Origin of the sequence: Allobosea sp. BE125 (assembly GCF_031456075.1) — a bacterium.
Taxonomy (GTDB): domain Bacteria; phylum Pseudomonadota; class Alphaproteobacteria; order Rhizobiales; family Beijerinckiaceae; genus Allobosea.
In genome coordinates this window covers 230,173-341,969 of the sequence record NZ_JAVDTY010000006.1, presented here as the reverse complement: position 1 = coordinate 341,969, position 111,797 = coordinate 230,173, and the positions used below count along the sequence as shown (strand labels likewise).

At 64.1% G+C, this 111,797-nt stretch carries 108 protein-coding genes and 2 pseudogenes (2 of these 110 only partly in view); 46 read left to right on the top strand and 64 right to left on the bottom strand.

The window, feature by feature from the left end; genetic code table 11:
- Positions 1-680 carry the start of an autotransporter domain-containing protein gene (locus J2Y55_RS16310; RefSeq protein WP_310155277.1) on the bottom strand. Its footprint begins 4,564 nt before the window's first position, so 680 of the gene's 5,244 nt are visible here — the first part of the coding sequence; its start codon is at positions 678-680; its stop codon lies off the left edge, out of view.
- A gap of 184 nt (positions 681-864) precedes the next feature.
- Here J2Y55_RS16310 and J2Y55_RS16305 point away from each other — a divergent pair, with 184 nt between their 5' ends.
- A complete protein-coding gene (locus J2Y55_RS16305; protein WP_310155274.1) occupies positions 865-2,568 on the top strand; it encodes a tetratricopeptide repeat protein in 1,704 nt (567 codons plus the stop codon).
- Between the two features lie 216 nt (positions 2,569-2,784).
- Here the strand turns inward: J2Y55_RS16305 and J2Y55_RS16300 are convergent, their stop codons facing one another.
- Together J2Y55_RS16300 and J2Y55_RS16295 are read right to left on the bottom strand one after the other, a co-directional pair.
- Positions 2,785-3,768 carry a sensor histidine kinase gene (locus J2Y55_RS16300; RefSeq protein WP_310155269.1) on the bottom strand — a complete coding sequence of 328 codons (984 nt, stop codon included), beginning with the start codon at positions 3,766-3,768 and terminating at the stop codon, positions 2,785-2,787.
- 292 nt (positions 3,769-4,060) lie between these two features.
- Positions 4,061-6,037: an AI-2E family transporter gene (locus J2Y55_RS16295; RefSeq protein ID WP_310155267.1), complete on the bottom strand. Its 1,977-nt coding sequence runs from the start codon at positions 6,035-6,037 to the stop codon at positions 4,061-4,063.
- Between the two features lie 280 nt (positions 6,038-6,317).
- Between J2Y55_RS16295 and J2Y55_RS16290 the strand changes: the two genes are divergently transcribed.
- Entirely contained in the window at positions 6,318-6,734 is a 417-nt protein-coding gene (locus J2Y55_RS16290; protein WP_310155265.1) for a DUF1236 domain-containing protein, read from the top strand.
- Between the two features lie 301 nt (positions 6,735-7,035).
- Here J2Y55_RS16290 and J2Y55_RS16285 read toward each other — a convergent pair whose 3' ends face one another.
- A complete protein-coding gene (locus J2Y55_RS16285) occupies positions 7,036-7,965 on the bottom strand; it encodes an FCD domain-containing protein (RefSeq protein WP_310155263.1) in 930 nt (309 codons plus the stop codon).
- A 96-nt stretch (positions 7,966-8,061) separates the two neighbouring features.
- On the opposite strand from J2Y55_RS16285, the gene J2Y55_RS16280 reads away from it, so the two are divergent.
- The 3 genes from J2Y55_RS16280 to J2Y55_RS16270 all read left to right on the top strand — a co-directional run bounded on the left by J2Y55_RS16280 (position 8,062) and on the right by J2Y55_RS16270 (position 12,066).
- The gene (locus tag J2Y55_RS16280; RefSeq protein ID WP_310155261.1) at positions 8,062-9,525 is read left to right on the top strand and encodes an amidase; all 1,464 of its coding nucleotides are present in this window, start codon (positions 8,062-8,064) and stop codon (positions 9,523-9,525) included.
- A complete protein-coding gene (locus J2Y55_RS16275; protein ID WP_310155258.1) occupies positions 9,525-10,364 on the top strand; it encodes an alpha/beta hydrolase in 840 nt (279 codons plus the stop codon). The genes J2Y55_RS16280 and J2Y55_RS16275 overlap by 1 nt, the downstream gene beginning before the upstream one ends.
- A gap of 139 nt (positions 10,365-10,503) precedes the next feature.
- Positions 10,504-12,066 carry an ABC transporter substrate-binding protein gene (locus J2Y55_RS16270; RefSeq protein ID WP_310155256.1) on the top strand — a complete coding sequence of 521 codons (1,563 nt, stop codon included), beginning with the start codon at positions 10,504-10,506 and terminating at the stop codon, positions 12,064-12,066.
- Between the two features lie 142 nt (positions 12,067-12,208).
- Here the strand turns inward: J2Y55_RS16270 and J2Y55_RS16265 are convergent, their stop codons facing one another.
- Genes J2Y55_RS16265 through J2Y55_RS16240 form a run of 6 tightly spaced genes read right to left on the bottom strand, consistent with a single transcriptional unit; the run spans position 12,209 to position 19,005 of the window.
- Positions 12,209-14,158, bottom strand: a complete 1,950-nt coding sequence (locus J2Y55_RS16265; protein WP_310155254.1) for an aconitase family protein — start codon at positions 14,156-14,158, stop codon at positions 12,209-12,211.
- Positions 14,159-14,164: 6 nt separating this feature from the next.
- On the bottom strand, positions 14,165-15,016 hold the full coding sequence (locus tag J2Y55_RS16260; protein WP_310155251.1) for an ABC transporter permease: 852 nt from the start codon (positions 15,014-15,016) through the stop codon (positions 14,165-14,167).
- Between the two features lie 2 nt (positions 15,017-15,018).
- The gene (locus J2Y55_RS16255) at positions 15,019-15,837 is read right to left on the bottom strand and encodes an ABC transporter ATP-binding protein (RefSeq protein ID WP_310155246.1); all 819 of its coding nucleotides are present in this window, start codon (positions 15,835-15,837) and stop codon (positions 15,019-15,021) included.
- Between the two features lie 25 nt (positions 15,838-15,862).
- The gene (locus tag J2Y55_RS16250) at positions 15,863-16,909 is read right to left on the bottom strand and encodes an ABC transporter substrate-binding protein (protein WP_310155243.1); all 1,047 of its coding nucleotides are present in this window, start codon (positions 16,907-16,909) and stop codon (positions 15,863-15,865) included.
- Positions 16,910-16,930: 21 nt separating this feature from the next.
- Positions 16,931-18,082 carry a CaiB/BaiF CoA transferase family protein gene (locus J2Y55_RS16245; RefSeq protein WP_310155240.1) on the bottom strand — a complete coding sequence of 384 codons (1,152 nt, stop codon included), beginning with the start codon at positions 18,080-18,082 and terminating at the stop codon, positions 16,931-16,933.
- Positions 18,079-19,005 (bottom strand): hydroxymethylglutaryl-CoA lyase, encoded by a 927-nt coding sequence (locus J2Y55_RS16240; protein ID WP_310155237.1) that lies wholly within the window; start codon positions 19,003-19,005, stop codon positions 18,079-18,081. Before J2Y55_RS16240 ends, J2Y55_RS16245 begins: the two co-directional genes overlap by 4 nt.
- A gap of 48 nt (positions 19,006-19,053) precedes the next feature.
- Between J2Y55_RS16240 and J2Y55_RS16235 the strand changes: the two genes are divergently transcribed.
- The 5 genes from J2Y55_RS16235 (at position 19,054) to J2Y55_RS16215 (ending at position 22,847) form a co-directional block, all read left to right on the top strand.
- Positions 19,054-20,025, top strand: a complete 972-nt coding sequence (locus J2Y55_RS16235) for a GntR family transcriptional regulator (RefSeq protein WP_310155233.1) — start codon at positions 19,054-19,056, stop codon at positions 20,023-20,025.
- Between the two features lie 257 nt (positions 20,026-20,282).
- On the top strand, positions 20,283-21,608 hold the full coding sequence (gene blh / locus J2Y55_RS16230) for a bifunctional sulfur transferase/dioxygenase Blh (protein WP_310155229.1): 1,326 nt from the start codon (positions 20,283-20,285) through the stop codon (positions 21,606-21,608).
- Positions 21,609-21,619: 11 nt separating this feature from the next.
- Positions 21,620-21,958 (top strand): sulfite-sensing transcriptional repressor BigR, encoded by a 339-nt coding sequence (bigR, locus tag J2Y55_RS16225; RefSeq protein ID WP_310155226.1) that lies wholly within the window; start codon positions 21,620-21,622, stop codon positions 21,956-21,958.
- On the top strand, positions 21,955-22,365 hold the full coding sequence (locus J2Y55_RS16220) for a YeeE/YedE family protein (RefSeq protein ID WP_310155223.1): 411 nt from the start codon (positions 21,955-21,957) through the stop codon (positions 22,363-22,365). Before bigR ends, J2Y55_RS16220 begins: the two co-directional genes overlap by 4 nt.
- Complete coding sequence (locus J2Y55_RS16215; protein WP_310155221.1) at positions 22,362-22,847, top strand: DUF6691 family protein; 486 nt, start codon at positions 22,362-22,364, stop codon at positions 22,845-22,847. The genes J2Y55_RS16220 and J2Y55_RS16215 overlap by 4 nt, the downstream gene beginning before the upstream one ends.
- A 132-nt stretch (positions 22,848-22,979) precedes the next feature.
- Here J2Y55_RS16215 and J2Y55_RS16210 read toward each other — a convergent pair whose 3' ends face one another.
- Positions 22,980-23,342, bottom strand: a complete 363-nt coding sequence (locus J2Y55_RS16210) for a winged helix-turn-helix transcriptional regulator (protein WP_310155334.1) — start codon at positions 23,340-23,342, stop codon at positions 22,980-22,982.
- Positions 23,343-23,616: 274 nt separating this feature from the next.
- On the opposite strand from J2Y55_RS16210, the gene J2Y55_RS16205 reads away from it, so the two are divergent.
- Positions 23,617-24,351 (top strand): SDR family NAD(P)-dependent oxidoreductase, encoded by a 735-nt coding sequence (locus J2Y55_RS16205; RefSeq protein ID WP_310155219.1) that lies wholly within the window; start codon positions 23,617-23,619, stop codon positions 24,349-24,351.
- An 11-nt stretch (positions 24,352-24,362) separates the two neighbouring features.
- Here J2Y55_RS16205 and J2Y55_RS30120 read toward each other — a convergent pair.
- Positions 24,363-24,572, bottom strand: a pseudogene (locus J2Y55_RS30120) (hypothetical protein); the annotation flags it as partial.
- 190 nt (positions 24,573-24,762) lie between these two features.
- Between J2Y55_RS30120 and J2Y55_RS16195 the strand changes: the two are divergent.
- Complete coding sequence (locus J2Y55_RS16195; RefSeq protein ID WP_310155216.1) at positions 24,763-25,173, top strand: helix-turn-helix domain-containing protein; 411 nt, start codon at positions 24,763-24,765, stop codon at positions 25,171-25,173.
- On the top strand, positions 25,173-26,480 hold the full coding sequence (locus tag J2Y55_RS16190; protein ID WP_310155213.1) for a type II toxin-antitoxin system HipA family toxin: 1,308 nt from the start codon (positions 25,173-25,175) through the stop codon (positions 26,478-26,480). Before J2Y55_RS16195 ends, J2Y55_RS16190 begins: the two co-directional genes overlap by 1 nt.
- A gap of 166 nt (positions 26,481-26,646) precedes the next feature.
- Here J2Y55_RS16190 and J2Y55_RS16185 read toward each other — a convergent pair whose 3' ends face one another.
- The 6 genes from J2Y55_RS16185 to J2Y55_RS16160 all read right to left on the bottom strand — a co-directional run bounded on the left by J2Y55_RS16185 (position 26,647) and on the right by J2Y55_RS16160 (position 33,228).
- A complete protein-coding gene (locus J2Y55_RS16185) occupies positions 26,647-27,300 on the bottom strand; it encodes a glutathione S-transferase family protein (RefSeq protein WP_310155210.1) in 654 nt (217 codons plus the stop codon).
- Between the two features lie 99 nt (positions 27,301-27,399).
- Entirely contained in the window at positions 27,400-28,194 is a 795-nt protein-coding gene (locus J2Y55_RS16180) for a YoaK family protein (RefSeq protein ID WP_404978937.1), read from the bottom strand.
- Between the two features lie 283 nt (positions 28,195-28,477).
- Positions 28,478-28,744 (bottom strand): hypothetical protein, encoded by a 267-nt coding sequence (locus tag J2Y55_RS16175; RefSeq protein WP_310155207.1) that lies wholly within the window; start codon positions 28,742-28,744, stop codon positions 28,478-28,480.
- A 220-nt stretch (positions 28,745-28,964) separates the two neighbouring features.
- Positions 28,965-30,041 (bottom strand): cache domain-containing protein, encoded by a 1,077-nt coding sequence (locus tag J2Y55_RS16170; RefSeq protein WP_310155205.1) that lies wholly within the window; start codon positions 30,039-30,041, stop codon positions 28,965-28,967.
- A gap of 11 nt (positions 30,042-30,052) precedes the next feature.
- Positions 30,053-32,023, bottom strand: a complete 1,971-nt coding sequence (locus tag J2Y55_RS16165) for a glycosyltransferase (protein WP_310155202.1) — start codon at positions 32,021-32,023, stop codon at positions 30,053-30,055.
- On the bottom strand, positions 32,023-33,228 hold the full coding sequence (locus tag J2Y55_RS16160) for an HlyD family secretion protein (protein ID WP_310155199.1): 1,206 nt from the start codon (positions 33,226-33,228) through the stop codon (positions 32,023-32,025). Before J2Y55_RS16160 ends, J2Y55_RS16165 begins: the two co-directional genes overlap by 1 nt.
- 275 nt (positions 33,229-33,503) lie before the next feature.
- Here J2Y55_RS16160 and J2Y55_RS16155 point away from each other — a divergent pair, with 275 nt between their 5' ends.
- On the top strand, positions 33,504-34,160 hold the full coding sequence (locus tag J2Y55_RS16155; RefSeq protein WP_310155197.1) for a methyltransferase domain-containing protein: 657 nt from the start codon (positions 33,504-33,506) through the stop codon (positions 34,158-34,160).
- Between the two features lie 177 nt (positions 34,161-34,337).
- On the opposite strand, the gene J2Y55_RS16150 is transcribed toward J2Y55_RS16155, so the two are convergent.
- Positions 34,338-34,991 carry a hydrolase gene (locus J2Y55_RS16150; protein WP_310155194.1) on the bottom strand — a complete coding sequence of 218 codons (654 nt, stop codon included), beginning with the start codon at positions 34,989-34,991 and terminating at the stop codon, positions 34,338-34,340.
- Positions 34,992-35,143: 152 nt separating this feature from the next.
- Here J2Y55_RS16150 and J2Y55_RS16145 point away from each other — a divergent pair, with 152 nt between their 5' ends.
- Complete coding sequence (locus J2Y55_RS16145; RefSeq protein WP_310155191.1) at positions 35,144-36,037, top strand: LysR family transcriptional regulator; 894 nt, start codon at positions 35,144-35,146, stop codon at positions 36,035-36,037.
- A gap of 82 nt (positions 36,038-36,119) precedes the next feature.
- Here the strand turns inward: J2Y55_RS16145 and J2Y55_RS16140 are convergent, their stop codons facing one another.
- Both J2Y55_RS16140 and J2Y55_RS16135 read right to left on the bottom strand, forming a co-directional pair.
- On the bottom strand, positions 36,120-36,902 hold the full coding sequence (locus J2Y55_RS16140) for an SDR family oxidoreductase (protein ID WP_310155188.1): 783 nt from the start codon (positions 36,900-36,902) through the stop codon (positions 36,120-36,122).
- Positions 36,899-37,225 carry a nuclear transport factor 2-like protein gene (locus J2Y55_RS16135; protein ID WP_310155185.1) on the bottom strand — a complete coding sequence of 109 codons (327 nt, stop codon included), beginning with the start codon at positions 37,223-37,225 and terminating at the stop codon, positions 36,899-36,901. Before J2Y55_RS16135 ends, J2Y55_RS16140 begins: the two co-directional genes overlap by 4 nt.
- A gap of 79 nt (positions 37,226-37,304) precedes the next feature.
- Between J2Y55_RS16135 and J2Y55_RS16130 the strand changes: the two genes are divergently transcribed.
- Positions 37,305-37,715: a winged helix-turn-helix transcriptional regulator gene (locus tag J2Y55_RS16130; RefSeq protein WP_310155183.1), complete on the top strand. Its 411-nt coding sequence runs from the start codon at positions 37,305-37,307 to the stop codon at positions 37,713-37,715.
- Between the two features lie 141 nt (positions 37,716-37,856).
- Here the strand turns inward: J2Y55_RS16130 and J2Y55_RS16125 are convergent, their stop codons facing one another.
- The 3 genes from J2Y55_RS16125 to J2Y55_RS16115 form a co-directional block, all read right to left on the bottom strand.
- Entirely contained in the window at positions 37,857-38,387 is a 531-nt protein-coding gene (locus tag J2Y55_RS16125) for a dihydrofolate reductase family protein (RefSeq protein WP_310155179.1), read from the bottom strand.
- A 389-nt stretch (positions 38,388-38,776) separates the two neighbouring features.
- On the bottom strand, positions 38,777-39,526 hold the full coding sequence (locus J2Y55_RS16120; protein ID WP_310155176.1) for an SDR family oxidoreductase: 750 nt from the start codon (positions 39,524-39,526) through the stop codon (positions 38,777-38,779).
- Positions 39,527-39,646: 120 nt separating this feature from the next.
- Complete coding sequence (locus J2Y55_RS16115; RefSeq protein WP_310155332.1) at positions 39,647-40,561, bottom strand: AraC family transcriptional regulator; 915 nt, start codon at positions 40,559-40,561, stop codon at positions 39,647-39,649.
- 190 nt (positions 40,562-40,751) lie between these two features.
- Here J2Y55_RS16115 and J2Y55_RS16110 point away from each other — a divergent pair, with 190 nt between their 5' ends.
- From J2Y55_RS16110 to J2Y55_RS16100, 3 genes are read left to right on the top strand one after another with little or no spacing between them, the layout of a single operon-like run.
- A complete protein-coding gene (locus J2Y55_RS16110) occupies positions 40,752-40,985 on the top strand; it encodes a type II toxin-antitoxin system Phd/YefM family antitoxin (protein ID WP_310155173.1) in 234 nt (77 codons plus the stop codon).
- Positions 40,982-41,362 (top strand): type II toxin-antitoxin system VapC family toxin, encoded by a 381-nt coding sequence (locus J2Y55_RS16105; RefSeq protein WP_310155170.1) that lies wholly within the window; start codon positions 40,982-40,984, stop codon positions 41,360-41,362. Before J2Y55_RS16110 ends, J2Y55_RS16105 begins: the two co-directional genes overlap by 4 nt.
- Entirely contained in the window at positions 41,359-41,826 is a 468-nt protein-coding gene (locus J2Y55_RS16100) for an alpha/beta fold hydrolase (RefSeq protein ID WP_404978936.1), read from the top strand. Before J2Y55_RS16105 ends, J2Y55_RS16100 begins: the two co-directional genes overlap by 4 nt.
- A 47-nt stretch (positions 41,827-41,873) precedes the next feature.
- On the opposite strand, the gene J2Y55_RS16095 is transcribed toward J2Y55_RS16100, so the two are convergent.
- The gene (locus J2Y55_RS16095) at positions 41,874-42,440 is read right to left on the bottom strand and encodes a hypothetical protein (protein WP_310155167.1); all 567 of its coding nucleotides are present in this window, start codon (positions 42,438-42,440) and stop codon (positions 41,874-41,876) included.
- Between the two features lie 36 nt (positions 42,441-42,476).
- Entirely contained in the window at positions 42,477-42,776 is a 300-nt protein-coding gene (locus tag J2Y55_RS16090; RefSeq protein WP_310155164.1) for a hypothetical protein, read from the bottom strand.
- 155 nt (positions 42,777-42,931) lie between these two features.
- Here J2Y55_RS16090 and J2Y55_RS16085 point away from each other — a divergent pair, with 155 nt between their 5' ends.
- Positions 42,932-43,435, top strand: a complete 504-nt coding sequence (locus J2Y55_RS16085) for a YciE/YciF ferroxidase family protein (protein WP_310155160.1) — start codon at positions 42,932-42,934, stop codon at positions 43,433-43,435.
- 46 nt (positions 43,436-43,481) lie between these two features.
- Here the strand turns inward: J2Y55_RS16085 and J2Y55_RS16080 are convergent, their stop codons facing one another.
- Complete coding sequence (locus tag J2Y55_RS16080) at positions 43,482-43,670, bottom strand: hypothetical protein (RefSeq protein ID WP_310155158.1); 189 nt, start codon at positions 43,668-43,670, stop codon at positions 43,482-43,484.
- Positions 43,671-43,727: 57 nt separating this feature from the next.
- Between J2Y55_RS16080 and J2Y55_RS16075 the strand changes: the two genes are divergently transcribed.
- From J2Y55_RS16075 to J2Y55_RS16065, 3 genes are all read left to right on the top strand, one after another.
- Positions 43,728-45,818: a catalase gene (locus tag J2Y55_RS16075; RefSeq protein ID WP_310155154.1), complete on the top strand. Its 2,091-nt coding sequence runs from the start codon at positions 43,728-43,730 to the stop codon at positions 45,816-45,818.
- Between the two features lie 77 nt (positions 45,819-45,895).
- Positions 45,896-46,288, top strand: coding sequence for a CopG family transcriptional regulator (locus tag J2Y55_RS16070; RefSeq protein WP_310155151.1), 393 nt, complete (start codon positions 45,896-45,898; stop codon positions 46,286-46,288).
- Positions 46,289-46,305: 17 nt separating this feature from the next.
- The gene (locus tag J2Y55_RS16065) at positions 46,306-47,412 is read left to right on the top strand and encodes an extracellular catalytic domain type 1 short-chain-length polyhydroxyalkanoate depolymerase (protein ID WP_310155148.1); all 1,107 of its coding nucleotides are present in this window, start codon (positions 46,306-46,308) and stop codon (positions 47,410-47,412) included.
- Positions 47,413-47,638: 226 nt separating this feature from the next.
- Here the strand turns inward: J2Y55_RS16065 and J2Y55_RS16060 are convergent, their stop codons facing one another.
- The 3 genes from J2Y55_RS16060 to J2Y55_RS16050 all read right to left on the bottom strand — a co-directional run bounded on the left by J2Y55_RS16060 (position 47,639) and on the right by J2Y55_RS16050 (position 50,616).
- Positions 47,639-48,301, bottom strand: coding sequence for an extensin-like domain-containing protein (locus J2Y55_RS16060; RefSeq protein ID WP_310155146.1), 663 nt, complete (start codon positions 48,299-48,301; stop codon positions 47,639-47,641).
- Positions 48,302-48,446: 145 nt separating this feature from the next.
- Positions 48,447-49,430 (bottom strand): L,D-transpeptidase, encoded by a 984-nt coding sequence (locus tag J2Y55_RS16055; protein ID WP_310155143.1) that lies wholly within the window; start codon positions 49,428-49,430, stop codon positions 48,447-48,449.
- A 100-nt stretch (positions 49,431-49,530) separates the two neighbouring features.
- Positions 49,531-50,616 (bottom strand): hypothetical protein, encoded by a 1,086-nt coding sequence (locus J2Y55_RS16050; RefSeq protein WP_310155140.1) that lies wholly within the window; start codon positions 50,614-50,616, stop codon positions 49,531-49,533.
- A gap of 408 nt (positions 50,617-51,024) precedes the next feature.
- Here J2Y55_RS16050 and J2Y55_RS16045 point away from each other — a divergent pair, with 408 nt between their 5' ends.
- The 4 genes from J2Y55_RS16045 (at position 51,025) to J2Y55_RS16030 (ending at position 55,969) form a co-directional block, all read left to right on the top strand.
- Positions 51,025-51,330 carry a hypothetical protein gene (locus J2Y55_RS16045; RefSeq protein WP_310155136.1) on the top strand — a complete coding sequence of 102 codons (306 nt, stop codon included), beginning with the start codon at positions 51,025-51,027 and terminating at the stop codon, positions 51,328-51,330.
- A complete protein-coding gene (ku, locus tag J2Y55_RS16040) occupies positions 51,330-52,226 on the top strand; it encodes a non-homologous end joining protein Ku (protein WP_310155134.1) in 897 nt (298 codons plus the stop codon). Before J2Y55_RS16045 ends, ku begins: the two co-directional genes overlap by 1 nt.
- 18 nt (positions 52,227-52,244) lie before the next feature.
- Positions 52,245-54,833, top strand: a complete 2,589-nt coding sequence (gene ligD / locus J2Y55_RS16035; protein ID WP_310155131.1) for a DNA ligase D — start codon at positions 52,245-52,247, stop codon at positions 54,831-54,833.
- Positions 54,834-54,946: 113 nt separating this feature from the next.
- On the top strand, positions 54,947-55,969 hold the full coding sequence (locus J2Y55_RS16030) for a DNA topoisomerase IB (protein ID WP_310155128.1): 1,023 nt from the start codon (positions 54,947-54,949) through the stop codon (positions 55,967-55,969).
- Between the two features lie 162 nt (positions 55,970-56,131).
- Here J2Y55_RS16030 and J2Y55_RS16025 read toward each other — a convergent pair whose 3' ends face one another.
- From J2Y55_RS16025 to J2Y55_RS16015, 3 genes are all read right to left on the bottom strand, one after another.
- Positions 56,132-56,515, bottom strand: coding sequence for a DUF1330 domain-containing protein (locus tag J2Y55_RS16025; protein WP_310155126.1), 384 nt, complete (start codon positions 56,513-56,515; stop codon positions 56,132-56,134).
- A 93-nt stretch (positions 56,516-56,608) separates the two neighbouring features.
- The gene (locus J2Y55_RS16020; protein WP_310155124.1) at positions 56,609-57,004 is read right to left on the bottom strand and encodes a putative quinol monooxygenase; all 396 of its coding nucleotides are present in this window, start codon (positions 57,002-57,004) and stop codon (positions 56,609-56,611) included.
- A gap of 101 nt (positions 57,005-57,105) precedes the next feature.
- Complete coding sequence (locus J2Y55_RS16015; RefSeq protein WP_310155122.1) at positions 57,106-57,867, bottom strand: glucose 1-dehydrogenase; 762 nt, start codon at positions 57,865-57,867, stop codon at positions 57,106-57,108.
- Between the two features lie 308 nt (positions 57,868-58,175).
- Between J2Y55_RS16015 and J2Y55_RS16010 the strand changes: the two genes are divergently transcribed.
- Positions 58,176-58,967, top strand: coding sequence for a carboxymuconolactone decarboxylase family protein (locus tag J2Y55_RS16010; RefSeq protein ID WP_310155118.1), 792 nt, complete (start codon positions 58,176-58,178; stop codon positions 58,965-58,967).
- 25 nt (positions 58,968-58,992) lie between these two features.
- Here J2Y55_RS16010 and J2Y55_RS16005 read toward each other — a convergent pair whose 3' ends face one another.
- Complete coding sequence (locus J2Y55_RS16005; protein ID WP_310155116.1) at positions 58,993-59,886, bottom strand: LysR family transcriptional regulator; 894 nt, start codon at positions 59,884-59,886, stop codon at positions 58,993-58,995.
- Positions 59,887-60,185: 299 nt separating this feature from the next.
- Here J2Y55_RS16005 and J2Y55_RS16000 point away from each other — a divergent pair, with 299 nt between their 5' ends.
- Complete coding sequence (locus tag J2Y55_RS16000; RefSeq protein ID WP_310155113.1) at positions 60,186-60,581, top strand: (R)-mandelonitrile lyase; 396 nt, start codon at positions 60,186-60,188, stop codon at positions 60,579-60,581.
- A gap of 143 nt (positions 60,582-60,724) precedes the next feature.
- Entirely contained in the window at positions 60,725-62,308 is a 1,584-nt protein-coding gene (locus J2Y55_RS15995) for a S10 family peptidase (RefSeq protein ID WP_310155109.1), read from the top strand.
- Positions 62,309-62,381: 73 nt separating this feature from the next.
- On the opposite strand, the gene J2Y55_RS15990 is transcribed toward J2Y55_RS15995, so the two are convergent.
- The 8 genes from J2Y55_RS15990 to J2Y55_RS15955 form a co-directional block, all read right to left on the bottom strand.
- On the bottom strand, positions 62,382-62,588 hold the full coding sequence (locus J2Y55_RS15990; RefSeq protein ID WP_310155106.1) for a hypothetical protein: 207 nt from the start codon (positions 62,586-62,588) through the stop codon (positions 62,382-62,384).
- A gap of 303 nt (positions 62,589-62,891) precedes the next feature.
- Positions 62,892-63,470 carry a TetR/AcrR family transcriptional regulator gene (locus J2Y55_RS15985; RefSeq protein ID WP_310155101.1) on the bottom strand — a complete coding sequence of 193 codons (579 nt, stop codon included), beginning with the start codon at positions 63,468-63,470 and terminating at the stop codon, positions 62,892-62,894.
- A gap of 53 nt (positions 63,471-63,523) precedes the next feature.
- Positions 63,524-64,345 (bottom strand): alpha/beta fold hydrolase, encoded by an 822-nt coding sequence (locus J2Y55_RS15980; protein ID WP_310155098.1) that lies wholly within the window; start codon positions 64,343-64,345, stop codon positions 63,524-63,526.
- Positions 64,342-65,133 (bottom strand): ABC transporter permease, encoded by a 792-nt coding sequence (locus J2Y55_RS15975; protein WP_310155095.1) that lies wholly within the window; start codon positions 65,131-65,133, stop codon positions 64,342-64,344. Before J2Y55_RS15975 ends, J2Y55_RS15980 begins: the two co-directional genes overlap by 4 nt.
- The gene (locus tag J2Y55_RS15970; protein ID WP_310155092.1) at positions 65,126-65,941 is read right to left on the bottom strand and encodes an ABC transporter permease; all 816 of its coding nucleotides are present in this window, start codon (positions 65,939-65,941) and stop codon (positions 65,126-65,128) included. The genes J2Y55_RS15975 and J2Y55_RS15970 overlap by 8 nt, the downstream gene beginning before the upstream one ends.
- Before the next feature lie 14 nt (positions 65,942-65,955).
- A complete protein-coding gene (locus J2Y55_RS15965; protein WP_310155090.1) occupies positions 65,956-66,948 on the bottom strand; it encodes an ABC transporter substrate-binding protein in 993 nt (330 codons plus the stop codon).
- A complete protein-coding gene (locus J2Y55_RS15960) occupies positions 66,945-67,724 on the bottom strand; it encodes an ABC transporter ATP-binding protein (RefSeq protein WP_310155087.1) in 780 nt (259 codons plus the stop codon). The genes J2Y55_RS15965 and J2Y55_RS15960 overlap by 4 nt, the downstream gene beginning before the upstream one ends.
- Before the next feature lie 182 nt (positions 67,725-67,906).
- A complete protein-coding gene (locus J2Y55_RS15955; RefSeq protein ID WP_310155084.1) occupies positions 67,907-70,279 on the bottom strand; it encodes a xanthine dehydrogenase family protein molybdopterin-binding subunit in 2,373 nt (790 codons plus the stop codon).
- Positions 70,280-70,547: 268 nt separating this feature from the next.
- Here J2Y55_RS15955 and J2Y55_RS15950 point away from each other — a divergent pair, with 268 nt between their 5' ends.
- Entirely contained in the window at positions 70,548-71,615 is a 1,068-nt protein-coding gene (locus J2Y55_RS15950; protein WP_310155078.1) for a cupin domain-containing protein, read from the top strand.
- Between the two features lie 196 nt (positions 71,616-71,811).
- Here J2Y55_RS15950 and J2Y55_RS15945 read toward each other — a convergent pair whose 3' ends face one another.
- From J2Y55_RS15945 to J2Y55_RS15915, 7 genes are all read right to left on the bottom strand, one after another.
- Positions 71,812-73,062 (bottom strand): glutamine amidotransferase-related protein, encoded by a 1,251-nt coding sequence (locus J2Y55_RS15945; protein ID WP_310155075.1) that lies wholly within the window; start codon positions 73,060-73,062, stop codon positions 71,812-71,814.
- Between the two features lie 71 nt (positions 73,063-73,133).
- Positions 73,134-74,303 (bottom strand): M24 family metallopeptidase, encoded by a 1,170-nt coding sequence (locus J2Y55_RS15940; RefSeq protein ID WP_310155072.1) that lies wholly within the window; start codon positions 74,301-74,303, stop codon positions 73,134-73,136.
- Positions 74,304-74,306: 3 nt separating this feature from the next.
- Positions 74,307-75,434, bottom strand: a complete 1,128-nt coding sequence (locus J2Y55_RS15935) for a mandelate racemase/muconate lactonizing enzyme family protein (RefSeq protein ID WP_310155069.1) — start codon at positions 75,432-75,434, stop codon at positions 74,307-74,309.
- 11 nt (positions 75,435-75,445) lie between these two features.
- Entirely contained in the window at positions 75,446-76,603 is a 1,158-nt protein-coding gene (locus J2Y55_RS15930) for a M20 family metallopeptidase (protein ID WP_310155066.1), read from the bottom strand.
- Positions 76,604-76,688: 85 nt separating this feature from the next.
- The gene (locus tag J2Y55_RS15925) at positions 76,689-77,432 is read right to left on the bottom strand and encodes an amino acid ABC transporter ATP-binding protein (protein ID WP_310155063.1); all 744 of its coding nucleotides are present in this window, start codon (positions 77,430-77,432) and stop codon (positions 76,689-76,691) included.
- A 79-nt stretch (positions 77,433-77,511) separates the two neighbouring features.
- Positions 77,512-78,231: an amino acid ABC transporter permease gene (locus J2Y55_RS15920; RefSeq protein WP_310155060.1), complete on the bottom strand. Its 720-nt coding sequence runs from the start codon at positions 78,229-78,231 to the stop codon at positions 77,512-77,514.
- A gap of 417 nt (positions 78,232-78,648) precedes the next feature.
- On the bottom strand, positions 78,649-79,458 hold the full coding sequence (locus J2Y55_RS15915; protein ID WP_310155058.1) for an ABC transporter substrate-binding protein: 810 nt from the start codon (positions 79,456-79,458) through the stop codon (positions 78,649-78,651).
- Between the two features lie 285 nt (positions 79,459-79,743).
- On the opposite strand from J2Y55_RS15915, the gene J2Y55_RS15910 reads away from it, so the two are divergent.
- Entirely contained in the window at positions 79,744-80,670 is a 927-nt protein-coding gene (locus J2Y55_RS15910) for a GntR family transcriptional regulator (protein WP_310155055.1), read from the top strand.
- A gap of 87 nt (positions 80,671-80,757) precedes the next feature.
- On the opposite strand, the gene J2Y55_RS15905 is transcribed toward J2Y55_RS15910, so the two are convergent.
- The 6 genes from J2Y55_RS15905 to J2Y55_RS15880 are packed head-to-tail and all read right to left on the bottom strand — an operon-like array spanning position 80,758 to position 89,197.
- Positions 80,758-81,051 (bottom strand): hypothetical protein, encoded by a 294-nt coding sequence (locus J2Y55_RS15905; RefSeq protein WP_310155052.1) that lies wholly within the window; start codon positions 81,049-81,051, stop codon positions 80,758-80,760.
- 5 nt (positions 81,052-81,056) lie between these two features.
- Positions 81,057-81,605: a hypothetical protein gene (locus J2Y55_RS15900; protein ID WP_310155049.1), complete on the bottom strand. Its 549-nt coding sequence runs from the start codon at positions 81,603-81,605 to the stop codon at positions 81,057-81,059.
- Positions 81,563-82,078, bottom strand: a complete 516-nt coding sequence (locus J2Y55_RS15895; protein ID WP_310155046.1) for an RHS repeat-associated core domain-containing protein — start codon at positions 82,076-82,078, stop codon at positions 81,563-81,565. Before J2Y55_RS15895 ends, J2Y55_RS15900 begins: the two co-directional genes overlap by 43 nt.
- Positions 82,011-82,535, bottom strand: coding sequence for a hypothetical protein (locus J2Y55_RS15890; protein ID WP_310155043.1), 525 nt, complete (start codon positions 82,533-82,535; stop codon positions 82,011-82,013). Before J2Y55_RS15890 ends, J2Y55_RS15895 begins: the two co-directional genes overlap by 68 nt.
- A gap of 57 nt (positions 82,536-82,592) precedes the next feature.
- Positions 82,593-83,171: a hypothetical protein gene (locus J2Y55_RS15885; RefSeq protein ID WP_310155040.1), complete on the bottom strand. Its 579-nt coding sequence runs from the start codon at positions 83,169-83,171 to the stop codon at positions 82,593-82,595.
- A 14-nt stretch (positions 83,172-83,185) separates the two neighbouring features.
- Positions 83,186-89,197, bottom strand: coding sequence for an RHS repeat-associated core domain-containing protein (locus J2Y55_RS15880; RefSeq protein ID WP_310155035.1), 6,012 nt, complete (start codon positions 89,195-89,197; stop codon positions 83,186-83,188).
- A 587-nt stretch (positions 89,198-89,784) separates the two neighbouring features.
- On the opposite strand from J2Y55_RS15880, the gene J2Y55_RS15875 reads away from it, so the two are divergent.
- On the top strand, positions 89,785-90,870 hold the full coding sequence (locus J2Y55_RS15875) for a hypothetical protein (RefSeq protein ID WP_310155032.1): 1,086 nt from the start codon (positions 89,785-89,787) through the stop codon (positions 90,868-90,870).
- Positions 90,871-91,231: 361 nt separating this feature from the next.
- Here the strand turns inward: J2Y55_RS15875 and J2Y55_RS15870 are convergent.
- Positions 91,232-92,109, bottom strand: a pseudogene (locus J2Y55_RS15870) (AraC family transcriptional regulator).
- A 219-nt stretch (positions 92,110-92,328) separates the two neighbouring features.
- Between J2Y55_RS15870 and J2Y55_RS15865 the strand changes: the two are divergent.
- A complete protein-coding gene (locus tag J2Y55_RS15865; protein WP_310155029.1) occupies positions 92,329-93,072 on the top strand; it encodes a DUF1028 domain-containing protein in 744 nt (247 codons plus the stop codon).
- Positions 93,073-93,250: 178 nt separating this feature from the next.
- Here the strand turns inward: J2Y55_RS15865 and J2Y55_RS15860 are convergent, their stop codons facing one another.
- Together J2Y55_RS15860 and J2Y55_RS15855 are read right to left on the bottom strand one after the other, a co-directional pair.
- Positions 93,251-93,559: a hypothetical protein gene (locus J2Y55_RS15860; RefSeq protein WP_310155026.1), complete on the bottom strand. Its 309-nt coding sequence runs from the start codon at positions 93,557-93,559 to the stop codon at positions 93,251-93,253.
- 33 nt (positions 93,560-93,592) lie between these two features.
- Positions 93,593-93,781, bottom strand: coding sequence for a DUF3008 family protein (locus J2Y55_RS15855; RefSeq protein WP_310155023.1), 189 nt, complete (start codon positions 93,779-93,781; stop codon positions 93,593-93,595).
- Between the two features lie 243 nt (positions 93,782-94,024).
- Here J2Y55_RS15855 and J2Y55_RS15850 point away from each other — a divergent pair, with 243 nt between their 5' ends.
- On the top strand, positions 94,025-95,305 hold the full coding sequence (locus tag J2Y55_RS15850) for a DUF763 domain-containing protein (protein ID WP_310155020.1): 1,281 nt from the start codon (positions 94,025-94,027) through the stop codon (positions 95,303-95,305).
- An 81-nt stretch (positions 95,306-95,386) separates the two neighbouring features.
- Here the strand turns inward: J2Y55_RS15850 and J2Y55_RS15845 are convergent, their stop codons facing one another.
- From J2Y55_RS15845 to J2Y55_RS15835, 3 genes are all read right to left on the bottom strand, one after another.
- Positions 95,387-95,608: a hypothetical protein gene (locus J2Y55_RS15845; protein ID WP_310155017.1), complete on the bottom strand. Its 222-nt coding sequence runs from the start codon at positions 95,606-95,608 to the stop codon at positions 95,387-95,389.
- A 273-nt stretch (positions 95,609-95,881) separates the two neighbouring features.
- Positions 95,882-97,954, bottom strand: coding sequence for an ATP-dependent helicase (locus tag J2Y55_RS15840; RefSeq protein ID WP_310155014.1), 2,073 nt, complete (start codon positions 97,952-97,954; stop codon positions 95,882-95,884).
- A 76-nt stretch (positions 97,955-98,030) separates the two neighbouring features.
- Complete coding sequence (locus tag J2Y55_RS15835; protein ID WP_310155011.1) at positions 98,031-98,252, bottom strand: hypothetical protein; 222 nt, start codon at positions 98,250-98,252, stop codon at positions 98,031-98,033.
- Between the two features lie 696 nt (positions 98,253-98,948).
- Here J2Y55_RS15835 and J2Y55_RS15830 point away from each other — a divergent pair.
- The 8 genes from J2Y55_RS15830 to J2Y55_RS15795 all read left to right on the top strand — a co-directional run bounded on the left by J2Y55_RS15830 (position 98,949) and on the right by J2Y55_RS15795 (position 107,446).
- Complete coding sequence (locus J2Y55_RS15830; protein ID WP_310155007.1) at positions 98,949-101,426, top strand: EAL domain-containing protein; 2,478 nt, start codon at positions 98,949-98,951, stop codon at positions 101,424-101,426.
- Between the two features lie 379 nt (positions 101,427-101,805).
- Complete coding sequence (locus tag J2Y55_RS15825) at positions 101,806-104,616, top strand: autotransporter outer membrane beta-barrel domain-containing protein (RefSeq protein WP_310155004.1); 2,811 nt, start codon at positions 101,806-101,808, stop codon at positions 104,614-104,616.
- A 234-nt stretch (positions 104,617-104,850) separates the two neighbouring features.
- The gene (locus tag J2Y55_RS15820) at positions 104,851-105,210 is read left to right on the top strand and encodes an AlbA family DNA-binding domain-containing protein (RefSeq protein ID WP_310154999.1); all 360 of its coding nucleotides are present in this window, start codon (positions 104,851-104,853) and stop codon (positions 105,208-105,210) included.
- Between the two features lie 53 nt (positions 105,211-105,263).
- Complete coding sequence (locus J2Y55_RS15815; RefSeq protein WP_310154997.1) at positions 105,264-105,446, top strand: hypothetical protein; 183 nt, start codon at positions 105,264-105,266, stop codon at positions 105,444-105,446.
- A 32-nt stretch (positions 105,447-105,478) separates the two neighbouring features.
- Positions 105,479-105,736, top strand: a complete 258-nt coding sequence (locus tag J2Y55_RS15810) for a hypothetical protein (RefSeq protein ID WP_310154994.1) — start codon at positions 105,479-105,481, stop codon at positions 105,734-105,736.
- A 348-nt stretch (positions 105,737-106,084) separates the two neighbouring features.
- Positions 106,085-106,813 (top strand): SOS response-associated peptidase, encoded by a 729-nt coding sequence (locus J2Y55_RS15805; protein WP_310154992.1) that lies wholly within the window; start codon positions 106,085-106,087, stop codon positions 106,811-106,813.
- Positions 106,794-106,994: a hypothetical protein gene (locus J2Y55_RS15800; protein ID WP_310154989.1), complete on the top strand. Its 201-nt coding sequence runs from the start codon at positions 106,794-106,796 to the stop codon at positions 106,992-106,994. The genes J2Y55_RS15805 and J2Y55_RS15800 overlap by 20 nt, the downstream gene beginning before the upstream one ends.
- 161 nt (positions 106,995-107,155) lie before the next feature.
- A complete protein-coding gene (locus J2Y55_RS15795; RefSeq protein WP_310154986.1) occupies positions 107,156-107,446 on the top strand; it encodes a hypothetical protein in 291 nt (96 codons plus the stop codon).
- A 346-nt stretch (positions 107,447-107,792) separates the two neighbouring features.
- Here the strand turns inward: J2Y55_RS15795 and J2Y55_RS15790 are convergent, their stop codons facing one another.
- Together J2Y55_RS15790 and J2Y55_RS15785 are read right to left on the bottom strand one after the other, a co-directional pair.
- A complete protein-coding gene (locus J2Y55_RS15790) occupies positions 107,793-108,068 on the bottom strand; it encodes a hypothetical protein (protein WP_310154981.1) in 276 nt (91 codons plus the stop codon).
- Between the two features lie 93 nt (positions 108,069-108,161).
- Positions 108,162-108,467 carry a hypothetical protein gene (locus J2Y55_RS15785; protein ID WP_310154979.1) on the bottom strand — a complete coding sequence of 102 codons (306 nt, stop codon included), beginning with the start codon at positions 108,465-108,467 and terminating at the stop codon, positions 108,162-108,164.
- Between the two features lie 161 nt (positions 108,468-108,628).
- Here J2Y55_RS15785 and J2Y55_RS15780 point away from each other — a divergent pair, with 161 nt between their 5' ends.
- Positions 108,629-108,784 (top strand): hypothetical protein, encoded by a 156-nt coding sequence (locus J2Y55_RS15780; protein WP_310154976.1) that lies wholly within the window; start codon positions 108,629-108,631, stop codon positions 108,782-108,784.
- A 219-nt stretch (positions 108,785-109,003) separates the two neighbouring features.
- Here the strand turns inward: J2Y55_RS15780 and J2Y55_RS15775 are convergent, their stop codons facing one another.
- Positions 109,004-109,678, bottom strand: a complete 675-nt coding sequence (locus J2Y55_RS15775; protein ID WP_310154973.1) for an alpha/beta fold hydrolase — start codon at positions 109,676-109,678, stop codon at positions 109,004-109,006.
- A 116-nt stretch (positions 109,679-109,794) separates the two neighbouring features.
- Here J2Y55_RS15775 and J2Y55_RS15770 point away from each other — a divergent pair, with 116 nt between their 5' ends.
- On the top strand, positions 109,795-110,589 hold the full coding sequence (locus J2Y55_RS15770; protein ID WP_310154971.1) for an AraC family transcriptional regulator: 795 nt from the start codon (positions 109,795-109,797) through the stop codon (positions 110,587-110,589).
- Between the two features lie 370 nt (positions 110,590-110,959).
- Positions 110,960-111,797, top strand: partial view of a dienelactone hydrolase family protein gene (locus tag J2Y55_RS15765; protein ID WP_310154968.1) — the 5' portion only. 152 nt of this gene lie beyond the right edge of the window; the window shows 838 of its 990 coding nt (coding positions 1-838); the start codon lies at positions 110,960-110,962; the stop codon falls past the right edge of the window.

The following is a 111,797-nucleotide window of genomic DNA, read 5'->3' as shown; positions in this document are numbered from 1 at the left end:
AGCAGGCCGGCATTGTTGGTGATGGTGGCGGCGCCCGCCGTGCTGCTGTCCCCGAATTGCAGGGCGCTGTTGTTGGTGATGGTAGCGCTGCCCGCCGTGCTGTTATCGCTGAATCGCAGGACGCTGTTGTTGGTGATCGTGGCGCTGCCAGCCGTGCTGGCGTTGCTGAAGACCAGGTCCCAGGCATTGCTGATGGAGGCGCTGCCCGCCGTGCTGGCGTTGGAGAAAGACAGAAGCCCGTAGTTGACGATCCGGGCGCTGCCGCCATTGATGATGAGGCCGGTTCCGGTGAAATCCTGACTCGTCGCGGACGCGATCTCGAACGTGTAGTTCGAGGCTCCGGCATTGAGCGTCCAGCCGCCGAAGCTGCCGGAGGAACCCAGCGTCAACAGTGTCGTGTTCGAGGCGCCGAAGGTGGCCGTGCCGGTCGGCACGCTGCCCGTGTTCCAGTTGCTCCCGTCGAAGACATCGCCCGAGCCCGGACTGGCCAGCCAGGTCGCGTCCTGCGCCCGCGCCGGCCCCGGGGCCGGGAGCATCGATGCCAGCACCAGGGCCGTCGAGGCCAGCAAGGCGGTCCGCAACGGGCTGCCCATGACGCTGCGCGAGAACAAGACGCTGCGCGAGAACATGCCGCTGCGCAGGGAGATGACGCTGCGCGCCGAAGCTGTGCTTGTATCCATAGTTCCCCGGCCCGCAAGGAAACGCGCGGCTGCCGGATACCGATTCACCCTTCGCCCACGTCATCTGTCGGCCATCCCTGCCATCGCTTGTCGGAAACGTCCTGAATCGGAGGGCGCGATGCTCTGAACGTTTCCGTTATTTTCTGAATCGGCCGCGCCAGGCCGCGTTTTTTGATAGCCCACCGTGCTTTATGATAATCGGGGCCGATTTTGCAGGTTTGGGGAAAGCTGCGGCGTGTTGCGGTTTTTGGGATTTGAACTGGATCCGCAGCGGGCCGAGCTGCGTGGGCCCGATGGCGCCGTCATCAGGATTCGGCTGAGAAGCCTCGAAATGCTGAAGGTCTTCGCCACCAATCCGGGGCGGGTTCTCAGCAAGCAGGAGCTGATGGAGGCCGTCTGGCCGGACATCCATATCGGCGAGGACAGCCTGTTCCAGTCCATCCGCGAGCTTCGCACCGCATTGGGCGACGAGCAGCGGCAGATCATCAGGCTGATGTCCGGCCGGGGCTATCTGTTCGCAGCCCCAGTGTCGGGCGGGGCGGATATGGGCGCCCCGCAAGACGCGCCCTCGGCAATCGGACCAGAAACGAAAACCGAACCGGCACCGGGCCGGCGCGATGTCGGCATGCGCAGCCGCGCCGCGCTCATCGCCATGGCGGGGCTTGGCGTATCGATCCTGGCGGCGGCGATGTGGCCTGCCCGGCTCTTTCCGGCTTCGCCCGCGACCATCGCCGTGATGCCCATGGCGGCAGCGGCCGACGATCCGCTGGCGGCCCCGATGGCTGCAGGTGTCACGCGCGACCTGACCGACGGGCTGGCGAAAATCGAGACGATCCGCGTGACGATTCCGTCCGGCGCGGCAAAGAGCGCCGATTATGTCGTCAGCAGCGAACTGGAGAAGACCGAAACCGCGTGGAACCTGCGCGCGCGCATGACCGAACCGGCAACCGGCGCGGTCAAATGGACCACATCGCTGTCAATCGATCGAACAGACGCCAATCTGCAGCTCCAGCAGACCCGCCTGACCGCCGGCATGGGCCACCCGCTGGCGCGGCGAATCAACGCGCTGCTGAAAGCAGGTGAGCGCGCGGCCGGCGGCTCGCCGACCGGCACGGCCAGGGTCGCGATCGAACAGGCGACGGCTTCGATCAACCACACGACGCTGGAACGCTTTCGCGCCGCGCTGGCGATCCTGGAGAAGGCTCTCGCCGACAACCCTGATAATGTCGACCTGCAAGTCGCACTCGCAGCGTTTCAACTGCGCGGGGTTCAGATGGCCTGGTTCCCTGCCGCCGAGCGCGAGAGGGTCGAGAACAGTGTCGGCGCGATCATGGCCCGCGCGCTGAGCGCGCGGCCCGACTCCATTCCGGTTCTGGAAACGCAGTGCCGGTTTCTCTCGGCGACCAACCAGTTCCTCGAAAGCCTGGTGGCATGCGGCAGGGCGCTCGCCCATGATCCATGGGACGGGGGCGCGCTCTACCTCGTCGGACTATCCCAGGTCTTCCTGGGCCGCTTCGACGACGCGCTCGCCACGTTCAAGCAGGCGGACCGGTTCGATACGCCCCAGGCCGCGCGCTGGACATGGACGCTGGGCGCGGGCTGGACATACCTTCTGATGGGGCGCGCGGAAGAGGCCGTGCCCTGGCTGCAGCGATCGATCGCCATCACACCGGCCAGCGGACGCACGCATTTGGGTCTGGCGGCAGCCTATCAGCAATTGGGCCGGGCCGACGACGCCAGGGCGGCGATGGCGACGGCCTTGGAGTTGAGACCCGGTTCGACCGCGCGCAATGCGCCGCCGCCCGCCAAGAACAATAGCGCGATCTATCTGAAGGCATATGATCGGGTTCTGAGCCTGATGATTGCCGCTGGGTTGCCCGAGACCTGACGACGGGCAACGGCACGCGGATCCGGGACCTCTTGCACAGCGTCTGTTTCAAAGAAGGCCGGCAACCGGACCTTCCCAAGGGCCGATGCCGCCCGCCGTGCTCATCCTGGCGTCGGGCGGCGTCTCGCCGTTGGTCGCCGACATGCCAGGGAAGATCGTGTTCGTCAGGAAGCCATATGCGGAGGATGACCTCCTAAAGGTGCTGGCCACAGTCGACTAGTTGGCCAGCTTCGCGACCCTGAGTGTCAGCGTGACGATGAGCCCCTCCGGTTCCCATGCGTAGTCGATCACTCCGTTGAGCTGCCCATTGACGCTGCGGGCGACCAGCCTGCTGCCGTAACCGTTGACCTTCGACGGCTCGACGCTGGGGCCGCCCCGCTCCATCCAGACGATCTTGATGTCGTCGCCCTCCAGCGAGCCGGATACGTCCAGCGTCCCCTCGTTGGACGACAATGCGCCGTACTTCACTGAGTTGGTGGCCAATTCGTGGATGACTAGCGCCAGCGTGGTCGCCGCGCCCTCACCGACGCCCATGCGGGGAACCGCGACACGGATTCGACCGCTGAATGCGCCCGTATCCTCATATGGCGACAGCAGGATCGAGAGCAGATCGCCGAGCAGGGCTGCGGTGCCCTGATGGCCGGGAAGCGGACGCACCAGGTCGTGGGCCCTGCCCAGCGACGTCAGGCGGGTCGTCAGGTCCTTGGCCATCTCGGCGGCCGTGCTCGACGACCGGGAGGCGATCTGGGTCAGTCCCGATGCGATCGCCAACAGATTCTTGACCCGATGGCTCATCTCGCCGGCGAGGAGCTCATGGCCCTCCTCGGCCTGCTTGCGGCCGGTCACGTCCAGGAAGATCCCGTACAGATGTCCCTCATGCATGCCGGAATCGTTGCCTAGGCCGCGTGCGGAAATCCAGCGTATTTCGTCGCCTATCATGATGCGGAAGTCGGTTTCGTAGGCGCCCTCGACGCCGCGCGTCGCAGTGAAAGCAGCACGGACACGGTCGCGATCCGCTGGGTGGATGCGTGCCGACAAGTCCTCGAACTTCAGGTCATCTGTCTGCTCCACGGACCACATCTCGAAGCCCTGTTCGTCCATGACGAACGTGTCTTCCGCGACGTTCCATGACCACAGGGCGACGCCCGCAGCCTGGATGGCGCGGCGCAGGCTATCTGATGTCCAGTGGCGAAACGGCACAGCGAGCCTCGATCGGAAAGGTTGCGGGGGCACTGAACTCTATACGGTATCGAGGCTCACTGTGCCTTGGCGTGTCGCAAGGCATTGACCACGGCTCTTTAAGGCGAGTGAGGCAGGCAAAAACGACACCCAAGTCAACTGCACAATGTGCCGGTATACGACAAATCTCGTTTCTCAATCTGCCTCATCTCAAAGACTGCCATTGAGCGTGACAAATGGATCTCGAAAGCGAATCGTCACAACCAACAGCAAATTCAGATAGTCCGGCCAAGAATGAACCTCAGATAACCGGTCAGGTTTGGCTTGCAGATTCGAGGACCTGAAGCGTCCTCACAGGCGCGGCAGAAGAATCCGCCGCGTCCTCCAGACAAAATCTGACTGCCTCGCGGAAGGTCACGGCGACGCGATCGGGCTTCGCCGCATCCATGAGCTGGTCGCCAGTCTCGTTTGGCGCAAGCGTTAGCACCACGATCATGATCGTCGCAGCCGGCATCTTCCGCCGAAGGCGCTTTACCGCATATCGCATGTTCGCAATACTATTGCCGTTGAGATAGCAAAGGCAGACAAGCGCCACACCATCGGTGCTGAGCGTGAAAATATTGCGCGTCGACAGGCTAGTGGAAGGTTCGATACGCGTTGAGACCCCATGCTTCTCGACGACTTGTGCCAGCATCACTGCGATGGCTTCGTCGAGCTGGTTTTGCCCTGCTATGAACAGGACCGGTTGCGGCGTCCTGTAGGTTTCGGCCAGGTCTTCGGGAGCCAGAATCGGTAGGTCCGCCGTGCCCTGCATCTCGTTTGTCTCGATGATGGTTGCTTCGGTCTCGGCGTCCGTCGGGGTTTTTCCGTTTTGTGGCTTCATGTCGTCGTGATCGGCAAGATCGTCGACGACCTCGCGAACGGCTTCGAGGAGACCGACCATTCGGGCATCGTCAAGGACGCCGCGGAGGGCATCCGCGGAGGCCAGTCGCAATCCCTCCACCGCAACGGTCTCATAGTAAGCCGACAGCGATCGCTCCTTCAAAACCTGTTCGGCCTTGTCTGCTGCCTCTGCGGGATCGCCAGCCAGGATACGCTGATAGAAGATTTCCGGCGCCGACAGGGCTGGACGGTCGCCAAGAAGGACGTCGAGGAACTCTAGCCGCTCGACGTGACGGCCAAGTACAACCAGGCAGACCGTTAGAGGTGTCGCGAGAACGAGGCCAATCGGTCCCCATAGCCATGTCCAGAACGTCGCGGCGACGACGATTGCAACGGGGGACATCCCAGTCGACTGCCCATAAATCAGTGGCTCGATCACATGCCCCGCGACCGGCTCGGCGATCAGAAACAAGGCTGCGGTCCAGAGCAGCATCGTCCAGCCCGGATCGACGGCCGCCGCGATCGTCAGAGGAAAGGCTGCGGAGAAGATCGCGCCGATATAGGGAATAAATCTCAAGACCGCCGTCAGGATCCCCCATAGCGCCGGGCTCGGCACGCCGATTGCCCAGAGGCCAAGGCCAATGACAAGCCCGAAACCAGCGTTCACGGCAAGTTGGGTCAAAAAAAGCCGGCTCAGGCGCGACGCCGCATCATTGAATGCAGCGGTGGTCTTTTGCAGATCATAGGCGCCGGTCAGCCGAATGAATCGATTCCGGAGATCCTCACGCTGAAGCAAGATGAAGATGACAAAAATCACCACGATGCCCGTCGTCGCCAAAGGGTGAATCAACGGGACCAGAAACGCCTGAAGCGTCTGAAGCGCACCAGGACTCGGCTGATGGACCTCGACTGGAATGGGGCGCTGTTCAGGAGGAGCCTTTGGCGCTCCAAAAGCCTCGGGGACCGGCTGTTCGGGCGCCCTATCAAGCTCCTTCCCGAGTTCCTGGAGGACGTCGGCCGCCCGTGACAGGACGCCGCCTCCGGGGCCCGAGCCGCGCAACGACGATATTTTTTCGCGGATCGTGTTCTGGTATCGCGGCAGATCGGAGGCCAATTGCGTCGCCTGCGTCGCCATCATCATTGCCAGCGCGCTGACCCCTGCGAACGCGACGACGACAATGGTTATGACGGCGAGCGAGCGTGGAATTTTCAGGCGCCGCAGGACTTTGACCAGCGGAGCCAACACGAAGCTGAACAGGATCGCCAGGGCGACTGGGACGAAGACGTCGCGACCGACGTAAAGCGCGGTGACAATCAACGCGATCACGCCGAAGGTCCCCAATCCAGTGCCATGAGGCGCGAGCGCCTTAATGTCCTGGGTCGAACCAAGCTTGGCCGGAAGCGTCATCGGCAGGACCCCCAATTGTACAGCTAGGCATAGTCGCCTGCGCCTCTCCTGCTGAACGGCAGGTGATCATCGATGTTCCGGTTTCATCGACTGATCTTGTGGGTTCCCCGATTTTGCCTTGTTGCCCAAACTGCAATCCTGAACAAATATTCATATAAGCTATTGATTTAATTGTTGTTTTAATTCACCTCTATGGAACATTGCGATTGGGTGGATGTTTATTTTGCAATGCCTCGACCGTGGGGATCGTCTCAACGCCGAGCCATTGGAGGGTAAATCCATGTTCACGAAACTGGCCATTATCGGCGCGCTTGCGTTCATTCCCGCCACAGCCTTCGCCCAGAATCCCCAGGGTGCTCAGGGTGGCGTTGCTGCCGGCGCAGCCACCGGCGCTGTCGGTGGTGCCATCGTTGGCGGTCCGGTCGGCGCGGTTGTCGGTGGCGTTGGTGGAGCTGTCGTCGGCGCCATCATCGGCGACAACACACCGCGCTTCCAGCAATATGTCGTCACCCAGAAGCGCACGTCCTATACCTACGCGCAGCCCCTGTCGGTCGGCGTCGAACTGCCGAGCGACGGCGTGACGTACTACGAGGTGCCGGCCGAATACGGCGCGACCCAGTATCGCTACACGGTCGTCAACAATCGCACCGTCCTGGTCGATCCGCGCACGCGGCGCGTCGTCCAGGTCATCGATTGAGCCTCCAGACGATCGGTCGCAATATTTGGTTCGACTGATCTCGCGTCGATCGCCCGGCGGCAATTTTCATATCGCCGGGCGATCAAGCAAGCCTCGACCTAGCTGGCCTCGAGCCAAGGTGGCGGCCCCGGTTGGCGACCGTGTCGAGACAATCGCGGAGCTGCGCGTTCAAATCGTCGAGATTGGGCAAGGATCGGGAAAGGAAGAAGTCCTCGCGGATTTAACGGCCCATGAGAGCCCCAGGGCAATGAAGAAACATGACACACAGCGTTATGACTTTATAAAATGCATATCACGACCACTAAGCCGGACTGGCGATGCGCGGGGAGAGACTGACCTCGCGGGCGCGGTCGAGATGGCGACGCAGCAAGACAGCTGCGATCTCGCGTTCGCCAGCCTCAAGCCGGGCGATGATCTCGAGATGCTCGCGGCAGGAGACCGCGACGCGCTGCGGCCCGTAGCGCCAGCAATAATTCGCATAGCGCCGCAACCGGCTCTGCTGCTGCAAGGCCAGCAGGAGAAAGCGGTTGCCGCAGGCGGCGATGAGCCCTTCATGGAATTCGCAGTTCATCTCGAACAGCGCGACGCTTGCGGTTTCGCTCCAGGGCCGCGCCAGCATCGCCTCATGGCGCCGGCGCATATCGGCGAGCCAGGCCGGATCGGGCGCGAAGCTGGCTTCGAGCAGTGCCGCCGGCTCGATGATGCGGCGGAAGGCATAGCTTTCGATAATCGCAGCATCGTCGTTCAGCGGCGAGAAATGCCAGCCATGCCCCGGCCGGCGCTCGACTAGCCCGACTCCGGCGAGCTTGTTCAGGACGCGCAGCAGCAGCGGCCGACCGATATCATAGCGCCGCATCATGTCGGCTTCGGAGGCTTGCGACGGCAGCGCGCCGGCGACGCGATCCCTGGCGATCGCGACGCAATAGGCGTCGAGATCGACGGAGGCGGCTGCGTATTCGCTCTCGGCGATTTCGCCCATCGGCCGCGACAGGGCATGGCCGCCATTGGGCAAGGCGGCGATGACGCCGCGCTCCGCGAGATGGCGCAGCGCGGCACGCACCGGCGTGCGCGAGACCTGGAGGCGGCGTGCGAAGGCGGCCTCCGGCAGGCGCTGGCCCGGAAGCAGTGCGTCTTGCCGGATCATCTCGAGGATGCGCGGCAGCAGGTCACGCTGCAGCTTGCTCGGATGCTCGGGGGGCGGCGCGACTGGGACGATTTTTTTATGTCTCATGGTTTGACAAAATACATATTCTCGACCTCCATAGGAAGCAGTTATCTCTCTAGGAAGACTTGGCCTCCCCAGGAGGACCTGCAGCCGGAGCCTGTGATGCCATCGCCCCCGCCCCTAGCGGTATCGCCTGCCGAGCGGACGGATGGGGACGCCCTGTGGCGGCTCGAGGCTCACGAGCTCGGGCGATTGATCGCGCTTGGCCTGGTGTCGAGCCGCGAGGCGGTCGTCTCCTGTCTTGCCCGGATGGATGCGGTCAACGGCACGCTCAACGCCGTCATCCGGCGCTTCGATGCTGAAGCGCTTGCTGAGGCCGACGCCGCCGATGCGATGAGGGTACGCGGCGAGACGCTCGCGCCGCTCCACGGCGTCCCCGTCACGGTCAAATGCAATATCGACCAGAAGGGCCATCCGACCGATGGCGGCGTCGAGGCCTATCGCGATCTCGTCGCCGAGAGCGACAACCCGGTCGTCGCCAATCTCCGCGCCGCGGGTGCCGTGATCATCGGGCGCACCAATACGCCCTGCTATTCGATGCGCTGGCACACCGAGAACGCGCTGCATGGCGCTACGCTCAACCCATGGCATGCCGGCATCACGCCTGGCGGATCGAGCGGCGGCGCGGCCGCAGCAGTCGCCGCGGGCATCGGGCCGATCGCACATGGCAACGACATCGCCGGATCGGTGCGCTATCCCGCCTATTGCTGCGGGCTCGTCGGCCTGCGGCCGAGCTATGGCCGGGTGCCGTCGAGCAACGCGACCGCCAAGGGGCTGGCCGCGATCTCCTCGCAGCTCATGGCGGTTCAGGGTCCGCTGACGCGCAGCGTGCGCGATTGCGAGATCGCCTTCGAGGCGATGGCGCAGCCGAGCCCGCGCGATCCGCGCTGCGTCGTGCCGGCGCCATTTGCGCCCATGCGCGGACCCTTACGCGTCGCCTTGGTGGCCCGGCCGAAAGGCGCCGTGGTCGATGCAGGCGTGACTGAAGCCGTGCTCAGCGCCGGCCGCGCGCTCGCGGCCGCCGGCGTCATCGTCGAGGAGATCGAGCCGCCGGACCTGGCCGGCATCGGTGAGCTCTGGGGCAAGCTCGCCACGGCCGACGTGATGGCGAACCTCCAGCCGCTGATCGAACAGAACGGCGATGACGGCATCCGGCGCGCGCTTGCGCTCTGGGACGAAGCCTTTCCCGGCTACAGCGCGTCCGACACGCTGGCTGCGCTCGGTGAGCGCGCGCTCGCTTTGCGCAACTGGCAGCTCTTCTTCGAAGACTATCCGGTCGTGGTGATGCCGTGCTCCTATGCGCCGCCCTTCCCTGTCGGCTTCGACCTCAGGGACGTTGCGGAAACCACCCGCGTGCTGGCGGCGCAGAGCCCGCTGATGGCGATTTCGGTGCTCGGCCTACCCGGCCTTGCGGTGCCGACCGCTCCACAGGGCGGGATACCCGCAGGCGTCCAGATCGTCGCCGGGCGCTTCCGCGAGGATCTCTGCTTCCGCGTCGGCGCCATCATCGAGGCGCATCTGCCCCGGGCGACGCCGCGCGATCCAAACCCGACAGGAACATTCTGATGGCCTTCGTCCGGCGCCACGGCGTCAAGCTCTCGGCCTATGATTTCGGCCGCACCACGATCCATGCCTGCCAGGCCGATCCGCGCTTCAGCTGGTGCGCCTATGTGCCGGAGGATTACGACGAGGCCGGCACGGAGCGCTACCGCCTCCTGGTCTCGGTCCATGGCACGATGCGCGACATGGTCGCCTATCGCGACGATTTCATTCCCTTCGCCGAACGCAGCCGCTGCATCGTGCTGGCGCCGCTGTTTCCTGCCGGCATCACCAGCCCGGGCGAGCTCTCCTCCTACAAGCTGATGACGCCCTCAGCGGTGCGCTATGACGCGGTCCTGCTCGCCATGGTCGAAGAGGTACAGGCGCGCTACCGGATCGACGGCGATCGTTTCGCGCTGTTCGGCTTTTCCGGCGGCGGGCATTTCGCGCACCGCTTCCTCTATCTGCACCCCAAGCGCCTCTCGGCAGTGTCGATCGGCGCACCGGGCATCGTGACGCTGCTCGATTTCGAGCATGATTTCTGGGTCGGCGTGCGCGATTTCGAGGCCGTGATGGGTCGCCCGATCAATCTCGAGGCGATGCGCCGGGTCGCGGTCCAGATGGTCATCGGCGGCGACGATACCGAGACCTGGGAGATCACCCTGGCCAAAGGCTCAGCCCTATGGCGCCCCGACGGCGAGATCGCCGGCGTGAACCGGCCCGAGCGCATGCGTGCCCTCAAAGCGAGCTTCGAGAACCACGGCATCGCGGTGCGCCACGACGTCGTGCAGGGCGTTGCCCATCGCCATACCGGGTTGCTGCCGGCGGTAACCGATTTCCTGGCCGAGGCGATGCGGCAGCCATGATGCGTATTCCTGGAGCCGTTTCCGATCCAACGGATCAGTCAACAGCTCCAGAGCTTTGTTTTGCCGCGTTTTCTTCACGCGAACCGGTGACCACTTCGCTCGAAAACGCTTTCGCTTAAACTCTTGAAGGAGACCGGTCATGCGACGCAGCACCTGCCAAGTTCTTGTCGTCGGATTGGCCTTTTTCGTCGGATTGGCCACCGGATCGGCCTTCGCCCAGTCGGCCCCGACGACCAGCCGGCTCGTCGTCGCGCTCAACGCCGATATCCGCAGCCTGGAGCCGGGCGTCAACCGCGACACCAACACCGACACGGTGATCCACCAGCTCTTCGAGGGGCTCGTCGCCTACAAGACCGATCTCGATGTCGGGCCGGCGCTGGCCGAAAGCTGGACGCTCTCGGACGAGGGCCGGACCTACTCCTTCAAGCTGCGCCCGGCGACGTTCCACAACGGCAAGCCGGTGACCTCTGCCGAGCTGAAATGGTCCTGGGATCGGCTCAACCAGTCCTCCGCCTGGACCTGCAAGCCTGTCTTCAATGGCCAGTCCGGCGCCAAGGTCGTGGCGGTCGAAACCCCGGATCCGCAGACCGTCGTGTTCAAGCTCGACCGGGCGAGCGCGATCTTCCTGAAGCAGCTCGCCAACATCCAATGCCATGTGCTGGCGATGCATCCCGACAGCGTCGACACCGAGGGTAAATGGTCCAAACCGATCGGCTCCGGCCCGCTCAAGCTGCGGGAATGGCGGCGCGCCGAATATGTCCTGCTCGACAAATTCGCGGAATATCGCGGCAGCGCCGCACCCGCCAACGGCTTTTCCGGCGCCCGCGACATGCTGGTCGAGCAGGTGCTGTTCCAGGTGATCCCCGATTCGAGCGCGCGTGAAGCGGCGCTGCTGACCGGCGCCGTCGATATCCTGCACGACATCGAACCCGACCAGATCGAGACGATGAAGCAGCGCGGCATGCGCATCCTCAGCACGCCGGGGCTCGGCTGGTCGGCGCTTTTGCTGCAGACCGACGATCCGCTGTTGTCGAACGTCAAGATTCGGCAGGCGATCGCGCACGCCATCGACCTGAAGCAGATCGCCGAAGCCCAGACGCTCGGCATGGCCCCGGCCAACGCCTCGGCGGTGAGCAGCTCGACCGCCTTCTACAATGCAGGCTTCGCGGCCTGGCCGGCCTATGACCCGGCGCGCGCCCGGGCGCTGCTGAAGGAGGCCGGCTACAAGGGCGAGCCACTGCGCCTCCAGACCAACAAGCAGTATCAGGCCATGTACCAGAATTCGGTGATGATCGAGCAGATGCTGGCGGGCGCCGGCTTTGCCGTGAAGCTCGAGGTCATCGACTGGGCGACGCAGCTGTCGAACTATCTCAACGGCCGTTTCCAGATGCAGTCCTTCGGCTATTCCGGCCGCTTCGATCCGGCCCTGATGTATGCCGCCTTCGTCGGCGACAAGGCCCGGTTCAAGACCGCGCAATATGGCGATCCCGAGGCGGTCGCCCTGCTCGGGCAGCTCGATACGACCGACGACCCAGCCGTGCGCGGCAAGCTCTTCGCCGCGCTCCACGCCAAGGTCCAGGCCGATGTGCCGATCGTCGGGCTCTACTTCTCACCGATCATCGAGGCGGTGCATCCGCGCGTCGAGGGCTACGTCTCCTGGCCGGCCAACCGCCCGATCACCTGGGGCGTCCGCAAGCGCTGAAGGCGGGCGATCGGGCGGGCTTCTTCAACACAATCGGCAGGGAGCGGAGATTGGCATAGCTCCGGAAGCCGGACCTTCGCCACCATCCCCGCCGGACTGGATGAGCGCGTCGCGCAAGCAGCCGCCCGATTCAGCGAGACAATCAGGAACGATTCATGCGGGCCCTGAGCTCGCCGAAAGAGATGATCTCTCCGGCGATCGCACTCGCCGCCACGGTTGGCGGGCTTGCCAGCCAGACCTTGCCGGGCCCCGACCGACCCGGAAAATTGCGGTTGATCGCGCTGATCGTGACCTCGTCCCCGCTCGAGGACACACCAGGGCCACATTGGGCGCAGGCGCCGCAGGCCGGGTTCAGCAATTCGGCGCCGACCTGGCGAAAGGCTTCGAGATAACCACGCTCCTCGCAATATCGGCGCACGGCAAGCGTGCCGAACTGGAGATAGAACGTCACGCCGTCGCGCACCTTGAGCCCGTGCGCCGCCGCCCAGGACAGGACCTGGTGATACTGGTCGAAGTCATCGCGCTTGCCGGCAGTGCAGGAGCCGCCATAAGCGATGCCGACTGGCACCGGCTGGCCTAGATCGCCATAGGCGATGCCGTTGCCGGGATCGCCCGGCGCGGCGAGCATCGGCGTCAGCGACGAGCAGTCGAGCGTCAGCGTCGCGGCATAGGGAGCGCCGGGATCGCTCCTCATCCAATCCTCCAGCACGGTATCGATGCCGCGGCGCTCCTTGATGAAGCGAACCGTCTCGGCATCGGGCGCGACGATGCCCGTGAAGCCGCCGAGTTCAGCCGTCATATTGGTCAGGGTCGCACGCTCGTCGACCGACATGGCGGTCGTGGCGGGCCCGGCGAACTCGAAGACCTTGCCGAGCCCGAGGCCGGCGCGGATGCGCGGTTCGGCCAGCAGCTTCAGGACGACATCCTTCGCCGTCACGCCTATGGGCAGCGCGCCGTCGAGCCAGATCAGCAAGGTTTCTGGAACGGTGAGCCGCACTGCGCCGGTCATGAAGGCGTTCGCCATGTCGGTGGTCCCGACGCCGAAGGCAAGGCAGCCAACTGCGCCTGAATGCGGCGTGTGCGAATCCGTACCGACGCAGATCTCGCCGGGCATGGCGTAGCTCTCCGCCATCATGGCGTGCGAAATGCCCTCCGAACCCTCCTCCCCCGGCAGATAGCCATGATCCTTCAGGTCGTAGTCGCTGACGAAGGCGCGGTGGCCCTGCGAGAGCCGGCGGATCGCCGGCAGCAGGTTACGCCTGACATGCGTCGGAGAGCGGTGGGCGTAGGAGTTGTGATCCTCAAAGCAGAGGATCGACTCCGGCTCGTGGAGCCGCAGCGGCCGGCCATAGTGGCGGTGGAGCATATGGGCCGCCATCGCCGTGTAGATTTCGTGGATGAAGCGGAAGCGCGCTTGCACGAAGCCGCCCGTGCCGGGCGCAGCGTCCCAATCCTGGCCGTCACGGCTGAGGATGTTGCGCTCGATGATCTTCTGGGCGAGCGTTCGCGGCTCGGCGGCAGGGGCCGCCGGCCGCGGTGAAAGGCCCATCAGATTGTTCTGGCCGTATGTCAGCAGGCCGCCAGCCGACAGGATGTCCGCCGCCAACATGTCGCGGCCCTCCAGCAGTTCGGCGAGCGGGATGGCCTCTCCCTGCTTGATCCTCTCGACCAGTCCAAGATCGGTCGCAGTGAACAGGCCGATATTGTCGCAGTTCTGGCGGTAGATCCGCTCGAAGCTCTCGGCAATGACCAGCCGGATTCCGGCGGTGTATTCGGCGAGCGGCGAATGCTCGCGCGACGAGCCCTTGCCGTAGCGGCGGCCCGCGACAAGGATGCCGAACCCGCCGTCGCGCAGCCCGTCGAGGGGAATGGGATGCTCCTCGCCCGCACGGAAACCGGTATGCGCATGCCGGCCGATCTCATCGTCATAGTGGACGAGAGACGGCAGCGGCGTGATTTCGTCGGTCGAGATGTCGTCGCGCAGCCGCCCTGCCCCGGCAAGATCGATGTCCTCGCCGCGGATCTGGCGCCTGACGACATCGGGGTCGACCGAGAGGAACAGGATGCGCCCGTCAAATCGGATCGCGTGCATGGCAGGTCAGCTCTGGCTCTCGAATTGCGGTTGCCAGCGCAGCAGATAGCTCTGCAACTGGCGGACGATGGTCGCGAGCACAATGCCGACGACCATCATGACGAAGATCGCGACCATCATCTCGGCGGCATTGGCGCGGGCCTCGGCCTCGATGATCAGCTTGCCGAGACCGCGCTCGGCGCCGATGAACTCGCCGACGATGACGCCGATCAGCGCGAAGGAGACCGCCGGCGTCAGCGAGGCGAAGACCCAGGCCAGCGCTGAGGGCACGACCACGGTCCGCAGCACGGTCAGCTCCGAGGCTCCGAGCAGCCTTGCCGCGGCGATCTGGTCGCGGTCGACGGCGCGGGTGCCCTCGAAGGTGTTGAAGAAGACCACGAAGAAGACGACGATCCAGGCGGTGACGATCTTCGACATGTCGCCGAGGCCGAACATCAGGATGATCAGCGGAACCAGCGCGATGCGCGGGACCGAGTTCATCGCCACGACATAAGGCTGGAAAATCCGCGAGAGATAGTCCGAGCGCCCGAGGATCAGGCCGCAGAGCACGCCCGACACGGTCCCGAGCGCAAAACCCCACGACATGTTCTTGAGCGTGACGAGCAGCGCCAGCCAGAGATTATTGTCGTTGCGCGCAAAGCAGGCGCCGAAGCCGGCCTGATCCCCAAGGCAGCTCAGCTTCAGGAAGCTCGCCCAGATCATCGACGGCTTGGAGATGAAATAGGGGTCGAGGATGCCGGGCACGAATGGCTTGAGCGCGGCGACGCTGCGCAGGCCGTAGCCCCACTCCCAGGTGCCGAGCGCGACTATGAGGATGGCGAGCTGCCAGAACAGGACTTTGGCTGAGCTGTGTTTCATGGTCAGTCCGCCTTGGTTCGCCTGAATTCTTCGCCGAGCGAATGCCAGATATGCGAGTAGAGCCGCCCGAATTCCGGCGTTTCCCGCAGCGAGACCGCGTCGCGCGGCCTGATGAAAGGAACCTCGAAATCCTCCTTGAGCCGGCCGGGCCGGGCAGAGAGCAGGATGATGCGGCTCGCCAGCGTCAGCGCCTCGCCGAGATCGTGCGTCACGAACAGGACCGTCTGCCGCTCGCGCTCCCAGATCTCCAGCAGCGTCCTGTGCATTTCGAGCTTGGTATGGGTGTCGAGCGCCCCGAACGGCTCATCCATCAGCAGGATCTCGGGCTCCATGATCAGGGTGCGCATCAAGGCGACGCGCTGGCGCATGCCTCCCGAGAGCATGCGCGGGAACTTGCCGCCGAACCCCTCCAGCCCGGCCGTTGCGATGGCGCGGGAGACCTTGTCCTTGCGCTCGGCGGCACCGACGCCGGCGATTTCAAGCCCGTAGCCGATATTGGCATCGACCGTGCGCCACGGGAACACCGTGTCGCGCTGGAAGACGTAGCCGACCTTACGGTTGACCTCGCCTGGCCTGACCTCGTCCTGGTCGATGGCGATATGACCGCCGCTGCGCGGGATCAGACCGGCCACCATGTTCAGGATGGTGCTCTTGCCGCAGCCGGATGGCCCGAGCAGAGCGACGAACTCGCCTTGCCTGACCTCGAAAGAGACCTTGTCGACCGCCGTGACGCCGCTTTCGCCGGAGCCGTAGCGCTTGTCGAGATCCTGGACGGTGATGCGGACGCGTTCGCTGGCCGCATTCACCGCTGCGAGTTTCATTCGCTGCGGCGCACCCATCACGGCGTCACTTGAATTTCGCCTGAGCGGCGTCGAGGAAGCTCATATCGACGATGTCCTCGTATTTCGCCGGCGGGATGTCCGTGCCGGGCCGGTACCAGACCTTGCCGCCGCGCTCGAAGGAGGCCTTGTCGATGCGCCCGTCATAATCCCAGGTCTGCTTGTCGAAGCCGAGCTCCGCCTTGACCGCGTCGGGGTTCTGGCCGCCGAAGTATTTCTCGCCGACGAGTGCATAGACCTCCTCGATCGGCGTCGCCTTCACCCACTTCATCGCCTGGTACATCGCGTTGACGAAGGCCTGGACGGTCGGCTTGTCCTGCTCGCAGGTCTCGGTGAGCGCATAGATCACCAGGACGGGCACCGTGCCGCCATAGGCCGAGACGAAGACGCCTGGTTTCGAGGTGTCGAAGATCGCCTTGCCGAAGCCCTTGGTCTCGGCCTCCAGGACCCAGCCGGGTACCCCCATGATGGCGTCGAACTGCTTGGTCTCCAGCCCGGGCAGCATGGTGTTCAGCCCACCGCCAGCGACCCAGGTGACCTTGTCGCCGAGCCCCTTCGCCTCGAAGGTGTAGGTGCCGTACATCCAGGTTCCGGAGCCGATCGCGGTCGCGGCGATGATCGGCTTGCCGCCATTGGGGCGCTTATAGGCAGCGAGCTTCTCGACGCTGTCGATGCCCGCATCATACAGGTCCTTGCGGACGACGATATTGGCGATGGACGAGATCATCTGCGTCGCCAGGATGATCTTGCATGGCTTGCCGCGGGTCGAGAGCTGCAATGGGTGGCTCGCATCGCCATGGGCGAAGAGCGCCTGGCCGGCGGCGAGCGTCTGGCGGCCATGTGTCCCGGCATTGCCGACGATGAGCTTGAAATCCAGCTTCTCGGCCTTGAAGAGGCCGCGCGCCTCCGCGATCGCGCCAAGCGCATAGACGGCCGTCGACGGGCCATAGGCGAGCGAGGCGATGCCTGCCTGCGCCCGGACTGTGGCAGGGATCAAGCCGGCTCCGACGATGGAACAACCACCGGCAAGCAGGTGGCGGCGTGAGAAATCCATGATGTCCTCCCGAGACAGTGACTATCGTGACGTGCCGGTTTTCCGGTCTTGCAGTTCCGCCAGAACCTCTTGCGTGTGTTGGCCGACGGCTGGCGGATCGCGGCGCTTCTTCAGCCGCTGGCCATTGAAGGTGAATGGAAGCGCCGGTGTCTTCACCTTGCGCCCGTCATTCAGGGTGAGCTCGAGCAAACCTTCGGATGCGTTGAGATGCGGATCGTCGAAGAGATCGCCCGGCCTGTTCACAGGCGCGAATGGCAGGCCGAGACGTTCGAGGATGGGGCATAGCTGCGCCATGTCGTGCTGCGCGACGATCGCCGCGATTTCCGGAATGATCCAGCTGCGGTTGTCGACCCGGCCCTGGCTGGTCGCCAGGCGAAGATCGTCCAGCCAGGCTTCGCGCCCGAAGGCACGGCAGAACCCGTCCCAATGCTCCTCCCCGACGATCGAGACGAAGATCTTCTCGCCGCCCCTCGTGTCGAAGAGGTCATAGACAGGCCAGGGCGACTCCTTGACCGACCATGGGATCGAGCGTTCGCCGGTAACGCTCTCGAACATCATCGCCTGCGCCATCAGGAAGACGTTGTTCTCGAACAGGGCGCTCTGGATGTAGGCTCCCTTGCCGGTGCGGGCGCGTTGCGCCAGCGCCGCCTGGATGGCGATGACGCCGAACATGCCGCCCATGATGTCGTTGACGGAGGCGCCGGCGCGCATCGGCTTGCCCGGCAGGCCGGTCATGAAGGCGAGGCCCCCCATCATCTGGACGACCTCGTCGAGCGCCAGCCGGTTCTGATAAGGGCCCGGCAGATAGCCCTTGAGCGAGCAGTAGATCAGCCCTGGAGCCTCTGAGGCCAGCGACGTATAGTCCAGCCCGTAGCGGCCAAGCAGGCCGGGGCGGAAATTCTCGATCAGGACATCCGCGTCGATGATGAGTTTGCGCGCTGTCGCCTGCCCCTCCTCCGTGGTGGTGTCGATGACGACGCTGCGCTTGTTGCGGCTATAGGTGTTGAAGAAGCCCGAGGCGACGCTCTTGAAGTAGCGCGTCCGGTCGCCCTTGGGCGGCTCGACCTTGACGACGTCGGCGCCCAGATCGGCCAGGATCATCCCGCAGGACGGGCCCATGACCATCTGCGAGAACTCGATGACGCGAACGCCTTCCAATGGCAGCGCGGTCATGCGGCGACTCCGTAGACTTTCGGCAGGCCCGCTTCACGGAGATGGCTCCTGATCCGCTCCTCCGGCAAGGCAGCGGCGAGGATTTCCGTCGCCGCGAGGAGCCTGCCGAGATCGATGCCCGTGCGCAGGCCCATCTGCTCCAGCATGAAGACGAGGTCCTCGGTCGCGATATTGCCGGACGCGCCGGGCGCGAAGGGACAACCGCCCAATCCACCGCAGGCGGCGTCGAAGGCGGTGACGCCGGCTTCCAGCCCGGCGAGCACGTTTGCCAGGCCAAGCCCCATCGTGTCGTGGAAGTGCAGGCGGATCGGCATGTTCGGACCGACGGCCCCACGGACGGCCTTGACCAGCGAGCGCACGAGAGCGGGATCGGCATATCCAACCGTGTCGGCGAGGCCGATCTCATCGACGCCGCGCGCCGCCAGCAGCTCCGCGACATGGCAGACGTCGCGCTGCGCCACCCGCCCCTCGATCGAGCAGCCGAAGGCAGTCGGGATACCGCCCATCACATGCGGCTGCGTGCCCTCGCGCGCCCTCGCCTGCAAGACGATGCTGCCGACGATGTCGGCCTGCTCATCGCGGGAGCGGCGCGTGTTAGCCATGCTGTGGCTGTGGCTGGCGGAGACGATGCAATAGAGCATCTGCGCGCCGGCCGCGATGGCGCGCTCGGCGCCCTTGGCGTTGGGCACGAGCGCGCCGACCCGCCATTGCGCGCTCGCCTCCAGGGCCGCCGGGACGATCTCGGCGGCATCAGCGAATTGCGGAAACGCCTGCGGCGGCACGAAGCTCGTCGCGTCGATCTCCGGAAATCCGCATTGCGCCAGCGCTGCTATCCACGCGCGCTTGGTTGCCGTGGGCATGACCTGCCGGGCGAGCTGGAGACCGTCGCGAGGCCCGACCTCGCAGATGTGAACGTCGCGCATGACCACCCTAGATCGATTATTTTGTTATTTGTCGCATAGAAATACAAAATGGCCGATTGGATTGTCAACGGGGGGCTGATAGCTGTTTCCCCTGGAAAGAGCGGGAGCGCGTTGAGGCGGCGCGAGGCGGATATGAGCGAGATTGAGCCGATTTCGGCCAAGACGATGGAGTTGGCCGGCCAGATCGTCGAGATTGCGCGCAGCGAGAACATCCGGCGCGGCGACAGGCTCTACGAACACCGGCTGGCCAATCGGCTCGGCGTCTCGCGTGGTCCGGTTCGCGCGGCCCTGCGTTCGCTCGCGCAGTCTGGACTGGCCGAAGCGGTTCCCAATAAAGGCTTCGTACTGGCACAGGATCTCGACTCCGAGATCGCGCTGAGGGCGCTCAGGGCCGGCGATACCAGCGAGGCGGCCTACCTCGCCATCGCCAATGACCGGCTGACGGGTGCGTTGCCCGATACCGCCAGCGAGGCCGAGCTGATGCGCCGCTATGATCTGAAGCGCGCCGAGCTGCTGCGCCTGCTCGACCGGATCGCTGCGGAGGGCTGGGTGGAGCGCCTGCGCGGATATGGCTGGAAGTTCACCCAGACGCTCAACAGCCCCTTGGCCTACGCCCAGACCGGGCGGCTGCGCATGATGATCGAGCCCGGCGGCATCCTTGAGCCGACCTTCCAGTGGAACGCGGAATTGATGGGGCCGGTGCGCGAGCATCAAAAGCGAGTGCAGGCCGGTGGCATGCGCGTCTTCACCCTCTCGGAAATGTTCCGGTTCGGCTGCGAGGTCCATGAAGCCATCGCCGAATGCTCGGGCAATGCCTTCCTGGTCGAGACGCTTCGACGCATCAATCGCGTTCGCCGCCTCTTCGCCTACAAGTTCATCCCTGACCTCCGGATGGTCGAACAGCACACGCACGAGCATCTGCAGCTGCTCGACTTGTTGGAAAAAGGCGACCGAACCGAAGCCGCCGCGCTCATGCGCACCCACCTCCATTGGAGCGGCGGCGGCGATCAGATCGCCTGAACTGCGCCTATCGCGCTTTCTTGCCAAACCGTGGCAATCCAAGCCCTGGCAATCTGAAGCCCTGGCAATCTGAAGTCCTGGCAATGAAACGGCAGCCATCGGCCGATCATCTGGGGCGCGCGCGAGCGCTGAAGACCGGCGGATCGGGCGGAGTTTTTCAACGCAGCCGGCCACAGGCGGTTCCGCAACTTGCGCTGCTTCAATATATATTATATGAAAGTATATATTTATTGCCAGCCCGACCTTGGAGACCGGTCATGCGCCTCGTCAAAATCTCGGAAGCGCTTTCGGTCGCCGGCCAGCCGGCAACGGCCGACTTCCCGGCCCTTGCCGCGCAAGACTTCAAGGCCGTCATCAACGACCGGCCCGATGGCGAGGAGGCAGGGCAGCCGGGCTCGGCTGCCGAGAAGAAGGCGGCTGGCGAGGCCGGGATGGCCTACAGCTTCATCCCCGTGACCGGCCCGACCATCACCGAGGCCGATGTGACAGCCTTCCGTGCTGCGCTCGCCCAGGCATCGGGGCCAGTCTTCGCCCACTGCAAGAGCGGGACCCGCGCTTTGACGCTTCATGTGCTGGGCGAAGTCCTGGAGGGTCGCCTATCGGCCGATGCGGTGGTCGGCTTCGGCCAGGCGCTCGGCTTCGACCTCACCGGTGCCAAGGCCTGGCTCGACCGTCACGCGGCCCAGGTGCCACAGGTCACCGGCTTCTACGAGCCCATAACCGGCAGCATCCAGTACGTCGTCGTTGATCCTGCGACGAAGGCCTGCGCCATCATCGATCCGGTTCTCGACTATGACGAGAAATCGGGCGCGACCGCCACGACCCAGGCCGATGCCATCCTCGCCTTCATCCATGAGCACGGCCTGCGCGTGGAATGGATCCTCGACACCCACCCCCATGCCGATCACTTCTCCGCCGCGCAGTATCTCAAGGGCAAGACCGGCGCGCAGACCGCGATCGGCGCGCAGGTCGTCGCCGTGCAGAAACTCTGGAAGCGTCTCTACAACCTCCCGGACCTCGCCACCGATGGCTCGCAATGGGACCGGCTCTTCGCCGATGGCGAGCGGTTCAGGCTCGGCTCGCTGGAGGCCTCCGTGCTGTTTTCGCCGGGGCACACGCTGGCCTCGATCAGCTATGTCATCGGCGATGCCGCCTTCGTCCACGACACGCTGTTCATGCCCGATTCCGGCACCGCGCGGGCCGATTTCCCCGGCGGCAGCGCCAGCGCGCTCTGGGCCTCGATCCAGGCCATTCTCGCGCTGCCCGACGGCACGAGGCTGTTCACGGGACATGACTACCAGCCCCAAGGCCGCGCGCCGCGCTGGGAGAGCACGGTCGGCCAGCAAAAGCTGACGAACCCGCATGTCGCCGGGCAGGACGAGGCCTCGTTCGTCGCCCTGCGCCAGGCCCGCGATAAAACGCTGCCCATGCCCAAGCTCATCCTGCATGCGCTGCAGGTGAACATCCGCGGCGGCCGCCTGCCCGAGCCGGAGGCAAATGGCCGGCGCTATCTCAAGATCCCGCTCAATGCCTTGACCGGAGCGGCCTTGACCGGAGCGGCCTGGGACGGAACGGCGCCATGATGCAGGCTCCCATGATACAGGCACCCGTGACGCAGGCGCCGATCAATCGCGCGGAGCTGGCGGGCCGGGCGGCGGAGGTTGCCGCCCTGCTCAAGACGCTCGCCCATCCCAACCGGCTGATGATCGTCTGCATGCTGGTTGAGGGCGAATATTCCGTCGGCCGGCTCGAAGAGATGCTGGACATCCACCAGCCGACGCTCTCGCAGCAGCTTACGGTGCTGCGCGAAGCCGGCATCGTCGAGACGCGGCGCGAGGCCCGGCAGATCTTCTACCGCTTGACCGAGCAGAAGGCGGCGAGCCTCGTTGCCGCGCTTCATGCCATCTTCTGCGCCCAGGAGCCCGTGCCATGACTGCCTACTGGCCTTCTCTCATCGGCGGCATGCTGATCGGAGTTTCCGCCGGCATGCTGCTTCTGCTCAACGGCCGCGTCGCCGGCATCAGCGGCATTCTCGGCCGGCTCGCGCGAGGCACGCAAATGCCCACCAACGCCGCCTTCGTCATCGGGCTCATGATCGGCCCGCCGCTCTATCGGCTCGGCTCCGGCGCGTGGCCCTCCGTGACGATCACGGCCTCCTTGCCGGTCATCATTATCGCCGGGCTCTTGGTCGGCTTCGGCAGCCGGATGGGCTCGGGCTGCACCAGCGGGCATGGCGTGGTCGGGCTTGCAAGGCTGTCGCCGCGCTCGCTCGCCGCGGTCGCCAGCTTCCTTGCGACCGGCGTCGCAACCGTCACCCTGATGAGGCTGATTTCGCCATGATGCGTCCGGCTCGGAGTTCGTCCGCGCAAATCCTCGCCCCGCAAGTCTCGGTCGCACAAGTCCCGGTCGCGCTGCTTGCCGGCGCCATCTTCGGGCTCGGCCTGTCGCTGTCGGGCATGCTCGATCCCGCTCGCGTGCGCGGCTTCCTCGATGTCGCCGGCGATTGGGATCCCAGTCTCGCCTTCGTCCTGGGCGGAGCCGTCGCTGTCGCCTTCGCGGCGATGGCCCTGCGCCGCAATCTGCGGCGGCCCGCCTTCGATTCCGCATTCCACCTGCCCGCGACAACGCCGATCGACCAACGCCTGATCCTGGGCTCGGCGATCTTCGGGGTCGGCTGGGGCATGGCGGGCCTGTGCCCCGGCCCGGCGCTGGCCGCGCTCTCGCTCGGGCTCGCCCCGGTCGTGCTTTTCGTCGCGGCCATGCTCGCGGGAATGATGCTCCATGACCGCCTCATAGGGCGGCAGCCTGGCGGGAGCCGGTGATGACGGCGCAGATGCTGATTGCGATCGGTTCGGGCAGCCTGGTCGGGTTCACGCTGGGCCTTGTCGGCGGCAGCGGGTCGATCCTGGCGACGCCGCTTCTGCTCTATGCCGTTCAAGAGCTGCCCCTGCCCTTCAAGACCTGCCCCTGTCGTTCAAGGCCTCGCGCCGGGCGAAGACGCGGGTGACCTCGGCGAGGTTGTCCGTGCCCCACGCGCAGAGCGGTACGAGGGCTTCGGCCAGGCTGTGGCCCAGCGCGGTCAGGCTGTAATCCACCCGCGGCGGGACCTCCCTGTAGTCGGTCCGCTTCACCAGGCCGTCGGCCTCCAGCTCCTTGAGCTGCTGGATCAGCATCTTGTCGCTAACGTCACGCACCGCCCGCCGCAGCTCGCCATAGCGGGTCGGGCCGCCCTGGGCGAGGAAGTACAGGATCAGCGGCTTCCACTTGCCGGCGACGACCCGCAAGGTCGCGTCGAGCCCGCAGGTGAAGCCGGGCAATGTCGGGGTGCAATTCTGGACCGGCAGTGGAGCCTGCACCAGTGGCGAGGTCGGGTTTGAACGATCTGATGACATTTTCCAGGCTCTTACCAAAAGGTGCATACTTGTCGATAGGTGGGTAGGTCTCCAGCTCAGTGCAACCTCAGAGCCTTGCGCGAAAAAGCGGTTACCGGTTTTTCGTGGGAGCAATGCTCTGAGCCCTTGGAAGCGATCACGTTTTCGGCATTCGGACGGTTCCGTCCGAATGCGACGTGATCCAGTGCAGGAGCACATCATGAGCAGATTGCAGGGTAAGACAGCAGTGGTGACGGGCGGCGGAAGCGGCATCGGCCTCGGGGCCGCCAAGCGGTTCATCGACGAAGGCGCCTTCGTCTATCTCTTCGGGCGGCGGCGGGAAGCGCTCGACGCTGCAGCGGCCCAGCTCGGCCCCAACGCGCGTGCGGTGAGCGGTTCGGTGACCGATCTGGCCGACCTCGACCGGCTCTACGAGACGGTGAAAGCCGAACGCGGCGGGCTCGACATCCTGTTCGCCAATGCGGGGACCGGGTCGTTCGCCCCGCTCGGCGAGATCACGCCCGAGCATTACGACCAGATCTTCGACGTCAATGTGAAAGGGCTGATCTTCACGGTGCAGAAGGCCCTGCCGCTGATGGCGGCGGGATCGTCGATCATCCTCACCGGCTCGAGCACGGGCGTGATGGGGACACCGCAGTTCAGCATCTACAGCGCCACCAAGGCGGCGATCCGCAACCTGGCGCGAAGCTGGGCGCTGGACCTGCGCGGCACCGGCATCCGCGTCAATGTGCTGTCTCCCGGGCCGACCAGGACGGAGCTGGCGATCGAGGTCGTGGGCGAGGAGGCGTTGGACGCGCTCGGAGCGACGACGCCGATCGGCCGCATGGGCGACCCGGCGGAGACAGGGGCGGTGGCCGCGTTCCTGGCCTCCTCGGACAGCAGCTTCATGACTGGCGGCGAAGTCTTCGTCGATGGCGGGCTGGCCCAGGTCTGAGGCGGACTGGCTCAGGCCTGGCGCCTGAGCGTGAGGGCTTCGCCGACAGGGACAGAAGCCCTCACCGCTCTCGCTTGATTGCGCCGCATGGCGCGACGCAGCCGGCGAAAGCGGATGAGATCGTGCACGATCGCCGTGGCCGCGATCAATCTCTCGACGTCGCCGCGCGGCCCGATCGCGGCGATGCGGCCCCATTCGACCGAGATCTGGTCGCTCACCGGGGCGGAATGACTTCTCACTTGGCGCGATGGGCGCTGGCGGCGATCGGTTTATTGCGCCTTGTATATGATGCACATAATCCATTTATGTCTCATATACGAAACACAGCGATGTCCTCATGGATTTTTGCGACGCGATGTGCTATGTCTCGTATCTGATACGTTTTCTACAATAACGTCACGGATATAAAACATGAAACGCGAAAGCGGAATTCCGACGACGAAGGGCTCGCCGATCTATCCTGCCGTGGCGCGTGCGATCACAAAGCTCGGCCACGATATTTCCTTGGCGAGGCGGATCCGGCGTATTCCGGCCGAAGAATTCGCCACGCAAATGGGGATCTCGCGGGCGACGTTGTACCGTCTTGAGAACGGCGACCCGGGTGTTTCGCTGAATACGCTCGCGATGGCTCTGTTCGCGCTCGGTCGGCTCGATCTTCTCAGCAATCTCGTCGACCAACCCAAGGACGAGGTTGGTCTCATGCTCATGCGTCAAGATGTTCCGAAGCGGATCTCCAGGCGGCGCGGAGTTCTATCCCAGAGTGCGCTGGATACCGATGAATCCGAGCCGGTGCCGACCGACAAAGGTTATGTGGGGTGGTGATGCCGACGCGCAAGATTTATGTCCGCATCGGTGCTGCCGCTGCTCCCGTTGGCGAATTGATCGTCGACGTGACAGGGACCAAAGAAACCTCGGCGTTCTCCTATGATCCAGCCTGGCTGGCCTCGAAGAATGCCTTCCCGCTGGCACCGCACATGCCGCTCACCGCCCCCCCCTACTACACGAACAAGGTTGTCGACGGCTCACCTTTGCCGTCACCGGTGGCGGATGGCTCACCTGACTCCTGGGGGAAAGCCATCATCAAAGCCGCCTTGGGCGGGAGGGTCTCGTCTGATCTCGATTATCTTCTGGAGTCGGACGATTTCCTTCGATCCGGCGCGCTGCGTTACTTTGACGGTCCCGAAGCCGACGCGACGGCGCTCGCCGCTCCCCGGGAAGGACCGGGTGGCATGTCGATTCCAAGACTGCTCGATCTGCATCAGGTGATCGCGGAAGCCCGAGCGTTCGATGCCGATCCCGCCCGCTATCGCGAGCGTCGTGCAGAATTTCTGGGGGGCGGGCTGCTAAAGAACGCGATTGGCTCGCTGGGCGGCGCTCGTCCGAAGGTGAATGCCCTTGCTGAAGATGGATCGCTGTGGATCGTCAAGCTCGCCAAGATCGATGACCAGTACGCGATCGCGCGCGCAGAGGTGATGGCACTGAGGCTTGCCGCGCGCGTCGGCATCGCAGCTTCGACTGCCGATGTCCTGGCCAGCGGTCAGCGCTTTCCAGTCGCGATGGTCAAGCGCTTCGACCGCTCCGGCAAGACCCGCATTCCATTTATCTCGGCCCAGACCTTTATGGGCCTGCCGGGAACCGATCCGGGCAACTATGTCGATGTCGCCCACCAGATGCTCGTACATTCCTTCGATCCGAAGGGGGACACGCGCGAACTCTATCGCCGGCTGATGTTCAACGTTCTCATCCAGAACACCGACGACCACCTGCGCAATCTCGGCTTCCTCTACCGAGGGAACGGCAAATGGGGGCTCTCTCCAGCCTTCGACATCAATCCCGTTCCCGAGGAAGGCTCGACCTTGAAGACCGCGATCTCCGAGGTTCATGGCAATGCTCTCGATATCGAGAGCGTGGTCGCCGTGGCTCCCTATTTTGGGCTGACGGAGGGCGAAGCGTGTAAGCTGGTCGCCGCGATGGCAACTACGATCCGAGGCGAATGGCGTCAAATCGGCGCAAGCCTCGGGATGACCTCTGTCGACTTCCGGGCGATCAGCCCTGCCATGGGAAACAGCCAGATCGAGCGCGCCATCGAATTCAACGTGGTTGCCATTCCTGGAGCGGCCCTTCCGTAGACAGACGTAACCGAGCCGTTCACGTCATCGCCAATGCACGCCTCCTAATGCCACCGGGGGCGGTGCATCGAAGGCGGACTCTTTCAAGGCTTTCGGAAAGGCCGTCACGAGATTCGCGGGTTCGTCGCGTATGTTAGCGCATCTGCCCATAAGTCCCGGCGGCGCTCTACCCACTGGTCGATGCAGCGGTGAAAACCGCCAGCTGCGCCTCGAAGGCACGCTTGTATGCCGGCCGCGCTTCAGCGCGGGCGACATAGGCGGAGAGGTTTGGATACGCCTCCAGCAGGCCCGATCCCTGCAGCCGGCGCAGCACCGTCACCATCAACAGGTCGCCGGCGCTGAACGCGCCATCAAGCCAGTCGGCATTGCCAAGGCGGCTGGACAGCGCGCCCAGCCGCTTCCCGATGCTGTCCTCGAGCGCATGCAGGCGCTGCGCGTACCAGGGCTCGTCGCGCTCGAAGATCGTGGCAAGCGCGCGCTCGAAGATCGGCGGCTCCAGCGTGTTGAGCGCGGCAAACATCCAGGCGATCGCGCGCGCCCGGGCCTTCGCATCGTCGGGCAGCAGGCCCGCATGCTGCTCGGCGATATGGAACACGATCGCGCCTGACTCGAACAAGGCGAGATCGCCCTCCTCATAGGTCGGGATCTGCCCGAAAGGATGCAGCGCCAGATGCGCAGGCTGTTTCATCTCCCCGAACGACAGCAGCCGGACATCATAGGGCTGGCCAACCTCTTCAAGCGCCCAGCGCACGCGCATGTCCCGCGCCAGCCCCCTGCCGCGATCGGGAGATCGTTCAAAGGCGGTGATGGTGATGGTCATGGCCAGGCTCCGGATCGTCGCACGCTGCCCCGAAGAGCCGTCTTTGACAACAAGGCGTCAGGCGAGCGCCTCAGAGACCGGTTGAGTTTCCCTCAGCCCTCATCCTGAGGATGTCTCATCCTGAGGAGGTCTTGGTCGCGTCAGGATGAGCGGAAATCCAGCGAGCAGCACGAGCGCAAGCGCGAGCGGAACGGTGGTGATGTAGCCGATCTGCTTGAACCCGACCGCGCCGACTATCCCTCCGAACAGGAACAGGCCGATCAGCGTCGTCAGGATGCGCAATTTCGTTCGGCTGGCGACGACCCTGGGGCGTTTCCCGGGCGTTACATTGACGTAGACCAGCTTGCCGAGCTCGATTCCAAGATCCGTCACCATGCCCGTGACATGCGTCGTACGCATCCGGGCATTGGAGATTTTTGTCACCATCGCATTCTGCAGCCCCATGATGAAACAGAGCAACGGGATCGCGATGGCGACGAAGGCGGCCGTTCCATTGAAGAAATGACCGGAAAGCCCAAAGCAGAGCAGCAGGCCGGCCTCGACGAACAGGGGATAGGCGAACCGGGCCGATTTCTGGTTTCTCCGGCCCCAGTTGATCAGGATCGCCGACAAAGCCGCGCCGGCTAGAAATGCGACCAAGGCAAGGAGCGCGACGCCGACGAGCGCGAAGCTGCCAAGCACCACATTGTCGGCGATCGACGAGACGATGCCCGACATATGCGAGGTGTATTGTCCCACTGCCAGGAAGCCACCGGCATTGGTCGCCCCGGCGATGAAGCACAGCACTTCCGCCAGACGCAGATCTCCGATCGCGCTGCGTTCGACCGCGACGGTCGATCTCAGGTGGTCCGCCAGTCGATGGCTGATCGGAGGCCGCGTTTCCCGAGCGCTCAACATTGAAATGCCTGCTTGTCCCTGTGGCGCGCCGCGCCCCCGACTCGTCCCGTCGCGCCAGGCGACGCGGCGACTGGACGACACCTCGGGCAGACCTAGCAGGTCCAGGCCTAAAATAAACGCCCGGTGCCAGAGCAGGCCGCCTCTTGGCGGGTGCGCTCTGGCGGGCCAGCTCTTATGGCGAGCGCGGCGAGGCGAGCGGCCGCTGCGCGCAAACCAGCGCAGGATAGTCTTCAGGATCGGTAGCGGCGGAAGCGGATTGAGACGCGCGGTGCGGCCGCAATCAAGGATCGAGTGGCGGAACGCCATTGGCGAACGCAGCCGGCTGAACCGCCGTCGCATCGAATTGCGCGACAGCCAGCTCGACCAGTTGCCCGGGGATCTTTGCGTTCCAAAGCCCCGCCACGATGTAGCCGAGGCGCTCGCGCTCGGCCGGCACTCCGAGCGGGGCGATCTCGCCTCTCGTTTCGATCTGCCGCCAGGCCTCTTCGAACGCGGTCACGATCTGCGCGAGCTCTTCCGGCGTCGCGACGATGGACCGAAACGGCATGGCTTCATCCGGGCTTGCAGGGGCTGGTTTGGCGCTGTTCAAGGACTGTAGCACGAATTCCGCGCGGCATCGGCTCAGCTTACGTATAGGTATCTAATCGCATGCGGCTCTTTCGCGCCGCCTGGCTCGCTCGGCCCCAACGCCGCCCCCCCCATTATCCGTCGGGGTAGCGCGTTCTGCCGGGGGCGGCATTGCGGCTTTGGCGGACAGGCGCAGGCGATCATCTCCGCAATATCCTGGACTGGAGCCTGACCAGCGCGTGGCTCAGGCGCGCGGCTTCCGCATAGCGGGTCTCGACATAGGGTATGGTTTGCTCGCCATCCGCGACGATGGCTTCCGACGAGCTGGCGAGCCGGCGCAACGGCGTCGTGATCCAGTGCGAACCAAGGAAGAGCAGCGCCAGCGCCACGGTCGCGCCCGCGCCGAGCATCAGCCAGAAGGTGCGGACGAGCTCGCGCGTCGTGGCGAGTGCTTCATCCAGGTTCTGCCGGACGAGAAGCGACCAGCCGAAACCGGGCAGGTCTCCAGATGACACGGTCGGAACCACAACCGTCACATAGTCCTTTCCATCGGGCCAGCGTTCGTCCAGCACGGCCAGGGTCACGCGGTTGGCGGCCTGGGCGGCCCCGATATCCAGTGGCTTGTCGATCAGGTTGGCCGGGCCGTAAAGCACCGTCCGGTCGCGCGAGAGCAGGAGAAGGTCGATCCCCGGCGCCTGCAGATTGTTCAGACTGTCGACGACCCAGCGCCAGTCGAGATGGGCACCGACGACACCGATCACGGCGTTCGACTTCTGGATCGGCGCCGCCATGTCGATGAAATGATAGGGCTCCGCAGAGGCTGGCATCAGCTTCGCCAGCATCTGGGCCTGGTGGACATCGACCGCGGTGGGCCCTCTAAGGCCGCGACGGAACCAGGGCCGCTCGGCAACGCTTTGCCCTTCGAGCATGCCACGCGAGGCGGTGAGCACGGTGCCCTCCACATCCGCGACCCCGATCCAGGAATAGCGCGTGTCGAGCTGGCTGATGAGGTTGAGACTGTCACGGCTTTTCGCGAGGTCGTCGACATCGATGATCTTCGAGAGCGCGCTGACCTCCTGCCAGAGCTGGTTGAGGCGCCGGCCGAGCTGATCGGCGCTCAGTTCGCCACGCGCCTTCAGCCTCTCGACGAGGAGCGTCTCGGCGCGCCGCTGCAGGGCGCCGGTGTAGAAGGTGCCCGCGATAATGGCGGGCATGAGCATCAAGACGGCGCCACCGCCAAAGACCATGGAGCGCAGGCTCAATTGTCCGCTTGCCATCGTTTTCCCCTTCATCGCGTCAAGGCGCGGGCGAGCTCGCGGATCATCTGGCCGATATCGCCCTTGCCGGTGCCGGGCGGCATTGCGGCGGTGTGCAGCCGCGCGATGATCCGCTCGCGCTGTTCTTCGCTGGGTGTGAGCCCGATGCGGTAGCCATCCAGCGTCGGCGCGATGACGTGCGCCTGGATTTCCCCGATGATCGGCAGGCGCAGGCTGCCCTGCGCCCCCACCGAGAGGCCGGAGGGGCCGCTGATCCTGGCGCCGCCGACGCCGAGATTGACCAGCCAGCCACGATGCTCATCGCCGGAGACGGTGAGGGTCACCGGCTCGATGATCTGGCGCATCGGGCGGTTGAAGCGCGGCTGCTCGATGCAGGCAGCGATCGCCACCAACAGGACAAGCAGGTTGTAGACTGTCCAGAACATCACCACGGCCATGCCGTCACCGGCGCGGGCGGCGTTGTTGACCAGAAAGTCGGAGCTCAGATTCAGGACGAGGCCGCCGATGGTGAGGCCGAAGAACACGATGAAGGGCCACATCATCGGCCATTGCACGATCACCTTGGTCCGGTCGCCGCCCTTGGCGGTCACGGAGAAGCGGTGCGGCCCGGGCGTCAGCAGCCCGAGCGCGCAGGCGCGCGTGATCGGCCAGGCGGCCATGAGCTGGGCGACGTCGTTGACGATCGGGATGAACAGCCCTTTCGAGAGCCAGTTCAGCACGGCCATGACGGCAATATAGTAGGGTACGTAGTAGATGATGATATCGGCGACCGAAGCGTTGACGATCGTGACGCCGAACCACCAGTAGAGCAGCGGGCCGATGATGCTGGCGAGGCGGAAGGGGAAGGTCGTGGTCCAGTAGAGCAGCGAGTCGAACACGCTGAGCCGGTGGATGAAGCTCAGCTTGTGGCCGCCGAACGGGTTATAGACGTTGCGCACGATCTGCATCATGCCCAGGCACCAGCGGCCGCGCTGGACGATATACTCCTGCAGGCCCTCCGGGGCGAGGCCTTCGGTCAAAGGCTCGTTGAGATAGACGGTGTTCCAGCCGTTTTCGGCCAACCGCAGGGTCAGCAGAAAATCCTCGGTCACGCTTTCCGTGGGAAAGCCGCCGATCGCCTCGAGGGCCTCGACCCTGACCATCGAGGAGGTGCCGCAGCAGACGGCGATCCCCCAGGCGTCGCGGGCCGGCTCGACATTGTCGAAGAAATGCCTCTGCTCGTCGGGATAGGCCGAGCTGATGCCGAGGTTGTGCTGGATCGGGTCGGGGTTGAAGAAGTGCTGCGGCGTCTGGACAAGGCCGGTCGCGCGATCGTGGAAAAGCGCCACGGCCCGTTCGACGAAATCGGTATGCGGCACGAAATCGGCGTCGAGCACCGCGACGAAAGCGGGTGGATCGGCATCCTTGGCCCTCTGCGCCAGCGCATGATTGATGTTGCCGGCCTTGGCATGGGCATTGTCGGGGCGAATGAAATAGCCGATGCGATGCCGCTCGCAGAGCTCCCGCAGCCAGGGGCGCCGGCCGTCATCCAGGATGAAGATCCCCAGATTGGGAAACATCACGGCCTTGGCGCCGATAATCGTGCGCTCGAGCACCTCGCGCTGTTCATTGTAGGTCGCGATGAGGATGTCGACGCGCGGCGCTGAAGCGGGCCGCCACCAGCCCTTGTTGCGGTCGGCCTCGGTGCTGCGCTCCTTCACCCGCGATAGGATGAAGAAGGCGATGGTCGAGGACAGCACGGTGAGCGCCTCCAGCAACGCGAAGCCCCAGCTCAGCACGGCGTCGGTGGTCCAGGCCAGCGGCGCAACCGTGTCGGTGAAGCGCCAGATCACATAGCGCCAGGCCAGCAGCGTCGCCGCGCCGAGCAGGAGCGCGCGCCAATACCAGAGCCTGGGATCGAGCAAGGGCAGCAGTAGCAGGCGCAGGCCGATGACCACGGCCGCGCCGGCGAAAGCCGCCAGCAAAGGCGGCAGGGCGAGCATCAGACCCCGTAGCGGGTCAGGAAGCGACGCAGCGTCGCCAACGGCCCGCTCGAGAAGATGACACGCCCCGTCCGGCCGATCGCGCAGGAGAGGTCGGGCTGATTGGCAAGCTCGGGCACGTTCACCGTCACATCGAAGCGTTCCAGATGCTCGGCACTCGGCCCGACCGCGAGATTGGCGTAGAGGGTCGAGGCGCCCGAGCCGCCCAGACGCGTGATCGTGCCATCGAAGATGCGATCGTCGCCGAACAGGCGGAACTGCACGGATGTCCCGATCGAGAGGCTGTCATAGAGCGCCTCCGTCACGCTCGCGGTCACGACAAGACTCCGGCAGTCGACGAGCTTCACCAGATCCTGGCCGCGGCGCGCATATTCGCCGTCATCGACCAGGAAGTCCCAGGCCATGCCGGCGACGCGGGCGTTGAGCGTCGCCGAGGTCAGGCGGCTGACGCGGACCCGCTCGGCCCTGATCTGGCGCTCGAACTGGGCGCTGCGCGCTTCGATCTGCTCCTGTTCGGCGGCAAGCTCGGCGAGACGCAGGTCGAGCTCGCGGACGCGCTGCGACGAGAACGGCGCGTCATTGTAGGAATCGCCGATGAAGACGCCGCCGCGGGCCGAAGCCAGCTCGGTGGCGAGATAGTTGCTGCGCTGCCGGGCGCTTTCGAGATCCTGCTGGGCGACGTCCTGGGCGGCGCGCGCGCGTTCCAGATTGGCCGCGGTCTGCACGCCGCGATCGCTCAGATCATTGGCGCGCTTCAAGGCCCCGTCGGCCTCTCGCAGGCGTGCGAGCGCGGCGTCCTGGGCCGCCCTGCCCTCGGCTATGCGCGCCTCGATCTGGCTGACGCGCCCCTTCTGATAATCGGCGAGCTGCGCAGCAAACCCCGCGCGCGCCTGGCTCAGCGCGGTCTTTTGCGTGGCGACGCGCCTGAGCTCGATCTGCTGGTTGTCACGATCGCGTTCGAGATCGAGCAGGCGGGCGGTGTCGAAGCGCTCATCGGCGATGTCGGCGACCAGTTCGCCGGCGTTCACCCGCGCGCCGATGCTCCTGACGGCAAGGCTGACCTGTCCCTCGATCGGCGCGCGGATCACATTGATCCGCGCATTGATCGTCGCATCGGCCGAGGTTCCTGCGAAATATTCGCCAACCAGCACAAACAGGCCGCCAAGCAGCAGAACGACGCCGATAAGGATACGCAGAAGTTTCAAATTTTACTTTCCGGTATGCCGAGGCGTTTCATTCACACCGTCAAATATGACGAATGCCTTAACATCCCAGCATGCATTGTCTCAACGCCAGCTTTCCGTACCGTAACAGGTGACGCCCGCACGGATGCTGTCTGGCGTACTTCCAAGTGACGGAAATTACTGGCCTACCCTCGGCTTTTCGGACCGTCAAAACCTGGATTGCTAAAGGCCCCCCGGGCCTGCTGCAAGGGCGGGAAGCACCCACGGCCTGACCGTCCCCGCCACTTATGCGATGCTTGAAGAGCGGCCGTTCGGGCGCCAAGGTAGCTTGCCACGGAGGGAGCATGACCGGTCGCGCCGAAGATGCCGTGATCGCGGTTTACCAGCGCCATGGCTGCGCCTGGGCCAGGCTGCGCGGTGACCGCCTGGCCGAGGGTTCATGGCTCGATCGTTTCTGCGACCAGCTTCCCACTGGGGCTGGAGTGCTCGACATTGGCTGCGGCTCCGGCCTGCCGATTGCCCGCGAGCTGATCCGACGCGGCTTTGAGGTGACCGGGCTCGACGGCACACCGGCGATGCTCGCGCTGTTTCAGCGCAACCTGCCGGGCGCCCCGGCGCATCTGGCGGATATGCGCGAGCTTGCCTTGGGCCGGCGTTTCGCAGGCTTGCTTGCCTGGGACAGCTTTTTTTACCTCTCACCCAAGGACCAGCGCGCCATGTTCCCGCGTTTCCAGGCTCATGCCGCAGCGGGCGCCGCGCTGATGTTCACCAGCGGGCCTGCCGAAGGTCAGGCGATTGGTGAATTGGAGGGCGATCCGCTCTACCATGGCAGCCTCGGCCCGGACGAATATCGCGTGTTGCTGGACGCCGCCGGCTTTGCCGTTGTCGATCACGCCGTGGAAGACCCGAGCTGCGGTCGTCGAACCGTCTGGCTGGCGCGCCAGCGCGGGTGATGGAATCGGCGGCTCCGTCCTGCGACGGGCTGAAAGCCGCGGGAGTGCGGACCACCAGACCCGGCCGCGTGCATTACGGCATGGACGGTCTTCCTATTGAGAGGGGATGAAGAGGCTCGCTAGGCAATCCGCCTTTTCGCAACGCGCCGTTCGAGAATCTCCGCATCCCCGCCTAGATCAGCCCGCGGTGCTCGGCACCGGCGTGTTGAGCAACTGCTGCTCCCACAGATACGCGATGCCGCTGCCAGCGGCGTGCTGCTTGAGCACTTCCGTCAGCTCGCCGGCGTGCTCGGTGCGCGCCCAGTCGCGCTGCCATTCGGCCGCCAGCGCCAGCCAGGTCATCATGTTCGCGCCGGCCGCAATCATGCGCTGGATGGCGACCTCATGCGCTTCGACCGACGTGCCGCCCGAGGCGTCCGTGATGACCGTGACATCCCAGCCTTCGCCCAGCGCCTGGATCACCGGCATCGCGACGCAGATCTCGGTCCATAGGCCGGCGATGATGAGCTGCTTGCGGTCGGTCGCCTTGACCGCGTCCACGACCTTCCTGTCTTCCCAGGTGTTGATCAACGTCCGGTCGATGACCTCGTGGCCGGGAAACACGTCGGTGATCTGGGGGAAGATGAGGCCGCCCCGCTCGGCAATGACGCTCGTCAGGATGGTGGGGACGCCGAATGCCTTGGCGGCCTTCGCCAGCGCCGTCGAATTGTTGACCACCGCATGCGGGTCGTGGCTGTTGAGGTTGGCAAGCTGGTAGGGCTGGTGGTCGATGAGGACGAGTACCGAGTCTTCGGGGCGAAGAAGCGAAGCAAGTCCGTTACGAAAGGTCATTATTACATCCTTGCTGCCGCCCATGAGCGGCATTGGCTTTGCTGTAGACATGCGCCAGCGGCGACATTGCCTGGAACCAGCATTGCCGTTCCTATTTGAGATGCGCTAGCGCCGTTTTATGCCGAGCTGTGTCGCGGAAAGGGGAACGCCAAATGGACATCGAGGAATTGCAGACCTTCGTGGAAGTGGCTGATGCCGGAGGAGTGTCGCCCGCTGCGCTCCGGCTCGGCGTCTCCAAGTCAATCGTCAGTCGGCGGCTCTTCCGGCTTGAAGCGGAACTTGGTGTCCAGCTTCTCGCTCGGACCACCCGGGGCGCCGCTCTCACGGAAGCAGGGGCCACGTTCCGAGATTATGCAGCCAGAGTCTGCGCCGAGATCGACGTGGCCAGGGAAACGATCCTGCCCGCCGGTGAGCTTCGCGGCCGCTTGCGCGTTGCCGTGCCGCTTTCTTTCGGCCAGACGCACTTTGCTCCCATTCTCGCGGAAATGGCGCGCCGCCACCCCGAGCTCCACATCCACACCTGCTACAGTGATCGCTTCGTCGATCTCATCACAGAGGGTTATGATTGTGCGATCCGGGTTGGCTATCTTCAGGATTCAAACCTGATCGCAAGACGCGTCGGACCAATCCATGGGAAGTTCGTCGCAAGCCCGGACTACATCAAGGCGCATGGGTCGCCCGAGACGCCGGAGGAGCTCCTCACCCATGAGGCTCTCATGCAGGGCACCGAAGCTTGGCAACTCATGGAAGGCGACAAGATCATCACGGTTCGTCCGCAGGGGCGCTTCAAGGCCGACAACGGCATTGCTCTGGTCGCCGCCGCGGCAGCAGGGTTAGGCATCGCCTACCTGCCGGATTGCCTGACCCATGAACATATCGCTTCGGGTGCGCTCATGCCGGTCATGACGCGTCATCCACCACCTCCGGCCGGTGCCTATGTCATCCGCCCGCCAGGTCAGCATCCCGCACGGAAGATACGGGTCCTCACCGAACTGCTGATCGAGTATTGCGAACCGGCTCCGCACCTCGCGGGCGTCGATCGCTAAAGCACGAACGGCGCATTTCGCCCGCCGGCTCCGCCGATGACACGCCATGACGGATCACCGATCGAGCCCCTCCGCCCTGGGTTCAGGCTGTCGGCACGGTTCCGCCGTCGATGACATACTCCGTGCCGGTGATGGCGCCGGCGCGCGGCGAGACAAGGAATGCGATGAGGTCGCCAACCTCGGATGGACGTGCCGGCCGGCCGAGGGGAATACCACCCAGCCCTTGCATGACGATGGCCTTGCCGCCTTCGTAATCCGTGCCGGCCTCAGTCGCCAGCCGCTCGACAAAAGTAGCCGCAGCCTCCGTCTCGACCCAGCCGGGCGAGACACGAACCACGCGAACGCCTTTCGGCGTGACCTCCTTGGAGAGGCTTTTGCTATAGGTGGAGAGCGCTGCCTTGGCTGCTGCGTAAGCGGTGGTCGATTGCGGCAGCGGCAATTGATGCTGGATCGACGTCACATGGATGATGACGCCCGATCCCTGAGCGATCATCGACGGCAGCAGCGCGCGGTCGATCCGGACCGCCGACATCAGGTTGAGGTTCAGCTCCCGTTCCCAGATCGCGTCGTCGATGACCGCGAAGCCACCGGGCGGCGCAGCTGATCCGCCGACGACATTGACGATGATATCGACACCGCCGAGCTGGTCGAGGACGCTGGCCGCGACATGCGCGCACCCCTCGGCCGTGTTGAGATCGGCGGCGATATAGGAGATGCCCGAGGCGGATGTTTCGGGGACGGCACGCGCGGTCGTCACGATCCGAACCCCGGCTTTCCCGAGCACATCGACGACAGCCGCACCGACGCCTTTGGTGCCGCCCGTCACCAGGGCACGGCGTCCCTTCAAACCGAGATCGAAGCTCATAGCCCGATCTCCAGGCTGGCGATCTTGTCGGCCTCGAGGACGAAGCTGTAGCGCAGATCGACCGGACTGCCGGGGAAATTTCCAGTCACCCGGCTGGTGACGATAGCCCGGCCCTCCTCCTGCTCGATGGCGAAGGGCTCGCTGACATAAGTGTATTTGGTGGAGGCTTGCGTCTTCCAGCGGCGGATCGCCTCGCGGCCAGCATAGGTCTTTCCCTCATCCTTCACGACGCCGGCCTCGGTGAAACAATCGGCGACGCCGGTGCGCTGCGTGCGGTCGGCGGCGAAATAGGCGGCGATGGGTTTTGGCAAGGAGATGGACATGGGTTTTCCTCTTCGTGGCAATCGGCGCCATCGCGGCGACGGTGTTGCATCCCGGAAGAGTTCGCCCTAACCTGACGAAATGACAAGAACCGACGAAAAAGTAAGGTACTCACCTGAAAGTAAGCCCAGCCCTGTGGTCTATACGCGCGAAACGGCGGCCGAGGGCGTCGAGCAGGCGCTGAAGCTGCTCGAAGGGCGCTGGAAGCTGACCATTCTCTTCCATCTGTTCGGGGGACGGGTTCAGCGCTTCTCGGAGCTCGAACGGGCGATCCCGGCGGTATCGCAGAAGATGCTGATCCAGCAGCTTCGACAGATGGAGCAGGACGGCATCGTTCGTCGCATCGTCCATCATCGGGTGCCGCCGAAGGTCGAGTATGCGCTGACCGACTGGGGGCAAGCCCTGTGCCCTGCACTCGACGCGCTGTTGACCTGGGCTGGTCAACGCCCCGCAACCGCTGAAGCGCCTGGGGACGATACCGGCGAGCCGTGATGCCGGGAGCGTCGATCGGCTTTCCACGAAGCGTCGCGGATTGCGGCCGCACCATCCATGCAGAGGCAAGTCATACGGCATGAGAGCGCCGTCGCCGATCCCCAAAGCGGCCACTTCAGTTCCGTCGGCTAATCGCCCCGACTATGCTGGCACGTATGTCAACCTGACCACGCTCTCGCCGATACGATCGCTTGCCACGAGGCGCAGGGGCGGCCGTGGGCCGGCGAAGAACGGCTTGCCGCCGCCGAGCACAAAGGGATGCATGTACAATTGATACTCGTCGACGAGGCCTAGATCCGTCAGGCTTCTCGCCAACGCTGGTCCGGAGACTTCAATCACCCCATCGCGTTGAGCTTTCAGCCGGCGTATCGCCGCCTCGACCTCATCCTCGACAAGAGTGGCGTTCGGGCCGACCGACTTCATCGAGCGCGACACGACCCATTTGGGTTGGCTACGCCACGCCACCGCATAGTCACGCCGCGCCTCGTCCCACTCGGGGCGATCTTCGTCCCAATACCGCATCGTCTCGTACATGCGGCGACCGTACACACTGCCGGCCAGGCCACGCACATCATCGATGAAATGACGAAAAAGCGTAGGATCGGGCGCAAACGCCATGTGGTCGACGTAACCGTCCAGCGACTGGTTCAATGCAAAGACGAGCTTCGCCATACGGAATCTGCTCCTCGCCGCTTCCCCCGGATCCGGGCCGAAGGTACGCGGACCTGAAGCGGGCCACAATCTGGCTACCCGCTCGCCGCCATAGCCAATATGAGAAGTACTTTCCGGCCCACCGCGCACAAAACAGGCTATCGCCTCGTCATCTTTCACCGTTGAACTATGAATTACATGGAAGGACCATGGAGGGCTATGGAGTAGACGCAATTCTCCGTTTCTTCGTTCTCCGCCCGCCATCTTTGCCAAACTAGGCGGTTTGGCGAATGACTTGCCGGCGATTGCCGCCGATTTCCCGCCATGGCGCGATCATCCCCTGCGGCGTCGGCCAAGCGGCCGACGCCCATCGTTCCATGCTCCGCCATAGCTTCGAACGCAGGCGAACCTCAGCCGCGGCGGGCTTCATGGAGGGCGACCGCATCGGCCCCGGCCGGAAAATGAAGCTGGCCGGTGGTATCGTGGATGGCAGCCCAGACAGCCTCGGCGACATCGGTCTCCTTCGTCGTCAGCGCAGGTTTGGCGAAGGCTTCGAAGATGGGTGCCGCGAAACCGGCATAGGCCGGCGGAATCAGGTCCTCGACGCGGATGTCGGTGTTCTCGGCGAAACGCGTGGTTGGCGCATATCCCGGCTCCACCAGCTTCACGCGAACGTCGAAATGCCCGAGTTCATGGGCGAGCGAGCCGGTGAACCCTTCTATGGCCTGCTTGCTGGCGGTATAGGCCGCCGCCAGCGGCATCGCCGCGAGTGTGACGCTTGATGTCACGTTGACGATGACGCCGGATCGACGCTCGCGCATCAGCGGGATGAGCGCCTGGCACATCGCCATGACGCCGAAGGTGTTGGTGTCGAACACCTTGCGGATATGGGAGAGCGGCGTGGCTTCGAACGCGCCGACGACGCCGATGCCCGCATTGTTGACGAGCGCATCAATCGGGCCCGCGGCCGCGACCATTGCCGCGATGCTCTCCTGGCTTGTTACATCGAGCGGCAGGATGCGCAGGTTCTGCGAATGCGGCAGGGCGCCCGCCTCGGGCCGCCGCATGGTGGCGATGACACGCCAGCCCTTGGACAGGAAATGACGCGCGGTCTCAAGGCCATAGCCCGATGACGTGCCGGTGATCAGGATCGTTTGCATGGGAACCTCCATCTGTTTCTGAAGGGGTCCTTGTAAGCTCAGGCGAACGGACGAGACATAATTCAAAGTCCAGTATTATTTTCCAATCGTCCAGCTTCACTCGGCCCGGCCCGAGCGGCCCTAAGCGGGATCGGCGACGGCGCCGATCCGGGCGAACTTTCCGGGCGGGCAGCCCAGCCGCTTGCGGAATGCCGTGCTGAAGGCGCTCGCGGATTCATAGCCGATCTCGTCGGCGATCCTGTCGAGCGTCTTGGCGCCGCGCATCAGCGCGTCTTTGGCGAGCGCCATCCGCCAGCGGGCGAGATATTCGATCGGCCCGCAGCCCAGCACCGCGCCGAAGCGCGCGGCGAAGGCCGAGCGGGACTGCCCGGCAACCTTCGCCAGGGCGGCAACCGTCCAACCGGCCCGAACATCGGCGTGCATGGCACCGAGGACGCGGGCGAGAGCGGGATCGCGCATCCCCTTGAGGAGGCCGGCCTGGGCGTCATCAGGCGCCATGCCGCGCCAGCGAAGGGCTTCGACAAGCAGGACTTCGAGCATACGCTGGAGGATCATCTCCCTACCCGGCTCGCTGCCGGCGCATTCTTCCGCGATCAGTTCGATCACCCGGCCCAGCCGTGCCGAGCGCGGCTCCGAGGCCGGGATGTGGATCATGCGCGGGAGAAGCGCCAGCAGCAGCGGCGCGTTCACCGGTTCGATACGAAAGGTGCCCCCCAGCGATTCGAAATCCGCCTCGCCCTCCTGCTCGCCGTGGCGGACGGGCGCGTGCATGGGATCGCGTGGTTCGCAGGCGACCTCCGGATGGCTGCTCAAGGTGAAGGCCGGCGTGGAGGGAAGGAGAAGGAACGCACCTTCCTGCAACCGCAAGGGCTCTTGCCCCGCGAGGCAAATCCAGCATTCGCCCTTCAGAATGATGGTGAAGCCGGGTGCGTCATGCGCCGCATAGCGGACACCCCAGTGGCCCCGCCCGGTAATCGGCTTGGAGATCGCCGTGTTCGGCCGGAGCAGGGCTATGACATCGCTGAGAGGGTCCACACGGGACGATCCATAATAAAAATCGGATAGTATTGATATGCAGTCTTGAATCACTCGTCCAGCGCATCGGGGGAAACGCGATCTCGCCGTGGCTGCCGATATCGGCAAGGCTGCCGCCGCCCCAGCTGAACGGCATGGCTCGTGCTTAGCTCGGGCCCCTTTAGCTATGTTCCTAGCTAAGGAGATGCCGATGGCCGAGTTCTCGGTTCACGATGCCAAAACCAACCTGTCCAAACTGATCGGGGACGCGCTTGAGGGCGCAGATGTGGTCATTGCCCGTGGCAGCGTGCCGGTTTTGCGCCTGGTGCCAGTCGCGCCACGCGGCAAGCGGCGCTTTGGCGCGCTCAAAGGAAAGATCGCCGTCGATGCGCGCTTTGACGAGCCGCTGCCCGAGACTGAACTCGGGGGTTGGAATCTCACGTGAGGCTGCTGCTCGATACCCGTGCTCTGATCTGGTGGCTTGCGGGTGATGAGGCGCTGAGCCGCCCTCCCCGCGAGGCTATCGGGGACGAGGTCAACAGCATCGCCGTCAGCGCCGCCTCGGCCATGGAGATCGCCACCAAATTCCGGATCGGCAAGCTCCCCGACGCGGCGCTGCTCGCGCAGGACTTCAAGGCGATCATCGCCGATCAGGGCTTTGCTGAACTGGCGATCACCGTCCACCATGCCCGACTGGCTGGTGAGATGAACATTGCGCGTAAGGACCCGTTCGACCGTTTGCTCATTGCCCAGGCTCAATCCGAGGACATGGTGCCGATTTCCAACGCGCCATCCACGACCCGCGGACAGTCCATGGCATGATCGAGGACTATCGGGCGGGCCTCGGCATCGACCGCCTGCATGACGAAGAGGATCGCCGCCAAGGCAAGGTCTTGCAATGTCCGATGTTGAGCCTCTGGTCGCTGCGCGACGATCTGGAGGCGCTATACGGTGATGTCCTGGCGGTCTGGAGGCCCTGGGCGCCGGACCTGCGCGGCCATGGCATCGATAGCGGGCATCACATGGCCGAGGAGGCGCCCGAGGTGCTGGCTGCGGAGTTGCTCCGTTTCATCAACGCCGACACGCCAGCATCAACGTGCAAGGGGTCGTCGCGCGCATCGAGTCGTAGCGTATCGAGAGGCGTGGCTTTGCCCGCCGAACGGAAATGGCCTCCAGCGATGAAGCTGGAGGCCATCTGCATACTTGGCATCACAAGAGAGGAAAGCCGCCGTGGAGCAATGTCCGATCGAGTTGGATCGTTCGATTGCTCCAGCTCTTTGTTTTGATGCGTTTTCTTAACGCGAACCGGAGTCCGCCTCGCTTGAAAACGCTTCTAGTCGACCGGGAGTTTGGGCCGGTTCAGGTCGTCCGCCACGCGGCTGTTCGGCACGGTCTTCTCGTCGAAGCGTGTCCAGCCTTCCTCGCGGTATTGGGCTATGCGGGCCTCCCGATTGATCGGTGCGGCGCCGTCCATGATCGCCTCCACGGTCGCGCGGTGCTCATCCGACGCCTTCACGGATACGACGGAGCCACCGCGTCGGACTGTCTCGGCATAGTAGTGAGAATCCTCCTCGCTGGCTCCGGCGCTGATGAAGGAGCCAACCAGGCCGCCAGCGGCCGCACCTGCAACGGCACCGACCGCTGTTGCGGCAAGCCATCCAGCAGCGACCACGGGGCCGATGCCCGGAATGGCCAGCATGCCGATGCCGGCGAGCAGCCCGGCTGCTCCGCCGACGCCCGCGCCGATGCCGGCGCCCTCGGCGGAATTGCTGGTCTTGGCCTGCTCGTCGCGGCCGATGATGCTGATATCGTTGCCAGAGATGCCGGCGCCTTCGAGGTTCTCTACGACGGTGACGGCGGTCTCGTAGCTATCGTAGGAACGTGTGATCGTGCTGGTCATGTGTTTTTCCTGAATTCGTGACATGTGCGGTACAGATCACTGCCCAACGATGTTGCCGCGATAGTCGACGGAGACGGTGACCTTGGCGCCGGCCTTCATGGCCGAGCCTTTCCAGACGCCGTTATCGTCCTTCTTCAGTCCGGTGACGTTCGAATATCCATTGGCTTCAAGCCGGCTCGTCGCCTGCCCTTCGGTGAAGCTATTGGCACCGGGTAGGGGCGCGTTTTTGTCCGCATCTGCCTTAGGGGAAGGAAGCGGAGACGTCGTCGCGGTTTGAGCCAAAGCACCAAAAGACAAAACCGAAGCGAACACAGTAGTTATAATCAGGTTTTTCATCTTGAATTCTCCGGGAATCTGCAGATTTACTGCCGTTCACCGGTACAAACGTGCGGAGCTACGATGTGGTTCCGGAAATAAATAAGCCTGTGGAGCGGAACTCGCGACAGTCTCGGTTGGTTTGGCCTGCAAGCCCCCCTCAACGGAGACAAGTCATGGTCACGACCCCAAAACCACTCGACGAGCTGTTCCACGACATGCTCAAGGACGTCTATTACGCCGAGAAGCAGATTCTTAAGGCGCTGCCCAAAATGGCAAAAGCGGCAAAGGCGCCGGAGCTCAGGAAGGCTTTCGAGACCCACAGGACCGAAACCGAAGGCCAGGTTGAACGCCTGAGCGAGGTCTTCGAGATCATAGGCAAGGCACCGCGCGCCAAGACTTGCGACGCCATTCTGGGCATCCTCGAAGAAGGCAAGGCCGTGATGGAGGACTATGCCGACAGCCCGGCGCTCGATGCGGGTCTCGTCGCTTCAGCCCAGGCGGTCGAGCACTACGAGATGGCGCGCTACGGCACGCTCAAGGCCTGGGCGATGCAGCTTGGCCACAAGGATGCAGTCCGGCTCCTCGACGAGACCCTCGCGGAGGAAACCAAGACGGACAAGGCTCTCACGCAGCTCGGCGGCCCCGCCAATTCGGCAGCCGTCGCAAAAGCGGCCTAAGCCAGATTGGCATCGATCAGACCCCCGGCACACGCTGCCGGGGTTCTCAGCGGTTTTCGAAGACAGTTCGATGATCGACTTCACCATCACAGCCCAGCACGATCCTCGCGGCTGCGGCCGCCCAGGCTTTCCGGTTTGAGGCGGCCTGTCGATCGCCGCAGGCTGATGCTGTCAAAACAGTTGACGCCAGCGGCGGAACGGCAGGCGCGGCGAAACGTTCCAGTTCCACACGCATGTTGAGCGAGATCGCGCCGCGGTCATCGCATATGTGCACATTGCGGCGAGCAGGCTCATGACCACATCAAAAGGACGCGGAGCGCCGAAAGCCGGTTTCGGCAATGGCGGCGAAATCCATCAAACGGCGGTGGCTCCCGATGCGCGGATCACGACCAATCACGGGGTGCCCGTCAGCGACAACCAGAACTCGCTGAAGGCAGGCAGGCGCGGCCCGACATTGCTGGAAGATTTCGTGCTGCGCGAAAAGATCCAGCACTTCGATCATGAGCGCATCCCGGAACGGATCGTCCACGCCCGCGGCTCGGCAGCGCATGGCTATTTCGAGCTGACGGAATCCCTGTCGGACTTCACAAGCGCCAAGATCCTGACCGAAGTCGGCGCGAAAACCGAGCTCTTCACCCGCTTCTCGACGGTCGCGGGCGGCGCGGGTTCCGTCGATACGCCGCGCGACGTTCGCGGCTTTGCCGTGAAATTCTATACCAAGGAAGGCAATTGGGATCTGGTCGGCAACAACATCCCGGTGTTCTTCATCCAGGACGCCATCAAGTTTCCCGATCTCATTCACGCCGTGAAGATGGAAGCCGATCGCGGCTATCCGCAAGCGGCCAGCGCGCATGACACCTTCTGGGACTTCATCGGGCTCATGCCGGAAGCGACCCATATGATCATGTGGGCGATGTCGGACCGCACCATTCCGCGCTCCCTGCGCATGATGGAGGGGTTCGGCGTCAACACTTTCCGGCTGCTGAACGACAAGGACGAAGCAACGCTCGTCAAGTTCCACTGGCGTCCCAAGCTCGGCACCCAATCGACCTGCTGGGACGAGGCGGTGAAGATCGCCGGCGCCGATCCGGACTATCACCGCCGTGACCTGCATGAAGCGATCGCCGCCGGCAATTTTCCGGAATGGGAATTCGGTGTCCAGCTTCTGAGCCAGAAGCAGGCGGACGCGCTCCCCTTCGACATCCTCGACGCAACGAAGCTGATTCCCGAGGAGCTGGTGCCGATCCGGTTCATCGGCCGCATGGTCCTGAACCGGAACCCCGACAACTTCTTCGCCGAGACCGAGCAGGTCGCCTTCCTGCCGACCAACATGCCGCCAGGCATCGACGTGTCGGAAGACCCGCTCCTGCAGGGGCGCCTGTTCTCCTATCAGGACACGCAGCTCTCACGGCTGGGTACGGTGAATTTCCACCAGATCCCGATCAACAAGGCCAAGGGTTGTCCATTTCAGAACCAGCAGCGCGATGGCCAAATGCAGACGCAGGTCTTCACAGGGCGGGCCAATTACGAGCCCAACAGCCTGGGCGAGGCTGGCGAGGATAGCGGCCCGCACGAGGACCCCAAGGGCGGCTTCCGGACATTCGCCCTGCCGATGGAAGAGACCAAGATCCGCTTGCGCTCCGAGAGCTTCGCGGATCACTACTCGCAGGCGCGGCTGTTCTTTCAATCTCAGACGGACATCGAAAGAGCTCATATCGCCAGCGCCTTCGTCTTTGAGCTGTCGAAGGTGGTGATCGAGCACGTTCGCCTGCAGATTCTCGCCAATCTGCGGAACGTCGACGAGGCACTCGCCAAGCGCGTCGCGGACGGCATGAACCTGGACCTGCCCAAGGCCTCGGCTCCGGCGGTTCAGCCGAAGGCCATGAAAGCCTCCCCTGCGCTGCGCATCGTCGGCAAATATCCCGGCACGCTCAAGGGGCGCGCAGTTGGCATCCTGGTTTCCGATGGCGCCGATGGGGCCTTGATCGACGCGGTCAGGACAGCTGTCGAAGGCGAAGGCGGAACCATCAAGATCGTCGCCCCCAAGATCGGTGGCGTGACCTTGAAAGGGGGCGCCAGACTGAAGGCCGATGGTCAATTGGCCGGCACGCCGTCGGTGCTATTCGACGCCGTCGCCATCGTCCTGTCCGAAACGGGATGCGAAGCCTTGCTGACCGAGGCTGCCGCAATCGATTTCGTCAGGGATGCCTTCGGCCATCTCAAGGCGATCGGCTTCAGCCCTGAGGCGAAGCCTCTGCTCGACAAGTCCGGCGTCGTGGTGGATGCCGGCGTCGTGACGCTCGGGGCCAAGGCCGACGCCTTCATGAAACCCGCCCGTACCCGGCAATGGGGCCGTGAACCAGACGTTCGCTCCTTGGCGTAGGACGTGGTGGATCGATGCCTTGATATCCGCGCGCCGACATCCATATACCATCCATATGGATGGTATATGGATGGATCATGAAGACCCCCGACAGCGAAAAGCTGACCCTGAATCTGGGTTTCGTCGACCTTGGCCGTATCGACCTCCTGGTCAGGGATGGCTTTTACTCGAACCGCTCGGATTTCATTCGCACGGCGATCCGCAACCAGCTTTCGACGCATTCCGAGGTTGCGGAGAAAGCAACGACGCGGCTGGCTCTCGAACTTGGACTGCGAACGTTCACCCGGCAGGATCTGGAGGCGGCAATCGCCGCCGGCGAACGACTTGAGATCCGGGTTCTAGGCCTGGCGATCATCGCAAACGACGTCTCTCCCAAGCTTGCAAGAGACGCCATCGCCTCCCTGACGGTTCTCGGCGCGCTGCACGCTGCTCCCGAGATCAAGGCCGCTTTGGCCGACCGCCTGACATGACACAAAGGACATTCTCCATGAACCCGCGCTTTCACGCCGCTATCGGCGAAGCCATGAGCCGCCTCCGAACGGCCGATGTGGCCGGCGCAACCGCTGCACTGCAGCGCGCGCTCTCCGGCGAGGCCCCGGAAGGGCGACGACGCGCGGAGGACAGCAGGGCAAGCTCGGTCGGGTTCAAGGCTCCTCTCCCGCGCCGGCTTGGTGATGTCCTGCGAACGCTTAGCAACGAGCGAGGTCAGTTCAAGCATCCCGCAGCGGAGACCAAGCGCGGTCCTGATGCCTCAGATGACGACGAGCGCTTTTGCCAACGCAGCTTTCAAGCTGCGGCCGGATCGGTGACCTACAAGCTTTACATACCAGCGGGCCATGCCGAGCGGGAGCTGGCGCTGGTCATGATGCTGCATGGCTGCACGCAGGACCCCGACGATTTTGCAAGAGGGACGCGGATGAACGCGCTAGCCGACGAATTCGGCCTGATCGTCGCCTATCCCCACCAGCCGCGATCGGCCAATGCGCAAGGCTGCTGGCATTGGTTCGATACGCGCCATCAGAGGCGTGGTTCAGGCGAGCCTGCGGTTCTGGCGGGTCTGGCCCTGGAATTGGCCGCCGACTTCAAGATCGATCGAAAACGAATTTTCGTTGCAGGCCTGTCGGCGGGCGGAGCCATGGCGGACGTGCTGTCGGCGACCTATCCCGACGTCTTTTCCGCGGCGGGCATCCATTCCGGCCTGCCGCATGGGATAGCCAGCGATGTCATGTCGGCCTTCGCCGCGATGAAGGGCACCTCCAAAGGGGTCCATCCGACGCGAGAAACGGATGGCAGAAAGATCATCTTCCACGGCGACGCCGATGTCACCGTCAACCCGTCAAATGGCAAGATGGTGTTCGACCGAGCGCAGTCTCGCCACGGCAAGCTGCCGGAGGTCTTGACCGATGGCATGGTCAACGGCAGGCGCGTCACCCGGATGGTGCGCGGCCCGGCAACCGGTCCCGCGACCGCCGAGTATTGGATCGTTCATGGCAGTGGCCACGCTTGGTCGGGCGGCGACAACCGGGGGAGCTTTGCAGACGCAACAGGCCCCGATGCCTCGCGTGAGATGATCCGATTTTTCCTCCAAAGTTGAGGGAGAGATCGGGGGCATGCAAAGGGCGGGCGGAGCGCGTCTCAAAGGCTGATCCGAACCGATGTCGCATATCGGACCTGTCCCGCCGAGGGGATGAAGGTCGCGTGCCGGCCCGAGCATCACCGCCGGCATCAGCCCTACCGTGAGCGCGGCCCTGCGTTATCCAATCCTCGCAGACCAAGGCGGCTTCCGCGAAGCGGCGAGCATGCTGGTCAGGCGCGCTCGCTTACTCGACCGTCCATTGGCAGATCCGAAAGTCGCGTGAGCGCTTCCGCATGTCGAGGTGGAGGTGATCTTTATGGGCGCTGTCTGATCCCGGCCCGAGCACGGTCGTAAATCTTGCGCAGGCGCTCTTGCTGATCGCGCCGCGCATCGACAGCGTCGCCGCGTCGCGGCCAGCCAGCGGGATGATGCGCCCGTCCTGCATTTTCAACGCGCTGACATCCAGCGCGTTGCCGCTGGCATGCTCGCTGATCGGAGCGCCCGCGACACCGTTGCGTGGACGACAGGCATGTCCGCCGACACCGGCCAGAGTGGCGAGCTTGGCGTTCTCGCCTGCGGCTATCTCCGAGAGGTCGTCGCGAATCCATGCCAGGACTTCGAGCGCAAACGAGCAGCGGACCGTGATCGCGCTGTCCAGCTCGACCTTGGATCCGTCCGGCCTGTCGATACGCTCGAATGTGACCGGATCGTCGATACCGCAGTCGCCGGAGCTGCTGGCCGGTACCGGGGGGAGTGCAATGCCACCGCGCTCCTTGAACGTCCCGACGCAGGCCGATGGGCCCGGTGGTTTCTCCGGAGGCTGCGCCTGCGAGGGCGTGGAGGCGGCCTTCGCCGTCGGATCAGGGGCGAACTCGGCCGGGCGCCGCGGCGGCAGGGGCATGATCATCAAGGTTTGTGTCGGGCGCGCTGATCGTTTCACCCCAACGGCACGATCCGGAGCGGCCGGCGCAGACGAGGCCGGTACAAGACTCATGAGCAAGGCGACCGAGATTGCGACGACCTGCCAATATCGGCTCTGGACACACACGCACTCAGTCCACGAAGCGCACCGGCACGCCCGGCCTCACCAGGTCGGCGAGTTCCTCCGCATCCCAGTTCGTCAGCCTCACACAGCCATGCGACGTCGTCTTGCTGACCTGCGAGGGTTCGGGGGTGCCGTGGATTCCGTAAGTCGGCTTGGACAGCGCAATCCAGATCGTGCCGACTGGGCCATTGGGGCCGGGTGGCAGCACGAGGGTCTCGGTGTTCTTGCCCTGCTGGAAGTTCTTTTCGGGATCGTAGGTGTAGTTGGGATTCCTTGCCACCCTCTCGACCGTGTATTCGCCCGTAGGAGATGGGGTGTTCTCGCTGCCGATGGTGGCCGGATAGCTCGCCAGAACCTTGTCGTCCGCGCCGAAGACGACAACCATTCCAGTGCTCTTGACCGCGTCGATCCGCCGGGCGCTGCCCTTCTCGAGCGAGCGTTGGGCCGAGACCACGAAGAGACTCTCGCCTGTCGCCGAGAAATCCGCGCCGGGATTGAGTGCCCTCAGAAGCTTCTCGCTCATGTGGAAGCGCTCTCCCAGCATCTCCTCAGGGCTGGTGTAGGAGAGGCGCTTCATCTTGGCCTGCTTGGCATAGTCGCGCGGTATGGCGTCGGCGAAGTCGTACGCTGTATCCTTTTCCGAGAGCCTGTATTCGGACACGACATCCTTGGCGCTGTCCCCACCAAGGCCGAGCCAGGTGGGCTCATCGATCTCATCGCCTCCGCCAATGTTCGCCTGACGCCGGAACTGCGCGACGGCCTTGCGAAAGTTCTCACCGTCGCCACCGTCGATGACACCTGGCGATATGCTGCGACGACTGAGCAGCACCTGAGCCTTGACGATGAACGGATCCGGCCCGGCCTCCGACTGGCGCTGCCGGTCGGAGAACGTCACCTGGTTAATCTGATCAGCAGTGAGTGCGAGAACGGAGTTTGTTCCCAGACCCAGAACCACCGCCAGCATCGCCGTGCCGAGTTTAACGCGTCTCATAGAAGCCCCCTTGAGCCAACCGCCTCGATCCACCTGAAACGCGCCTGGACTGGGGACGTGCCGAGCAAGGCTCGCGAAAGCCTCGCCCGGCGGGACCCGTTCAACGCCGGCCGAACAAGGCGCTGAGATCCATTTCTTCGTCGCGATGCTTTCCGCCCAGCTGGGCAGCCAGCCAGGCCGCGGCAGCGCCAAGCATCAATACAGCCGCGGTCAGGAAGGCCGTGATGACTGCCGTCTTGCGCGCGCGCTCGGCGGCCTGCTTGGCAGCTTCCTTGGCCTGTTGGAGCTTGGCGAAGGCATCATCGACGCGCTTCTGGGCCTCGGGCTGCGGGATGTTCATCCGGGCAGCGACGCGCGTGGCGATGTAGTCGCGATCCGCCTGTTCGAGCTTTCCGGAACTCAGCCCAGCCAAGAGAATCCGCGATGCTTCCTCACGCTCGCCCGCGGTCGGGGGCGTCGTTCCCGTGGATCTCATGACAGAATCCAGTGCCGAGCCCAACGGGTCGGCCTGCTGGCTGATCAGGGCGGCGGCTCCCCCGGATGCCGCGGCTGCGCCAGTGACGGCTGTCTTGGCTGCACCCAATAGCGACGAGCTTGCTATCATCGTGACCAGGAGCGCGCCGGCAGCCCAGACGACGAGGCCATGGGCGCCGTCCCGGACATGGCGTTCATGGTCGCTGGCATCGCTGGCCGGGCGGCGCATGCGGCCCGCGAGATAGCCGCCGGCATAACATGCCGACACCGTGATCCAGATAGCCCAGAGGCCACCGGCGATGGTGAGGGCAATCACGCTGGAGGAGCGCGCCGTATCGGCCGAGACCATCGATAAGCCCAGTGCCGAACCGAAAGCGGCCATGACCGTGGTGATGGCTGCTGAAAGAACCGCGCCACCGAAAATGGCGCTCCATTCGAGATAGGAGCCGTCCGAACCGCTCTTGGCGGTCGCTGGGGAGACGACGACGACGTCAGTTGTGCCCATCGACATGATGCCGCCCCTTACCGCAAGCCGAGGAAAGAAAGGATTGCCAACACGACCACGATAAGCCCGACGAGATAAATGATGCCGTCCATGATGCCCTCCCGTTGCATCGTCACTCATGTGACGTCTGTAGAACGAGATCGCTGGTGACATGGTTCCACTAGGAACCGAGATGAATGGAACCCTCGGGAAGATCGAGGCGTTCATCAGGCATCAAACGGGAGGTCCAATCATGGGACGCGGCATACTACTCTGGATGTTGGGAGTTCCCCTACCGATCATTATTCTCCTGGCCTTGTTTCGCTAAGTAAGCGACGAGGCCGGCTAGTCAGGCACCCAAGCAAGCCCCCTGACGGATCTGAGATGCCGTCACGCCTCTGGCGAGTGAAGACTTGTGGCAGCTGAAGACTTGACGACTGAAGACCAAGCCGGCGCCCCCGATTTTATAGCGGCCTGACTTGGTGGTCCGTCCGCTCGACACAACAGCTTCCGGCGCCGAAGGCATTCGCATCAACCATGCGGTGGCGGTTTGCCGCTCGCCTGGGAACACCCCCGTGCGTGGCACGTTGAAGGCGTGAGCTTGGGTAAGGGTGAGGCCTCTTCGGGAGTGGCGTTATGCATCTGACGGCGAAGGACAGATTGATCGCGGCCTTGGCTGCCCAGCTTCGCGCCGAACGTGAGACGCGCGAGGCGCTAGCCTTCGTCATCTCCAACGGCCAACTGGACGGCGCCGTGCTCAGCGCCATTCTGACGGACCCGGTTCCGGTGTTCACGCAGGACGATCTCAATCGCGCCGAGGCTCTGTCCCGGCAGGATCTCTCTGGGAAGGATCTATCCCGGCAAGATCTGTCCCGGCAAGATCTGTCCCGGAAGGCTGCGTCCCGGCGTGGCGGCAAGCCCTCACGGCGGGAGGCGGCATAATGGCTCCGCGTCCCGCCTGGAAAGGCTATCTCAAGCTCTCGCTGGTATCCTGCGCCGTCGAATTGACGGGTGCGACCGACCATAGCGAGAAGGTCTCCTTCCGCATCCTGAACCGCAAGACAGGCAACACCGTCCGCCGGCAATATATCGACAGCGTCACCGGCAAGCCGGTGCCCGATGACGATGAGGTCAAGGGCTATGAGATCGGCGACGATGAGTATCTGCTGGTCGAGGAGGATGAGATCGACGCGGTTCAGATCGAATCCTCGCACACTCTGGCGATCGAGCATTTCGTCGATCGCGACGATATTCCGCAGATCTATTTCGACACGCCCTATTACGTCACCCCGTCGGACAACGCCTCGGAAGAGGCCTTTGCGGTGATCCGCGAGGCGATGGCGCGGCAAGACAAGGCAGGGATCGCGCGCATCGTGCTGTATCGCCGCGAGCGCCCGGTGATGATCGAGCCCTTCGACAAGGGCCTGCTGCTGACGACGCTGCGCTACGACAAGACGGTGCGCAAGCCCGACGAGGTCTTTGCCGGCCTCGCCAAGGCCAAGTTGGATCCGGAGCTGATCGAACTGGCCACCCACATCATCGACAAGAAACAGGCGGCATTCGACCCCTCCACTTTCGAGGACGAATATGAGGCGGCGCTGCTGGAGCTGATCCAGGCCAAGCAGAAGGGCAAGACGCCGCCGGTGGTGCAGGCGGCCGAGCGGCCGGCCAATGTCGTCAACCTGTTCGACGCGCTCAAGCAGAGCCTCGCCGGGGACAGCGGAGCCAAAACATCGACATCGACTCCTGCATCGAAAACTCCGGCAGTGGGAAAAGCGGCCAACCGAAAATCCGCCGCCAAACCCCGCAAGACCGCCAAATCCCAAAAAAGCGCCTGATCGGCGGAGGCCTGAGCCATGGCCAGTCTCGAGCTTTATCGCGCCAAGCGGAATTTTTCACGCACCGGGGAGCCGAAAGGCGCAGCGGCGCGCAATAAGGCGATAAGCCGGGGCGGCGCCTTCGTCATTCACAAACACGCGGCACGCCGCCTGCACTACGACCTCAGGCTCGAACATGACGGCGTGCTCTGGTCCTGGGCGGTGACGCGCGGCCCCAGTCTCGACCCCGACGACAAGCGCCTCGCCGTGCATGTCGAGGACCACCCAATCGAATATGGCGCCTTCGAGGGAACCATCCCCGAGGGCCAATATGGCGCCGGCTCGGTCATCATCTGGGACGAAGGCCAGTGGCTTCCTGAGGGCGACCCCGCCTTCGGCATGAGCAAGGGCCATCTCGCCTTCACGCTGGAAGGGCATAAGCTCGCCGGTCAATGGCATCTGGTGCGGCTGAAACCCCGGCGCGGCGAAAAGCGCGACAACTGGCTCCTGATCAAGGTCAGGGACGAATTCGCCAGGGATGATGAGGACATCCTCGAAATCGCGCCGCTTTCGGTGAAATCCGGGCGAAGCATCGAGGAGATCGGCGCGGACGGCACGAAGCTCTGGCCAAAGACGAAGCGGCCCGGGGCAGGCGCAGGCACGGTGGCGGGTACGAAACGGCGCGCGGCCAAGAGAACGACCAAAGCTGACGTGGCGCTTGCGCCTTTCGTCGCGCCCTGCCTTGCGACCCTGCAGGACAAGCCACCCGTCGGGGACAACTGGCTGCACGAGGTCAAGTTCGACGGCTACCGGCTGCAGGCGCGGATCGAGGCCGGCCAAGTGGGCAAGGCCGGCAAGGTGAGATTGTCGACCCGCTCGGGGCTCGACTGGACGGAGCGCTTCGGCGCAACTCTGGTGGACGCCCTCGCGAAGCTGCCTTGCGAAACCGCATTGATCGACGGCGAGGTCGTGGCCCTGGGCGAGACCGGCATTTCGTCTTTCTCGGCGCTGCAGGAGGCGCTCTCCGAAGGACGCACCGGCGCTCTCGTCTTCTTCGCCTTCGATCTGCTGCATCTCGACGGCGAGGATCTGCGGGCCGAGCCGCTGCTGGCGCGCAAGGAGCAGCTCGAAGCCCTGCTCCAGGCCGCCGCAGCCGATGGCCCGCTGCGCTACAGCGAGCATTTCGTCGAGCCCGGCCAGACCATGTTGCGCCATGCCTGCCGCATGGGACTGGAGGGCGTCGTCTCCAAACGGGTCGACGCGCCCTATCGCAGCGGCCGCGGGCGCGACTGGATCAAATCGAAATGCACCCAGCGCCAGGAATTCGTCATCGCCGGCTATGTGCCGTCCAAGGGTTCGGGGCGTGAGCTCGGCTCGCTCGTGCTCGGCTATCAAGCCGATGGCGCATTGCAGCCGGCGGGACGCGTTGGGACCGGCTTCACCCGCAAATCCGCCGCCGCACTCAAGCGCAGGCTCGATGCGATAAAAACCGAAAACCCGCCCTTCGCGGGAGCCACCGGGCGTGACCGCGAGGTGGTCTGGGTCAAGCCCGAATTCGTCGCCGAAATCGAGTTTCGCGCCTGGACCGCCTCGAAGACGCTGCGGCATGCCTCTTTCCTCGGCCTGCGGGAGGACAAGCCCGCCGCCGAGGTCGTCGCGGAAATGCCGGCTTCGTCCAGGACGGGCTCAAAGGCTCCGGCCTCCAAAGCTCCGGTCTCGAAGGCCAAGCCTATGTCGACGAAGCCCATCTCGACAAAACCCGGAGCGGCGCCGGCGCGCGCCGAGACCACGGTCAGGCTCAGCAACCCCGACAAGCCGCTCTGGCCCGATATCGGGCTCACCAAGCAGGACCTGCTCGACTATTACGCGACCGTCTGGCCGTTGATGCGGCCCTTCGTCGTCGACCGGCCTCTCAGCCTGTTGCGCGCTCCCAACGGCATCGCCGGCCATGCCTTCTTCCAGAAGCACGCCGGCCCCGGCCTGAACAAGGCGGTCGCGACACGGAAGGACAGGGATGGCGAGGAGCTGCTGTATATCCGCGATTTTGACGGGCTGGCTGCGCTGGTCCAGCTCGGCACGGTCGAAATCCATGTCTGGGGCGCGACGATCGACGCGATCGAAACCCCCGACCAGGTCATCTTCGATCTTGATCCCGATGAAAGCGTGCCGCTCGAGCGCGTGCGCGAAGCCGCGCTCAGCATCCGCGAACAGCTCGGCGAGTTGGGTTTCACGAGCTTCCTGAAGACCTCCGGAGGCAAGGGCTTCCATGTCGTCATTCCCCTGAAGCCCAAGGCCGACTGGACCGAGGTCAAGGGTTTCGCCCGTGATTTCGCCAAGGCGATGGAGCAGGCGGATCCCAAGCGCTATACCGCGACCCTGTCTAAGAAGGCCCGCAAGGGGCGGATCTTCATCGACTACCTGCGCAATGCGCGCGGTGCCACCGCGATCGCGCCCTATTCGACACGCGCCCGCCCAGGCGCTCCGGTGGCGATGCCGATCGGCTGGGAGGCGCTCGCCAGCAGCGAGCCGAACGGCGCGAGGGCAGCCGACATCGCCGCCGGGCAAGCCCTGAGCGGCACGGTCTGGAGCGGATTCTGGCAACCCGCCCGCGGACTCAAGCGCGCCTAGGGCGCGTTCGAGCGAATGGAACATCGGCTCGCGTGAACACGTTTTAAAACAAAGAGTTGGAGACGCTTCCTATCAAATTGAATCGGAAGCCTCTTGAGGTGGATGAGGCGATCATGGCGGGTCAGCAACAGCCGGGTGCAAAGTTGCGCAGGGTCGCGGCGGACGAGCTGACGATCCGTCGCCTGCGGCGCGGCACGGGTTTCAGCTATCGCGATGCTGCGGGGTGCGCGATCCGCGATGCCGACGCGCTCGACCGCATTCGCTCGCTCGCGATCCCGCCCGCTTACGAGGATGTCCGCATTGCTGCCGATCCGCGCGCCCATCTGCAGGCTATCGGCAGGGACGAGGCCGGGCGCCTGCAGCATCGCTATCATCCCGCCTGGGAGCGGCTGCGCGAGCGCCGCAAAGCCAAGCGGCTGCTTGGCATCCTTGCTGCGCTGCCGAAGCTGCGCGCGAGCGTGGCGCGCGATCTGGGGCAGCGCCGGCTCGGGCGCGACAAGGCGCTGGCCTGCGCGGTCGCCATCATCGACCGGTGTCATATCCGGGTCGGCAACGAGGCTTACGCCACGGCCAATGGCAGCTTTGGCGCCGCGACCTTGCTCAAGCGGCATGTCGCGCTGACCGGGCGACGGGTCGCGCTGGCGTTTCGCGGCAAGAGCGGGGTGCGGATCGCATGCGCCTTGGAGGATGCGCCCCTGGCGCGCGCGCTCGCACGCATCATGGCTTTGCCGGGGCGCCGGCTACTGCAATATCACGGCGAGGATAGCACGGTCGCGCCAATCCGCGCCGGCGAGGTCAACGCCTATCTGCGCCGTATTTCGGGTTTTCCGGTCAGCAGCAAGGATCTGCGCATGCTGGCCGCCAATGCTGCCGCGGCGGAGTTTCTGCTCGCGAGCGGGAACGGAGCCGTGCCCGGCGACCGGAAGCGCGAGCTTGCCCTGGTCATGCGCAAGGTCTCGGAGCAACTCGCCAACACGCCGGCGGTGGTGCGCAAGAGCTATGTCCACGAGATCGTCGTAGACGCCTATGCGAGCGGCCGGCTCAAGACCTGTTACGACGGCGCGCGCGGCCGCGCCGGCTGTTCGCGCGCGGAGTGGGCGCTGGCCCGGCTGGCCGCCGAGGCCGCAGCGCGATAGCACAATCCCGAAGACTGGCCGGCAGCGCCGGCGGCTGTGCTCAGAGAGCGTTTGAGATTCACTCGGCCCTCATCCTGAGCAGCCATTCCGGCGCTTTGAGCCTGCATCGGCATGTCATGAGCCTGCGCCCTTGAGCAGGCGGTGCGCGACGCGTGAACGGCGTCAACCGCCCGAGCCTTCGATGATGAAGGTACGCGACCGGCCGGAGTTCTGGCGGATGGGCCTCAGCGCACGATAGGCGGGAGAATCATACCAGGCCTGCGCTTTTTCCATGCTGTCGAAGGCGATGACGACGAGGCGGCCTTTCGACGGCTCGCCCTCCAGGTTGGCTGTTCGCCCGCCGCGCACGATGAAGCGGCCACCGAACGGCTCGAAGGTCGATGCCACTTGCGCGCTATAGGGCTTGATGCCCTCCGGATCGGTCAGTTCGAAATCCGCCATGTAGAAGGCCGGCAGCGGCGCTCTCGCGCCCGTCTGCGCATGAAGCGCAGCCGCACCGGAGATCGCCGCCGTCACGGCGACGGACAATACGAGAGGGGTCTTCATTGCTTGCTCCTGAGCTGCATCATCGCGCCTCGAACGGCGGGACATCGCGCTGCCATGGGCCGGCGGGTTCGGGCCACAAAGGCAGGTGCCGGTTCATCTCGATTTCGCGCTCAACTGGACCGGAATGGTCTCGATCAGCTTGCGCGCCGTGATCATCGTCGGGGTCACGGCGACGTATTTCTTGAAGTGCGGCGATTCGAGATGTGATCTGTAGGCCTCGTCGCTGGCGTAGATTTCGAAGAACCGCAGCCGCGCCGGGTTGTCCTTTTCGGCCACCGAATAGATCGCCAGCACACCCGGTTCGAGCCGAACGGCATCCGCCATCTCCTCCCTGACGGCCGCTTTGTAGTCGTCCAGCCTGGCGGGATCGATATCGAGCTCGGCGATCCGCACGACGACGCCATTCGGCATGTCCTGAGCGGAGGCATGACCGCCGATCAGGGCGCCGATGCTGATCGCAGCCGCCATCGACACATCTTTGATGCTCATCATCGCCTCCTCGGCAGGATAGTCGGTCGCATCGATCTCAGACGGGCCCGCCGGCATAAGCCGTCGACCTGCCGTTTCGTATTCAAGCTGCCGTTTCGCATTCAGCGGACGGTGTAGCCGCCATCGACCGGCAAGGCGTGGCCGATCACAAAGCTGGAGGCCGGGCTGCAGAGCCAGAGCACCGCATCGGCGATCTCCTCGGGGCGGCCAAGCCGGCCGATCGGGACCTCCTTCATCATCTCCGCCATGGCGTCGGCCTGGGTCTCCAGCATGCCCGAAACCATCGGCGTCTCGATGATGCCGGGGCAGACCGCGTTGATCCGGATGCCCCGGGCCGCATATTCGAGCCCGGCGCTCTTGGTCAGCCCGACGACGCCGTGCTTGGAGGCGTGGTAGATGCCGCGTTCGGCAATGCCGACGAGCCCGCCGAGCGAGGAGTTGTTGACGATCGCGCCGCTGCCTTGCTTTCGCATCTGGATCAGCTCGTGTTTCATGCAGTTCCAGACCCCGGTCAGGTTGACGCCGATGACGCGGGCGTAATCGGCCGGGTCCGCATCGGCGGTCTCGACGACGGGGCTCTGGATGCCGGCATTGTTGAAGGCAGCGTCGAGACGGCCGAAGCTCGCGACGGTCTGCGTGACCATCGCCGCGACCGCGTCGAGATCGGAAACATCGCAGGCGATGGCGATGGCGCGATGCCCGGCGCCTGTCAGCGTTTCGACGACCGAGCGGACCGCATCCGCATTGACGTCGGCCAGCGCCACGGCCGCCCCTGCCTCGGCGAAGGCCCGCGCCGTCGCCAGCCCCATGCCGGACGCAGCGCCCGTCACCAGCGCAACCTTGCCTTGAAAATACCCGTCCACGGAATCGATACCTGCCGTCGTTTTGATGAGCAGGGACGATAAGTCGGCGACGCGGTCGCGATTAGCCGGCAGTCACGGCTAGGGCCTAGCGACCGGCCTCATGAATGAGATGGGCTGCGTCCGCAGCACCATTCATGAATCCCGCAGCTGAGCCCTATCGCCAAAGGCGGTCTAAAACCCGGGCTCGGGCGATACCAATTTGGAGCTGACATGGGCGCCGCGGACACGGGCGACGCGTCGGCAAGATCGCACGACGCAAGATCGCACGGCGATCGGCGCCGTCATTGGATCACCGGAAGGGACATGACATGAAACTCGTCAGTGCGGCTTTGGTCTCGCTGGGTACTCTGACTTCGGCTGTCGCCGAAGCCGGCTCCGGCCCGGCCCGCGCCTCGACTCCCGCCGGCGTCCTCTCCTCCGCGGATGTCCGTTCGGTGGCGCCTGCCCTGGAGAAGTACACGCAGGACAATCTGCTCGGCGATCTCTGGAAGCGTCCGGGCTTAAGCCCGCGCGACCGCAGCATCGTCACGCTCTCGGTGCTGATCGCGCGCAGCCAGACGCTCGAGATGCCGTTCCATTTCGCGCTGGCCCTCGACAATGGCGTGAAGCCGGCCGAGATTTCCGAGATCATCACGCATCTCGCCTTCTATTCAGGCTGGGGCAACGCGACTTCGGCCGTGGCCGTGGCGAAGGACGTTTTCGCGCAGCGCGGCGTGCGGCCCGATCAGCTGCCCGCCGCCTCGCCCGCTCCGCTTCCGCTCGACCAGGCCAGCGAGCAGAACCGGGCGACCCGCGTTCAGACCGACGTCGGCCCGATTTCGCAAGGGCTGGTCGACGACACCGGGAAGCTGTTGTTCAACGATTTGTGGCTGCGTCCCGATCTTGCACCGCGCGACCGCAGCCTGGTGACGGTCAGCTCGCTGATCGCGGGCGGACAGGTCGCGCAGATTCCCTACCATCTCGGCCGGGCCATGGATAACGGCCTGACGCAGGAGCAGGCGTCGGAAGTGATCTCGCACATAGCCTTCTACGCCGGCTGGCCAAATGCCTTCTCGACCGTGCCGGTCGCAAAGACCGTTTTCGAGTCCCGCAAGAAGTAGCCGGGCGCCGGCGTCGGGCGCCGCGCTACTTGCGATGGCGCAGTGCATCGATCAGCAGCGAGAAGGCCGGCGAGGCTTGGCGCCGGCTCGGATAATAGATGTGGTAGCCCTGCCAGACCGGGCACCAGTCGCCGAGCAGACGCACCAGGCGTCCATCGGCGAGATAGGGTTCTGCGATTTCTTCCGGCATGTGGGCGATGCCGCGCCCGGCCACGCTGGCCTTGAGGTTCTGGAAGATGCTGTTGAAGATCAGCTGGCCCTCCACCCGCACCCGGACCTCGCGACCATCCTTCTCGAATTCCCAGGCATAGAGCCCGCCATGGGTCGGCAGGCGCAAGTTGATGCAACAGTGCCCGACGAGGTCCTGGGGTGTCTCAGGCGTCGTGCGGCCGGCGAGGTAGCCCGGTGCGGCAACGACGGCGAAGCGGATATCGGGGCCGATCCGCACCGAAATCATGTCCTTGGCGACCTGCTCGCCCATGCGAACGCCGGCATCGAAGCCTTCGGCGACGATATCGGCCAGGCCGTAATCGCTGACGAGCTCGACCTTGATGTCGGGATATTCGCTCAGGAACGGGACGAGCTTCTCCCAGATGGCGGTGTCGATCGCGACGTCCGACGCGGAAATCCGGATAGATCCGGCCGGTTTGTCCCTGAACTCGCTGAGAAAGGCGAGCTCGGCTTCGATCTCCTCGAAACGCGGCCCGACATTCAGCAACAGATGCTGCCCAGCCTGCGTCGGCGAGACGCTGCGCGTCGAACGGGTCAGCAGGCGCACGCCCAGCCGCTGCTCGAGATGCTTGACGGTGTGGCTGAGCGCCGACTGCGAGACGCCGATCTTGGCGGCAGCCCGGGTGAAACTCTTTTCGCGCGCGACTGCGAGGAAGGCCAGCAAGTCGTTGATGTTCTCCCGCGACATTCATGAACCCTTCTCATTGCCGGCCCGTCATCAGACCCAATAGCGGCGGGCGCAAGGCCGTCTCTCTGTGTTGCAGGCGACGGCATTGATGAGGGCAGTTTCTAGGCCCATCCGTTCTGGTCCACCTTATCCCGGGGCTGCGTCAGCACCAGATTGACGCCAGGCTGCCCCTATGGCCCCGGCATGTGGACGAAGCGCTCCGGCCGGTTGCCACGATGGTCGCCCATCGCTGCGAAGCCGACACCCGCATCGTCGGTTTGGCTCGGTGCAGACAGACGCACTGTATGGAAGAGGTCACCATGGACATCAGGAAAGTCGGCTCCCAGCCCTCCGGCAAGGGTCCGAGCGACTACTTCACCGGAACCGTTCGCGTCGACCCGCTATTCTCGGCCCCGTCGCCGGCCCGGGTCTCGGGCGCACGCGTCACCTTCGAGCCCGGTGCCCGGACGGCATGGCACACGCATCCGCTCGGCCAGACATTGATCGTGACGGAAGGCTTCGGGCGCGTGCAGCGCGAGGGCGGGCCAATCGAGGAGATCCGGCCGGGCGACGTCGTCTGGTTTCCACCGGGCGAGCGGCATTGGCATGGCGCATCGCCGACGACCGCGATGACCCATCTCGCCATCCAGGAGCAACTCGACGGCAGGGCCGTCGACTGGCTGGAGAAGGTTTCGGACGAGCAGTACCGGAAGTAACCGCCGGGCCCGAAGCATCCGGCGCCGGCTCGGCAAGCGCCCCCTTTCCAAAGGCAGGGCAGCTCTGACGGCTTCGTGAAACGGCGCCGCGGGCCAAGCTTCCCTCCCTCGGCTACACTCGTCGCGCCCTACAGAGGTTTTGCATGACATCTTTCCTCCGCCGCCTCGCTTTCGCTGGTTTGATCGCCAGTTTCGCCTGGGTCCAGTCGGAAGGCGTTTTTGCGCAAGGGGCCGGAGCGACACGAGGCGGCGGCCCATCGCAGGCGGTTCCGGCATCGTCGGGGGCTGCCGGCACGGCCTTGCCATCCCCGTCCTTGCCGTCCCAGTCCTTGCCACCCCAGTCCGTGACCCGCCACGCGATCGACCTGCCGGGCCGGACCCTGCATTACACGGCGACGGCCGGAGCGCTGCCGGTGCGCGACCAATCCGGCCGGCTGCTGGCGGAGATTGCCTATGTCTCCTACGCGCTCGACCGCGAAGGCGCTGCTGTCGCGGCCGAGCGTCCCGTCACCTTTGCCGTCAATGGCGGGCCGGGCGCCGCTTCGGCCTATCTCCACCTCGGCCTCATGGGTCCCAGGCGCCTGCCCTTCGGCCGGCAGGGCGACACGCCCTCCTCTCCCACCGACCTCGTCGCCAATGCCGAGACCTGGCTGGATTTCACCGATCTCGTCTTCATCGACCCCGTCGGTGCGGGCTTCAGCCGCTTCGCACCCGGCAATGACGATGCGCGCGCCCTGCTCTGGTCGGCCGAAGGCGACTACAAGTCGCTGGCGCGCTTCATCGCGAACTGGCTGCGGCTCAACGACCGCCTCGGCTCGCCCAAATTCATCGTCGGCGAAAGCTATGGCGGCTTTCGTGCGCCCAAGATCGTCAGCGAACTGCAGACCTCCGACGGAGTCGGGCTGTCGGGCATGCTGCTGCTCTCGCCCGTGCTCGACTTCACCTATCAGCGCGACGCTCGGGGATCGCCATTGCGCTGGGCGGTTCAGCTCCCGTCGCTGGCAGCGACCCCGCTCGAACGCGAAGGCCGCCTGTCGCGCCAGGCGCTCCTGGAGACCGAGAGCTATGCCGCCGGCGATTATCTCGCGGATCTGTTGAAGGGGCCGCGCGACAAGGCGGCGGTGCAGCGGATCGTCGAGAGGGTCACCGCCTTGACGGGGCTTGACCGGATGCTTGTCGAACGCCTCGGTGGAAAGATCGACACGGGCACGTTCCTGAGGGAGATCGGCCGCGATCGGCAACTGGTCGGCAGCCCCTATGACGGGGCGGTGTTTGCTCTCGACCCCGACCCTGACGCGGCCCGGACCCGGGCGCCCGATGCGGTGTTGGAGGCCATCACCGCTCCGCTAACCGGTGCGATGCTGCGCCTCTACGCCGAAGAGCTGAAATGGCAGCCCGACGGCCGCTATTTTCTGCTCAACGAAGACGTCTCCCGGCGCTGGAGCTATGGGCAAGGCCGGGGAGATCGGGAGTCGATGCGAGAGCTGCGCAGCGCACTGGCCCTCGATCCGCATCTGCAGGTCATCGTGGCGCATGGCATGACCGATCTCGTCACGCCCTATTTCGAAAGCAAGCTCCTGCTCGACCAGTTGCCGCCGCTCGGCGACGAGGCGCGGGTCAAGCTCGAACTCTTCCCAGGCGGCCACATGTTCTATTCGCGCGACGCCTCGCGCCAGAACCTGCGCGAAGCCGTCCGCATGATGATCGAAGCGCGGCGCGGCCTTTGAGGCGACGCCGTTATCTTGAAGGTCCTGCATGCAAAAGGCGCCGCCCAGCGGGCGACGCCTTCGCTTACGACGGTTACTCCGTCGCGGTCGCAGCGGTCTCGGTGGCATTCGTCCCGGAGGCATTTTGGGCGACAACGGTCGCCTGCTCGGCCTGGGAGGCAGCCGCTGCCTGCTGGCGATCGCTGCGCAGCGAAGCCTGCGTGTCGGTCTTGCTAAGCGAGCACGCCATCGCGGAGGAGGCGGAGAGGGCGAGAGCGGACAGCACGATAGCAATCTTCATGATCTGGATCCTCACCTTGTTGAACCATGGAAGACATCACGTCTGGGAGCGCCTCGACGATAAGGCGGCTTGGTCCGGGTGATTAGCCGCCGTCACGCGATCGGGCTTATGAGACGGTTTCATGAGAGATGCCGTCGCGCGTCACCATCAGGCCGCCCCCGCCCCTCGGCCGATCTGGCCGCCCGCCCGGATCGCCCGCCAGACCGCCTAGAGCCGGCATGTCGAGATGCGTGACGCACGAGCGACGTCCGATCATACCCCGAAACCGGACCTCAAAAAACACAAGGGGGGTTTAAGGAGAGCTCATCGGGTGTCGGCCGCGATACCCCGTAGGAAAAGCTCGACGGCTGATGCCACCATACGATCGATCTCTTGCCATTGAGGCGTGTCATCGACGCGAAACAGCAGGCGGGTGCGTGCGGTGGCGATGACGAGCGACGCATAGTGCCAGGCGGCAAGGTCGCAGTCCGGGCAATCGATCTCTCCGGCATCGGCGCGCTCCTGCAGGAAGGCTGCAAGGGCCTTGTGAGCCATTTCGGGCCCCTGCTCGAAATAGCGCCGGCTGATGGTCGGAAATCGCTGGGCCTCGCCGACGCAGAGGCGGTGCAGCGCCACGACCTCGGGCGCCAGCACGGCGCGGCTGTAGTGATGTGCATGGTTGCGCAGAATTTCCGCGATCGGCCGGCCGCGCGCATCCTCGCTCACCAGCGGTGCGATCAGCCTTGCGCAAGCGGTTTCGAGGATATGCAGGAACAGCCGCTCCTTGTCGCCGAAATGGGCGTAGATCGTCGGCTTCGAGACACGGGCGCGGCGCGCGATCTCATCGATGCTGACAGCGGCGAAGCCATGCGCGACGAACAGATCACGGGCGACCTTTGCCACGCGTTCGCGCGACGACGCGGCCGGACGTCCTCGCTTGACCGGAGCGGGAGCGATCATGAGGCGGCAGCGCCGCTGTGCCTGGCGATGAAGCCGATCACCGCTGCATCGAACTCGCGCGGCTTCTCGATGTTCACGAGATGGCCGGCGCCTGGAATGATCGTCAGTTCGGCGCCGGGGATCATGCCGGCGAGCTCGCGCGCCATCTCCGGCGTCGTCAGCCGGTCCTCGCCGCCGCACACGACATGGGTCGGCACCGCGATCTCGCCGAGCCTGTCATGCGTGTCGGTCCGCACCGTCGATTCGATGCTCTTGATGTAGCTTGCCTTGTGCAGGCGGGTCATGCTGTCGATCAGCTTGTCGAGAGACTCCTGACTGGCGTGGGCACTGACCAGCGTTCTGGCGACCGGGCCGGCGATATCCCTGGGTTCGCCGCCATTGATCAGCGGCTCCTTCCTGAGGCGAATGAACTCGGCCTTCTTCTCCTCGCTGAAATGCGAGAATCCACGATGGGTGTCGCAGAGCGAGAGCGTCAGGACGCGTTCGGGATAGCTCTCCATGAAATCCATGGCGATGCGCCCGCCCATGGACAGGCCGACGATATGGGCCTTCGCGGCGCCGAAATGGTCGAGCACGCGGGCCAAATCATGCGAGAAGTCGCGGAAAATCAGGTCGCCCTCATAGTCATCGCTTTCGCCGTAGCCGCGCGCATCCCAGGCGACGGCATGGAAATGCTCGGCAAAGGCCGGCAGGTTATCGTGCCAGTTGCGCTTGTTGCCGCCGATGCCGTGCATGAAGACGACGAGCTCGCCCTTGCCGGCGTGGTCGACGGCAATGAAAGGCGCGGGCCCGATCCTTGTGGTGGTCCAAGCGGTCATGAGCTTCCTCCCTGGTTGCGCGAATAGGCTTGCGCCAGCGGACGCAGCAGCAGCCGGTCCAGCGCGAAGACGATGACGACGATGACGAGGCAGATGGCGAAGACCATCGCGGCGTTGGCGTTGGACTGGGCCTGCACGAGCAGGTAGCCGAGCCCGGTCTGGGCGCCGAAGAGCTCGGCGACCAGCGCGATCTTCCAGGCGATCCCCGTCGCCACGCGCAGGCCCGAGATCAGGAAAGGCGCCAGCAGAGGCAGCGTGACCCTGGTAAAGCTGCGCCAGCGCCGCCGCGTGAAGCTGCGGCCCATCTCCTCCAGATCGGCATCGATCTGGCGAAAGCCCTCGAGCACGGCGATGAGGCAGAAGGGCAGCACGATCGCAACCTGGATGAAGATGACGGTGCCGTTCGAGACGCCGAACCACATCACGCCGAGGATGGCCCAGCCGACCCCGGGAAAGGAGTTCAGGACAAGCAAAATCCGCGCTTCCAGCACGGCAGCGAACAGATCGGAGGCGCGGGCCGCCAGCCCCAGCCCGATCGCGAGCGCCATGGTGAGCACGAGCGCGGCCGTGATCCGGGCGAAGCTGACGCCGACATGGATCAGGAGCGAAGGTTCGACCAGCAGCGTTCCGAAGGTCCGCAGGACATCCCAGGGTCCCGGCAGGACGAAAGCGGGCAAGCCTCGCGCCGTCGACCACCACAGCAGCACGAAGAGCAGGATCGCACCCTCGGCGAGGCCATGCGACGTGAAGCCGGCAGCGCCGGGACGGGCGGCTTGCGGTTCAACCATGGCGATAGCGCCGGTCGAGCCGGCGCTGCAGCGGCCGAAACAGCACCGTCTCCGTCAGGGCCACGAACAGGATGATGAAAACGATCACGGCGAAGATCGTCTCGGTGTCGAACTCCTGCCGCGCCGTGTTGAGCAAGTAGCCGACGCCGACATTGCCGCCGAAGAGCTCGGCCGTGAGCACGACCTTCCAGGCGACACCGAAGCCGGTGCGCAGCGCAGCGAAACCATAGGGCACGAGCATCGGCACGAGCAGCGTCCGGATCGGCGGCAGGCGGCTGCGCGTCAGGCTGCGGCCAAGTTCGACGAGGTCGCGATCGAGTTCGTTCAAACCAGTCCTGATGTTGATGGTCGTGAACGGCGTCAGGATCAGCGTGACCGCGAAAACCACGGTGACGCTGTTGATCCCGAACCAGAGGATGGCGAGGAAGAGCCAGCCGATCCCGGAAAAGGCATTGAGGAACGGGGTCAGCCTTGCATCGATCAGCAGGCGTAGCACCGGCACGGCATGGGCGGTGACCGCAAGCGTGCCGCCGATCAGGAAGGAGAGCACGAGCGCGGCCGCGACATGGCCGAGCGATGCCATGAGCTGCACGGTCAGCGTCGGGTCGGTCAGGAACTGCGCCATGCGCTGCAGCACGGGCCAGGGACCCGGCAGCAGATAGGCCGGCACCAGCTGCGCATAACCCCACCACGCCGCGACGAAGACGACGGTGAAACCGTGCAGGACGATGTCGCGCCGCATCAGGCGCCACAGGCTTGGCGCGGCTTCACTTGGCGCGGCTTCCCCCGGTGCCGACGAGACAGGCATCAAGCGCGCAGGCCTCAACTGCGGTTGACCTTCTGCCAGATCGCCTCGTTCATCGGCGGCAGCTTGGTCAGGATCCCCATCTCGACAGAGCGCTTCCAGAGGATGTCGATCGCCTTCACGTCGTCGGGCAGCAGCGTCACCGGAAATTCGGAGAAGCGCGTGAACCAGGCCTTGAAGAAGTCGGGGTCGGTCTGCGTCTCCTTGCCGACGGCTGCGAAGACCTCGTCCTGGTTGGCGAGCGCGTAGTCCACCGAGGCGCGCAGCACGCGCAGGAACTCCTCGTACAGCGCCGGCTGGGCATCGAGCTTGTCGCCATAGCCCGCCAGCACCGCGGAGACCATGCGGACACCGAAGCGCTGCGTCATGTCGCCGGCCGTGCGCGCGATCGAGACGAATTCGCCCGTCTTCTGCGCCTGGAAGGCCTGGGCGTGGATCAGCGTCGCCGCATCGACCCGGCCCGCAGCCAGTGCGGCCGGCATCGCGGGCGCCGGCATCTCGACGAACTCGATGTCGCCGCCGCGCTGGGCGACGTTGAAGCCGTGCACGTCGGCGAGCGCGATGCGGATCAGCGTCGTTCCAGCCGAGCCGATCGCGTAGATTGCGACCTTCTTGCCCTTGAGATCGGCGGCCGAGCGGATCGGGCTGCCGCGCTTGACCCAGATGTCGGAGCCCTCGCCAGAGATGTGGTAGCGCAGACCGGTGCCGACGATGCGCAGGTCGAGCCCGCGCTCGCGAGCCCGCGGCACCGCGATGGCGGCTGTCTCGATCACGTCGTAGCTGCGTGCGGCCGTCGCCTGGATCAGCGCCGCGATGTCGAGCGGCGTGCTCTCGATGCGCAGCGTCGGCGAGGTCACCTTGCCGTTCCGCAAGGCCCAGAGCGCGGCCTCGTGCGAGGGATCGGCGAGATAGCCGAACTTGAGCGTGGCGATTTGGGCCTGCGCGCCGGTTGCCAGCGGCAGCGCGAGCCCGATGCCCAATGCGGTTCGCCTCGTGAGGCCTTGCCTCATGCCGTGATCTCCTCGTGCTCGGGTTCGCCCATCTCGTGGAACAGAGCGGCCAGCTCGGCGCGCATGGCGCGCAGCGACGGGTCGCTCTCGACATCGCGCGGGCGCGGCCCGGCAATCTCCAGCGTCCGCGCCACCGTGGCAGGCTTGGGCCGCAATACGACGATGCGGTCCGCCAGCATCAGCGCCTCGTCGATGTCGTGCGTGACGAAGACGACCGTCTTGCCAGAGCCCTGCCAGAGCTCGACGACCTGGCGGCGCAGGCGCGTGCGCGTGTTGGGGTCGAGCGCCGAGAACGGCTCGTCCATCAGGATGATGTCGGGATCGATGGCGAAGGCCCGCGCAATGGCGACGCGCTGCTTCTCGCCGCCAGACAGCGCCGCCGGCAGCTTGTGTCCGTCCTGGCCGAGGCCGACGCGGCGCATTTGCAGCAGCGCGCGTTCGCGGCGCTCGGCGACCTGCATCGCCGGCAGCCGGAGCTCGAGCCCGAACGCGGCGTTCTCGAGCGCGGTCTTCCACGGCAGCAGCCGCGGCGACTGGAAGACATAGGCGATCTGATCCCAGGCGCGGGCCGGCGGCAGGCCCTTGACCCGGATCTCCCCTCCCGAATGCGGCATCAGATCGCCCATCAGACGCAACGCCGTCGACTTGCCGCAACCCGACGGCCCGAGCAGGCAGAGGAACTCGCCCGCGGCCACCTCGAAGCTCAGATCCTCATAGATCGCGGCACCTGCAATATGCAGCGCGACATGATCGAACGAGACCGCAGGAGAAGCCACTTGATCGCCTCCAGCTTTACTAAACCGTATCGTATAAAAAATGCCGGACGACCGATTGTCAATACGCTGGTTCATGCCGGCGGGGCCGACTCCGAACGCATGCCGGAATTCACAGGCCGGCGTTCAATGACGGCTGAACCGCCGATCCACGGCTGGCCGGAGCCGCGAGCCCCTGCCGATGGTCAGGCCGCCCGCCCAGACCGGATCGCCCGCCAGACCGCCTGAGGCGTCGCCGGCATGTCGAGATGCGTGATGCCGTGGGGCGCGAGTGCATCGACGACCGCGTTCATCACCGAGGGCAAGGAGCCCGCGCAACCCGCCTCCCCGCAGCCCTTGGCGCCGACCCGGTTATTCTGCGTCGGCACGCCCTGGCTGATGAAGGAGAAGAAGGGCACATCGGCCGCCCGCGGCAAGGCGTAGTCCATATAGGAGCCGCTCATCAGCTGGCCGCTATCGTCATAGACGGTGCGCTCGAACAGGGCCTGGCCGATGCCCTGGACGACGCCGCCATGGAGCTGCCCCTCGACGATCATCGGGTTCACCACCGTGCCGAAATCATTGACCATGACATAGCGCGCGATCGCGACATGCCCGGTCTCAGGATCGATCTCGACCTCGGCCACATGGCAGCCATTGGGATAGGCCGAAGGCGCCGCTTTGAAGACATGATCGACGTCGAGCGACTGCGGCAGTCCTGGCGCGAGCGCCGTGCCGGCCCGCAGCCGCGCCGCCAGTTCCATGATGCCGATCGCGCGGTCGGTGCCGACGACGCTGAACTGGCCCGCCGCAAACGCGATATCGGCGCTATCAGCCTCCAGGACATGGCCGGCGATCAGCTTGCCCTTTTCGATGACGAGATCGCTCGCCTCGATGATCGCCGAGCCGCTCGCCATCAGCGACTTCGAGCCGCCCGTGCCGCCGCCCGCAATCAGCCGGTCGCTGTCGCCCTGCACGAGCTTGATCTTGTCGAAGGGCACGCCGAGCTGGCTGGTGAGCAATTGGGCGAAGGGCGTCCAATGACCCTGGCCGTAATCCAGCGTGCCGGTGACGATGGTCACGCTGCCGTCCGGCTCGAAATGGATGCCGCCCATTTCATTGCTCGGCGGCGCCGTGACCTCGAGATAGCAGCCGATGCCGCGCCCGCGCAGCAGCCCGGCCTTGCGGCTCGTCTTCAATCGCCCGGCATAGCCCTTCCAATCGGAGGCTTCGAGCGCCCGCTCGAACAGCGCCGGGAAATCGCCGCTGTCATAGACCGTGCCCACCGGCGTCGCCCAGGGCAGCCTCTTGGGCTGGACCAGATTGCGTCGGCGCAGGCTCGCCCGGTCGATGCCCATGCCGCGGGCGGCCTTGTCGATCAGCCGCTCCATCAGATAGTTGCCTTCCGGGCGGCCGGCGCCGCGATAGGCGCCGATCGGGGCCGTATTGGTCACCACGCAACGCGTCGCGACCTCGACGAGCGGGGTCTGGTACATGCCGACCGAGTTCTTGCCGATATTCAGCGTCGCCATCAGCGGCCCGGCGGGCGTGACATAAGCGCCCATATTGGCCACCCCGGTGAAGCGCGTCGCGAGGAAGCGCCCGCGCGCGTCCAGGGCCAACTCGGCCTCGAAGACCATGTCGCGGCCATGGTGATCCGAAACGAAGCTCTCCGAGCGCTGATCGGTCCATCTGACCGGCCGCTTCAGCATGCGGGCGGCGTGCAGGAGGACGACATATTCGGGAAAGACCGAGGCCTTCATGCCGAAGGAGCCGCCGACATGGCCGGTGACCAGGCGCATTGCTGCCGGCTTCACACCCATAGCCGCAGCCAGGCTGTTGCGCATGCCGAAAGCGCCCTGGCTCGGCGCGTGCAGCGTGTAGCGCTTCGATTTTCCGTCAAAGCTCGCAATCGCCGCGCGCGGCTCGATCGGGTTGACGACGACGCGGTTGTTGACGATCCGCAACCGGGCGACATGCGCGGCCCCAGCGAAGGCAGCCGTGACCTTAACAGCGTCGCCGGAGTGAAAATCGAGGATCAGATTGCCGGCGACGTCGTCATAGAGTTGCGGCGCTTCGGGCTTAAGCGCCGCCTCGGCCTCGGTGACGGCGGGCAGGATATCGATGTCGAGCCTGACCGCTTCGGCGGCGTTGCGGGCCTGATCAGCTGTACGCGCGACGACGACCGCGATGGGGTCGCCGACGAAGCGGACCTTGCCTTCCGCCAGCGCCGCCCGCCGGGGCTTTCGCATCGCCGTGCCATCGCGGGCCGGCAGGTCATTGGGCGCCATGATGGTGGCGTAGCCCTGCCCTTCGAGGTCGGCTGCGGTATAGATGGCGACGACGCCCTTCATCGCGTGCGCCTCTGCCGTATCCACCGCCTTCAGCTCCCCATGCGCATGCGGGCTGCGCACGAAGGCCGCGAATAGCTGCCGCTCGACGCTGAGATCATCGGTATAGCGCCCCAGCCCCTGCACGAGGATCGCGTCCTCCCGGCGCGGCACGCGCTGGCCGATCTCGACCGAAGCCGCGGCAGCGCCACCAGGGGAAACGTCAGCAGGGGAAACGCGAGAGTTCATCAGGCACCGGCCAAAGGAGAATGGGAGAGATGGGCGAACGGGGAGGAAAGCTCGGCCTCATTGATAGGGCGGGTGTTGGACCTGCTGAAAGAGCGCCCGATGCAGCCCCGCCAAGCGCCCAGCGGTTGCGAAACGCGCAGAGCATGCCAAACTCACACGAGGTCGCCAAACTCACAGACCGAGCCGGCATCGTCGCGAAGGCAGGCTCGCAAAAGCATGATGGTTGGCTGCCCCACGACTGGGCGAACGGAACGGAACAGGTGTCCTGATGGGCCTTCGCTTCATTTTCATGCTCACGCGCAACGACCGCACGGTCAGCGACGCGATGGAGCAGCTTGCGACCGCGCTGGCGCTCGGCGTCCGGCATATCGGTTTCAAGGATATCGGCCTGCCGCTCGACGCGCTGAAGGCGCTCAAGACAGCGATCAGGGCGGGCGGCGCGACATCCTATCTCGAGGTGGTCTCGCTCGATCGAGACAGCGAGATCGCCTCGGCGAAAGCCGCCGTCGAGATCGGCATCGACAATCTGCTCGGCGGCACCAGGGTCGACGACGTGCTGCCGATCATTGCCGGCACGACGATCCAGTACTGCCCGTTCCCCGGCACGATCTCCGGACATCCCAGTGTTCTAGAGGGCACGATCGACGAGATCGTCGCCAGCGCACGGGCGCTCGCCGCGCGCGAGGGCGTGCACGGGCTCGATCTCCTGGCCTATCGCTCGCATGAGAACGTGCCGGCGCTGATCGCTGCCGTCTGCGGCGCGGTGTCCAAGCCCGTCTATGTGGCGGGGTCGATCGACACGCCGGGCCAGATCGCCGCCCTGAAGCGGGCCGGGGCCGCCGGCTTCACCATCGGCACGGCCGCTCTCGACGGGAAATATCCGGCCGACGGCACCGATGTGCCGCGCCAGCTGGCCACGATCATCCGCGATGTCGCGCAGCTCAACCGGCACATCTCGCCGTTTCACAAGGATAATCTGACGCACGCTTTCGGGCGCTTTTCCGAGCGGCGCTTTTCCGACGCCTGGCCCCCTCGCCTCGCTGCTTCGGCCAATAATCCGCGGATCAGGCTGGCGACGCTGGAGGGCGAGACCGGCTGGCATTTCAACAGCCGGGAAGACGAGGTCTTCTTCGTCCATCAGGGCCGGCTGCTGATGAAGTTCCGCGACCGCGACGAGGTGATCGAGGAAGGCGAGTTCATCCTCGTGCCGCGCGGCGTCGAACGCTGCCCGACCGCGCTGGAAAAGGCCTGCAAGGTCGTCATGCTCGAGATCGCGGCGACGGGCCGCGACAGCCAAGGCGGCAAGGAACAAGGCGGCAAGGAACAACGCGCCTGACGGCTGCGCCCCGGGAGCAGGCTTCGGATCAGATTCTGATTCAACTGGATCGGAAACTGATTCAGGTATTTGTTATAACGCATTGTTTTAGCGCGTTTTCTTCGCGCGAACCGGTGTCCGCCTCGCTCGAGAGCGCCCTCGCGCGGCACTGCGTTTCACTGGCACCGAATTCCAGAAGGGCAGCAACGCCCGCCTTTCAAAATTCCGGAATCCGTTGTCGGCGTCGAGGCGAAGAACGCCGAGGCCTGACATTGCTCTTCAACGCGTCAATACGCTGGCCCAAGAGCCCACGTCGTTCACCAATGCGAACGGTTCCGTCGCGCGTTGCGAGAAGGAAGGCCAGAAAGACGGGATGCGGCGCGCTCGCCGCCGGCGCCAGTTCGGGGTGACCCTGGAGGCCCAGGAAGAAGGGATGACCGGGCCATTCGACGGCATCGACGACGCGGCCGGCGAAGCTGGTCGCGCTGACGACGAGACCCGCCTCCTGCAGGTCGCGACGCAGCGACGGTGCGAGATGAAAACGATGGTTGCAGCGCACGCGCATCGTCTGCGTTCCCATCAAGGCGGCAAGCCGCGTACCCGGTACGAGATCGACATTTGCATCGCCGGTGCGATGTTCGGGCAGGATCGCGGAGCCATCGGCGGTCATCTCCGCCGCCATGGCGACGAAGCTCTTGGTTCGCGCCTCGGGATCGGCCTCGGCGAGATTGACCATGCCATCCCCCAAAACCCTCTGCGCGAAGGCGGTCGTCATGGTCTGCATGCCCAGGCATAGGCCGAGCACCGGAACGCCGCGAGCCAGCGCAAATCGCGCCGCACGGATCTGGCCGGGGACATTGCCCATGTCCGAACCGCCCGGCAGGAGGATGCCCGCGGCATCCTCGTACAGCGCTGCATCGCTGTCCCGCGGATCGGTGAAACGGATGGTGATCGCGAGATCGAGGGCCGCAATGGCGTCCTGCAGCGAGGCGAGCGCAGCCGGGTAGACGTTGCGATGGTCGTGCTCGCGCCCGACGAGACAGATTGAACGGGAGGGCTGGGTGGGCCAGGCCTGGACCGGTGCCGCTCCCGCCTCCTCCAGCGCCGCGATCTCCTCATCGATCGGAATGCCGCCCTGCAGCGCGCCTTCGCGCAGCAGGCGGCTGTCCTGCCCGAAGCTCGGATGGATCGGCACCACGACATCGGCCTGGTGCGCCGCCGAGAGGATCTCCGCAACGCTCGCCGCCGCCGCGATCGGGCGGCCCAGAATGCGCTCGGCGAAATAGAGCCCGCTCGGTCCGAGGCCACCTGCGGCGTGGACATATTGCTCGGCGTCGGGATGAGCCGCGAGATCGAACAGCGCGGGCAGATGCATGAAGCGCGCGCCGCGCCGGAGCGCAGCGACCGCCGCCGCTGCTCCGAACCGGGCCGGACGAGCCGTGTGGTCGATCACGAGATGGAGGGTCACGGCGTCCCCATATTGCGAAGCGGGCGGTCGAGATCGATCAAGCCACGTCTTGGTTCAAGCCACTTCTTGGTTCAAGCCACTTGCAGCAGCGCCCTGTCGATGGTGCCGAGCACGCGGTGGCCGGTTTGCGTCACCACGATCGTCTCGCTGACGCCGACGGTAAAGCGGCCATAGATGCGCAGCGCCGGCGGCAGGTGGAACGCCATGCCGGGCTGGAGTTCGGTCTTGACGCCCTTGTTCAGGTTCAGGATCGCGCCTTCGCCCCAATCGGGCGCGAAGGAGATGCCGACGCTGTAGCCGAGGCGCTTGCGGAAGGCGTCGGTATAGCCGGCCTTGTCGATCACGGCCTGGCAGGCGAGATGGGGCACCTCGCAGGCGACGCCCGGCCGGATTTCGTCCAAAGCGGCGGCAAGGGCGTCCTGGCAGGCCTTCATCATGTCGCTCGCCACGGCGGGCGGCGCACCGAGCCAGGCCGAGCGCATCAGCGCGGCGTGGTAGCGATCGTGGCAGGCGGCCATTTCGAGGAAGGCGGGGTCGCCCGCCTCGATGCGGCGGCGCTTCCAGGTGCCGTGCGGCACACCAGAGCGCGGGCCGGACGAGACCAGCGGCTCCATGCCCATATATTCCGAGCCGGCCGCGATCGCCGCGCCCATCATCGCCGCCACGAGATCGTTCTCGGTCGCGCCCGGCTTCACGGCGGCCAGGCCCGCCTTCATCCCGGCGTCGACATAAGCTGCGGCATAGTCGAGCTTCTCCAGCTCCAGCGGCGACTTGATGGCGCGCAGCGCCTCGACGATACCAGCCGCATCGCCAATAGTGCCGAGCTCGGCCTGGAGCGCTTCATAGACGGCGATCGGCAGGAACCAGCCGCGCTTGTCGATGGCGACGCGCTTGCCGGCGAGGCCCTTGTCGCGGATCACCTTGGTCAGGAAGCCGACCGGATCCTCGCCGTCCTGGTAGATGGCGGCGTCCGCGATGAAGGTGTTGGCGATGAAATTGAAATATTCGAGCTGCCGGATGACGAAGACGGGATCGCCCTCGACCGGCAGCACCAGCGCCTGGAAGGTGTAGTAGCCCGGCGTCTGCTGCCCGGTGAGGTAGAAGATGTTCTCAGGTCCGGTGACGACCATCACGTCGAGCTCGGCCGCAGCGAGACGCTGGCGTGCCCTGGCGACGCGGCCGTCATATTCGCCCCGAGGAAAGGCCGATTCCGAACCCTGTACGACGCTGCCGATATCCATCGCTCAATTCTCCCAGAGTGTCTCTGTGCGCTCGCGCGCGAAGGAAAGGCCGAGGCCAGGCAGCGCCGGAGCGGACACCAGGCCATCCGCATAGACGAGGCCCGGCGCCGGATCGTTGCTCAGGCCGTCGGCGCCATAGAGCTCGGCGAAACGCGGCTGCGTGGCGACGCATAGATGCAGCGCGGCGGCGGTGGCGAGGCCACCCTCGTTCATCTGGCCGATCATGCAGGGCACGCCGGCCACTGCCAGCGCCCGGGCCGCGCGCAAAGCAGGCGCGAGGCCCCCGAGCTTCACCAGCTTCAGATGCGCCATCAGCCTGTGGCCGCCTGCGGCGAGGCGCATCGCGTCATCCTCGCCCCTGACGCTCTCGTCGAGCATGATCGGGATGGGACTGGCCTCGGCGAGCCGCGCCAGCAGATCGAAGCCAACCGGCGCGACCGGTTGCTCGACATAGGCGAGATCGAACGGCGCCAGCGCCTCAAGCCGTGCCGGCGCGTCCGCCAGGCTCCAGGCCGCATTCGCGTCGACCGCGATCTTGACGCCGGCACCGAAGCGCGCGCGCAGGCTGCGGATACGGGCGAGATCCTCAGTGAAATCGGCCGCGCCGATGCGCACCTTCAGATCCCTGAAGCCGCGCGCGACATAGGCCTGCGCCTGGCGTTGGAAGGTCGCATCGTCCGAGATGAACAGGGTCTGGTTGGTCGCATAGGTGACCGGCCCGGCCTCGGACTTGCCCAGCTCTGACTTGCCCAGCTCGGACTTGCCCAGGAACGCCGCCAGCGGCTGGCCGGCGCGTTTGGCGGCGAGATCGTGCAAGGCGAGATCGACCAGCATGCGCAGCGGCGCAGCGGCGCGCGAGAGCAGCGGCGGCGGCGCGGCCAGGAGCGTCTCGGGGGCGGGCGTCAGGTCGAGGCGCGGCAGCAGCGCGAGCGCCTCCGTGACGACAGCCTCCGCGGCGAGCCCGTTGAGATAGGCGATGTTGATCCGGACCTCGCCTGTGGCCGCGATGCCGTCGGCGTCCTGCAAAGCGAGATAGAGCGTGTCGAGGCCCGCGACCGGCCCCGACGAGGCCGTGTGCAGCAGCAGGCCGCCGCCATAGCTCAGCATCGCCCGGTGCAGGGACAGGCGCATCGGCTTTCCCCTCAACCCGACAGCATCGCGGCGGCGACGTCGCGATAGATCAGGCTCGCGGTCACGAATTCGTCGACCGGCACGAACTCGTCGGCCTTGTGCGCGACGGAGAGCGAGCCCGGACCGATCACGACGCCCTCGGCCCCCGTCGCTCGGAAATGCACGAGGTCGCAGCCGCCCTGGAAGCCGAACGGGCCCGGCTCGGCGATGCCGTGGCGGCGCGCCGCCGCGAGGCTGCGTTGCACGATCGGCCGGTCGGGGGCGGTCTCGGTGGCACCGCCTGTGGTGGCTTTCCACTCCAGGATATCGGCGCGCAGGCCGAAGCGCGCATGGGCCTGTTTCAGCAGCAGCGCGATCTCCGCCTTGACGCCATCCTCGTCCTCGCCCGGCACCATCCGTCGGTCGAGCAGCAGGTCGCAGGCGCCGGGCAAGACATTGTCGGCATGGCCGCCATGGATGCGCGTCACGGTGAGGCTCGCCTCGCCGACGAGCGGGTGGGTACGGCGCCGGACATTCGCCTCATGCTCCTCGGCGACCATGGCGAGAAGCTGCCCGGCACGCAGGACGGCGTTCTCGCCGAGATGCGGCGTGCCCGAATGGGCGGGGACGCCGTGGACGCGCACGAGCGGGCGCAGGCTGCCCTTATGGGCGCTGTAGATCGTGTTGGAGGTCGGCTCGCCGACCACCGCGACATCGATCTTCGGCCGCTTGGCGGCATAGTGCTTGGCCCCCTCGCTGGCGATCTCCTCATCGGCGACGAAGATGGCGAGCAGCGTGCCCGACCAGCTCTGACGCGTCGCTGCCAGCATGCGCACGGCCTCCAGCATGGCTGCGAGCGGGCCCTTGCAGTCGCAGGCGCCGCGCCCGTAGAGGCGCCCCTCCGCCTCGCGCAGGACAAAAGGATCGCTCGTCCAGCCGTCGCCGGCGGGCACGACGTCCATATGCGTGTTGAAGGCGAAGACCGGCCCCGGTCCGTTGAGCAGGCGCGCCTCCACATTGACGCGGCCGGACTTGTATTCGTCGAGCGCGACGTCGAGGCCGATCTCGCGCAGCCGCGCCGCGACGTAGTCGGCCGCCTCCAGCTCGCGCCCGGGCGGGTTTTCCGTGCGGATGGCGACGAGTTCGGCGAGCTCGCGCTTCATGCGGGATGCGTCGGGGGAGATTGTCATGGCGTGCCTCGAAACCGGCCGCTCAAGGCCTGATGCATGACGCCGAAAAGTGGGAACCGGTTTTCGGGCGACGTCATGCTCGCTCTCAATGCAGGATCTGGTCGAGGAATTGCCGCGCCCGCGCATTCACGGTGCCACCGAAGAAATCCGCGCTCTTGGCGATCTCGACGATCCGCCCGGCTTCCATGAAGACGATGCGGTCGGCAGCACGCTTGGCGAAGCCCATCTCATGGGTGACGACGATGCTGGTCATGCCCTCGGCCGACAGCTCCGCCATCACATCGAGCACCTCGCGGATCATTTCCGGGTCCAGCGCCGAGGTGGGCTCGTCGTAAAGCATCACGGCCGGCTTCATCGCGAGCGCCCGCGCGATGGCGACGCGCTGCTGCTGCCCGCCGGACAGTTCGTCGGGGTAGCTGTCGGTCTTGTCGGGGATGCGGACCTTCCTGAGCAGCCCGAGCGCAATGTCATGGGCATCCTGGCGCGACAGGCCGAGAACCTTCATCGGTGCGAGCATGATGTTCTCGGCGGCGCTCAGATGCTGGAACAGCTCGAAATTCTGGAACACCATGCCGATCTCCTGCCGGATCATCGGCGCCGCCCTCAGATCCCGCCCGATATCCTGCCCCTTGAAGAAGATGTTGCCGCGGTCGGGCGGCTCCAGGAGGTTCACGCAGCGCAGCAGGGTCGATTTGCCGGAGCCCGACGGCCCGATCAGCACGACGGTCTCCTTCTCGTGAACCTCCAGGGAGCAGGTCTTCAGCGCCTGGAGCTGGCCGAAGCTCTTCTCGATGCCGATCAGTTCAAGCAGCGGGCGTTGCGCGGTCATGACGGCCTCCCGCGATCGGGACAGAATGCGTGCCTCGGGAATATTTGCTTCAGGAATACTTGCCTCGGGAATGCCTGCCTCATCGGATGTCAGCCGCCGCAGTCAGGCGCTCGACGAGCGGCTTGGCCTGCCTTCGTGCACGGGCCCGCTTGGGGTCCAGCGCCTGCTCGATCCAGGCTTGGCCCGCCATGAAGATGGTCGTGAGCACGAGATAGTAGATGCCGGCGGCCGAGAGGGCCTCGAAATAGCGGAAATTGGCGCTCGCTGTCTGGTTCGCGATCAAAAGCAGCTCTTCCACCGCCACGACGGAGACGAGCGCGCTCGTCTTCAGCATTCCGATCATCTGGTTGCCGACCGGGGGAAGGATGATGCGCAGCGCCTGCGGCAGCACGACGTGACGCATGACGCCCGCGCGCGTCATGCCGAGCGCAAGGCCGGCCGTGCGCTGGCCCCTGGTCACCGATTTGATGCCGGAACGCAGGATCTCCGCCATATAGGCGCCCTCGTTCAGCGAAAGCGCGATCACCGCCGACATGAAGGCCGACAGGCGAATGCCGAAGCCCGGCAGGACATTGTAGATGAAGATGATCTGGAACAGCACGGGCGTGCCGCGGAACAGCCAGAGATAGAAGAGCGCGATGACGCGCAGAAGCTTCAGCCTCGCCTCCTGAAGCAGGGCGACGACCAGCCCCGCCAGGATGCCGAAGAACAGGGACGTCACGGTGATGAGCAGCGTCATCATCGCGCCGTGAAAGAAGATCGGCGACAGCACGTAATCGAGGACGAGCTGTAAGGACATCAGGACACTCGGCCATGCATGGTTCGATGAGCCCGTATGGAACCTCCAGCCCTCATCCTGAGGAGCCGCGAAGCGGCGTCTCGAAGGATGCTCCAGATGGTTCGGGAGCCTCCTGGAGCATCCTTCGAGACGCCATTCCCAAGGAAATGGCCCCTCAGGATGAGGGCTCGCCGAGTTTCCAAACGGGCTTTGAGGTCTCGCTTGGTTCTGAGATCTTGCATGGCTCTGAGATCTCGGCTGCGCGGCAACGTCATGGCGGCCTCGTCAGGCGAGACCGCAAGAGCAGGATGCGAAAAAGTGGGAACCGGTTTTTCGCATTGATCCTGCTCTAACTCTTAGATGAGAGACGGATTCAGATTTCAGTCGCGATCACTTGGTGATCCCGACTGAAATCATCCGGCTCTAGTCTTGCGGAACTCAGTTGAAGATCGAGACCGAGGCCGGCAGCTTCCACTTCGCCAGCAGGCCCTTATAGGTTCCGTCCGCAACGACCTCCGCGATGGCAGCCTTGAGCGAGGCCTGCATCGCTTCATCGCCCTTGCGGGTGGCGATGCCGATCGAGGTGTTCGACTCGAACTCCGCCCCGACCGTCTCGAAGATCCCGGGCAATTCGTCGAGCACCTTCGCAGCGCCCGGCGTCGAGTCGTAGACTGCGTCCGCTCGCCCCTGGCGCAGGTTCAGCCAGGAATCCTGCGCGGTCGGGAAGGTCTTCACATCGACGCTCTTGAGGCCCTTGTCCTTGCAGTTCTTGTCATCGGCGCGAGCCTGGCTCTCCTGGATGCCGCCGAGCGTGACGGCAATGGTCTTGCCGCAGAGCGTCTCGTTGCGGCCGGTGATCTTGGCGGCATTGCCGGCCTGGACCACCACCATGTTGCCGATCTTCATGTAAGGCACGAAATCGACCTGCTCGGCCCGCGCCGGGTTCATGTACATCGCCGAATTGATGATATCGAGCCGCCCGCCCTGCAGCGCGGGGATGAGGCCCTTGAACTCCATGTTCATCGGCGCCGCCTTGGCCTTCAGCTTCTGGCTGATCGCCTCGATGAAATCGATATCGAAGCCGGCGAGCTTGCCATCCTTCTGGAACTCGAAGGGCGCGAATGTCGCCGCGACGCCATAGGTCAGCGCGCCTGCCTCGACGAGGCCGCTCTTGGGCAGCTCTGCAGCCATTGCGGCGTGGGCCAACCCCAATGGCACGATGAAGGCTGAAGCGAGTTTTCGAAGCATGCCATTCCCCTCGTTGCGAACAGATTGCTCTATTGATCAGCAACAATACAAGCCGGAACCGGAGAGGAGTCAACGCAGCCCCTGCGTGGCGCTTGATCAAATACCGGGCACGTCCTGGCGAAATCCGCGCCGGAATCGGCTTGCGCCCCGCACCATGTGAGAGCGAGGCTCGCACCGCTTGGGGCCGCGGGCTCAATGGTGGCGCCGCTGCGCTTGCTCAAAACAGCCACCCCATTGTATCGATTGTTTGAGATTGTTCGATCAGTGCGATCAGATAGGGACAGGATGGCCCGCGGTTCGAGCCAGCGGCGGCACAAGCTCGCCAATCAAATTCTCGATGTCGTCCGCGAGGCGCGCTTTGAACCCGGACACCATCTGCGCGAGCAGGCGCTCGGCGACCTGCTTCAGGTTTCGCGGACGCCGATCCGCTCGGCGCTACAGCTTCTCGCCGAACGCGGCATCCTCGAAGCGCGCCGCAACCACGGCTATTTCCTCCTGGCGCGCCCTGAAGAGCTTTACCGGCTCGAACTGGAGGTGCCCTCCACATCCGATCAGGATCTGTATGCGCTGATCGTGCAGGATCGCCTGGTCGGGCGACTGCCGGTGACCTTCATTCAAAGCGACATCGCGCGACGTTATGAGGTGGACCGCGCCGCGCTCCAGAGGACGCTGCTACGCCTGCTCGACGATGGCCTCATCCATCGCAATACCGGGCGCGGCTGGAGCTTCGTGCCGACCTTGGACACCAAGATCGGCATGCACGGCAGCTACGCATTCCGCAGCATCATCGAGCCCGCCATCCTGCTGCTGCAGGACTTCAGGGCGGATGCGGCCATGATAGAGCGCAGCCGCCTGCAGCACCTCTACCTCGTGGCCCATCCTGCGATCGAAACCGTGGACCGGGCCCAGCTGTTCGAGACGGATGCCCAGTTCCACGAAATGCTGGCGGAATTCGGCGGCAACCCGTTCTTCCTCCAGGCCATCCAGCAGCAGAACCGCATGCGGCGGCTTCTCGAATTCGGCGGCTATGTCAATCGCCGCCGGGTCAAGGACTGGTGCCGCGAGCACCTGGCCATTCTCGACGCGGTCGGCGCCGGCGCCCGCGAGAAGGCTGCTCAGATGATGGGCGAGCATCTGAAAAACGCCTTCGCCGCGGTCCCGAACTTCAGCCTCGAGGGTCGTAGCTCTCACCTGGCGAAACATCGCGCCTGACAACCGTGGCGAACACCGTCTTGGCCGTGCCGACGGTCTTCTGTTTGCGCCGGCCCTGGGCGTCACGCGTGCCGTGAATTCAGGTCCTTAATTATAAATCTCGACAATCCGTCCAGTTGCGATTGTTTTCCCCTCCCACAACGAGATCTGTCCATCAATCTTGAGAAAAGGCTTCGCATCCTCAAAAATCAAAAACTTGACACGAATTAGGCACGAGCGGCCAAATTCTATAGATTTTCCTTCAAGAAAGAGCCGACAATCAAAGGCTCGACCTTTCACGTAGAGTGGGCATCCGAAATATTCTCCCACGATGGGGGTCTGACGCCCACCTTGATCGGGGGTCAGGAGGCGAATTTCGATCAGCGCATCAGGCTTCAGCATGGCGATCATCTCGGAATTGGCATCGACATTAAGATTTGAGGAACGAGGCCTTTCAGTTGCTCGTTCTGAATGACGAATGCGGGGATACCACGATCGACGGTGGCTTGCGAAAGAGTTTTGATCAAAGCCGTTGGAACTTGCGTTCTTATCAAAGTGTAAGGCGAATCTCCGAACGTACTAACCGCCTGTTTCGCGTAGAAGGCTGCCGACTCTGCCGAACTGGTAAAATACGTACCTTCAGCGGATCCAAGATTCCGAAACACGCCGGTGGATTGAATATCTGCAAGTTCTCCAAGCCCCACAGCCCGAAAGAGGGTGGTCGATTCGATTGCTGTTGCGCCAGCTCTAAGACCGGCTTGTGCTCTTGTAGCAAGGCCGAGCGTTGCAACTCCCATGGCATCACCGAAAGACACAGCTCCATAGATCGCGGCTGTACCGTAGTTGCCCGCATTAAATTGCTGTTGCGCCAGGCCAGCATAATAGGCCCCTGGTACGGTATTGACGGTGGACGTCAGCAACTGCCCGCCAATAACACCGGCCGCTTCCATCGCCATCCCCATGGATCGATCAGGTTCAGCGGATCGTTCCCGACATAGCCGTAAAGATTGAGCCCGCCTTGCGTCCCGATCGGGTCGGGCTGGAGGAAGCGGCCGAGCGCGGGGGCGTACATGCGGGCGCGGTAGTAATAGAGCCCGGTCTCGGGATCGACACGCTGGCCGGTGTAGCGGAAGGTGCCGGTCGATGCCGCGCTCTGGCCGAAGGGCAGATAGCCGGCCTTGGCGAGTGTGCCGGTGACTGACGTCAGCGTCGCCTGCACGGAACCCTGGATATCAGGAATGAAGCTCGTGCGTGCCGATGGCGAAACCTCGATCTGGTTCAACGCCTCGTTGGAGCCTAACCCATAGGCATACCAGCGCAGCACCTGCCCGCTCGTGCCGTCATACTCCAGCACCTCGCGATTATCGGCGTCGGTGACGAACACCGTCTTGACTGAGCCGATCGTCTTCTGCTTGCGCGTCGAAATCATAGCTCGCGACTGTCGTCGCACCTTGCATCACGCCCGTCAGCCGGTTCTCCGGATCATAGGCATAGGTGAAGCTTCCATCCGAGGTCAGGTTGCCATTGCCGTCATAGCTCGGCGTGACCGCGCCGACGGCGGTGTACTGGTCGAGATTATTGGCGGTGTAAGCGGTCGTGCCAGCAGCCGCTGGCGAGAGCCACCAGTTGGCATCGTTCGCGGTCTGGCCGATGCGCTGATTGGCCTGGTTATAGCTGTAACCGAAGGCGACGCTGCTGGCTGTGGGGGCAACCGCCGGCGCCGGCGCCGGGCTCCAGCTTACCGCGAGCGGGCGGTTCAGCGCATCATAACTCAGGTTCGTCGCGAAACTCACCGTTCCGCCCGAAGGCGGCAATGCATTGACCAGCGACGCGCCGGTATCGCTGACCGAGATCCCTCGCCCGGCGAGATCATAGGCATACCCCACCTGATATTCGCGCGATAATTAAACTATAAAATCTCACAAAACAAATAGAATTTAATTCTATAATTTACTCCATGAATTTATTTCTTTCGAAAAATCAGGATCATTACTTAGTTTATCAATAATATACCTAGCTTTCGCTGATTTTAATTTCTTCAATCCGCGTAAAATTAACAGCCTACTATCTCCATGCCTCTTATCATCCAGTAAATTACTTATTTCATCAATAAATTCGTCAGAGCAAATCACAGAGATCGCGGTTGCCAACCCATTTTTGAATCCAGTCCCTGCGTTTGAGTTTTTATATTCATTTAATATTGTTGACCAAGCATATGAAGCGTCAGGGACAGCTAATGAGCGAGCGATCGCCTCTTTTGTACGATCTGAATAATCGATAGAAAGATGCCTCAAGAGTATGGGTATTAATATCGCATAATTATTACTACTATTGACTAACTCCCAAACGGATTCAAAATTGAACCCCTCCTCCTTAAGCTCAATCAAAATACTATTTTGCTCAATTTTATCTCTCGCATCAAGAGCGATTCTAAAATTATCCCTCTTAGATTTCTCTAAAACATAATCGCGATTCAATTTTAAATTATTTATCAATTCTGACGCCGATATTCTTTTCTTCATGTCGATAATCCTCGTCAATATGGGGGTATAACGAGAGGATTGATCTTTCCACTCTCTATGGCGCGGGCCAATGGTCCAGAGATATTTGTTGTCCCTCTCATATATAAGTCAAAACTTCGCCCAGTTGACTGAGCAAAATCGGAATAATCTCTCAATTGCCGGGTAAAGCTCAAATTCGCAACATTCTTCACTTCACTCACCACTTGACCGGTGAGGCCATCCGGAAACCTCACTAGGCCATTGATCGGGATAGCAATCTTAGGGCCGATATCATACGCACTTCGAACCGCGGTTTCACCAGCCACACCAATCTCTCGTGCGGTCGCGGTTGCTATAGAACTCACAGATCTAACGCCGGCTTGCACCTCCGTGCTAGCACCAAAAGTTGCAATTCCAAGCGCTGCATCGCCCAAGGCCATTGCCCCGTAGATGGCTGCGTTTCCATAGTTGCCGGCTCTGAATTCCTCCGGGACACGGCCGCCATAGTAAGCCCCCGGCACTGCATTGACGAACGACGACAACAACCGCTGACCAAAGGAACCCGCCGCTTCCTGCACCCAACCAGTCGGATCGATCAGGTTCAGCGGGTCATTCCCGACATAGGCGTAGAGGTTGAGCCCGCCTTGCGTCCCGATCGGATCGGGCTGGAGGAAGCGGCCGAGCGCGGGGGCGTACATCCGGGCGCGGTAGTAGTAGAGCCCGGTCTCGGTGTCGATGCGCTGGCCGGTGTAGCGGAAGGTCCCCGTCGATGCCGCGCTCTGGCCGAAGGGCAAATAGCCCGTTTTGGCGAGCGTGCCGGTGGCCGAGGCCAGCGTCGCCTGTACGGAACCCTGGATATCGGGAATGAAGCTCGTGCGCGTCGCGGGCGAAACCTCGATCTGGTTCAGCGCCTCGTTGGAGCCCAGCCCATAGGCATACCAGCGCAGCACCTGCCCGCTCGTGCCGTCATACTCCAGCACCTCGCGATTATCGGCGTCGGTGACGAACACCGTCTTGGCCGCCCCGACTGTCTTCTGCTTGCGCCGGCCTTGCGCGTCGAAATCATAGCTCGCGACTGTCGTCGCGCCTTGCATCACGCCCGTCAGCCGGTTCTCCGGGTCATAGGCGTAGGTGAAGCTTCCGTCAGAGGTCAGGTTGCCGTTGCCGTCATAGCTCGGCGTGACCGCGCCGACGGCGGTGTATTGGTCGAGATTATTGGCGGCATAGGCCGTCGTGCTCGCAGCCGCCGGCGAGAGCCACCAGCTGGCATCGCTCGCAGTCTGACCGATGCGCTGATTGACCTGGTTATAGCTGTAGCTGAAGGCGACGCTGCTGGCTGCGGGGGCAACGGCCGGCGCCGGGGCCGGATTCCAGCTCACCGCAAGCGGACGGTTCAGCGCATCATAGCTCAGACTGGTGGCGAAACTCGCCGTTCCGCCTGAAGGCGGCAACGCATTGACCAGCGACGCGCCGGTATCACTGACCGAGATCACCCGGCCGGCGAGATCGTAGGCATAGCTCACCGTCGGCTGGCCGCTCGAGGCCTTGGACGTCTGGCGGTTCAGCGTGTCGTAGGCGAAGGAGATCGTCTGGTTCGCGCGCGTCTTGCGCGTCAGGACATTGTTGTCGTTGTCGTAGGTGAAGGTCTCGGTGCTGGCGTTGGGATAGGTCGCGACGCTGAGGCGGTCGAAGCCGTCATAGATGTAAGAGGTGACATTGGTCTGGCTGTTGCCGCGCGCGATCGTCAGGCTCGCCGGCAATCCGTCCGGCGTATAATCCTGCTGCAGCAGCGGATTGCTCTGCACGGCGAGGTTCGAGACCGAAATGCGCCGCCCCGCGAGATCGTAGCCATACTGCGTCACCCGGCCGAGAGCGTCACGGATGCTCGCCGGCCTGTCGGCCACGTCATAAGCGTAGCGCGCGATGTTGCCGTTCGCGTCAGTCGAGGTCGCCGTCTGCCCGCTCGGGGTATAGGTCGCGCTGGTGGAACGCAGGGACACGCCATTGGCGCTCTGCTGCGTCCGCAGCACACGGCCATCGGGATCATAATTCAGCTCGGTGACGATGCTGCCGAAAGCAGCGCCGGTCGGTGGAGCCACGCTGCGGACGAGGCGGCGATTGGCGTCATAGCTGTTTCCGGCGACGTTCCCATTGGGATCGGTCGTGGAGGTGACGTCGCCGAGGCTGTTATAGGCCGATCGCGTGGTCTGATTGAGAGCCCCGGCGCCTCCGGCGTCCCTGACGATCTGAACGGCGTTACCCCGCTCGTCATAGACATATTGCGTCGTGGTGCCGACTGGATCGACCGAGGAGAGCGGCTGGCCATAGGCGTTGTAGCTCATGCGGGTCGTCGCCTTGAATCCCAAGGCATCCGCGTCCCTGACCACCGAGAGCAGGTTACTGGTGACCGGGTCATAGCTCAGCGCCGTGACGAGCCCGCGTGGATCGGTGACCCGCGTCGGCTGGTTGAAGGGCGTGTCGTATTGGAATGTGGTGGTAAGCGGCGAAAGCGGCGAGCCCGGTTTGGCGGTCCGCGTCGTCGCAATGACGTTGTGCTTGAGATCCAGCGAATAGGCATAGGCCGTCGCGCCGCCTTCCGGGGCCGTGGTCAGCACCAGCCGGTCTTGCCCGTCATATTGATTGGTCGTGATGTTGACGGCGCCGTTCTGCTGCCCCGTGTCGCCGAAAACCGTTCCGAAGCTGCCGCTGAGGACGGTTGCGTCCCTGACGATCTTGCCGCGTGGCGTCTGGTAGGTGATGCGGCGCCCGCCGGCCGGATCGACGATTTCGCTGCGGGAGCCGGCGAAATAAAACTGCGAGACATTGCCGTTGGCATTGGCCTGTCTGATGACATGCCCCAGCCCGTCATAGTCGTTGCTGACATAGGGGATGCTGGGATTGGACGGATAGAATACCTGCGTCAGTTGACTATCGGCGTCGTAGGCATAAGTCGTGATGCTGCCGAGCGGATCGGTCGCGGAGACCAGATTGTCGCCGCTATATCCGAAGGTCACGCTCCGCTGGCCGTCGGACACCGCGCTGATGTGGGACCCCGCATAGGACAGGGATATCTGCCGCCCCAAATTATTCGCCACTGTCAGAAGATTGCCGGACGCGTCATAGGTAAAATCGATCCCCATGCCGTTGGGATGACGCCAGGTAGCGATGTTCGAAGCGGTTTTTCCGGCAGGCGGCGCACCGAAGCCGAGCGTGACGCCGTCCTTGGCGATGTAGTTGTAGGTGTTGGGAATGCCGGAATTCAGCGCTGTTCCGGTCAATGTCGCCGCCGATCCGAAGGGGGCGGAGTAGCTGATGCTCATGGCGCCATCGCTACGGGGCAAGGCAATGAAGGCCTCGGACGTTTCCGGTTGCGAAACGACGACAGAGTTGTTCGTCAACTGGTCGCTGAGCCAGCGATTGACCATCCATGCCAGGGTGAGCGACTGGGCGCTTTGAGCGCTGTTCTTCAGGAGATCCTGCGAGACATAGATCGCAGCGATGGCAGACGCGGCATCGATCGCCGAGCCGGCGCCCAAGCCGGCATAGGGGTCACTGTTGAAGCCCGCGCTGTAGCTGAAGCTATGTGTCCAGCCATTGCCCAGGCCGACATCCCTCTTGTTCGCGGATGAACGATAGGTTCGCGCGAAGGACAGCGCATAAGGAAATGAGCCGCTTCCCACGGACAGATCGGAATGACTGTAGACGTTTGCGCCCGTCGCCAGATCGATGGGGTCGGAAACCTTCGGTGAATCAACCCAGGGCTGTGGGTTGAAGAATGCGGGAACGCCGATCATGCTCGGTAGCGTTGGGATCGTATCGAACGTGTTCGAAACCTGATCGGGAATGGACACGCCCGTTCCGCTGAAACCACCGCTCAGCCCGCCGCTGATTCTTTGAATGATGTTCAGCGAAGTGGAGGTCTGCGTGATAATCGTGAAGCCCGCGCCGTGCCAGACTCCTACGGCAGTGTTGCCGTTCGTCGGGATCAGAACCTGATTTCCGGCCGGGCTCCCCGACGCTAGGCCATTCGTCGAAATCGACCAATCGATCGCAGCGAGATCCGCGTCACGATACGACGTCAAATTCGGTCGAATGCTGCTGAAATACGCCTGCAGGCCCGCTGATGTCGTACCGTCTGCGAAGAATATTCGCGCTGACGTTGCAGCGTTCATGTCGACGATTTTAACGGTCGAGGCGGCGACCATATTTGGCGTTGGCGCCTGAGTTTGCTCAAGGACACCAGATTCAAGAATGCTGGATGCTCCCGATATCGAATAAACCCAGGAAAAAATCTGCGGAACAAAGAATGGGCACTGAAGCTGAGGCCAGCAGGCCTGCGATGTTACGCTATAGCCATTCAGCGGCAAATCGACATAGGGGCCTTGGACGCCGGTATCCGTCTGAATCTGCGACTGCGCCGTTATGCCCACGCCATGGTGATATTGCGAGGTGAGCTGGCCGAGGCGATCCCCGATCGATTGTTGTGCGGCGTTCTCCGCAAGCCAGTTGTAGCTGACAACGGCAAGGCTCTCGCCCAGAACGGCCTCAGACGCAGGATGGGCCCCGGGCACGGCCAAGGCTTGAGCGAGCAGCCGCCGGTGCTTGTCCACCATCCCGCGACCGACGCGTCCCCAGCCGGCGCCGATCAGATAGGAGCCGCCTGCCCTAATCGCCAGATTGGCTGATTGATTGAAAATGGTTGCGAGAGAGCCAGTATAGGGGTGCTTGATCGCCGTATTGACGTTCCAAGCGTCTCCAAAAGCCGTCGAAGGGCCGATGCTCGTGCCAGAGGATGGGGCAGAGCCATCGATCAAAAGCTTGGGGATGTATCTGTTCGGTGTGGCCGGGTCCGGCTGCGAGAAGACCGTGATCCTTTGACCAAAGGTCTCATCGGCATAGAGCAGAACGGATTGCGCCGAAGGAGCCGAGCAGGTCGAGGGCGTCACTCCTGGCATCGAGATTGTGAAACATGTGCGATAGGCGTTGGGTATCGTAGCCCATGTCTGCACTCCGATCGGCTGGCTCGGTGACAGATAGGGCAGTGTCGTTTGACGGATCGGCGATCCCGTCAATGGGATGATCATCTTGCCGCCGATAACGTCGTTCGTGGTCGCAGCCGGATTCGTCGATTTGACATAATTTATCAGATTGTTCGCGAAATTGACGAGATTCGATCGAATGGAAGATCTGTTGATATTCGCGATAGAAACAGAATCCACCGAGCCTCCGGCGCTCGCCGCAAATTGAGACTTGTTGTACCCGAGAGAAGATGCTAGATTTGAGATACCATTTATGATTGTATTTTGCTTAAAACTCGGATCAAATACATAATTTATCCCATTAATACTGACTTTAACCCAGACATGAGCAACATCGATCTGATTCAAAGTTCCATCTGGATTGGCAAATACTGACCCCAGAGGAACACCTCCATTGTCAAACAAATTTGCGATCGCAACGACGTCATTTTTGACGCCGAGCCATCCGGGAGTATTTGCACCCGTCAACCTGATGTAACCGTATTGGAAATTCGTCTGCGTGACGCCTGCCGCATTCAACAATGCGATCAGCAATTTTGCCTGATCCCAATCATTGCCGAGCCCGCCCAGAAGGGTGCCCAAAGCCCCCTTGTTGCTGCCAAATAGCGGCTCGTACTCAATGTTGTTGTAGACATACTCGAAAATCAGATCCGGGTCGCATTTAAGCGCCGCGGCCAGGGTCGCGATCTCCAGAGGCTGCGGCAGGGAGCCCAAGCAGGAGCTCGTCACCGGCGCAGATGCCGCAGCGAAAGCGGAGGCGCCAACCGCGGCCTGTGGCCCAACCGTTCGCGCCGACCCTGCCGGGGCAAAACCAGCGGCAGACGCTCCCGCTACGCTTTGGTCGAGAATCTCGTTGGCTTCGGCAATGCTTACGCGCTGACCCTGCGCTACAACCTGCGCGTGAGCGTTCGGAAAAAACAACGGCGAAAACGACGCAAGTATGATTCCAAAAACGGCACCGACTAAAGCTCTATTGAAAAGTGATTTATTGCTAGATGCCTTGAACATAAAATCATCCTTATTCAATCAATATCATATTTCTTCTGTATACAAGATTCTGATGAAGCCTATTTTAGAAAATTCACTGCCAAACCGCCGACCCCCAGGAGAAATTATTCCACGATCCGACGGCACTATTTACGTTTATGGCTTGGGAAGTCCGGTTCCCATTCGAATCATACGAGTATAAAATAATAATTCCGGTATCATAACTCGCTGTCGCTACCCTACCAAGGGCGTCATATGTGTAAACCACAGAGGCGTTAGCCGCGTTCGCGCTGTTTTGTCCGGCGGACAAACACATCGCGGCCGAAAACATAAGTATAAAGACGAATATGATCCTTAATTTCGTAAAAATGAGATTCATATTTCGCTCCATTCTTAAGAGATTCGATCACAATCTCTTATCAACTCCGGAAATTCTGCGCCTACAACCGGCTGCTTTTCGTCAATCAGCCTCGGTCCTTTCGAATGTGCCGAGACGTCCCCTTGCAATCAAGCAGATTTTTTGCACTGATCAGCAATCAGACGTTGTGCTTCCGCTGAGTGATCATCCCCATCTTCGTCGCCCTTCATTTTGCCTTAAGGAATCCCACATGCGCCTGATGCGGAAACTTATTGTAGCGGCGATCCTCGCCCTCGGCATGAATCACGCCGCTTTGGCTCAGACTTGTCCGTCCAGCCCGTACACACTGACGAATGGGACGAATGCCGACGCAAGCCAGGTCATGGCCAATTTCAACAATCTGTTGAATTGCATCAATTCGCAGCCCGGCCTGGTCTTTGCTCCGGCAGGGCGATTGACGCTTTCGATCGGCACGCCCGTGCTGACGTCGGCGGTCAATGGCGGGGGGACGGTCTACTACACGCCCTATACCGGAAATCTGGTGCCGATCTGGAGCGGAACGGGCTTCGTCGCGAGAACCTTTACCGAACTTTCAAATGTTTTAGCCAACTCGACCGCAGGAAATGCCGGCCCGGCCGCAGCAACAGCCGGTGCGGTCTATGACCTGTTCGTGTGGTCCAATGCCGGGACCATAACGCTGACCAGAGGACCGGCTTGGACAAACACCACCACACGCAGCGCTGCTCTAACGCGCGTGAATGGGCTTCTCACCAATTCAACGGCCATCGCGAATGGACCAGCAGTAGGATTTGGCACTTATATTGGAACGATCGCTACTGATAACGGCAGCGCGACGGTGTCTTTCAATAGCGGATCATCAATTAGTGGAGGTGGGCCCTCTAACATTGGCCTTTGGAACCAGTTTAATCGAGTAAGAATTATTGCATCTGTTAACGATGCGAGCATATCGCATACATATGCTTCAGCCACGTATAGATCATTCAACGGATCAAATGGAAATAGGGTGACTTTTGTAACAGGACAGGCGGAAGATAGCTTCACAGCAACAGCGATAGCTTTAATTCAAACTTCTGTTGGCGGCGTGGGTAGTTTAGCATTTGGACTTGATAACAATAATGCTATCTCGACTGGAAGTAGCACATCATTCGTAGGAATAGGAGGGTCTCAATCATCGGTTCAATCTCCTATTTATTTTAGTGGAAACCCGATTGTCGGCCAGCACTACATTCAGTTATTACAAAAAGGAGATGGGACGACTGCAACTACATTTTTGTCTGGCCCATACGAATTACTTCAAGCCGATCTGAGATATTGAATTTACTAAGTAAGCTCGTGTGCGTCGCGCAACAGTGTGCAAAGTGTCTGCGGGATCATCTCTTAGCATTCGTCGGGCATGTCGAACCCAGCCCGCAGGCGGCGGTAATTGTCCGCGCTGTCCTGGGAGTGGGACGCGGCCTAGGCACCAGCGTCGTGGCGGAGGGGACGAGACCGCCGGCCAGAACACGGCGCGCTTTGCCATGCCATTCAGGGTAGTTGGGCGAAATCTCGTCGCATCATTTAGGCGACCGCCTCATCGGCCGGCCTGTGATGTGAGGATGTGCCGCCGCAGGAGATGAGGCGGACAACGGCCTGTCCGCTTCCTGCGATCGGAAGGGACAGGCCGCCGTCGGCGGGCGCTATTTCAGCGGCAGAAAAAGCTCCGCGACCGCCTCATGCTCCGGCACCTCCGGGAAGAGGCTCAGCCGCTGGCAATAGATCGGGAAATCGCGCGCTTCCTCGCCGCTGACTGGGAGCCAGTCGCGATACAAATAGAGCGCGGCGGGCTCCAGATTATGGGTGTTGCCAACGACGCGCAGCACCGCGCAGCGCCCGCCTGGGATCTCGCCGGCCTTGATCGGCTCGCCATGCGCCTCGATCGGCCGGTCGGTCCCGGCACAGAGGTCGTTGCTGTAGTCCGCCAGAGAGGCGGGCCGCCTTTCGGAACGCCAGACATTGAAGGTCGGGCTCGTACTGGGGTGCAGGCCTGCGGCCTTTCGCCAGGCGATAAAGCGCTGGATGGTGGCGCCAAGCGTCGCTGGATCGCCCCGATGCTCCATGATCGCCGCGTTGTCGGCACATCACGGATCATCACGTCGTCAGCGGTAAAATTCGTCTGCATGAGCTTGCTCCTCGCATCGTCGAAAGGCCCGAAGGCCGCAAGCCACGGCTCCCAGTCGGGAGATTTCCGGAACGACGAAGGCGATTGCCCAAACCGTTGCCGAAAGGCACGGGCGAAGGCATCGGGTGCATCGTAACCGGCATCCATCGCTATGTCCGTGACGCTTTGGGCGTCCCTGTAGGCCAGCCGGTACGAAGCGCGCTTCATGCGGGCAAGCTGGACATAGCGATGCACGGACACCCCGAAGGTGGACATGAACTGCCGGTGGAAATGGTATTTCGAGAACGCCGCGACGCCGCTCAACACGTCCAGGCCCAGATCATCGTCGAGATGCCGGTCGATATGGTCCAGCACCCGCTGCATCCGGGCATGATAGTTTTCAAGTGCCGCCGTCATCGTCCCTTGGTCTCTTCCTACCGCGGCGACACCAGCTACGCCCTTCTCAAGATACCGCGCTCGACCGATCTTGCGATTTGGCAGGGAACCGGCGCCTGCCGGCAACGGCTTACAGGTGAGCCTGGCTGCTCCGCATGTGGAGGTTCCGCTGCGTAGACGTTGCTTTGAGAACGGCAGGAACACGGATATTGCGGCGTCCTGAAGAGTAGGGAATACCGCATGACGTGGTCGATCATCGCGCGGGATACGCAAACCGGTGCGTTTGGCGTGCTGTGCGCGTCGCGGGCGCTGGCGGTTGGGGCGGTCGTTCCCCACGGGGCGGGTCGAACCGGCGCGATCGCGACGCAGGCTTTCGCAAATCCGTTCTTCGGCGTCGACGGCCTGAGGATGCTTGGGGAAGGCTGTTCTTCCCAGGATATCGTCTGTGCCCTGGCGGCGGCTGATGAAGGGCGCGATCACAGGCAAGTGCATGTGATCGATCGCACGGGCAGCGCGGCCTGCCATACCGGCGCGGCCTGCATCGCATGGAGCGGCAGCGTCAGCGCTCCCAACGTCTCCGTCGCGGGGAACGTGCTGGCAGGGCCGCAGGTCGTCGAAGCGACGCTTAACGCCTATCTCGCGGCGTCCGCACTCGATTTCGACGAGCGCCTCATCGTCGCGATGGAAGCCGGCGAATGCGCGGGCGGCGACAGCCGCGGGCGTCAGTCCTGCGCCATCCGCATCTGGAGCGATGCCCCGTTTGCGAGCTTCGATCTGCGTGTCGACGACCATTCCGAGCCCCTGAAGGAGCTTAGGCGGCTCTGGCGGCTGGCGCATCAAGGCTATGCGCCGTTTCAAACCGCCTGCCCTCCCGCGCGAAGCCGGCCGGCGTCACGGACCGGGACGCCGTCAATCGGATGTGCGCCGAATATGCCGAGGCCTGGAACGCCCGACATCCGGAATAGCCGCCGATCACAACCCTGAAGGCGTCCGTTGCCCACCCCCGTTGCGGCCTAGCGCTGGAGGTCATCGTCACCGAAATGCCGGCTCATCTGCTTCGTCTTGCGGCCTTCATCCAGGTCATGACGCTCCTGCGCGGGCGCAAGCAAAGAGGCGGTCGCGGATGCGATCGCTCCGGAAAACGGACGTACCCGTCCAGCCGCTATCGCTTTGCCCGTCGTAGGCGGTAGCGGTCGAGATAGGCCGCACCCCACATGGTCAGCCGCGCCATCGGCCGCCGTAGAAAAGGCACGTCGGCTGCGATCAGCATCAGGCCGAGCGGCAGCATCCACAATCCCAGGAACGGAAGGATCGCGAAGATGCCGCCGAAGATCAGGACAATCCCCGCCGGAAGTCTGACCCAGCGCGATTGGGGATACCGCAACCAACGCATCCATGACGCCAGCCTGTGCGGTAGTTCCCGCTCGATGCGCTTGAAGGCGAAGCGAAGCTCTCTTGCGCCATCCGACATGCTATTCTGCGGCCTTCGTAACCGAGACGGGGCTCACGATTTCGACACATGCTCGGGCTTGCCCTTGCGTTTGGTCGAGGCGAGCTCGTCGAGTTCGCGTTCACTCATCGATTTCTCCATCGATTTGGAAGCGCCTTTGAGTTTGCTTTTCTTGATCGCGCCGCGCTTGGCGGCCAGGGCGGCGCCTGCCGCCTTTTGCTGAGCTGCTGATTTCGCCGGCATGTCCGCCTCCTCGAATAAAGCCACTCTCAAACGGCATGTCCTAAACCGGCCAACCGCCGAGACGTTCCCGCGCGATCGGCTCACCCCCCTCGGCCGTCATCAGCGTAGTGCCGCCACCTCCACACATGCGGAATGGCGATGCGCCCAGGTCGCGTTGACGTGCGACAGACCAATGATGCGCTCTTGGCGGCATCCGCCGAATTGCGCTATGCAAAGTTCCCGTTTCGTTCTAAAAGAACTGGCATGACGCGTCGCTCCGGCAGTGCCGATCTGCCTTTGCATCACGGCCGGGTGCCGGCCTGGCTCGCCCAGCGCATGACGCGACTCGGCGCCGTCATCTGCGAGGCGATCATCCATCATTATGGCCGGGACGAGTTGCTGCGGCGTCTGGCGCATCCCTTCTGGTTCCAGTCCTTCGGTGCGGTGATGGGCATGGACTGGCACTCTTCGGGCATCACCACGAGCGTCATCGGCGCATTGAAGCGCGGACTGGCACCGCTCTCGGGCGAGCTCGGCCTGCATGTGTGCGGTGGGCGAGGCAGCCATTCGCGGCAGACGCCCGCAGAACTGGAGCGGATCGGCGCCCGGGTCGGCTTCGACGGGCATGCGCTGGCAAAGGCAAGCCGCCTCGTCGCCAAGGTCGACAGCGCCGCCGTGCAGGATGGTTTCGACCTTTATCTGCACGGCTTCTTCGTCACCGATGATGGCCAATGGGTCGTGGTGCAGCAAGGCATGAACGGCGATGGCGGCCTCGCCCGGCGCTATCACTGGCAGTCGGAAGGGCTCGGCAGCTTCGTCGAGGCGCCCCATGCCGCCATCGATGGCAAGAACCAGGGCTGCATCATCAATCTCACCGATGCGCGCGCGAGATCGTCCCGCGACGGCCAGGTTGCGATGCTGCGCGAGATCGGGCCCGACGCCATCGTCAGGGAATTTTCCGCATTGGAGCGCGACCGGGTCCCGCCGGTGCTGTCGTCCGCGCAGCTCGCCTTGCCACATCTGGTGATGCCGGCCCATCACGATGTCCGGCCCAAGGACGTGATCGCCCGGCGCCTGCACGGCGCGCTCGCTGCAGCCGCCGACAGTGCCCCGGCCGATTTCTCTGAGCTGCTCCTCGTACCAGGCGTCGGGGCCCGCACCGTGCGCTCGCTTGCGATGGTGGCCGAAGTGGTCCACGGCACGCCGTGTCGCTTCGCCGATCCGGCACGCTTCTCACTCGCCCATGGCGGCAAGGACCGGCAACCCTTCGCCGTGCCCACCAAGGTCTACGACCAGACCATCGCAGTGCTGAGATCCGCGGTCGATCGGGCAAAGCTAGGGCAGGATGATCGCCTCGCCGCGATCTCCCGGCTCGACCGCGAGAGCCGCCGGCTGGAGCAGATCGCCACTGGCCCGACACTGTGCGGATATGTGGCCGAGGAACGCCGGCGTTCGGCCGAGTATGGCGGGCGGAGCGTCTTTGGTTGGGAGCAACGCGCGTCCGAGGCGGCCCCGGATGCTCCGGCGAAAACGCGCCCGACGTGACATGCGGGCGCGGAAGGCCAGACGCACTGAGCCTTTGAAACTGTCCCAAGGCGGCCGCCCTGCGGACGAAAGCCGCTGAGATCAATCGCATTGCCGGTCGCATGTCCGCTGATGGGCGCGCCCTGCCATCCCATTGCGCGGCCAGCAGGCATGTCCGCCGACCCCGGCCAGTCCGGTCAGCTTGCCGTTCTCACCGCTCATGATGCCGGGCAGATCGTCGCGCAGCCAGCCCAGGACTTCCAGTGCAAAGGTGCAGCTGACAGTAACCGCGCTGTCGAGCTCGACCTTGGGCCCGTCAGCCATCGCAATGTTGCGGAACGTGACGGGACCGTCGATAGCGCATGCGCCACCGCCGTTCGCCGATGGCGAAGGAAGCGCGATGCCGCCGCTCTCGGCAAGGTGGCGAGACACGCCGACGGCGCTGCCGGCTTCTCGGGCTCGGGAGCAGGCTGCGCCTTGCCGCCAGGCACCGGAAGCGGCTTCAGATCGGCAGGGCGCTCATGAAACGCCTCATCGTCCAAATCGGCTGCTGGGGCGGCTTGAATTTCGAGTGCGGCAAGCGATCCGCGCGGTCGATTATCGCCACATGCCTCGCATTTGCGCACGCACATCGATCCTCGGCCCATTGCTGGCTGTCCGGCCGGTGTCGAGCGTCGCGACACGCGGCCAGACGCAGCGCTCGAAATGCCCGAGCAGCCCGTTGGGAATGAACCGCGTCCGATTCGCATAGACGTGGCGGTCTCCGGTCGATGATTGGCCATGGGTGAAGAAGCGCTGCGGCACGACGAGATGCAGCTCGTCCTTGGCCCGTGTCATTGCGACGTAGAGCAGACGGCGTTCTTCCTCGATCTCCTCGGATGTGCCGGCACCGAGATCGATCGGAATGCAGCCATCGACGACGTTCATGACGAAGACCGATTTCCACTCCTGCCCCTTGGCCGAATGGATCGTCGAGAGGATCAGGTAGTCCTCGTCGAGCAGTGGTACGCCAGCCTGATCGCTGGTCGCATCGGGGGGATCGAGCGTGAGCTCGGTCAGGAAGCGCTCGCGCGACGGATAGCTTCCGGCGATCTGCTCGAGCTGGACAAGGTCGGCTTGTCGCGTCGAGGCGTCTTCATGGATGCGCTCCAGATGGGGCTCATACCAGAGCCGCGCGCGCTCGATCTCAGCAGGCCAGCCGCAGCAGCCCGAACGCAGTTCGGCGACGGCATTCTGGAAGCTTGTCCAGTCCTCGCCGGCGCGCGGCGGTGCGGGCGCGTCATGCAGCGCCCCGATCGGGTCCGAAGCTTGGGCCATGTGGTCGAGCACGCGCTGCGCCGAAGTCGGCCCGACGCCGGGCAGAAGCTGCAGGATGCGGAAGCCGGCAACCCGGTCGCGAGGGTTCTCGACGAAGCGCAGCAAGGCCAGCACGTCCTTGATGTGGGCAGCGTCGAGAAACTTCAGGCCACCGAACTTGACGAAGGGAATGTTGCGCCGAGTCAGTTCGATCTCCAGCGGGCCGCTGTGATGCGACGCCCGGAAGAGCACGGCCTGCTGCTTGAGCGTCGAGCCCGCCTCGCGGTTCTCCAGGACCCGTTCGGCGATGAAACGAGCCTGATCGGCCTCATCACGCACATTGACGAGTTGCGGCGCCGCGCCGGCTGCCCGATCGGTCCAGAGGTTCTTGGTGAAGCGCTCGGCTGCCAGGTCGATGACGCCGTTGGCTGCCGCCAGGATAGCGCTGGTCGAGCGATAGTTCTGATCGAGCGTGATGATCTCGGCCGGCGGCGAGAAGGCCGCGGGGAAGTCGAGGATGTTGCGGACCGTCGCTGCCCTGAAGGAATAGATCGACTGGGCATCGTCGCCGACGACGGTGAGCCCGTGGCCGCCAGGCTTCATCGCGAGCAGGATCGAGGATTGGAGCCGGTTGGTATCCTGATACTCGTCGACCATGACATGATCGAAGCGCCCGCCGATATCGGCGGCAAGGTCAGGGTCGGCCATGACCTGGGCCCAGTAGAGCAGCAGGTCGTCGTAATCGAGCACGTTCTGGCTCTGCTTGGCCTCGACATAGGCCGCAAACAGATCCCGCAGCTCTGCCGCCCAGGCCGCGCACCAGGGAAAGGATCGGCCAAGAACATCCTCGATCGGCATCTCCGCATTCACGCAGCGCGAATAGATCGACAGACATGTCCCCTTCGTTGGAAAGCGCGCTTCGGTCTTGGAAAAGCCGAGCTCATGCCGGATGAGATTCATCTGGTCTGCGGCGTCCTCGCGGTCGTGGATCGTGAAGGCAGGATCGAGCCCGATCTGGTCGGCATAGTCACGCAGCAGACGCGCGCCGATCCCGTGGAATGTGCCGGCCCATGTCAGCGCATCCGCCAGGACGCCGGCGCCATCGCCAAGTACCTTCCGGGTGATCCGCTCGACGCGCTTTGCCATCTCCGTGGCGGCGCGACGGGAGAAGGTCATCAGCAGAATGCGGCGTGGATCGACGCCGCTGACCATCAGATGCGCCACGCGATGGGCGAGCGTGTTGGTCTTGCCCGAGCCGGCACCCGCGATAACGAGGAGCGGGGAAGCGAAAAGGGAACCGACGCCGTGAATGACGGCGCGACGCTGCGCGGGGTTCAGCGTGTCCAGATAGGAAATCGGGGTTATGGCGTTCATCTATTCCAGCCCGCCCTCGCCGGCACGCCGTTCGAAGCGAACGCCGGCGACATGCCCCGCTTGGTTCTCTGGACCATCAGACCTCGTCCTCAACGTCCAGGCGTCGGGCGCCCGCCGAGAACACGCCACGGATAAAGCCGCGGGATACCGCCTGCTGCGCATCCCGGATCAACGCGGCCTGATCATGCAGCAGGGCTCGAATCGCTGCCCGGGCGTCGCCGCCGAATTCGGCCAGGACGTCGTCGATTTCCTGCTCTGAAACCTCCAACTCGGTCTTTTCAAGCGGCTGTGACGACATCGATTGCGTTCCCGGAAAGGCGAACGTAATGAGAACATAGCTGCCTGCGAAGTCAAGCCATGGGCACTGTCGAGACGTTCTTCCTTCAACCCGTGAAAACGCATCGCGAGCGTCTCGTGCCGGTGCAGCGGGTCCTGGCGAGGACGAAACATCACGCGGTCAACGACGAGAGCGCATGGCGCGCACCGCCGAGGGGCTCGCCGTGATCCATGTCACCGCCGACGATGAAACCGGCGAGGTCAGCGCGCTCTCCGTCCTGGCGCGCCATGGCGCGATCCCCCGCCCAGCGCCAGAACCCCTAGAAGCACGATCGCGACACGCGATTTGAACGCGACTACCAAAACCCGACGCATGCTTTGCCGCCTCGCCTCAACGCCGAAACCGGGCACCGACCAAACGCTCGAGCCCCGAACCTACACCTTTTGGAACAGGTCCGGCGCGTCGCCGCCTCGCATGATAAACCCGCCCCGAACGACCCTGCCCGCATCCCGGTCACCGGTCGCGACACCCGGCGCAGTCGGCCCCTGCCGCGCCTGCATGGCTTCAGCGCCTGAATGACGTCACAGCCTGAATGACGTCAGCAACTGTCCTCTGCAATTTTAGCGTTCCTTGGCACGATGTCCTTCGCATTCTGCCCTATACGACCGGCATGATCGTTAGAATTGCGCAGGCGCCATGTATCGAACACTGACGTGCTTGACCGATGAGCATGCCGCCTGGGTGCTGCCCTTGTCGGCGCTGGTCTGCTGGGTGTCATGCCATGCAGCGTTCGGCCTGCTCAAGCAGGCCCGCGAAAGCGCGGGCTGGGCCACAGCCATCTGGCTCGCCGCCACCGGCGCGGCGGCCGGCGCAGGCATCTGGAGCACGCATTTCATCGCCATGCTCGGCTACGCGCCGCCGCTCAGCATCAGCTATGATGTGCGCCTGACGCTGGCCTCGCTGGGCGTCGCCATGGCAACGGCTTTTTGTGCCGCGAGCCTGATCCGAGGCGCCGCCGGTCCTATCGCCATCGTCGTCAGCGGCCTCGTGCTGACCGCAGGCATTGCTGCGATGCATTTCACCGGGATGGCGGGCGTTCGCATTCCCGGCCGCTTCATCTGGGACGAGACGCTCGTCGCGGCGGCGCTGGCGTCGGGCACCGTGCTGACCTGCGCGGCGCTGTTCGTGTTCACCCTCCGCCCGGCCCGCTACCCCCGCGCCATTGCCGCAACGCTTCTGACTGGCGCCATCGGCACCATGCACTTCGTCTCGATGGCCGCAGCGCGCGTGCTGCCGGACCCCTCGATCGCCGCTCCCGACGACGAACTGGCGCGCGGGGCGCTGGCGGCCGGCGTAGCGGCCGTGATGCTGACGATCCTGGCGTTCTCCGCGCTCAGCCTGTTCGCCGACCGCCTCAGGCGCGCCAACCGCACCCTCGCCTCGCATGGCGCGGCGCTGCGCGTGAGCGAGGAGCGCCTGGCGCGAGCTCTGGATGCGGGAAGCGACGGCCTGTGGGACTGGAATATCGGGACCGGCCAGGCCTGGTACTCCGACCGCTGGCTGACGATGCTGGGCTACGCGCCTGGAGAGCTCGAAGGCCTTGTCGGGACCTGGCGACGCCTGCTCCATCCAGAAGACGAGCCGAAGGCCGTGGAGCTCCTGCAGGCGCATTTCGACGGCCGCTCGCCGGTCTATGAGTGCGAGTATCGACTGCGCCGCAAGGACGGCAGCTGGGGCTGGGTGCACGCGCGCGGCAAGGTCGTGGAGCGCGACGCCGGGGACCTGCCCCAGCGCATCGTCGGCACGCATATCGACATCGAAGCGCGCAAGCTCGCCGAGCAGCAGATCGCCCATATGGCGCGTCATGACGGGCTGACCGGCCTGACCAACCGGACCCGCTTCTACGAGCTGTTGCGCCTGGCCTTGCAGGAGGCAGCCGATGACGGCCGCACTTGTGCGGTGCTGTGCCTGGATCTCGACCGCTTCAAGAGCGTCAACGATACAGCCGGTCACATGGCCGGCGATGAGCTGCTGAAGCGTGTCGCCGGCAGGCTCGCCGGGAGCATGCATCCGGCCGACACCGTGGCGCGCATGGGCGGCGACGAGTTCGCCGTCCTGGTCAGGAGCGACCCGAGCGATGAATGCCTGCGCCGCCTGGCGCAGGAGCTGATTTCCGTTGTCGGCAAGCCGGTCTCCTTCGGCGGACAGACCATCGAGGTCGGCCTCAGCATCGGGATCGCGCGGGCGCCGCAGCACGGTCTGGTCGAGACGCAGCTCTTCAGCCGGGCCGATCTCGCGCTTTACCAGGCAAAGGCCGAGGGGCGTAACTGCTATCGCATGTTCGACGCGGCGATGGACGAGGCGGTGACGCGGCGGCGCGAACTCGAACGCGATCTCAGAACGGCGCTCACGGATGGGGGCCTGGAACTCCACTATCAGCCGCAGGTGCGGGCGAGCACCTGCGAGTTCCTGGGTTTCGAGGCGCTCGCGCGCTGGCGGCATCCGGTGCGCGGCCTCATCCCGCCCGGCGAGTTCATTCCGCTCGCCGAGGAGACCGGCCTCATCTCGGCGCTCGGGGAATGGGTGCTGCGGAGCGCCTGCAGCGAGGCGGTGCGCTGGACGCAGCCTCTCAAGGTCGCGGTCAACCTGTCTCCTCGCGAGTTCCAGCAGGGCGATCTTCCCGAGCGCATCTTCGCAATCCTGGCCGAGACCGGCCTGCCGCCGAGCCGCCTGGAGATCGAAATCACGGAGACGGCGATCTTCGCCGATATGAACCGCGCGCTCTCGATCGTGCTGCGGCTGAAGGCGCTGGGCATCAGCATCGCGATGGACGATTTCGGAACGGGCTACGCGTCGCTCGCGACCCTGCAGGCCTTCCCCTTCGACAAGATCAAGATCGACCGCTCCTTCGTCGGGCAGGTCGAAACCAGCCCGCAGGCCGCGGTGATCGTGCGCGCCGTGCTGGGGCTGGGACGCAGCCTCGGCATCGGCGTGGTGGCGGAGGGTGTCGAGACCGCCGGCCAGATGCGCTTCCTGGTCGGCGAAGACTGCGAGGCGCTGCAAGGCTATCTGTTCGGCAAGCCCCAGCCGATCGAAAGCTTCGCGGAGGCCATGCGCGGCCGGCAGGCCTCCGATCTCGCGATCAGGGCGGCCCCAGTGCGCCAGCCCGCCGCGCGCATGGCCTTCGCCTCGTAAGCTGCCGTAGGGTTTTGATCCTGCGGCATCAGGCCGAATATCGTATCAAGCCCGATGCTGCAGAGCTTTATCCAGCATCGGCTTGTCCCGAAAACCAGCTCACACTTTTCGGGGCCGACGCTCCAGTGATCTAGCATCGACTCAAGCCGAAAGCCGGTTCCCAGTTTTTGGCGCGATGCTCCAAGCCGAGACGCGGCAGCTCCGGCAACCTGCCGCGGCGCTGTGATATATTTGCTGCTCTGTAAATATTCTGTTCGCTATGTTGCCAGCGGCCTTGTCGCAAATGCCGAATTCCGGAATTCTTGCAACTCTCGGAATTCTTGCAACCTGCGGTGTTGCATGTCTCCCGGAAAAATCGGGCGTGATTGGGGTTCCGGGCATGACATATATCGGGAATGCGAGGCTTCTCGCGGGCGCCTCCTGCGTCGCGCTCGCCCTGGTCTGCTCGCTGTCGGCGCCGTCCTCGGCGGCGACCTATTTCGTCAGCAACGCGACCGAGCTGCAGAACGCCATCATCGCCGCGAATGGCAACGCCGATGCCAACTCGACGATCCTGATGACGCAGAGCTTCGAGATGTTGGGCACGCCCAGCCTGCCGACAGCGACAAAAAACCTGACGATCGACACGAACGGCTTCGTTTTGTTGGGAACACCCGTTGGCCCCGCCCCGGGAACCCCGGGCTCCGTCAACGTCCAATCGCCCGCTTCAGGCAACATCCTCACGCTTGCGGGCACTCTGGTGGGAAGTGCTCAGGGAGGCGGCATCGGTGTCGGTGCAGGCCTGGTCATCGACACAGGCGCGGGCATCACCGCCCAGGTCGTCAACAACGGCTCGATCACCGGCGGCGCCACGACCACGGCTCGCGGCGGTATTGGCGTCTCGCTCCTGGACCCCACAACAGCCTTTACCAATAACGGCACGATCAACGGCGGAGCCAATAACGGCGGAGTCGGGATCGGCGGCGGCCCAATCAACAATGGCGCCGGCCTCAACATGCCCAACGGCGGAACCGCCATCAACACCATCACCGGCACCATTCAGGGCGGCAACGCTCAGGAAATCGGTTCCGCCGGCGCGGGCGTCTACATGAGCAACCTGGGGGCCCCGACAACCCTCACCAATTTCGGCACAGTGCGCGGTGGCTCGTCTACCGCCAGCGGCGGCAGCGCCGCGGTCCTCATCGAAGGCAGCCCCGTCAATATCGCGACGATCAATAACTTCGGCACGATCGAGGGTGGGAACGGCCTGGCCGCGATCGTGCCCTTGGGCTTCACGGCAAATATCAGGATCGTCAATGGCGGCACGATCCGCGCCGGCGCGGGATCGACTATCGCCATCCAGTTCGGCTCGAGCTTGACGAGCGTAGCCAGCCTCGAGCTTCAGGCTGGCTCGCAGATCATCGGCAATGTCGTCGCCTCCGGCCCAGGCACCAGCGATACCTTACGCCTGGGCGGCACGGCGAATGCCAGCTTCGACGTCTCGGCCATCGGGGCGCAGTACCAGAACTTCGATGTCTTCGAGAAGACCGGCGCCAGCACCTGGACGCTGACCGGCACCGGCAGCTTCACCGGCCCGACCAATCTGATCGCGGGCACGCTCTCGGTGAACGGCTCGCTTGCAGGCTCCGCGCTAACGGTCCAGTCCGGCGCGACGCTCGCCGGCAGCGGCACGGTGGGCGCGACCACGCTGCTCGCCGGCAGCCGGATCACGCCGGGCAACTCGATCGGCACGCTGACCATCAACGGCGCCTATGTGCAGGCGGCGGGCTCGACCTATCAGGTGGAAGTCGATCCGGCGACGACAACCTCCGACCTGATCCGGGTGAATGGCGCGGCGACGCTGGCGAGCGGCGCCGGGCTCTCCGTCGTCAACTACACCGGCGCGCCTTACCTCCCCGGCCAGCGCTTCACGATCCTGACCTCGACCGGGCTGACCGGGAGCTATGCCCTTAGTGACCAGGTCCTGACGCCCTTCCTCAACCTGCGCGACAGCTACGACGCCGCCAACGCCTATCTGACGGTGATCCAGACCCGGACCGTTGCCTCCGCCGCTTCGACAAGCAACCAGGCCGAGGTAGGCCGGAGCGTCGACAGCCTGCCCAGCGGCAATCCCGTCCAGATCGGCGTGATCAACCAGCCGACGTTGGGCGCCGCCCGCACGGCGCTCAACCAGCTCTCCGGCGAGATCCATGCCTCAGCCAAAACCGCACTGATCGACGAGAGCCGGCTCCTAAGCGCCGCCGTCACCGACCGGCTGCGCGCGGCCTTCGGAGGCGTCGGCGCGGCGCCGATGGCGACGCTGAATTACGGCTTCACCGCCGACCTCGCCCCGAGCGTGAAGGGGCCGATGCCGACGCTGAACGCCGACCGCTTCGCGGTCTGGGGCCAGGGCTATGGCGCCTGGGGTCGCAGCGGCAGCGACGGCAACGCCGCCAGGCTGACGCGCTCGACCGGCGGCTTCCTGCTCGGCACGGATGCCGCCCTGTTCGACACCCTGCGCATCGGCGCGGTCGCCGGCTACAGCCGCAGCACCTTCGACCTGAACGCAAGGCGCTCCTCGGGCGAGAGCGACAATTATCATCTCGGCCTCTACGCTGGCGGCCAATGGGGCGCGCTCGGCTTCAGGACCGGCGCAAGCTATACTTGGCACGAGATCGAGACCCGCCGCACAGTCGTCTTCTCCGGCTTCGGCGACAGCCTCAGGAGCGACTATACCGCCGGCACGGCGCAGCTCTTCGGCGAACTCGGCTACCGCATCGATCTCGGCCGGGTGGCGTTCGAGCCCTTCGCGGGGCTGGCCTATGTCAACCTGCATACGGACGGGCTCAACGAAACCGGCGGCGCGGCGGCGCTGAGCGCCCGCGGTGACGACACCAGCCTCGGCTACTCCACGCTGGGCCTGCGCGCCTCGACCAATTTCGCCTTGCAGGCCATGGATCTGACGCTGCGCGGCGGGCTCGCCTGGCGTCACGCCTTCGGCGAGGTCAACCCGACCACGACCCTCGCCTTCGCCGGCTCGGGTGCCTTCAGCGTCACCGGCATCCCGATCGCCAGGGACGCGACAATCGTCGAGGCCGGGCTCGACCTCGCTATCGGCAAGAGCGCCACGCTCGGCCTGTCATATACCGGCCAGCTCGCGCAGGACACGCAGGACCACGCCTTCAAGGGCGTGCTGGCGGTGAGGTTCTGAGACGGGAGCGTCGGCCTGCGCGAGGCGGCTGCGATGCCGGAACCGGCTCCGCCCGCTCCGCCATCCGTGGGGAATAGTGCCGCTAGGCGGGCCGCCAAGGCGCAGGGGACGCAGCACTAGGGGCGAGGCAAAGGCCCTTTCTTGGTTCGCGAAGGCATTGGCGTTCTTCAGTCAGAGAATCCGCGCTATCCAGACAGCCTGCCTTGGAGGCATGTTTAAGGAGCGAGCCGAAGCATGCTGAATTTGACGACGAAGGCCGATCTGCAGCGGCTTATCGACGAGCAGATCCGAGAAGATCTCCATCTTGAGTTCAAAGCCGGTGAGGCGATCGGCACTCGGGATCGCGAGCGGAATGAAATGTCCAAGGACGTTTCACCCATGGCGAACGCTGATGGCGGTCAGATCATCTACGGCATTGCCCAGGATGAAAACGGCCTTGCCGTTGGCTTCAGCCCCGTTGACGGTGCCCGACATTCACCTGAGAGCATCGAGCAGATGCTTCGTTCGCGCGTCAGCCCGCCGATCAAGGAGCTGCGGATTCATATCGGCCGCCACCCCCAAATCTCTCACAGCCGGTACGCAGCAACGGGTTGACTCGATCGGGGCATCCGTTCTCAGTACGTTCTCATTTTCGGAGGGCGCACGACATGGCGGCGAAGAGGCTCGAAGACACGGACCCTGCGACGGAGATCGAGTGCGAGATCGACGATCTCATCGCCGAGCATGGCAGCGAACGGGCCGCACTCCGGGCGGTGCTGCATGACCTAGCTGAGCTGGCGCGGGACGGCGACAGATCCGTATCGAGGGGCTTCCTCCGCGGCTTGTTTTAGCATGGCGCGCGGCCGCAGCCGGAGGGGGAAGCGTGATGGTGCAGCGCTCAAAGCGCAGCATGTCGCCGGGCAAGGCTCGCGAAATGCAGGCCGTGACCCGCGACTTCCACTACACCGTGCGGCGATGGTGTGGAGAAATACCCATCAGCAGCGAGATCTACATCGCTCTAGACGTGTTGAACTTCGCCCTGCACCTCGCCAACAGCAAGCTCAATGTGGCGGCCGGCAGCAACGAACCCGACAAGTTCCACGGGCTGTATCGAATGGACATTGACGCGGGCGAGGAATGAGGCGGCCGCGGATTCCACGAGCCGGCGTGCCTCGGCATCGGTTGATGTCGCGGGACGTGTCGGACATGCTGCCGGCAGAGCCTTTGCCGCCTGAGCGTCGGCGGCGCATCAGCGGTGAGGACGAGTGAAGTCGGTTGTGCCGCAGATCCCGCTACGCCGCGTCGGCGATCTGGTAGCGCGTATCGAAGAGCTGACGAAGGATACCGGGCGTCGCGGGTTCGGCAGGCTCGCCTATGTCCTCGAGACGGCCCCTTATCGAAGCACGGATCGAGCAGCGGCGGCTGCAGGATGAGAAGGCCGCCCGCAACGCAGATCGGCGCGACCTATGGACTCCGGAGACCCAATCCGATGTGCAACCTCTACTCGATGACGAAGAGCATCGACGCGATGCGCAAGCTTTTCGCGAAGTTCGACGTGCCGGAGACCAACCTGCCGCCCCTGCCGGGCATCTTCCCGGACTACGAGGCCCCGATCATCCGCAATCACGGTGAAGGCGTTGCCGAGCTCGTCATGACGCGCTGGGGCATGCCCAGCTCGAAGCTGGCGCTCTTCGAGGCAGCGAGCAAGCGCGCCGACAAGTTGCGGGCCAAGGGCAAGGTGGTCGACTTCGACGCTCTGCTACCCATGGAGCCCGACAGCGGCACAACGAACGTCCGCAATACCAACAGCGCCCATTGGAAACGCTGGCTTGGTGTCGATAATCGCTGCCTCGTTCCCTTCTCCAGCTTCAGCGAGTTCAACCGCGACCTGGGCGGCGACATCTGGTTCGCACTTGATGAGGATCGGCCGCTCGCCTTTTTCGCCGGCATCTGGGCGCCGCAATGGACCAGCGTCCGCAAGGTCAGCAAAGGGCTGGAAACGATTGACGTCTTCGCCTTCCTCACCACGACGCCGAACGCTGAAGTCGGGGCCGTGCACCCGAAGGCCATGCCGGTCATCCTGACTACTCCGGAAGAGTGTGAAGCTTGGATGACGGCGCCTTGGGAACTTGCGCGGGGGCTTCAGCGTCCTCTCCCCGACGGTACGCTGGAGATCGTCGCACGTGGCCTGAAAAAGGATGAAGCTGGATATGTCTAAGAGTGAGCTGGACGATCGCATTGCGATCCTGCGGAGGAACATCTCCGAGCTGACCGCGCAGGCGACCAGCGCGTCTGGCGCCGCCGCTGAAGAGCGATTGGCATCGCGAATTGAGGATCAGCAATCCTTGTTGGAGGAACTCGTGAAGCAGCGCGAGGCCATGGAAGAGAAGACGGGTTGAGAAACGCCTGCCCGACTGAAGCCGGCCTCTAGAAGGGCGGCGCTCCTTGCGGCACTGCGTCGACGCGCGCAACGGGTGCGGGACGTCGACATTGTCAAATGACATATCAGGCGGGAGGCGGCCAACATACAAAAGGGGAAGGTGGTCCGCAGAGGATAACGATGCGTGTGAACGGAAATATACGACGTAAACACAGCGTCATTCGCGTCAGCGGCGGAACGCGCATCGAAATCGAACAACCCTTCGAGCCCGGCCCGGGGGTCTGGCGTCTCGATCTGACCGTCGAGCGGATCGGTGACGTCGTCGATCTCAGGATTTCGGACAACCGCGTGGCCGTACTGACGCCGATAGAAGCGCGCGACCTTGCCGAGGCGCTCGGTCGGGCTGCCCGTGGCGAACGCGCTCCCGCAGGAGCAGGTGCGGGAACTGATGGTCAGCGGGTAGGTGGCTGAAGTGCGTCCCGCTACCGCTCTTCATCACTGCGAAAATCTGGCATTGCCGGTTCAGGAACAGAGGCTTCGGGCTTGCTAAGGGACGCGCTGAAGCGCCTGCTGCAGGCTCCGATCTGGCCGAAGCCTCCGGCCCTCGATACCGCATGGCGGACCCGCATATCTGAAGGTCTGGTGTTGCCCGGGAGCGAGAGCACGGAACGCCTGCGCCTCGCTTAAATAGTGGCATCACTGGCCATTGGGTCTCACGAGGGCAATCTCGCTGCGCTAGCGGTGAGCGCTTTCGAGCGAAGTGGATACCGGTTCGCGTAAAGAGCAATTGAACGATCCAATCGGATCGGAAAGCGCTCTAGGTTTTCCCGCTGTCGATGACCACGAAGTTTTCGCCCAGCGCTGGCGTGGCAGGCGGCTTCTTCACCGGTTCGGATACGGGTTCGGTCCAATGCTTTTCGGCAGCAGTGCCTTCAGAGTCGTTTGGATCATAGGGCGCGTGCGGCCCGGTGGGGTTCACCGAGCGCGGGTTCGGCCCGGCTCGCCGTTCGGCATCCTCACCGGATTGTCCGGGGCGCTGCGGCGTGCTGTAGGGCGCCGGCGCATCCGTGGCGCGATGTGAAGTGTTCGTCATAGGGCGGTCCTCCTTCCAGGGAAGAACCGCTCGTCATGGGGTCGGGTTCCCCTGCCCCGGCCCCTATCGAACGGCGCTGGCGCGTGGCGCGCCCTACGCGTCCGGCGCTACCTTACTGACCATGCCTGCCGCGATCTCCTCGACATAGCGGAGCCGGGCCGCGGCGGTGTTGGGAGCCGAGCCCAGCCAGGCCAGATAGGCGTCAGGCTTGATCGTGATGATCTGGATCACTTTCCCGGCAGCGAGGGCCTCGGCCAGAACGCGGCTGGCATTGCGATGCCATTCCGCATAATCGGGCGAAATCTCGTCGCGCTCATGGGCGAGCGACCAGAGTCGCGCGAAATCCTCCTCCTCGTACCACGGCATCGCGACCGTGTACGCCCCGGATAACGGCTTCATTCGTGGCTCCCCAGCCAGGCAGGCTGCAACACGGCGAGAATGCCGGCCTGCGCGAGGTCAGTATGGAACGAAGCCACCGCCTTGTCCGTTTGGCGTTTTTGGAGGTCGCCATGAAAACGCACGTGCAACATGATCCTGCCGAGCGGGCATCAGAAGCTCCCATGAGAATCCAGATCGAGACCTCGGAAGATTATGCGCTGGCGCTCAAGCGCATCAAGGCCCTGAACGGGTCTCAGCGCTCGCAGAGCGAGGAGGCGGAGCTTGAGGCGCTGAACCAGGCCGTCCGCCGCTGGGACCGGCGCCACGTCGCTGGCTGACTATCCTCGGAAGCACGCCATCATGCCGGACAAGCGCCCCCCGGGTCCGGCCTTAGGCCGGCCCAAGGACAGGCTCCGCCGCGCCGATCCGGGATCCATTCCTGAGCCTGACCAGGCAGCGCTCCGGCATGGACCCCGGATCTGCGCGGAGTTTATCCTTGGGCCGACGGCGGCCAGCCTCTGATCTCCACCAAAGCCAGGACATCGGGCGGCTGCCGGCTATCGCATGGCCTCGAGCCTGGTCAGGATCGCCAGGAACTGGTCAGGCGCGGCTGCGATGACGTTGTGCCTAGTCGGCATCTCTTCGACCCGCCAGTCCGCGAGCTTTCTGAGGCGCTCGACCGTCGCAGGGAACGGGCTGTCGGCCCAGCCGGTGGCGTAGATAAAGAGCTTCTCGCGAACCTCCTTCCAGCGCCCGGCCAATCGGATCTTCTGGAGAAACGACGCTAAGGGATGCGGCCGGCAACGCGGATCCATATGCGCGGGCGGTCGAACGCTGAAGCCGTCCTCGCCGGCCCCTTCAAGGGCGATCGCCCGGAAATGGTCGTTGACCAGGCCCCACCAGGAACAGCCATCCTCGGGCACAAGCGCGTCGATATAGACGAGCGCGGCTATACGCTCGGGCATGCGGTCCGCCACCCCTGTTATCACCATCCCGCCATAGCTGTGCGCGCACAGAACGACGTCGGAGAGATCCTCGAATTCGAGCAGATTGGCGACATCGAGAATATGTGTGTCGAGGTTGGGCCGCGCCGCCGCGAGATGCACCCGTTCGCCCAATCCGGTGAGCGTCGGCGTAAAGACCTCATGTCCAAGTGCACGCAGCCTGCGCGCGAAAGGCGTGAGCTCGCAGCCGCCATGCCAGCCACCCGCCACGATAACGACGTTCGCCATCCGTCGACTCCTCGTCAATGCCCGGCTCGATCACGCCGCATTCGGGAAGGTTTAGCCCTTTTGGCCATGCGGGAATTTAGATATTCTGCCAATCTATTTTCAAAATCGGTCAATCCATGCGGCAGCCGCTTCACTATCCATGGCCGGATTTCGATGTGGACGGAACCGTCGCTCCGGCGATTGCGGTGCGCGTCGACGTCCTCGAAACGGGAGCGGAGGTCGCCGCTCACCAGCACCGCAAGGGCCAGCTCGTTTTCGCGCTGACTGGGGGCGTAACCTGTCGCGTTCCCAGCGGCTTATGGATGGTGCCGACGCATTGCGCGGTCTGGATTCCAGGCGGCATGCAACACAGCAATATCGCGACCGCCAATGCGAAGCTGTTCTTCGTTTACATCGAACCTGGTGCGGCCGATCTCCCAGTGCGATGTTGCACCGTTTCGATCTCGCCCTTGTTGCGCGAGCTGATCGTCGCGCTTTCCGAACGTCCGGGCACGGATGACGCTGACGCGCTTCTGGCCAGGCTGCTGCTCGCCGAATTGCCGCGCATGCCTGTCCAGCAGCTCTATCTGCCGATCTCATCGGAACCGCGCCTCCGCCGGATTGCCGATGCCTTGGCCACCAACCCTGCCGACCGGACCGGCTTAAGCGCCTGGGCCAGTCGCGTCGCGCTCAGCGAGAGCAGCCTGAGCCGCCTGGTGATCAAGGAAACAGGGTTGAGTTTCGGGCGCTGGCGGCAACAGCTGCACCTGATCGTCGCCATCAGGGAATTGTCCAATGGCGCGACAGTCCAGCAGGTTTCGGCCGAGCTCGGCTACGAATCCGTCGCGGCCTTCATCACGATGTTCAAGAAGGCACTCGGCAAGCCGCCGGCGAAATACCTTGCAAGCGTTATGCACCACGACCGCACCTAGATGATCGATGCTCAAAGTTGAGAGCATCGCTCATGCGAAGAACCGGTACCCACTTTTTCGCGCCATGCTCCCGAGCGCATTCGCGCGAGCACGACCGGGTCGTTCCATGGCACCATCACGCCAGCCACGCCGAGTTACCCGCGGATACCTTGGCGGCCATCTTGGCCGGCCATCCTTAGCGGCCATCCCGGGCGAGCCTTTGCGCGCTCAAAGGCGTCCAGCAACTCGTGTGGACCGTCACTGGCTAGCCAAAACTTTCCACGCAAGCGACGAATTGACAAATGTACCAACTGGTTCAATTTGCCCTGACTAAAGAGCAGGGGCGACAGGCGAAACAGCCGACCGTCAACAATGACTCAGGGAGGATTAAATGAGCTATCGGTCATTTTTTGCTGGCATAGCGATGTCTCTGTGCGGGCTCGGCGGCGCCGCTCTGGCGCAAGGCTCAGTCCCGAAGGATCTGCCGGCGCGGGCAGAAATTTACGCGATCCCGACGCTCACCTTGTCCGACAGCCAGTTCCTGTCCGGTGACGCTAACGCCAAGCCAGCCGTCGTCACCGGCGAATTGAGCCTGGCGCCGGGGACCGGCCGCCTCCCGGTCGCCGTCTTGATGCACGGCTCAGGCGGGATCGGAGGCAATATTCAATATTGGAAACGCGTCCTCAATGGCGCCGGAATCGCGACCTTTGTCATCGACGGCGTGACCGGCCGGGGCTTTTCCGGCGTCGGGGACAAGCAGGCCGCGCTCGGGCGCCTGAACTTCGTCCTCGATATCTACAGGTCGCTCGATATCATGGCCAAACATCCTCGCATCGACCCCGAGCGGATCGTGATGATGGGTTTTTCCCGCGGCGGACAGGCCGCGCTCTATTCGAGCGTCGATCGCTTTCAGAAGCTATGGAACAAAAGCGGCGTCAATTTCGCGTCCTATGTCGTGTTTTACCCCGATTGTGGCACGACGTATCGCGACGACGGCAAGGTTTCCGCGCGCCCGATCCGTATTTTTCATGGCACGCCGGACAACTATAATCCGGTTGCCCCCTGTAAAGCCTATGTCGAGCGGCTCAAGCAGGCTGGCGCCGATATCCAGCTGACTGAGTATCCCAATGCGCCGCACGGCTTCGACAATCCGTATGGCGCCAATCCGCCTGCGCCCACCAAAGCCGACCAATCCGTTCGCGCCTGCAAAATTCGCGAAGACGCAAATG

What these genes read in the sequence shown, in the direction of transcription:
- J2Y55_RS16295 (WP_310155267.1), bottom strand. Translation starts at nt 6,037, where the DNA reads ATGACGCTTCCGGCCAAGCTTGGTTCGACCCAGGACATTAAGGCGCTC.
- J2Y55_RS16290 (WP_310155265.1), top strand. Translation starts at nt 6,318, where the DNA reads ATGTTCACGAAACTGGCCATTATCGGCGCGCTTGCGTTCATTCCCGCC.
- J2Y55_RS16285 (WP_310155263.1), bottom strand. Translation starts at nt 7,965, where the DNA reads ATGAGACATAAAAAAATCGTCCCAGTCGCGCCGCCCCCCGAGCATCCG.
- J2Y55_RS16280 (WP_310155261.1), top strand. Translation starts at nt 8,062, where the DNA reads ATGCCATCGCCCCCGCCCCTAGCGGTATCGCCTGCCGAGCGGACGGAT.
- J2Y55_RS16275 (WP_310155258.1), top strand. Translation starts at nt 9,525, where the DNA reads ATGGCCTTCGTCCGGCGCCACGGCGTCAAGCTCTCGGCCTATGATTTC.
- J2Y55_RS16270 (WP_310155256.1), top strand. Translation starts at nt 10,504, where the DNA reads ATGCGACGCAGCACCTGCCAAGTTCTTGTCGTCGGATTGGCCTTTTTC.
- J2Y55_RS16265 (WP_310155254.1), bottom strand. Translation starts at nt 14,158, where the DNA reads ATGCACGCGATCCGATTTGACGGGCGCATCCTGTTCCTCTCGGTCGAC.
- J2Y55_RS16260 (WP_310155251.1), bottom strand. Translation starts at nt 15,016, where the DNA reads ATGAAACACAGCTCAGCCAAAGTCCTGTTCTGGCAGCTCGCCATCCTC.
- J2Y55_RS16255 (WP_310155246.1), bottom strand. Translation starts at nt 15,837, where the DNA reads ATGAAACTCGCAGCGGTGAATGCGGCCAGCGAACGCGTCCGCATCACC.
- J2Y55_RS16250 (WP_310155243.1), bottom strand. Translation starts at nt 16,909, where the DNA reads ATGGATTTCTCACGCCGCCACCTGCTTGCCGGTGGTTGTTCCATCGTC.
- J2Y55_RS16245 (WP_310155240.1), bottom strand. Translation starts at nt 18,082, where the DNA reads ATGACCGCGCTGCCATTGGAAGGCGTTCGCGTCATCGAGTTCTCGCAG.
- J2Y55_RS16240 (WP_310155237.1), bottom strand. Translation starts at nt 19,005, where the DNA reads ATGCGCGACGTTCACATCTGCGAGGTCGGGCCTCGCGACGGTCTCCAG.
- J2Y55_RS16235 (WP_310155233.1), top strand. Translation starts at nt 19,054, where the DNA reads ATGGCCGATTGGATTGTCAACGGGGGGCTGATAGCTGTTTCCCCTGGA.
- blh (WP_310155229.1), top strand. Translation starts at nt 20,283, where the DNA reads ATGCGCCTCGTCAAAATCTCGGAAGCGCTTTCGGTCGCCGGCCAGCCG.
- bigR (WP_310155226.1), top strand. Translation starts at nt 21,620, where the DNA reads ATGATACAGGCACCCGTGACGCAGGCGCCGATCAATCGCGCGGAGCTG.
- J2Y55_RS16220 (WP_310155223.1), top strand. Translation starts at nt 21,955, where the DNA reads ATGACTGCCTACTGGCCTTCTCTCATCGGCGGCATGCTGATCGGAGTT.
- J2Y55_RS16215 (WP_310155221.1), top strand. Translation starts at nt 22,362, where the DNA reads ATGATGCGTCCGGCTCGGAGTTCGTCCGCGCAAATCCTCGCCCCGCAA.
- J2Y55_RS16205 (WP_310155219.1), top strand. Translation starts at nt 23,617, where the DNA reads ATGAGCAGATTGCAGGGTAAGACAGCAGTGGTGACGGGCGGCGGAAGC.
- J2Y55_RS16195 (WP_310155216.1), top strand. Translation starts at nt 24,763, where the DNA reads ATGAAACGCGAAAGCGGAATTCCGACGACGAAGGGCTCGCCGATCTAT.
- J2Y55_RS16190 (WP_310155213.1), top strand. Translation starts at nt 25,173, where the DNA reads ATGCCGACGCGCAAGATTTATGTCCGCATCGGTGCTGCCGCTGCTCCC.
- J2Y55_RS16185 (WP_310155210.1), bottom strand. Translation starts at nt 27,300, where the DNA reads ATGACCATCACCATCACCGCCTTTGAACGATCTCCCGATCGCGGCAGG.
- J2Y55_RS16175 (WP_310155207.1), bottom strand. Translation starts at nt 28,744, where the DNA reads ATGCCGTTTCGGTCCATCGTCGCGACGCCGGAAGAGCTCGCGCAGATC.
- J2Y55_RS16170 (WP_310155205.1), bottom strand. Translation starts at nt 30,041, where the DNA reads ATGGCAAGCGGACAATTGAGCCTGCGCTCCATGGTCTTTGGCGGTGGC.
- J2Y55_RS16165 (WP_310155202.1), bottom strand. Translation starts at nt 32,023, where the DNA reads ATGCTCGCCCTGCCGCCTTTGCTGGCGGCTTTCGCCGGCGCGGCCGTG.
- J2Y55_RS16150 (WP_310155194.1), bottom strand. Translation starts at nt 34,991, where the DNA reads ATGACCTTTCGTAACGGACTTGCTTCGCTTCTTCGCCCCGAAGACTCG.
- J2Y55_RS16145 (WP_310155191.1), top strand. Translation starts at nt 35,144, where the DNA reads ATGGACATCGAGGAATTGCAGACCTTCGTGGAAGTGGCTGATGCCGGA.
- J2Y55_RS16140 (WP_310155188.1), bottom strand. Translation starts at nt 36,902, where the DNA reads ATGAGCTTCGATCTCGGTTTGAAGGGACGCCGTGCCCTGGTGACGGGC.
- J2Y55_RS16135 (WP_310155185.1), bottom strand. Translation starts at nt 37,225, where the DNA reads ATGTCCATCTCCTTGCCAAAACCCATCGCCGCCTATTTCGCCGCCGAC.
- J2Y55_RS16130 (WP_310155183.1), top strand. Translation starts at nt 37,305, where the DNA reads ATGACAAGAACCGACGAAAAAGTAAGGTACTCACCTGAAAGTAAGCCC.
- J2Y55_RS16125 (WP_310155179.1), bottom strand. Translation starts at nt 38,387, where the DNA reads ATGGCGAAGCTCGTCTTTGCATTGAACCAGTCGCTGGACGGTTACGTC.
- J2Y55_RS16120 (WP_310155176.1), bottom strand. Translation starts at nt 39,526, where the DNA reads ATGCAAACGATCCTGATCACCGGCACGTCATCGGGCTATGGCCTTGAG.
- J2Y55_RS16110 (WP_310155173.1), top strand. Translation starts at nt 40,752, where the DNA reads ATGGCCGAGTTCTCGGTTCACGATGCCAAAACCAACCTGTCCAAACTG.
- J2Y55_RS16100 (WP_404978936.1), top strand. Translation starts at nt 41,359, where the DNA reads ATGATCGAGGACTATCGGGCGGGCCTCGGCATCGACCGCCTGCATGAC.
- J2Y55_RS16095 (WP_310155167.1), bottom strand. Translation starts at nt 42,440, where the DNA reads ATGACCAGCACGATCACACGTTCCTACGATAGCTACGAGACCGCCGTC.
- J2Y55_RS16090 (WP_310155164.1), bottom strand. Translation starts at nt 42,776, where the DNA reads ATGAAAAACCTGATTATAACTACTGTGTTCGCTTCGGTTTTGTCTTTT.
- J2Y55_RS16085 (WP_310155160.1), top strand. Translation starts at nt 42,932, where the DNA reads ATGGTCACGACCCCAAAACCACTCGACGAGCTGTTCCACGACATGCTC.
- J2Y55_RS16080 (WP_310155158.1), bottom strand. Translation starts at nt 43,670, where the DNA reads ATGCGTGTGGAACTGGAACGTTTCGCCGCGCCTGCCGTTCCGCCGCTG.
- J2Y55_RS16075 (WP_310155154.1), top strand. Translation starts at nt 43,728, where the DNA reads ATGACCACATCAAAAGGACGCGGAGCGCCGAAAGCCGGTTTCGGCAAT.
- J2Y55_RS16070 (WP_310155151.1), top strand. Translation starts at nt 45,896, where the DNA reads ATGAAGACCCCCGACAGCGAAAAGCTGACCCTGAATCTGGGTTTCGTC.
- J2Y55_RS16065 (WP_310155148.1), top strand. Translation starts at nt 46,306, where the DNA reads ATGAACCCGCGCTTTCACGCCGCTATCGGCGAAGCCATGAGCCGCCTC.
- J2Y55_RS16060 (WP_310155146.1), bottom strand. Translation starts at nt 48,301, where the DNA reads ATGATCATGCCCCTGCCGCCGCGGCGCCCGGCCGAGTTCGCCCCTGAT.
- J2Y55_RS16055 (WP_310155143.1), bottom strand. Translation starts at nt 49,430, where the DNA reads ATGAGACGCGTTAAACTCGGCACGGCGATGCTGGCGGTGGTTCTGGGT.
- J2Y55_RS16050 (WP_310155140.1), bottom strand. Translation starts at nt 50,616, where the DNA reads ATGAACGCCTCGATCTTCCCGAGGGTTCCATTCATCTCGGTTCCTAGT.
- J2Y55_RS16045 (WP_310155136.1), top strand. Translation starts at nt 51,025, where the DNA reads ATGCATCTGACGGCGAAGGACAGATTGATCGCGGCCTTGGCTGCCCAG.
- ku (WP_310155134.1), top strand. Translation starts at nt 51,330, where the DNA reads ATGGCTCCGCGTCCCGCCTGGAAAGGCTATCTCAAGCTCTCGCTGGTA.
- ligD (WP_310155131.1), top strand. Translation starts at nt 52,245, where the DNA reads ATGGCCAGTCTCGAGCTTTATCGCGCCAAGCGGAATTTTTCACGCACC.
- J2Y55_RS16030 (WP_310155128.1), top strand. Translation starts at nt 54,947, where the DNA reads ATGGCGGGTCAGCAACAGCCGGGTGCAAAGTTGCGCAGGGTCGCGGCG.
- J2Y55_RS16025 (WP_310155126.1), bottom strand. Translation starts at nt 56,515, where the DNA reads ATGAAGACCCCTCTCGTATTGTCCGTCGCCGTGACGGCGGCGATCTCC.
- J2Y55_RS16020 (WP_310155124.1), bottom strand. Translation starts at nt 57,004, where the DNA reads ATGAGCATCAAAGATGTGTCGATGGCGGCTGCGATCAGCATCGGCGCC.
- J2Y55_RS16010 (WP_310155118.1), top strand. Translation starts at nt 58,176, where the DNA reads ATGAAACTCGTCAGTGCGGCTTTGGTCTCGCTGGGTACTCTGACTTCG.
- J2Y55_RS16005 (WP_310155116.1), bottom strand. Translation starts at nt 59,886, where the DNA reads ATGTCGCGGGAGAACATCAACGACTTGCTGGCCTTCCTCGCAGTCGCG.
- J2Y55_RS16000 (WP_310155113.1), top strand. Translation starts at nt 60,186, where the DNA reads ATGGACATCAGGAAAGTCGGCTCCCAGCCCTCCGGCAAGGGTCCGAGC.
- J2Y55_RS15995 (WP_310155109.1), top strand. Translation starts at nt 60,725, where the DNA reads ATGACATCTTTCCTCCGCCGCCTCGCTTTCGCTGGTTTGATCGCCAGT.
- J2Y55_RS15990 (WP_310155106.1), bottom strand. Translation starts at nt 62,588, where the DNA reads ATGAAGATTGCTATCGTGCTGTCCGCTCTCGCCCTCTCCGCCTCCTCC.
- J2Y55_RS15980 (WP_310155098.1), bottom strand. Translation starts at nt 64,345, where the DNA reads ATGACCGCTTGGACCACCACAAGGATCGGGCCCGCGCCTTTCATTGCC.
- J2Y55_RS15975 (WP_310155095.1), bottom strand. Translation starts at nt 65,133, where the DNA reads ATGGTTGAACCGCAAGCCGCCCGTCCCGGCGCTGCCGGCTTCACGTCG.
- J2Y55_RS15970 (WP_310155092.1), bottom strand. Translation starts at nt 65,941, where the DNA reads ATGCCTGTCTCGTCGGCACCGGGGGAAGCCGCGCCAAGTGAAGCCGCG.
- J2Y55_RS15965 (WP_310155090.1), bottom strand. Translation starts at nt 66,948, where the DNA reads ATGAGGCAAGGCCTCACGAGGCGAACCGCATTGGGCATCGGGCTCGCG.
- J2Y55_RS15955 (WP_310155084.1), bottom strand. Translation starts at nt 70,279, where the DNA reads ATGAACTCTCGCGTTTCCCCTGCTGACGTTTCCCCTGGTGGCGCTGCC.
- J2Y55_RS15950 (WP_310155078.1), top strand. Translation starts at nt 70,548, where the DNA reads ATGGGCCTTCGCTTCATTTTCATGCTCACGCGCAACGACCGCACGGTC.
- J2Y55_RS15940 (WP_310155072.1), bottom strand. Translation starts at nt 74,303, where the DNA reads ATGGATATCGGCAGCGTCGTACAGGGTTCGGAATCGGCCTTTCCTCGG.
- J2Y55_RS15935 (WP_310155069.1), bottom strand. Translation starts at nt 75,434, where the DNA reads ATGCGCCTGTCCCTGCACCGGGCGATGCTGAGCTATGGCGGCGGCCTG.
- J2Y55_RS15930 (WP_310155066.1), bottom strand. Translation starts at nt 76,603, where the DNA reads ATGACAATCTCCCCCGACGCATCCCGCATGAAGCGCGAGCTCGCCGAA.
- J2Y55_RS15925 (WP_310155063.1), bottom strand. Translation starts at nt 77,432, where the DNA reads ATGACCGCGCAACGCCCGCTGCTTGAACTGATCGGCATCGAGAAGAGC.
- J2Y55_RS15920 (WP_310155060.1), bottom strand. Translation starts at nt 78,231, where the DNA reads ATGTCCTTACAGCTCGTCCTCGATTACGTGCTGTCGCCGATCTTCTTT.
- J2Y55_RS15915 (WP_310155058.1), bottom strand. Translation starts at nt 79,458, where the DNA reads ATGCTTCGAAAACTCGCTTCAGCCTTCATCGTGCCATTGGGGTTGGCC.
- J2Y55_RS15910 (WP_310155055.1), top strand. Translation starts at nt 79,744, where the DNA reads ATGGCCCGCGGTTCGAGCCAGCGGCGGCACAAGCTCGCCAATCAAATT.
- J2Y55_RS15905 (WP_310155052.1), bottom strand. Translation starts at nt 81,051, where the DNA reads ATGCTGAAGCCTGATGCGCTGATCGAAATTCGCCTCCTGACCCCCGAT.
- J2Y55_RS15900 (WP_310155049.1), bottom strand. Translation starts at nt 81,605, where the DNA reads ATGGCGATGGAAGCGGCCGGTGTTATTGGCGGGCAGTTGCTGACGTCC.
- J2Y55_RS15895 (WP_310155046.1), bottom strand. Translation starts at nt 82,078, where the DNA reads ATGATTTCGACGCGCAAGCAGAAGACGATCGGCTCAGTCAAGACGGTG.
- J2Y55_RS15885 (WP_310155040.1), bottom strand. Translation starts at nt 83,171, where the DNA reads ATGAAGAAAAGAATATCGGCGTCAGAATTGATAAATAATTTAAAATTG.
- J2Y55_RS15880 (WP_310155035.1), bottom strand. Translation starts at nt 89,197, where the DNA reads ATGTTCAAGGCATCTAGCAATAAATCACTTTTCAATAGAGCTTTAGTC.
- J2Y55_RS15875 (WP_310155032.1), top strand. Translation starts at nt 89,785, where the DNA reads ATGCGCCTGATGCGGAAACTTATTGTAGCGGCGATCCTCGCCCTCGGC.
- J2Y55_RS15865 (WP_310155029.1), top strand. Translation starts at nt 92,329, where the DNA reads ATGACGTGGTCGATCATCGCGCGGGATACGCAAACCGGTGCGTTTGGC.
- J2Y55_RS15860 (WP_310155026.1), bottom strand. Translation starts at nt 93,559, where the DNA reads ATGTCGGATGGCGCAAGAGAGCTTCGCTTCGCCTTCAAGCGCATCGAG.
- J2Y55_RS15855 (WP_310155023.1), bottom strand. Translation starts at nt 93,781, where the DNA reads ATGCCGGCGAAATCAGCAGCTCAGCAAAAGGCGGCAGGCGCCGCCCTG.
- J2Y55_RS15850 (WP_310155020.1), top strand. Translation starts at nt 94,025, where the DNA reads ATGACGCGTCGCTCCGGCAGTGCCGATCTGCCTTTGCATCACGGCCGG.
- J2Y55_RS15845 (WP_310155017.1), bottom strand. Translation starts at nt 95,608, where the DNA reads ATGGCTGACGGGCCCAAGGTCGAGCTCGACAGCGCGGTTACTGTCAGC.
- J2Y55_RS15840 (WP_310155014.1), bottom strand. Translation starts at nt 97,954, where the DNA reads ATGAACGCCATAACCCCGATTTCCTATCTGGACACGCTGAACCCCGCG.
- J2Y55_RS15835 (WP_310155011.1), bottom strand. Translation starts at nt 98,252, where the DNA reads ATGTCGTCACAGCCGCTTGAAAAGACCGAGTTGGAGGTTTCAGAGCAG.
- J2Y55_RS15825 (WP_310155004.1), top strand. Translation starts at nt 101,806, where the DNA reads ATGACATATATCGGGAATGCGAGGCTTCTCGCGGGCGCCTCCTGCGTC.
- J2Y55_RS15820 (WP_310154999.1), top strand. Translation starts at nt 104,851, where the DNA reads ATGCTGAATTTGACGACGAAGGCCGATCTGCAGCGGCTTATCGACGAG.
- J2Y55_RS15815 (WP_310154997.1), top strand. Translation starts at nt 105,264, where the DNA reads ATGGCGGCGAAGAGGCTCGAAGACACGGACCCTGCGACGGAGATCGAG.
- J2Y55_RS15805 (WP_310154992.1), top strand. Translation starts at nt 106,085, where the DNA reads ATGTGCAACCTCTACTCGATGACGAAGAGCATCGACGCGATGCGCAAG.
- J2Y55_RS15800 (WP_310154989.1), top strand. Translation starts at nt 106,794, where the DNA reads ATGAAGCTGGATATGTCTAAGAGTGAGCTGGACGATCGCATTGCGATC.
- J2Y55_RS15795 (WP_310154986.1), top strand. Translation starts at nt 107,156, where the DNA reads ATGCGTGTGAACGGAAATATACGACGTAAACACAGCGTCATTCGCGTC.
- J2Y55_RS15790 (WP_310154981.1), bottom strand. Translation starts at nt 108,068, where the DNA reads ATGACGAACACTTCACATCGCGCCACGGATGCGCCGGCGCCCTACAGC.
- J2Y55_RS15785 (WP_310154979.1), bottom strand. Translation starts at nt 108,467, where the DNA reads ATGAAGCCGTTATCCGGGGCGTACACGGTCGCGATGCCGTGGTACGAG.
- J2Y55_RS15780 (WP_310154976.1), top strand. Translation starts at nt 108,629, where the DNA reads ATGAGAATCCAGATCGAGACCTCGGAAGATTATGCGCTGGCGCTCAAG.
- J2Y55_RS15775 (WP_310154973.1), bottom strand. Translation starts at nt 109,678, where the DNA reads ATGGCGAACGTCGTTATCGTGGCGGGTGGCTGGCATGGCGGCTGCGAG.
- J2Y55_RS15770 (WP_310154971.1), top strand. Translation starts at nt 109,795, where the DNA reads ATGCGGCAGCCGCTTCACTATCCATGGCCGGATTTCGATGTGGACGGA.